General features: G+C 69.9%; 113 protein-coding genes, 2 tRNA genes and 1 pseudogene (1 of these 116 running past the window's edge). 51 read left to right on the forward strand and 65 right to left on the reverse strand.

Annotated features, from left to right (window positions below):
- Window position 1: 1 nt before the first annotated feature.
- Window positions 2-85, reverse strand: a tRNA-Leu gene (locus VFI59_08425).
- A gap of 48 nt (window positions 86-133) precedes the next feature.
- Here VFI59_08425 and add point away from each other — a divergent pair.
- From add to VFI59_08440, 3 genes are read left to right on the forward strand one after another with little or no spacing between them, the layout of a single operon-like run.
- Window positions 134-1156 carry an adenosine deaminase gene (add, locus tag VFI59_08430; GenBank protein HET6713719.1) on the forward strand — a complete coding sequence of 341 codons (1023 nt, stop codon included), beginning with the start codon at window positions 134-136 and terminating at the stop codon, window positions 1154-1156.
- Window positions 1157-1190: 34 nt separating this feature from the next.
- The gene (locus tag VFI59_08435; GenBank protein ID HET6713720.1) at window positions 1191-1637 is read left to right on the forward strand and encodes a prepilin-type N-terminal cleavage/methylation domain-containing protein; all 447 of its coding nucleotides are present in this window, start codon (window positions 1191-1193) and stop codon (window positions 1635-1637) included.
- 54 nt (window positions 1638-1691) lie between these two features.
- A complete protein-coding gene (locus VFI59_08440; GenBank protein HET6713721.1) occupies window positions 1692-3014 on the forward strand; it encodes a nucleotide sugar dehydrogenase in 1323 nt (440 codons plus the stop codon).
- A gap of 9 nt (window positions 3015-3023) precedes the next feature.
- Here VFI59_08440 and VFI59_08445 read toward each other — a convergent pair whose 3' ends face one another.
- A complete protein-coding gene (locus VFI59_08445) occupies window positions 3024-3896 on the reverse strand; it encodes a peptidylprolyl isomerase (protein HET6713722.1) in 873 nt (290 codons plus the stop codon).
- Between the two features lie 140 nt (window positions 3897-4036).
- On the opposite strand from VFI59_08445, the gene VFI59_08450 reads away from it, so the two are divergent.
- From VFI59_08450 to VFI59_08460, 3 genes are read left to right on the forward strand one after another with little or no spacing between them, the layout of a single operon-like run.
- Entirely contained in the window at window positions 4037-4615 is a 579-nt protein-coding gene (locus VFI59_08450) for a hypothetical protein (protein HET6713723.1), read from the forward strand.
- A 10-nt stretch (window positions 4616-4625) separates the two neighbouring features.
- Window positions 4626-5018, forward strand: a complete 393-nt coding sequence (locus VFI59_08455; GenBank protein ID HET6713724.1) for a hypothetical protein — start codon at window positions 4626-4628, stop codon at window positions 5016-5018.
- Window positions 5019-5023: 5 nt separating this feature from the next.
- Window positions 5024-5254, forward strand: a complete 231-nt coding sequence (locus VFI59_08460) for a hypothetical protein (protein HET6713725.1) — start codon at window positions 5024-5026, stop codon at window positions 5252-5254.
- Between the two features lie 18 nt (window positions 5255-5272).
- Here the strand turns inward: VFI59_08460 and VFI59_08465 are convergent, their stop codons facing one another.
- Window positions 5273-6700, reverse strand: coding sequence for a DUF501 domain-containing protein (locus tag VFI59_08465; GenBank protein HET6713726.1), 1428 nt, complete (start codon window positions 6698-6700; stop codon window positions 5273-5275).
- Between the two features lie 50 nt (window positions 6701-6750).
- Here VFI59_08465 and VFI59_08470 point away from each other — a divergent pair, with 50 nt between their 5' ends.
- Window positions 6751-7308 (forward strand): GNAT family N-acetyltransferase, encoded by a 558-nt coding sequence (locus VFI59_08470; GenBank protein ID HET6713727.1) that lies wholly within the window; start codon window positions 6751-6753, stop codon window positions 7306-7308.
- Window positions 7309-7315: 7 nt separating this feature from the next.
- Here the strand turns inward: VFI59_08470 and VFI59_08475 are convergent, their stop codons facing one another.
- Window positions 7316-7669: a S1 RNA-binding domain-containing protein gene (locus VFI59_08475; GenBank protein ID HET6713728.1), complete on the reverse strand. Its 354-nt coding sequence runs from the start codon at window positions 7667-7669 to the stop codon at window positions 7316-7318.
- Between the two features lie 120 nt (window positions 7670-7789).
- Here VFI59_08475 and VFI59_08480 point away from each other — a divergent pair, with 120 nt between their 5' ends.
- Complete coding sequence (locus VFI59_08480) at window positions 7790-8653, forward strand: GNAT family N-acetyltransferase (GenBank protein HET6713729.1); 864 nt, start codon at window positions 7790-7792, stop codon at window positions 8651-8653.
- Between the two features lie 6 nt (window positions 8654-8659).
- Here VFI59_08480 and VFI59_08485 read toward each other — a convergent pair whose 3' ends face one another.
- The 9 genes from VFI59_08485 to VFI59_08525 all read right to left on the reverse strand — a co-directional run bounded on the left by VFI59_08485 (window position 8660) and on the right by VFI59_08525 (window position 18909).
- A complete protein-coding gene (locus VFI59_08485) occupies window positions 8660-9085 on the reverse strand; it encodes a septum formation initiator family protein (protein ID HET6713730.1) in 426 nt (141 codons plus the stop codon).
- A gap of 3 nt (window positions 9086-9088) precedes the next feature.
- The gene (gene eno, locus VFI59_08490) at window positions 9089-10378 is read right to left on the reverse strand and encodes a phosphopyruvate hydratase (GenBank protein ID HET6713731.1); all 1290 of its coding nucleotides are present in this window, start codon (window positions 10376-10378) and stop codon (window positions 9089-9091) included.
- Window positions 10379-10401: 23 nt separating this feature from the next.
- A complete protein-coding gene (locus VFI59_08495; GenBank protein ID HET6713732.1) occupies window positions 10402-11211 on the reverse strand; it encodes a GNAT family N-acetyltransferase in 810 nt (269 codons plus the stop codon).
- A 33-nt stretch (window positions 11212-11244) separates the two neighbouring features.
- The gene (locus tag VFI59_08500) at window positions 11245-12201 is read right to left on the reverse strand and encodes a threonine/serine dehydratase (protein ID HET6713733.1); all 957 of its coding nucleotides are present in this window, start codon (window positions 12199-12201) and stop codon (window positions 11245-11247) included.
- Window positions 12202-12203: 2 nt separating this feature from the next.
- Window positions 12204-13034 (reverse strand): nucleoside triphosphate pyrophosphohydrolase, encoded by an 831-nt coding sequence (mazG, locus tag VFI59_08505; protein HET6713734.1) that lies wholly within the window; start codon window positions 13032-13034, stop codon window positions 12204-12206.
- Window positions 13031-14071 carry a peptidylprolyl isomerase gene (locus VFI59_08510; GenBank protein ID HET6713735.1) on the reverse strand — a complete coding sequence of 347 codons (1041 nt, stop codon included), beginning with the start codon at window positions 14069-14071 and terminating at the stop codon, window positions 13031-13033. Before VFI59_08510 ends, mazG begins: the two co-directional genes overlap by 4 nt.
- Before the next feature lie 62 nt (window positions 14072-14133).
- Window positions 14134-17493, reverse strand: a complete 3360-nt coding sequence (gene mfd, locus VFI59_08515) for a transcription-repair coupling factor (protein ID HET6713736.1) — start codon at window positions 17491-17493, stop codon at window positions 14134-14136.
- A gap of 114 nt (window positions 17494-17607) precedes the next feature.
- Entirely contained in the window at window positions 17608-18186 is a 579-nt protein-coding gene (pth, locus tag VFI59_08520; GenBank protein ID HET6713737.1) for an aminoacyl-tRNA hydrolase, read from the reverse strand.
- A gap of 15 nt (window positions 18187-18201) precedes the next feature.
- Window positions 18202-18909: a 50S ribosomal protein L25 gene (locus VFI59_08525; protein HET6713738.1), complete on the reverse strand. Its 708-nt coding sequence runs from the start codon at window positions 18907-18909 to the stop codon at window positions 18202-18204.
- A 155-nt stretch (window positions 18910-19064) separates the two neighbouring features.
- Between VFI59_08525 and VFI59_08530 the strand changes: the two genes are divergently transcribed.
- From VFI59_08530 to VFI59_08545, 4 genes are read left to right on the forward strand one after another with little or no spacing between them, the layout of a single operon-like run.
- On the forward strand, window positions 19065-19616 hold the full coding sequence (locus tag VFI59_08530; GenBank protein ID HET6713739.1) for a SigE family RNA polymerase sigma factor: 552 nt from the start codon (window positions 19065-19067) through the stop codon (window positions 19614-19616).
- On the forward strand, window positions 19613-21082 hold the full coding sequence (locus VFI59_08535) for a hypothetical protein (protein HET6713740.1): 1470 nt from the start codon (window positions 19613-19615) through the stop codon (window positions 21080-21082). Before VFI59_08530 ends, VFI59_08535 begins: the two co-directional genes overlap by 4 nt.
- 53 nt (window positions 21083-21135) lie before the next feature.
- On the forward strand, window positions 21136-21681 hold the full coding sequence (locus tag VFI59_08540; protein ID HET6713741.1) for a SigE family RNA polymerase sigma factor: 546 nt from the start codon (window positions 21136-21138) through the stop codon (window positions 21679-21681).
- Window positions 21678-23762, forward strand: coding sequence for a hypothetical protein (locus tag VFI59_08545; GenBank protein HET6713742.1), 2085 nt, complete (start codon window positions 21678-21680; stop codon window positions 23760-23762). The genes VFI59_08540 and VFI59_08545 overlap by 4 nt, the downstream gene beginning before the upstream one ends.
- Window positions 23763-23787: 25 nt before the next feature.
- On the opposite strand, the gene VFI59_08550 is transcribed toward VFI59_08545, so the two are convergent.
- The 3 genes from VFI59_08550 to VFI59_08560 all read right to left on the reverse strand — a co-directional run bounded on the left by VFI59_08550 (window position 23788) and on the right by VFI59_08560 (window position 28324).
- Window positions 23788-24744 (reverse strand): ribose-phosphate diphosphokinase, encoded by a 957-nt coding sequence (locus VFI59_08550; protein HET6713743.1) that lies wholly within the window; start codon window positions 24742-24744, stop codon window positions 23788-23790.
- Between the two features lie 34 nt (window positions 24745-24778).
- The gene (glmU, locus tag VFI59_08555) at window positions 24779-26212 is read right to left on the reverse strand and encodes a bifunctional UDP-N-acetylglucosamine diphosphorylase/glucosamine-1-phosphate N-acetyltransferase GlmU (GenBank protein HET6713744.1); all 1434 of its coding nucleotides are present in this window, start codon (window positions 26210-26212) and stop codon (window positions 24779-24781) included.
- Between the two features lie 99 nt (window positions 26213-26311).
- A complete protein-coding gene (locus VFI59_08560; GenBank protein ID HET6713745.1) occupies window positions 26312-28324 on the reverse strand; it encodes an NPCBM/NEW2 domain-containing protein in 2013 nt (670 codons plus the stop codon).
- Between the two features lie 29 nt (window positions 28325-28353).
- On the opposite strand from VFI59_08560, the gene VFI59_08565 reads away from it, so the two are divergent.
- The gene (locus tag VFI59_08565; protein ID HET6713746.1) at window positions 28354-28617 is read left to right on the forward strand and encodes a hypothetical protein; all 264 of its coding nucleotides are present in this window, start codon (window positions 28354-28356) and stop codon (window positions 28615-28617) included.
- A 28-nt stretch (window positions 28618-28645) separates the two neighbouring features.
- Here the strand turns inward: VFI59_08565 and VFI59_08570 are convergent, their stop codons facing one another.
- Window positions 28646-31642 carry an adenylate/guanylate cyclase domain-containing protein gene (locus VFI59_08570; GenBank protein ID HET6713747.1) on the reverse strand — a complete coding sequence of 999 codons (2997 nt, stop codon included), beginning with the start codon at window positions 31640-31642 and terminating at the stop codon, window positions 28646-28648.
- Between the two features lie 378 nt (window positions 31643-32020).
- Between VFI59_08570 and VFI59_08575 the strand changes: the two genes are divergently transcribed.
- The 3 genes from VFI59_08575 (at window position 32021) to VFI59_08585 (ending at window position 35979) form a co-directional block, all read left to right on the forward strand.
- A complete protein-coding gene (locus VFI59_08575; protein HET6713748.1) occupies window positions 32021-33352 on the forward strand; it encodes an adenylate/guanylate cyclase domain-containing protein in 1332 nt (443 codons plus the stop codon).
- Between the two features lie 14 nt (window positions 33353-33366).
- Window positions 33367-34266 carry an ABC transporter substrate-binding protein gene (locus VFI59_08580; GenBank protein HET6713749.1) on the forward strand — a complete coding sequence of 300 codons (900 nt, stop codon included), beginning with the start codon at window positions 33367-33369 and terminating at the stop codon, window positions 34264-34266.
- 411 nt (window positions 34267-34677) lie between these two features.
- The gene (locus VFI59_08585; protein ID HET6713750.1) at window positions 34678-35979 is read left to right on the forward strand and encodes a delta-60 repeat domain-containing protein; all 1302 of its coding nucleotides are present in this window, start codon (window positions 34678-34680) and stop codon (window positions 35977-35979) included.
- 73 nt (window positions 35980-36052) lie between these two features.
- On the opposite strand, the gene VFI59_08590 is transcribed toward VFI59_08585, so the two are convergent.
- The 9 genes and pseudogenes from VFI59_08590 to rsmI all read right to left on the reverse strand — a co-directional run bounded on the left by VFI59_08590 (window position 36053) and on the right by rsmI (window position 44877).
- Window positions 36053-36123: transfer RNA gene (locus VFI59_08590), tRNA-Gln, on the reverse strand.
- A gap of 157 nt (window positions 36124-36280) precedes the next feature.
- Window positions 36281-36697: pseudogene (locus VFI59_08595) on the reverse strand (GNAT family N-acetyltransferase).
- Window positions 36694-37575 (reverse strand): 4-(cytidine 5'-diphospho)-2-C-methyl-D-erythritol kinase, encoded by an 882-nt coding sequence (ispE, locus tag VFI59_08600; protein HET6713751.1) that lies wholly within the window; start codon window positions 37573-37575, stop codon window positions 36694-36696. Before ispE ends, VFI59_08595 begins: the two are co-directional and overlap by 4 nt.
- A 20-nt stretch (window positions 37576-37595) precedes the next feature.
- Window positions 37596-38552 carry a 16S rRNA (adenine(1518)-N(6)/adenine(1519)-N(6))-dimethyltransferase RsmA gene (rsmA, locus tag VFI59_08605; protein HET6713752.1) on the reverse strand — a complete coding sequence of 319 codons (957 nt, stop codon included), beginning with the start codon at window positions 38550-38552 and terminating at the stop codon, window positions 37596-37598.
- On the reverse strand, window positions 38443-39582 hold the full coding sequence (locus tag VFI59_08610) for an RlpA-like double-psi beta-barrel domain-containing protein (protein ID HET6713753.1): 1140 nt from the start codon (window positions 39580-39582) through the stop codon (window positions 38443-38445). The genes rsmA and VFI59_08610 overlap by 110 nt, the downstream gene beginning before the upstream one ends.
- 184 nt (window positions 39583-39766) lie before the next feature.
- The gene (locus tag VFI59_08615) at window positions 39767-40561 is read right to left on the reverse strand and encodes a TatD family hydrolase (GenBank protein HET6713754.1); all 795 of its coding nucleotides are present in this window, start codon (window positions 40559-40561) and stop codon (window positions 39767-39769) included.
- A 138-nt stretch (window positions 40562-40699) separates the two neighbouring features.
- Window positions 40700-42241, reverse strand: a complete 1542-nt coding sequence (gene metG, locus VFI59_08620) for a methionine--tRNA ligase (protein ID HET6713755.1) — start codon at window positions 42239-42241, stop codon at window positions 40700-40702.
- Window positions 42242-42388: 147 nt separating this feature from the next.
- Window positions 42389-44008 carry a helicase HerA-like domain-containing protein gene (locus tag VFI59_08625; GenBank protein HET6713756.1) on the reverse strand — a complete coding sequence of 540 codons (1620 nt, stop codon included), beginning with the start codon at window positions 44006-44008 and terminating at the stop codon, window positions 42389-42391.
- A gap of 47 nt (window positions 44009-44055) precedes the next feature.
- Entirely contained in the window at window positions 44056-44877 is an 822-nt protein-coding gene (gene rsmI / locus VFI59_08630; GenBank protein HET6713757.1) for a 16S rRNA (cytidine(1402)-2'-O)-methyltransferase, read from the reverse strand.
- Between the two features lie 64 nt (window positions 44878-44941).
- On the opposite strand from rsmI, the gene VFI59_08635 reads away from it, so the two are divergent.
- The 3 genes from VFI59_08635 to VFI59_08645 all read left to right on the forward strand — a co-directional run bounded on the left by VFI59_08635 (window position 44942) and on the right by VFI59_08645 (window position 49025).
- Entirely contained in the window at window positions 44942-45385 is a 444-nt protein-coding gene (locus tag VFI59_08635) for a DUF3052 domain-containing protein (GenBank protein ID HET6713758.1), read from the forward strand.
- Between the two features lie 4 nt (window positions 45386-45389).
- Entirely contained in the window at window positions 45390-46955 is a 1566-nt protein-coding gene (locus VFI59_08640; GenBank protein HET6713759.1) for a phospholipid carrier-dependent glycosyltransferase, read from the forward strand.
- A gap of 81 nt (window positions 46956-47036) precedes the next feature.
- Window positions 47037-49025 carry a CocE/NonD family hydrolase gene (locus VFI59_08645; protein HET6713760.1) on the forward strand — a complete coding sequence of 663 codons (1989 nt, stop codon included), beginning with the start codon at window positions 47037-47039 and terminating at the stop codon, window positions 49023-49025.
- Window positions 49026-49162: 137 nt separating this feature from the next.
- Here the strand turns inward: VFI59_08645 and VFI59_08650 are convergent, their stop codons facing one another.
- The 4 genes from VFI59_08650 to VFI59_08665 form a co-directional block, all read right to left on the reverse strand.
- Window positions 49163-50434: a hypothetical protein gene (locus tag VFI59_08650; GenBank protein ID HET6713761.1), complete on the reverse strand. Its 1272-nt coding sequence runs from the start codon at window positions 50432-50434 to the stop codon at window positions 49163-49165.
- Window positions 50427-50918 (reverse strand): RNA polymerase sigma factor, encoded by a 492-nt coding sequence (locus VFI59_08655; protein ID HET6713762.1) that lies wholly within the window; start codon window positions 50916-50918, stop codon window positions 50427-50429. The genes VFI59_08650 and VFI59_08655 overlap by 8 nt, the downstream gene beginning before the upstream one ends.
- 64 nt (window positions 50919-50982) lie before the next feature.
- Window positions 50983-51522, reverse strand: a complete 540-nt coding sequence (locus VFI59_08660) for a YbaK/EbsC family protein (protein ID HET6713763.1) — start codon at window positions 51520-51522, stop codon at window positions 50983-50985.
- A gap of 107 nt (window positions 51523-51629) precedes the next feature.
- Window positions 51630-52409: a type II CAAX endopeptidase family protein gene (locus tag VFI59_08665; protein ID HET6713764.1), complete on the reverse strand. Its 780-nt coding sequence runs from the start codon at window positions 52407-52409 to the stop codon at window positions 51630-51632.
- A gap of 103 nt (window positions 52410-52512) precedes the next feature.
- Here VFI59_08665 and VFI59_08670 point away from each other — a divergent pair, with 103 nt between their 5' ends.
- Window positions 52513-53733 carry an FAD-binding oxidoreductase gene (locus VFI59_08670; protein HET6713765.1) on the forward strand — a complete coding sequence of 407 codons (1221 nt, stop codon included), beginning with the start codon at window positions 52513-52515 and terminating at the stop codon, window positions 53731-53733.
- Between the two features lie 12 nt (window positions 53734-53745).
- Here VFI59_08670 and VFI59_08675 read toward each other — a convergent pair whose 3' ends face one another.
- From VFI59_08675 to VFI59_08705, 7 genes are all read right to left on the reverse strand, one after another.
- Window positions 53746-54450, reverse strand: a complete 705-nt coding sequence (locus tag VFI59_08675; GenBank protein ID HET6713766.1) for a pirin family protein — start codon at window positions 54448-54450, stop codon at window positions 53746-53748.
- 73 nt (window positions 54451-54523) lie between these two features.
- Window positions 54524-54757 (reverse strand): Lrp/AsnC ligand binding domain-containing protein, encoded by a 234-nt coding sequence (locus VFI59_08680; protein ID HET6713767.1) that lies wholly within the window; start codon window positions 54755-54757, stop codon window positions 54524-54526.
- Window positions 54758-54766: 9 nt separating this feature from the next.
- Window positions 54767-55156, reverse strand: coding sequence for a hypothetical protein (locus VFI59_08685; protein HET6713768.1), 390 nt, complete (start codon window positions 55154-55156; stop codon window positions 54767-54769).
- Between the two features lie 69 nt (window positions 55157-55225).
- Window positions 55226-56122 carry a phosphotransferase gene (locus VFI59_08690; protein ID HET6713769.1) on the reverse strand — a complete coding sequence of 299 codons (897 nt, stop codon included), beginning with the start codon at window positions 56120-56122 and terminating at the stop codon, window positions 55226-55228.
- A 4-nt stretch (window positions 56123-56126) separates the two neighbouring features.
- Window positions 56127-57332: an MFS transporter gene (locus tag VFI59_08695; GenBank protein ID HET6713770.1), complete on the reverse strand. Its 1206-nt coding sequence runs from the start codon at window positions 57330-57332 to the stop codon at window positions 56127-56129.
- 113 nt (window positions 57333-57445) lie between these two features.
- Window positions 57446-58384 (reverse strand): PfkB family carbohydrate kinase, encoded by a 939-nt coding sequence (locus VFI59_08700; GenBank protein ID HET6713771.1) that lies wholly within the window; start codon window positions 58382-58384, stop codon window positions 57446-57448.
- A complete protein-coding gene (locus VFI59_08705) occupies window positions 58381-59316 on the reverse strand; it encodes a carbohydrate kinase family protein (protein ID HET6713772.1) in 936 nt (311 codons plus the stop codon). Before VFI59_08705 ends, VFI59_08700 begins: the two co-directional genes overlap by 4 nt.
- Window positions 59317-59397: 81 nt before the next feature.
- Between VFI59_08705 and VFI59_08710 the strand changes: the two genes are divergently transcribed.
- Together VFI59_08710 and VFI59_08715 are read left to right on the forward strand one after the other, a co-directional pair.
- Window positions 59398-59931 (forward strand): O-acetyl-ADP-ribose deacetylase, encoded by a 534-nt coding sequence (locus VFI59_08710; GenBank protein ID HET6713773.1) that lies wholly within the window; start codon window positions 59398-59400, stop codon window positions 59929-59931.
- 32 nt (window positions 59932-59963) lie between these two features.
- The gene (locus VFI59_08715) at window positions 59964-60314 is read left to right on the forward strand and encodes a rhodanese-like domain-containing protein (protein HET6713774.1); all 351 of its coding nucleotides are present in this window, start codon (window positions 59964-59966) and stop codon (window positions 60312-60314) included.
- Between the two features lie 10 nt (window positions 60315-60324).
- On the opposite strand, the gene VFI59_08720 is transcribed toward VFI59_08715, so the two are convergent.
- Window positions 60325-60762, reverse strand: a complete 438-nt coding sequence (locus VFI59_08720; protein ID HET6713775.1) for a hypothetical protein — start codon at window positions 60760-60762, stop codon at window positions 60325-60327.
- A gap of 22 nt (window positions 60763-60784) precedes the next feature.
- Here VFI59_08720 and VFI59_08725 point away from each other — a divergent pair, with 22 nt between their 5' ends.
- From VFI59_08725 to VFI59_08735, 3 genes are read left to right on the forward strand one after another with little or no spacing between them, the layout of a single operon-like run.
- Complete coding sequence (locus VFI59_08725; GenBank protein HET6713776.1) at window positions 60785-62254, forward strand: FAD-linked oxidase C-terminal domain-containing protein; 1470 nt, start codon at window positions 60785-60787, stop codon at window positions 62252-62254.
- The gene (locus VFI59_08730) at window positions 62245-63330 is read left to right on the forward strand and encodes an FAD-binding protein (GenBank protein HET6713777.1); all 1086 of its coding nucleotides are present in this window, start codon (window positions 62245-62247) and stop codon (window positions 63328-63330) included. The genes VFI59_08725 and VFI59_08730 overlap by 10 nt, the downstream gene beginning before the upstream one ends.
- An 18-nt stretch (window positions 63331-63348) precedes the next feature.
- Window positions 63349-63702 (forward strand): hypothetical protein, encoded by a 354-nt coding sequence (locus VFI59_08735; GenBank protein ID HET6713778.1) that lies wholly within the window; start codon window positions 63349-63351, stop codon window positions 63700-63702.
- A gap of 95 nt (window positions 63703-63797) precedes the next feature.
- On the opposite strand, the gene VFI59_08740 is transcribed toward VFI59_08735, so the two are convergent.
- Window positions 63798-65180, reverse strand: coding sequence for a multicopper oxidase domain-containing protein (locus tag VFI59_08740; protein ID HET6713779.1), 1383 nt, complete (start codon window positions 65178-65180; stop codon window positions 63798-63800).
- Between the two features lie 200 nt (window positions 65181-65380).
- Here VFI59_08740 and VFI59_08745 point away from each other — a divergent pair, with 200 nt between their 5' ends.
- From VFI59_08745 to VFI59_08755, 3 genes are all read left to right on the forward strand, one after another.
- On the forward strand, window positions 65381-65824 hold the full coding sequence (locus tag VFI59_08745; protein ID HET6713780.1) for an Rrf2 family transcriptional regulator: 444 nt from the start codon (window positions 65381-65383) through the stop codon (window positions 65822-65824).
- 75 nt (window positions 65825-65899) lie between these two features.
- Entirely contained in the window at window positions 65900-66292 is a 393-nt protein-coding gene (locus VFI59_08750) for a PPOX class F420-dependent oxidoreductase (protein ID HET6713781.1), read from the forward strand.
- 37 nt (window positions 66293-66329) lie between these two features.
- Window positions 66330-67130, forward strand: coding sequence for a hypothetical protein (locus VFI59_08755; GenBank protein ID HET6713782.1), 801 nt, complete (start codon window positions 66330-66332; stop codon window positions 67128-67130).
- On the opposite strand, the gene VFI59_08760 is transcribed toward VFI59_08755, so the two are convergent.
- Window positions 67117-68283: an aminotransferase class I/II-fold pyridoxal phosphate-dependent enzyme gene (locus VFI59_08760; protein ID HET6713783.1), complete on the reverse strand. Its 1167-nt coding sequence runs from the start codon at window positions 68281-68283 to the stop codon at window positions 67117-67119. The genes VFI59_08755 and VFI59_08760 overlap by 14 nt on opposite strands.
- Window positions 68284-68330: 47 nt before the next feature.
- Here VFI59_08760 and VFI59_08765 point away from each other — a divergent pair, with 47 nt between their 5' ends.
- Window positions 68331-68819 carry a hypothetical protein gene (locus tag VFI59_08765; GenBank protein ID HET6713784.1) on the forward strand — a complete coding sequence of 163 codons (489 nt, stop codon included), beginning with the start codon at window positions 68331-68333 and terminating at the stop codon, window positions 68817-68819.
- Between the two features lie 2 nt (window positions 68820-68821).
- Here the strand turns inward: VFI59_08765 and VFI59_08770 are convergent, their stop codons facing one another.
- Window positions 68822-69610 (reverse strand): hypothetical protein, encoded by a 789-nt coding sequence (locus tag VFI59_08770; GenBank protein ID HET6713785.1) that lies wholly within the window; start codon window positions 69608-69610, stop codon window positions 68822-68824.
- Window positions 69607-70416, reverse strand: coding sequence for a tryptophan 2,3-dioxygenase family protein (locus VFI59_08775; protein HET6713786.1), 810 nt, complete (start codon window positions 70414-70416; stop codon window positions 69607-69609). Before VFI59_08775 ends, VFI59_08770 begins: the two co-directional genes overlap by 4 nt.
- Before the next feature lie 63 nt (window positions 70417-70479).
- Between VFI59_08775 and VFI59_08780 the strand changes: the two genes are divergently transcribed.
- Entirely contained in the window at window positions 70480-71796 is a 1317-nt protein-coding gene (locus VFI59_08780; GenBank protein ID HET6713787.1) for a (Fe-S)-binding protein, read from the forward strand.
- On the opposite strand, the gene VFI59_08785 is transcribed toward VFI59_08780, so the two are convergent.
- Window positions 71780-73144, reverse strand: coding sequence for a phosphodiester glycosidase family protein (locus tag VFI59_08785; protein HET6713788.1), 1365 nt, complete (start codon window positions 73142-73144; stop codon window positions 71780-71782). The two genes, VFI59_08780 and VFI59_08785, sit on opposite strands and share 17 nt — an antisense overlap.
- A 143-nt stretch (window positions 73145-73287) precedes the next feature.
- Between VFI59_08785 and VFI59_08790 the strand changes: the two genes are divergently transcribed.
- Window positions 73288-73842: an RDD family protein gene (locus VFI59_08790; protein HET6713789.1), complete on the forward strand. Its 555-nt coding sequence runs from the start codon at window positions 73288-73290 to the stop codon at window positions 73840-73842.
- Here the strand turns inward: VFI59_08790 and VFI59_08795 are convergent, their stop codons facing one another.
- The 15 genes from VFI59_08795 to VFI59_08865 all read right to left on the reverse strand — a co-directional run bounded on the left by VFI59_08795 (window position 73843) and on the right by VFI59_08865 (window position 89184).
- A complete protein-coding gene (locus tag VFI59_08795; GenBank protein HET6713790.1) occupies window positions 73843-74355 on the reverse strand; it encodes a hypothetical protein in 513 nt (170 codons plus the stop codon).
- A 42-nt stretch (window positions 74356-74397) separates the two neighbouring features.
- Entirely contained in the window at window positions 74398-75597 is a 1200-nt protein-coding gene (locus VFI59_08800) for a VWA domain-containing protein (GenBank protein HET6713791.1), read from the reverse strand.
- Window positions 75590-76468, reverse strand: coding sequence for a MoxR family ATPase (locus VFI59_08805; GenBank protein HET6713792.1), 879 nt, complete (start codon window positions 76466-76468; stop codon window positions 75590-75592). The genes VFI59_08800 and VFI59_08805 overlap by 8 nt, the downstream gene beginning before the upstream one ends.
- Window positions 76469-76505: 37 nt before the next feature.
- Complete coding sequence (locus VFI59_08810) at window positions 76506-77393, reverse strand: mechanosensitive ion channel family protein (protein HET6713793.1); 888 nt, start codon at window positions 77391-77393, stop codon at window positions 76506-76508.
- Between the two features lie 76 nt (window positions 77394-77469).
- Window positions 77470-78822 carry a delta-60 repeat domain-containing protein gene (locus tag VFI59_08815; protein HET6713794.1) on the reverse strand — a complete coding sequence of 451 codons (1353 nt, stop codon included), beginning with the start codon at window positions 78820-78822 and terminating at the stop codon, window positions 77470-77472.
- A 98-nt stretch (window positions 78823-78920) separates the two neighbouring features.
- The gene (locus VFI59_08820) at window positions 78921-79643 is read right to left on the reverse strand and encodes a class I SAM-dependent methyltransferase (GenBank protein ID HET6713795.1); all 723 of its coding nucleotides are present in this window, start codon (window positions 79641-79643) and stop codon (window positions 78921-78923) included.
- 5 nt (window positions 79644-79648) lie between these two features.
- Window positions 79649-79852: a hypothetical protein gene (locus VFI59_08825; protein ID HET6713796.1), complete on the reverse strand. Its 204-nt coding sequence runs from the start codon at window positions 79850-79852 to the stop codon at window positions 79649-79651.
- Between the two features lie 113 nt (window positions 79853-79965).
- Complete coding sequence (locus VFI59_08830; GenBank protein ID HET6713797.1) at window positions 79966-80787, reverse strand: xanthine dehydrogenase family protein subunit M; 822 nt, start codon at window positions 80785-80787, stop codon at window positions 79966-79968.
- A complete protein-coding gene (locus tag VFI59_08835) occupies window positions 80784-83147 on the reverse strand; it encodes a molybdopterin cofactor-binding domain-containing protein (GenBank protein HET6713798.1) in 2364 nt (787 codons plus the stop codon). The genes VFI59_08830 and VFI59_08835 overlap by 4 nt, the downstream gene beginning before the upstream one ends.
- Window positions 83148-83159: 12 nt before the next feature.
- On the reverse strand, window positions 83160-83636 hold the full coding sequence (locus VFI59_08840; protein ID HET6713799.1) for a (2Fe-2S)-binding protein: 477 nt from the start codon (window positions 83634-83636) through the stop codon (window positions 83160-83162).
- Window positions 83637-83749: 113 nt separating this feature from the next.
- A complete protein-coding gene (locus VFI59_08845; protein HET6713800.1) occupies window positions 83750-84679 on the reverse strand; it encodes a Gfo/Idh/MocA family oxidoreductase in 930 nt (309 codons plus the stop codon).
- Between the two features lie 32 nt (window positions 84680-84711).
- Window positions 84712-85563, reverse strand: coding sequence for a carbohydrate ABC transporter permease (locus VFI59_08850; GenBank protein HET6713801.1), 852 nt, complete (start codon window positions 85561-85563; stop codon window positions 84712-84714).
- Between the two features lie 56 nt (window positions 85564-85619).
- Window positions 85620-86507 carry a sugar ABC transporter permease gene (locus VFI59_08855; GenBank protein HET6713802.1) on the reverse strand — a complete coding sequence of 296 codons (888 nt, stop codon included), beginning with the start codon at window positions 86505-86507 and terminating at the stop codon, window positions 85620-85622.
- A gap of 101 nt (window positions 86508-86608) precedes the next feature.
- Window positions 86609-87973 (reverse strand): extracellular solute-binding protein, encoded by a 1365-nt coding sequence (locus VFI59_08860; protein HET6713803.1) that lies wholly within the window; start codon window positions 87971-87973, stop codon window positions 86609-86611.
- A gap of 83 nt (window positions 87974-88056) precedes the next feature.
- On the reverse strand, window positions 88057-89184 hold the full coding sequence (locus VFI59_08865) for an ROK family transcriptional regulator (GenBank protein ID HET6713804.1): 1128 nt from the start codon (window positions 89182-89184) through the stop codon (window positions 88057-88059).
- Window positions 89185-89377: 193 nt separating this feature from the next.
- On the opposite strand from VFI59_08865, the gene eda reads away from it, so the two are divergent.
- Both eda and VFI59_08875 read left to right on the forward strand, forming a co-directional pair.
- A complete protein-coding gene (eda, locus tag VFI59_08870) occupies window positions 89378-89992 on the forward strand; it encodes a bifunctional 4-hydroxy-2-oxoglutarate aldolase/2-dehydro-3-deoxy-phosphogluconate aldolase (GenBank protein ID HET6713805.1) in 615 nt (204 codons plus the stop codon).
- Window positions 89989-90888 (forward strand): sugar kinase, encoded by a 900-nt coding sequence (locus VFI59_08875; GenBank protein HET6713806.1) that lies wholly within the window; start codon window positions 89989-89991, stop codon window positions 90886-90888. The genes eda and VFI59_08875 overlap by 4 nt, the downstream gene beginning before the upstream one ends.
- Before the next feature lie 55 nt (window positions 90889-90943).
- Here VFI59_08875 and VFI59_08880 read toward each other — a convergent pair whose 3' ends face one another.
- Window positions 90944-92245 (reverse strand): glycoside hydrolase family 4, encoded by a 1302-nt coding sequence (locus tag VFI59_08880; GenBank protein ID HET6713807.1) that lies wholly within the window; start codon window positions 92243-92245, stop codon window positions 90944-90946.
- A gap of 119 nt (window positions 92246-92364) precedes the next feature.
- On the opposite strand from VFI59_08880, the gene VFI59_08885 reads away from it, so the two are divergent.
- On the forward strand, window positions 92365-93600 hold the full coding sequence (locus tag VFI59_08885; GenBank protein ID HET6713808.1) for a DegT/DnrJ/EryC1/StrS family aminotransferase: 1236 nt from the start codon (window positions 92365-92367) through the stop codon (window positions 93598-93600).
- A 9-nt stretch (window positions 93601-93609) separates the two neighbouring features.
- Here the strand turns inward: VFI59_08885 and VFI59_08890 are convergent, their stop codons facing one another.
- On the reverse strand, window positions 93610-94899 hold the full coding sequence (locus VFI59_08890) for a 6-phospho-beta-glucosidase (protein HET6713809.1): 1290 nt from the start codon (window positions 94897-94899) through the stop codon (window positions 93610-93612).
- A 32-nt stretch (window positions 94900-94931) separates the two neighbouring features.
- Between VFI59_08890 and VFI59_08895 the strand changes: the two genes are divergently transcribed.
- Genes VFI59_08895 through ugpC form a run of 4 tightly spaced genes read left to right on the forward strand, consistent with a single transcriptional unit; the run spans window position 94932 to window position 98869 of the window.
- The gene (locus tag VFI59_08895) at window positions 94932-96002 is read left to right on the forward strand and encodes an SIS domain-containing protein (GenBank protein ID HET6713810.1); all 1071 of its coding nucleotides are present in this window, start codon (window positions 94932-94934) and stop codon (window positions 96000-96002) included.
- On the forward strand, window positions 95995-96645 hold the full coding sequence (locus VFI59_08900; protein HET6713811.1) for a polysaccharide deacetylase family protein: 651 nt from the start codon (window positions 95995-95997) through the stop codon (window positions 96643-96645). The genes VFI59_08895 and VFI59_08900 overlap by 8 nt, the downstream gene beginning before the upstream one ends.
- Entirely contained in the window at window positions 96642-97670 is a 1029-nt protein-coding gene (locus VFI59_08905) for a BadF/BadG/BcrA/BcrD ATPase family protein (protein HET6713812.1), read from the forward strand. Before VFI59_08900 ends, VFI59_08905 begins: the two co-directional genes overlap by 4 nt.
- A complete protein-coding gene (gene ugpC / locus VFI59_08910; protein ID HET6713813.1) occupies window positions 97670-98869 on the forward strand; it encodes a sn-glycerol-3-phosphate ABC transporter ATP-binding protein UgpC in 1200 nt (399 codons plus the stop codon). Before VFI59_08905 ends, ugpC begins: the two co-directional genes overlap by 1 nt.
- Window positions 98870-98901: 32 nt before the next feature.
- On the opposite strand, the gene VFI59_08915 is transcribed toward ugpC, so the two are convergent.
- Window positions 98902-99474 (reverse strand): hypothetical protein, encoded by a 573-nt coding sequence (locus VFI59_08915; GenBank protein HET6713814.1) that lies wholly within the window; start codon window positions 99472-99474, stop codon window positions 98902-98904.
- A gap of 102 nt (window positions 99475-99576) precedes the next feature.
- Here VFI59_08915 and VFI59_08920 point away from each other — a divergent pair, with 102 nt between their 5' ends.
- From VFI59_08920 to VFI59_08960, 9 genes are all read left to right on the forward strand, one after another.
- On the forward strand, window positions 99577-100710 hold the full coding sequence (locus VFI59_08920; GenBank protein HET6713815.1) for an XdhC family protein: 1134 nt from the start codon (window positions 99577-99579) through the stop codon (window positions 100708-100710).
- Between the two features lie 148 nt (window positions 100711-100858).
- Window positions 100859-101728, forward strand: coding sequence for a xanthine dehydrogenase family protein subunit M (locus tag VFI59_08925; protein HET6713816.1), 870 nt, complete (start codon window positions 100859-100861; stop codon window positions 101726-101728).
- 20 nt (window positions 101729-101748) lie between these two features.
- Entirely contained in the window at window positions 101749-102243 is a 495-nt protein-coding gene (locus VFI59_08930; protein ID HET6713817.1) for a (2Fe-2S)-binding protein, read from the forward strand.
- A gap of 32 nt (window positions 102244-102275) precedes the next feature.
- Window positions 102276-104630, forward strand: a complete 2355-nt coding sequence (locus VFI59_08935) for an aerobic carbon-monoxide dehydrogenase large subunit (protein ID HET6713818.1) — start codon at window positions 102276-102278, stop codon at window positions 104628-104630.
- Window positions 104627-105592, forward strand: coding sequence for an XdhC family protein (locus tag VFI59_08940; protein HET6713819.1), 966 nt, complete (start codon window positions 104627-104629; stop codon window positions 105590-105592). The genes VFI59_08935 and VFI59_08940 overlap by 4 nt, the downstream gene beginning before the upstream one ends.
- Window positions 105593-105626: 34 nt before the next feature.
- Window positions 105627-106283 (forward strand): SRPBCC family protein, encoded by a 657-nt coding sequence (locus tag VFI59_08945; GenBank protein HET6713820.1) that lies wholly within the window; start codon window positions 105627-105629, stop codon window positions 106281-106283.
- Window positions 106284-106293: 10 nt separating this feature from the next.
- Window positions 106294-106863, forward strand: coding sequence for a nucleotidyltransferase family protein (locus VFI59_08950; protein ID HET6713821.1), 570 nt, complete (start codon window positions 106294-106296; stop codon window positions 106861-106863).
- A gap of 62 nt (window positions 106864-106925) precedes the next feature.
- Entirely contained in the window at window positions 106926-107756 is an 831-nt protein-coding gene (locus VFI59_08955) for an aminoglycoside 6-adenylyltransferase (protein HET6713822.1), read from the forward strand.
- 22 nt (window positions 107757-107778) lie between these two features.
- Window positions 107779-108669, forward strand: coding sequence for a GNAT family N-acetyltransferase (locus tag VFI59_08960; GenBank protein ID HET6713823.1), 891 nt, complete (start codon window positions 107779-107781; stop codon window positions 108667-108669).
- Window positions 108670-108691: 22 nt separating this feature from the next.
- On the opposite strand, the gene VFI59_08965 is transcribed toward VFI59_08960, so the two are convergent.
- The 3 genes from VFI59_08965 to VFI59_08975 all read right to left on the reverse strand — a co-directional run bounded on the left by VFI59_08965 (window position 108692) and on the right by VFI59_08975 (window position 110268).
- Window positions 108692-108901 carry a hypothetical protein gene (locus tag VFI59_08965; GenBank protein ID HET6713824.1) on the reverse strand — a complete coding sequence of 70 codons (210 nt, stop codon included), beginning with the start codon at window positions 108899-108901 and terminating at the stop codon, window positions 108692-108694.
- Between the two features lie 66 nt (window positions 108902-108967).
- A complete protein-coding gene (locus VFI59_08970) occupies window positions 108968-109795 on the reverse strand; it encodes a carbon-nitrogen hydrolase family protein (GenBank protein ID HET6713825.1) in 828 nt (275 codons plus the stop codon).
- A complete protein-coding gene (locus VFI59_08975) occupies window positions 109792-110268 on the reverse strand; it encodes a DUF6328 family protein (protein HET6713826.1) in 477 nt (158 codons plus the stop codon). The genes VFI59_08970 and VFI59_08975 overlap by 4 nt, the downstream gene beginning before the upstream one ends.
- 66 nt (window positions 110269-110334) lie before the next feature.
- On the opposite strand from VFI59_08975, the gene VFI59_08980 reads away from it, so the two are divergent.
- Window positions 110335-110940 (forward strand): putative glycolipid-binding domain-containing protein, encoded by a 606-nt coding sequence (locus tag VFI59_08980; protein ID HET6713827.1) that lies wholly within the window; start codon window positions 110335-110337, stop codon window positions 110938-110940.
- Between the two features lie 54 nt (window positions 110941-110994).
- Here VFI59_08980 and VFI59_08985 read toward each other — a convergent pair whose 3' ends face one another.
- Entirely contained in the window at window positions 110995-111561 is a 567-nt protein-coding gene (locus VFI59_08985; protein HET6713828.1) for a YceI family protein, read from the reverse strand.
- Between the two features lie 176 nt (window positions 111562-111737).
- On the opposite strand from VFI59_08985, the gene VFI59_08990 reads away from it, so the two are divergent.
- From VFI59_08990 to VFI59_09000, 3 genes are all read left to right on the forward strand, one after another.
- Complete coding sequence (locus tag VFI59_08990; protein ID HET6713829.1) at window positions 111738-112067, forward strand: helix-turn-helix domain-containing protein; 330 nt, start codon at window positions 111738-111740, stop codon at window positions 112065-112067.
- Between the two features lies 1 nt (window position 112068).
- Complete coding sequence (locus VFI59_08995) at window positions 112069-112404, forward strand: Rieske (2Fe-2S) protein (protein ID HET6713830.1); 336 nt, start codon at window positions 112069-112071, stop codon at window positions 112402-112404.
- A gap of 136 nt (window positions 112405-112540) precedes the next feature.
- Window positions 112541-113072, forward strand: partial view of a M15 family metallopeptidase gene (locus VFI59_09000; GenBank protein HET6713831.1) — the 5' end (the start) only. 635 nt of this gene lie beyond the right edge of the window; 532 of the gene's 1167 nt are visible here — the first part of the coding sequence; its start codon is at window positions 112541-112543; its stop codon lies off the right edge, out of view.

A 113072-nucleotide genomic window follows, 5' to 3' on the forward strand; every position in this document is an offset into this window, starting at 1 on the left:
GTGCCCGGGGTGGGAGTCGAACCCACACGCCCTCTCGGGCCGGCGCTTTTAAGGCGCCTCCGTCTACCGGTTCCGGCACCCGGGCCTCGACCGCGATGCTAGTCGCACGTCGCGCCCGCGTACCATCGTGGGTATGCGCGATCTCCGTGAGCTGCCGAAGGTCGAGCTCCACATCCACCTCGAGGGCGCGATGCGCATCGAGACGGTCCGCGAGCTCGTCGATCGCAACGGCGCGCCGACCCCATCGGGCCTCCGGCCTGCTGGATGGCGCTTCGATGGCCCCGTTCACTTCATCGACCAGTACATCGAGCTCTGCGACCTGTTCGCGGAGCTGAACGACTTCCGGCGGGTGGGGCTCGAGGTGACCGAAGACCTCGCCACGAACGGGGTCCGGTACGCCGAGGCGATCTTCACACCCTCGGCGCATGCTGCCACGTTCGGCGACGACTGGACGTCGCCGCTGGAGGCGATGCTCGACGGGCTCGCCGCCGGCGCCCGCGAGAACGGCACCGTGGTGCGGATTACGCCCGATGTGGTCCGCGACTTCGGGATCGACGCTGCCGAACGCACGCTCGGGGCCGCGCTGAAGTTCATCGACGACGGGGTCGTCGGCCTGAACTGCGCGGGCAGCGAGACGAGCGAGATCGAGCCGTTCGCCCACGTGTTCCGGGCGGCGAAGGATGCTGGCCTGCGGTCGGTCCCCCACGCCGGCGAGTGGGCGGGACCCGAGAACGTCTGGCTGACCCTCGAGCACTTCCTGCCCGACCGCATCGGGCACGGCGTTCGCGCGATCGACGACCCGCGGCTCGTCGATCGGCTCGCAGCGGACGAGATCCCGCTCGAGGTCTCCCCGATCTCGAACGTCGCGACGGGGGCGTACCCGTCGCTCGAGGATCACCCGTTCCTGCGCCTGCGTGACGCCGGTATCGTGGTCACCCTGAACTCCGACGACCCGCCGATGTTCGGGGCGTGGCTCACCGACGTCTTCGAGAGCGCCCGACGCGTCTGGAGCATGTCCGACGAGGACCTCGCCGACCTCTCCCGGGCGGCGGTCCGCGCCTCGTTCGCCGACGATGCCACGAAGGCCGGCATCGAGCGCGGCATCGGCGAGTGGCTCACTCGCCTTGGGCAGGAAGCGTTACCGGCTTCCGGGTAGCCAGCGTTGCCCCCCCGGTGCCGATACCTGGGACATGCGACGGAGACTCCGGGCCGAGGACGGCTTCACGCTGATCGAGATGATGATCGTGGTGTTGATCATCGGCCTGCTGATCGCGATCGCCCTGCCCACTTTCCTCGGGGTTCGGGTACGGGCACAGGACGGCGGTGTGCAGGCCGACATGCGCAACGCCTTCCTCGCCGAGCGCACCTTCTACACCGACGGGGCGACCTACACCGAGGACCCGCTCGTGCTGGAGAGCCTGGAAACGGCGCTGGAGTACGAAACGGGCGACACGCCGCTCGCGATCGGGCCGGTCTACGTGCACGTGCACGCCGGGCCGAACGAGCTGTTCGTCTCGGGCAGGAGCACCTCGGGCACCTGCTTCTACCTACGCGAGATCGACGGCCAGGGCGCCCAGTTCGCGTCGTCGTCGGGCTGCGGCGTCGCCGACGTGCAGACCTTCGGCTCGAGCTGGTAGAGCTGCGCGGCGGGGTGCTTGCAGGTCCCCGTGGGTACCCTAGGCTCGGGAGCCATGTCGACGATGACCAGGCCCGAGGTCGACCCGCTCGACGCCCTCGCGGTGCGCATCCGCGACCGCACGGCGACCGCCGCCGTCGTGGGGCTCGGTTACGTGGGGCTGCCGCTGCTGGTCGGCATGCACGCGGCCGGCTTCCGCGTGATCGGGATCGACAACGACGAGACCAAGGTCGACGCGCTGCGTGCCCGCCGCTCGCACATCGCCGACATCGCGGACTCGGAGGTCGCCGCGATGGATCGCGCCTCGTTCGCCGAGACCCCGGCGCCGCTCGCCGATGCCGACGTGATCGTGCTCTGCCTGCCGACCCCGCTCACCGACGGTGCGCCCGACCTCACGATGGTGCTGACCGCCGCCGAGGACGTCGCGCGGCTCCTGACGCCGGGCGTGCTCGTGGTGCTCGAGTCGACGACCTATCCGGGCACCACCGAGGAGCTGCTGCGACCGATCCTCGAGGGGTCGGGCCTGCGCGCCGGACGTGACTTCGCCCTGAGCTACAGCCCCGAACGCATCGATCCGGGCAACCGCGACCATCGGCTCGACACGACTCCGAAGATCGTCTCGGGTCTCACCGATCGGTGCCGCGAGCTCGCGGTCTCGTTCTACTCCTCGTTCATCCACACGGTCGTCACGACGTCGACGCCCCGCGAGGCCGAGATGGCAAAGCTGATCGAGAACACCTACCGGCAGGTGAACATCGCCCTCGTGAACGAGCTCGCCGTGCTCGCGCGCGACCTCGGCGTCGACATCTGGGAGTCGCTGCACGCGGCGGCCACGAAGCCCTTCGGCTATCAACCCTTCTGGCCGGGCCCCGGCGTCGGCGGCCACTGCATCGCGATCGATCCCACGTACCTGTCGTGGCGCGCCGGACAGCAGCTGGGCTATCGCGTCGAGTTCATCGAGCACGCGAACGAGGTCAACAACCGCATGCCCGACTACGTGGTCTCTCGCATCGCCGAGGCGCTCAACGACGCAGGGAAGCCGATCAAGGGATCCTCGGTGCTCGGGGTCGGCGTCGCGTTCAAGCCCGGCATCGACGACCTGCGATCGTCACCATCGCTGATGGTGCTCGAGCGGCTGGCATGGCGAGGCGCCGTCGTCGACTACCACGACACGTTCGTGCCGCGGTGCGAGATCGACGGCACCGAGCATGCGTCGTTGCCGCTCGACCCCGGCGTCGTCGGGGCCCACGACATCGTGGTGCTGCTGACCCCGCACGCCGACGTCGACGTGCACGCGCTGGTGAACACCGCCGCGATGGTGTTCGACGCGCGAGGCGTCACGGTGGGCATCGACGCCCCGAACATCGTCCGGCTCTGACCCGGGCGGCTACGCCGGTCGTTCGTCGATCGTGATCGAGTCGATGTAGACGGCCTCGGTGGGCACGCTCAACTCGCCCGGGATGCCCGGGTTCTCGGTGCCGGGGATCGAGTCGATACGCCTCACGACGTCGAGGCCGTCGGTCACCTCGCCGAAGATCGTGTACTCGCCCGACCCCGCCCCGGGGTCGAGCTGCGGGGTCGGCGCGAGCGTCACGAAGAACTGGCTGCCGTTCGAGCCGGGACCGCTGTTCGCGTACGCGAGCAGGCCCGGCGCATCGAACGTCTGCTTCGGCGACGTCTCGATGTCGAAGGAGTAGCCGGGCCCCCCGGACCCGTCGCCCAGCGGGTCACCGCCCTGGATCACGAAGTCCTCGACGATGCGGTGGAACGTGAGCCCGTCGTAGAAGCCCCGCTCGGCGAGGAAGACGAAGCTGTTCACGGCCTCGGGGGCGATGTCGGGGCGAAGCTCGACATCGAACATGCCGCACGACGTCGCGACCCGTGCCGTGTACGTGGCCCGCTCGTCGATCGTCATCGGCGGGGGCCCGACGAACTGCGGGGACTTCCCGCCCGCCCCGGGCGGAGCTTCGCCGCCGCACGCCACGGTCGACGCCGGCTCAACCACCGGCGTCACCGAGCCGGACCTCGTCCCCGGCTCACCCGTGGGCTCTGCCGACGCACTGACCGACGGGCTCGCCGAGGCCGCGGGCTGCTCCTCATCGCCGGTCAGGATCGCGTACCCGACGACCAGCAGCACCAGCCCCGCGATACCCCCGATCACTCCCAACGTGAGATCACGGCGGCGCCTGGCCGCCTGCCGCTCGGCCTGTCGGCGCGCCGCCAGCTTGGCGAGCTGCTTGTCCCTGGAACGATTGGGCATACGGCCGCAGAGGGTATCCGATTGTGGTGCTCGCCAACGCGACCTTCGGGGCCTATGGTCCTGCGCAGGGGGAGGCGTACGGCACGGCCCGGGCGTGTTCGCCCGGAACAGACTCGACCCCGGGAGGAAGGGGGCGGCGGATGTTCGAGCTGTCGAACCGAGAGTTCTGGACGGTGGTGCACGGGCTGGTACTCGGGACGGTGTTCCTGCTGCTGTTCGGAGGTGGACTGGCGGGACTCTGGAGTTTGCGGCCGGGGTTCCTGACCACGGCGGGCGTCCAGGAGCGGATGCGACGACTGTCCGTGGGCATGTGGGCCATGGCTGCGACGGCCTGGGCCACGGTCATCACCGGCACATGGATCGTGTATCCGTGGTACCGGGAAGAGCTGTCGATCGTCGGCGACGATGATTTCGCCGGCTGCGCGGGGGCGATCCTGCCCACGACGAGCTGTTCGCCGCGCGACTTCCTGAAATCGAACGTCAGCGGCGACACCGCGTCGTGGCACAACTTCGGCATGGAGTGGAAGGAACACATCGCCTGGGCGGCGCCGTTCCTCGTGACCGCGGTCGCGTTCATCGTCGCGTACTACGGGCCCCGGATCATCCGGCGGCCGTGGCTGCGGACGGCGACGATCGTGATGCTCGTCGGTGGCTTCGCCGCGGCAGTGGTTGGTGGCCTGTACGGGGCCTTCCTGAACAAGATCGCTCCGATCGCTTGAGGTGAGAGAGATGACGATGAACCAGACCGGAACGGGTGGGGATCGGATCGTCGACGCCCCCGAGCTCGAGCCGCTTCACCTCGAGGATCGGGTCGACGGACCTGCGGCCGCCGTGATGATGAGCGCAGGCATCGGCATCTTCGTGCTCGGCCTGCTGACCTTGCTCTCCGAAGCCTCGGTGCCGATCCATGACTTCCTCGATTTCGACGCCGGTGTCGGGCCGCTTTCCGGCAAGACGGTGCTGGCGTCGGCCGGGTTCCTGCTCTCGTGGCTGGTGCTCGGTCTCACGATGCGCCACAAGGAGGTCGACCTGCGTCGTTGGTTCTGGATCGCGTTCGCCCTGGGCGTGATCGGTGCGGTGCTCATGTTCCCGCCGGTGTTCCAGGCGTTCGCGTCGGAGTGAGCGTGATGGACGCGGACCGCTCTCGGATCCTCGCCGACCGGGTCGCCGCATGGGCGGTCGGGACCGGGATAGGGCTGATGGCGATGATGCTGACCTGGCTGATCGGCAACCGACTCGCGTCGCTGGCGTGGGACCCGCCGGTCGGTCCGACCGTCGCCTTGCTCGCGGCGATCGCGGTGGGTGTGACCGCGACGTCGCTCGCAGGGGTCCGGCTCGATCGCTCACTTCGACGCTGAGGCTCGGGATCTCAGGAACTAGCGCGGTCCGAGCATCTCGAGGGCCAAGCCGTCGAGGATGTCGCTCTCGCTCACGAGCACGCGGTCCACCCCGAACCGCCGCATCGTGGCGACGAGGATCACGGCGCCGGCGACGATCACGTCGCCGCGCCCGGGCGCCATCACCGGCAGGGCGGCCCTCTCGGCGTCGGTCATGGCCGCCAGGGCATCGCGCACCCGTTCCGCCTGCTCGCGCGTCAGCCACGTGCGGTGGATGCGGTCGGGGTCGTAGCGATCGAGCTCGAGCGCGATCGCCTGCAGGGTGGTCGCCGTGCCCGCCACGGCGACGAACGTGCGCGCGTCGCCGACCGCCACGGCGGTGTCGACCTCCTCGAGCACTCCGGCCACGTCGGCCTCGAGAGCGGCGAGGTCCTCTGCCGTCAGCGGATCGTGCCGGACGTGCCGCTCCGTCATCCGCACGCTCCCCATGCGGGTCGAGATCGCCTGCTCGGCGATGCCCGGCGCCGCACCGACGACGAACTCCGTCGAGCCTCCACCGATGTCCTGCACCGCGAACGGGCCCCACGCGGGGTCGAGCCCGTGGGTGCCGCCGAGGAAGGACAGGCGGGCTTCTTGCTCACCCGTGATCACCTCGAGGTCCGACCCCGCATGCGCGCGGACGGCCGCGGCGTACTCGCCTCGGTTCTCGGCGTCGCGCACGGCGCTCGTCGCCCCGACCCGGATGCGCTCGGCGCCGAGGGCCTGAGCCCGACGACAGAACATGCCCAACGCCTCGACGGTGCGGGCCAGCGCGTCGGGGTCGAACCGGCCGGTTCGGTCGACGCCGAGGCCGAGTCGGGTGATCAACATGTCGCGGGCGAGCTCGGTCGCCGACACGCCCGGCGCGGCGGGCGGTTCCACCACGAGCAGCCGGATCGAGTTCGTGCCCTGGTCGATCGCCCCCACCCTGCCCAGCCGCTGCTCGGCGTGCACGGGTTCGACGCGCTCGGCGACCCAGGCCCCGACCGGATCGTCTCCCCCGGCGAGCCGGTAGGCGTAGTGGGCGTGCAGACACTTGATGCCGACGCGCGTGCCGGCCACGCCACCCCATGACCGGGCGGCGGCGAGGTCGGTCGCACGCTCGGCCGCGTATGCGTCGTGGGCCGCCTCGACCGACGCGCGGAACCCCTCGTCGTCGGCCATCCGCTCGTTCAGACGGCCGATCCATCCTTCCGACTCGACGCGCGAGACCGCCTTGACCGCCTCGGGACAGGTGAGCCAGAACGTCGTCGGGAACGGATCACCGGCCGCGTCGATCGGCACGTTGCGGATCACGAGCGGATGCCCTCCGGTGCAGCGCGACACGACCGTGAACGGCGTGGTCGGTTCGCGGCCCAGCTGCTCGCGCACGGCCGAGACGTCGGCGGCGCGGAGCTCACGCTGCGCGGTGGGCATCGGCTCGGCCATGGCGCCCATGTTCCCAGGGGCGGGTGGCTCGCCGCCGGTAGGCTGCGCCGGTGCGCGACCGGTCCTTCACCTCGATCGAGACCGCTCGGCTGCGGCTGCGCCGGTTCGCCCCACGCGACGTCGGAGCCTTCCATGCGTACCGGGTCGACGACGACGTCGCCCGATTCCAGTCGTGGCAGGACTACACCGTGGAGCAGGCCGAGGCCTTCGTCGGCGAGATGGAGGCGGCCGACCCGGGGGTACCCGGCGAGCCGTTCCAGTTCGCGGTCGCGAGGCTGCGCGACGATGCGCTCGTCGGCGACTGCATGCTCGCGCTCGATGCCGGCGACCCCGCGATCGCGGAGATCGGGTACACCGTGGACCCCTCGCTGCAGGGACGCGGGTACGCGACCGAGGCCGCCGGGGCGTTGCTCGACTACGCGTTCGACCGACAGGGCGTCGCCCTCGTGCGTGCGGTCACCGACACGAGGAACGCACCCTCGATCGTGGTCGCCGAGCGGCTGGGCATGGATCTCGTCGCCACCGTGCGCACGACGTTCAAGGGCGAGGCGTGTGACGAGCACACGTACGAGATCGCGAGGAGCGCGTGGCAGGCACGGCGAGCGTGAGCGCCGGCTACTTGCGCTTGTGCTCGACGGCGCGCTTGTAATCGACCAGGCGCTCCTCGCTCTGGCGCATGAACTTCTTGAGCATCTGCTCGAACTCCGGGTCGGAACCGCGACGCGGTCGGGGCGGGGCGGGGTCCTGCAGCGCCTTGATCGAGAGGTCGATCTTGCCGTCTTCCTTGATCGCCCGCACCTTGGCCTGCACGACGTCGCCCTCTCGGAGGTGCTCGTGCACGTCCTTCACGTAGTTGCGGTCGATCTCGGAGATGTGGACCAATCCGAGGCGGCCGTCCTCGAGCTTGAGGAACGCTCCGTATGGCGTGATGCGCTCGACGGTGCCGTCGATCACCGCGCCGATCTCGATCTCAGCGATGTCAGATGCCCCTTTCCCTTGCGAACCCGGCGTTTCCGGGCGAGGCGGCCAGTGTGACGGGGATGTCGGAACCCGTCAATCGGCGGCGGGCGCGGGCGGTAGCATCCGTCGATGGAGGTGACCTCGCTCCCCGACGCCGCGACGTTCCTCTCGATGGCCGCACCGGTGCTCGACGGGGACACGGCTGCGAACAACCTGCCGATCGGCATCGCGCAACAGCTCGTCGACCGGCCCGAGACCTACGCCGAGGCCTTCTTCTGGGTCGCCGCCGACTCGGGCCGGGTCGTCGGCGCCGCGATGCGCACGCCGCCGTACCCGGCGATCATCGCGGACCCGCTGCACGACGATGCGATCGGCGCCTTCGTCGCGACCCTCGCCTCGGCACAGCCGGACCTGCCCGGCGTCACGGCGAACGAGCCGTGGGCGAGCCGCTTCGCCGACGCGTGGACCGCCGCGACCGGCGTGCCGTGGCGGCGCGGCGTCGGTCAGGGTGTCTATGCGCTGACGACGGTGCTGCCCCCACGGCCCGCCGAGGGGTCGGCGCGGGACGCGACCCACGACGATCGTCCGTTGCTCAGGCGGTGGATGGGCGCGTTCGCCGCCGAGGCGCTGCAGGAGATGCCGCGCGACGACGGCGACATGGAGCGAGGGATCGATGCGAAGATCGGGGACGGCGCTGCGGGAGGGTTCACGATCTGGGAGGTCGAGGGCCGTCCGGTGTCACTCACCGGGTGGATGCCGATCCCGGGCGCCGCCCGCGTCGGCCCCGTGTACACGCCTCCCGAGGAGCGTGGGCGCGGCTACGCCTCGAACCTCGTGGCCCAGGTGAGCGCCCGGATGCTCGACGAGGGCGCCGAGGCGTGCTTCCTCTACGCGGACCTTCAGAACCCGACCTCGAACGCGATCTACCGCCGCCTCGGATACCAACAGGTCGCCGAGTCCTCGATGATCAGGTTCGGCGCCGACGCCTCGTGACGCCGGTCAGCAACGCGGCGTCGGGGGCGCTCCGCGCGATGGCACCATCACGAAGGCGGTCTCTCCCGGCCGCACCATGCCGAGGCATTCGCGGGCGAGCTGCTCCAGGTACGTGGGGTCGGTGAACCGGTCGATGCGCGCCTCGAGCTGGGCGTTGCGATAGGCGAGCTCCTCGGCCTGCCGTTCCAGCCGAGCGAGGTTGCTGCGCTGGTCGATCAAGGCACGCAGCGGTGCCACCGCGAGCGTCAGCAGGATCAGCGCGACGACGGCGAGCACCGCCGCGCGTGCGGTGAGACGGGCGTGCGATATGTGGCCGCGAGCGACCTCGTGACGACCGGCCGTGTGGCGCCGCGAGGAACGGTCGGCGGCCGCGTCGGGCGCAACCGTCGCGCTTCGCCTCGCGGCGGTCGGGGAAGGGACCGCTGAGCTCATGCCCTACGCGACCCCCGGCGGCGCGCCCGAGAGCGACCGTCCGCCCGAGTAACGGGCGTGGTCGCCGAGCTCCTCCTCGATGCGGAGTAGCTGGTTGTACTTCGCCGTGCGCTCGCCTCGGCTCGGCGCGCCGGTCTTGATCTGGCCCGCGTTCGTCGCCACCGCGAGGTCGGCGATCGTCGTGTCCTCGGTCTCGCCGCTGCGGTGCGAGACGACGTTCGTGTAGCCGCTGCGGGTCGCGAGCGCCATCGTGTCGAGGGTCTCGGTCAACGACCCGATCTGGTTCACCTTGATCAGGATCGAGTTGGCGACCCCGTCACGGATGCCATGCTCGAGCCGCTCGCCGTTCGTGACGAAGAGGTCGTCGCCGACGAGCTGCACGCGGGAGCCGAGCGCTCTCGTCAGCGTCAGCCATCCCTCCCAGTCGTCCTGGTCGAGGCCGTCCTCGATCGAGACGATCGGGAAGCGGTCGACCAGGTCGGACCAGAACACGACCATGTCGTCGGCCGTGCGGTCCACCCCCTCGAGACGGTACCGCCCGTCGTCGGTCCGCAGCTCGCTCGTGGCCGGATCCATCGCCAGCGCCACGTCGTCGCCGGGGGTCAGGCCGGCGGCCTCGATCGCGCGCAGCAGCCACTCGAGCGCCTCGGTCGTCGTCGCGATCTCGGGCGCGAACCCTCCCTCGTCGCCGACGCCGGTCGCCAGGCCCTCGTCGTGCAGCAGCCCCTTGAGCGCATGGAAGCACTCCACGCCCCATCGCAGCGCCTCGCTGAACGAGGCCGCGCCGACCGGCATCACCATGAACTCCTGGGGCTCGAGCTCGTTGTCGGCGTGCACCCCGCCGTTGATCACGGTCCTCATCGGGGTCGGCAGCACGTGCGCGTTGGGGCCGCCCAGGTAGCGGTAAAGCGGCAGTCCGTTCGAATCGGCGGCCGCGCGCGCGACCGCCATCGAGACGCCGAGCACGGCGTTGGCGCCGAGCTCGGACTTCGCGTCGGTGCCGTCGAGCGCCAGCAGGGCCGCGTCGACCCTGCGCTGGTCGAACGCGTCGGCATCGGCCAAGGCCTCGGCGATGCGGCCGTTGACGTTCTCGACGGCGCCGAGCACGCCCTTGCCGCCGAACCGGTCGCCGCCGTCGCGGAGCTCGAGCGCCTCGTGCTCGCCGGTCGACGCGCCGCTCGGCACGCCGGCGCGGCCGAAGGCCCCGTCGTCGAGCCAGACGTCGACCTCGACGGTGGGATTGCCGCGAGAATCGAGGATCTCGCGGGCGTGGACGGACTCGATCGAAGACATCGGAGGACGATGGTAGCCGACGCCTACCCGGCGACCGGGGATTTGGCGTCGCGACTCGCCTGGTCGTGCGGCCACCGCGTGAACAGGCGCGAGTGCCCGATCGGATCGAACCCGAGTCGTCCGTAGAGGTGCCGCGGCCAGTCCTGCGCATCGGCGAACAGGAAGACGAACGATGCGCCGGCCCTGCGGGCTGCCTCGGCGGCGCGCAGGACGACGTTGCGAGCGACACCGCGCCCACGGAACTCCTCGAGCGTGTTCACGTCCTCGATCTGGGCGACGTCGCCCCGCAGGTAGAGCTCGCACGAGCCGGCGAGCCGCCCGTCGATCCGTTGTGCGAAGAACCGAGCGCCGACGCCATCCACCAGCACCCGGCGGAACCCCGCCAGCATCTCGGCGATGCCGGGCTCCGCACCCCAGGGCTCGCGTCTGGTCATCTCGGCGATGAACGGCTCCATCTCGTCGAACCCCAGCTCCTCGACGGCGTCGGTTTCGGGGTCGCGGTCGGACGCCCGGCGGAGGGCCATCACGACCATCTGCTCGAGGGCATAGCCGTGCTCGACCATGCCCATCGCGATCGACTCGGCGTCGCCGAGCGACGCGAACTCGATCTCTCGATGACGGAACCCGCCGTACAGCTCGTCGAGGATCCTCACGACGTCGTCGGCCGTCGCTCCGCGGAGCGCACGGTCCGCGATCGCCATGTTGGCGTCGTAGCGCAGCGGATACTCGTCATGGAAGAAGGCCGTGCCCCACGGCATGCGCTCCCGTCTCGTGGAGGTGCGCTCCATCACCCACGTCTGGAGGGCGAACGCGCGCTCGTAGTCGGTCGTCATCGCCCGGTGAGGATACCGACGGTCCTGCTGCGTCTAGTCCGGACCGGACCCGATGACGTCGGTGTGGTCGCCGTTGGCGCCGCAGACCAGCACGACGAGCCGTTCTCCGGCCGCCGGCACGAACGCCCCGCACATCACCGCCGCCAGGGCCGCCGCGCCGCCGGGCTCGGCGAACATGCGCAGGTCCCGCCAGATCGCTCGCTGGGCCTCGAGGATCGCGCCGTCGTCAACGAGGACGACGTGGTCCACGTGACCGGCGTCGGCCAGCGCGAAGGCGATGTCGCCCGTCCGACGGGTACCGAGCGAATCGGCCGCGCGACCCGAGACCGGCACGTCCACCGGTCGCCCCGCCTCGATCGCCGCCTGCAACGACCGCGACGTCGCTGGCTCGACCCCGACGACCCGCACGTCGGTGCCCGCGTACCACGAGGCGAGCCCGGCGATCAGGCCTCCTCCTCCGACGGCCACGAGCACGGTCCCGGCGTCGGCAGCCTGTTCGGACAACTCGGAGCCGATCGTGCCCTGTCCGGCTACGACCGCCGGCTGGTCGTAGGGGTGCATCCACACCGCGCCCGTCTCGTCGCGGCGCTCCGATGCCACGGCCGAAGCTTCGTCGTAGAAGCCATCGACGACCCGCACGACCGCCCCGGTCGCACGCACCTTGTCGATCTTCGCGGCAGGTGAGCTCGAGGGCACGAAGATCTCGGCGTGATGTGCCAGCTCGCGGGCGGCGTGGCCCACCGCCAACCCGAAGTTGCCGCCGCTCGCCGCCACGACGCCCCCGGGGCCCACGCCCGCCGTGAGCATACGATTGAACGCCCCGCGCGGCTTGAACGAGCCGGTCACCTGCAACAGCTCGAGCTTCAGCGTGAGCGGCGCCCCGAGCCCGAACGTGCCGGCGGCCACGTCGATCACCGGGGTGCGCCGCACGTGCGGCGAGATGCGTTCTCGAGCGTCGGCGATCTCCCCCCGCGTCGGCCAGGCGGCCACGATCACGATCCGCGGGTCTCTCGGAACAGCTGCCGCAGAGTCGCTTCGTCGGCGGTCTCGATATCGAGATCCCGCTCGGCGGCGAGCGCGACGAAGCGCTCGTACCGTTCGGAGAACCTACGCACGGTGCGACGCAGGGCGCTCTCGGCGTCGACGCCCAGCTTCCGCGCGAGCGCGACCGTCGCGAAGAGCACGTCGCCGACCTCTTCTTCCGCTCCTGCGGGATCGGTCACCGCGGCGAGCTCGTCGACCTCCTCGCGCAGCGCCCCGACGGCCGAGTCCACCGAACGCCACTCGAACCCCCAGCCGGCCGCGCGACGTTGCGCCTTCGCCGCCCGCGCGAGCGAGGGAAGCGAGGCCGGGATGTCGTCGTCGACGGCCCCGCGTTCGCCGCCCTCCGCGGCCTTGAGCTTCTCCCAGTTCACGAGCACTTCGTCGGCGCCGGTCACCTCGACCTCGCCGAAGACATGTGGGTGGCGGTACACGAGCTTCTCGACGAGGCCCTGCGCGACGTCGTCGACGTCCCATCGGCCCTCGTCGGCGGCCATCTGCGCATGGAACACCACCTGGAGCAGCACGTCGCCGAGCTCGTCGCGCATCGCATCGTCGTCGCCGGCGTCGATCGCCTCGAGCAGCTCGTGCGTCTCCTCGAGCAGGTGACGCGCGAGCGTCTGATGTGTCTGCTCGGCGTCCCACGGGCACCCGCCCGGACCGCGGAGCCGCGCCATCACGCGCACGAGGTCGAGCAGCCGCCGGCCCTGCTGCGAACTCGGAACCGGACCCTCGGGAACGTGGGCGAGCAGGTCGCCGGAGCGCGAGGGCGTCTCGGTCACGGCGCGGGCGTGCCCTCGTCGCCGTCGCTGGCGGCACCGTCTGCGGGGGCGCTCGATGCGCTCGGGTCGGTGCTGTTCACGGCGACCACGGTGAGGGTCGCGACGTCGAAGCTCCCGTATTTCGGGTTCACGTCGACGCCCTGAGTCTCGGCCTGATCGCGCATCCACGCGTTGAACAGCGTGCCCTGCTCGCCTTCGAGCAGCTGGGTCTTGGCCTCGTCGAACGGCGTGACCTGCTTGTCGACCAGGTAGATGACGTGCCAGCCGAACTCGCTCTGCACGGGCTCGGAGATCGAGCCGGGCTCGAGCGCGACCGCGGCTTCCCCGAACTCCGGCACGTACGTCGAGGCCACCGCCTGACCGAGGCTTCCCCCGTTGGCACCCGACTGCGTGTCGATCGAGACATCCTTCGCGAGGTCCGCGAAGGTCTTCTGCGTCGCCCCCGGCGCCGTGACCTGCTGGTACACGTCCTCGGCCTCGGCCTCGGTGGGGACGAGGATGTGCAGCGCCTCGATCGTCGTGAAGCGAAGGACCTCGTCCTCGTAGATCTGCTGGAGCTGCTCGTCGCCGAGCTCCTCCTCGGCCACGACGCCCTGCACCGCCTGGAAGAGCAGCACCTCGTTGGCCAGACCCTCGAGGTGGGTGCGCGTGAGGTCGAGCTTCTCGAGCTCGGCGTCGACCGTCTCGGCCGTGAGCTGCTCGTCGAGGTTCGCGATGATGTCGTCGACCTCCGACGCCTCGACCGTGACGTCGTTCGCCTGCGCGTAGTCCGCGATCAGCCGACCCTGGATCATGTTGCCGAGCGTGAAACGGTTGCACACCACTTCCTGCGTCTCGCCCTCGGGGGGCGGCCCGCCGCACTCCTGTTGGTTCAGGGCGGCGAGGAACGTGAACAGCTTCGCTTCCTGCGCGAGCTGCTCGTCGGTGATGTCGGTCTCGCCGACGGTCGCGGCCGCGGCCGGACCGGAGCTGCAGGCCGCCAGCAGGGCGACGGCGATCACGGGCATGGCGATGAGGCGGAGCGTTCGGGAGTCCACGAGCGACCAGTCTACGGGCTCGGGCGCACGAGGCCTGCGCCGACACACGAACGCCATGCCCCTCAGGCGCCGGACGTCGGCGCGGGCTCCGGAAGCACCCGGTCCCCCGTGGCCGCCTCCAGCAGCCAACGTTCCACGAACGCGACGAGGTCCTTGCCGAAGACCCGGTCGGGCACGAGGTTCAGCGTCTGGGACTCGGGGGCGAAGCTCGCGCCGTACACGCGCTCCTCGAGGTCGGTCAGCAGCCCCTCGGGGATCGCCACCGGCTTCAGCCGCACCTGATCACGGAACGTCGAGATCTCCTCGATCCCGAGCGCCCGGGCGGTCACGCGCAGCGACGCGATCGCGAACAGGGTGTCGACCTCGTCGGGCAGCGCGCCGTAGCGGTCGAGCGTCTCGGCCCGGATCTGGTCGAGCGTCGCGTGGTCGGGGGCGAGCGAGATGCGCCGGTACAGCTCGAGACGCAGCGCTTCCTGCGCGACCCACCCCGGCGGCACGAACGCTTTCACGGGCAGGTCGATGCGCAGTTCCTGCTCCACGGGGACCGGCTCGCCCTTCATCTCGGCCATCGACTCCTGCAGGATGCGCGCGTAGGCGTCGAACCCGACCGCGGCGATGTGGCCCGACTGCTCGGCGCCGAGCATGTTCCCCGCCCCGCGGATCTCGAGGTCCTTCATCGCGATCTTGAACCCCGAGCCGAGCGCCTGGTGCGCGCTGATCGTGGCGAGCCGTTCCCGGGCCTCCTCGGTCATCTCACGCTGGGGCGGGAAGAAGAAGTAGGCGAACGCACGCTCGGTCGACCTGCCCACGCGGCCTCGCAGTTGGTACATCTGCGCGAGCCCGAGCAGGTCGGCGCGGTCGACCACGAGCGTGTTGGCGTTCGGCACGTCGAGGCCGCTCTCGATGATCACGGTCGAGACGAGCACGTCGGCCTCGCGGTTCCAGAACGTCATCATCTGCTGCTCGAGCAGCGCTTCGTCCATCTGGCCGTGCGCGACGACGATGCGCGCCTCGGGGAGCTCTTGCTGGAGCCACGCGACCTGCCGGTCGATCGTGGCCACCCGGTTGTGCACCCAGAAGACCTGACCCTCGCGCAGCAGCTCACGCCGAACGGCGCCGAGCGCCAGCCCCTCGTCGTAGCTGCCGACGTACGTGAGCACAGGCTGGCGGTCCTCGGGCGGGGTGTCGACCGTGCTCATTTCCCGGATGCCGGTGAGCGCCATCTCGAGCGTGCGCGGGATCGGGGTCGCGGTCATCGTGAGCACGTCGACGCTCGCACGGAACTGCTTCAGGCGTTCCTTGTGGGCGACCCCGAACCGCTGCTCCTCGTCGACCACGAGCAGCCCGAGGTCGCGGAACGCCATGTCCTTGCCGAGCAGCCGGTGGGTGCCGATCACGACGTCGACCTTGCCGGCCTTCACGTCCTCGACGACCTGCTTCTGCTGGGCGTGGCTCACGAAGCGGCTGAGCATCTTCACCGTGACGGGGAACGGCGCGAACCGCTCACTGAACGTGATGAAGTGCTGCTCGGCGAGGAGCGTCGTGGGCACGAGCACGGCGACCTGCTTGCCTTCCATCACGACCTTGAAGGTGGCCCGCACCGCGATCTCGGTCTTGCCGAACCCGACGTCACCGCAGATCAGCCGGTCCATCGGTTTGGGCAACATCATGTCGGCCTTGACCTCGTCGATCGCCGAGATCTGGTCGATGGTCTCCTCGTGCGGGAAGGCGTCCTCGAGCTCCTGCTGCCACGGCGTGTCGGCTCCGAACGCGTGGCCTGGCACCGACAGGCGCACCGTGTACAGGCGCACGAGCTCGCCGGCCATGTCGCGCACGGCGCGCTTGACCTTGGCGGTCGCGCGCGCCCAGTCGCTGCCGCCCATGCGATGCAGGCGGGGGGCGTCCCCGCCGACGTACTTCGCGACCATGCCGACCGCGTCGCTCGGCACGAAGAGCTTGTCGCCCCCCGCGTACTCGAGCACGAGGTAATCGCGCTCCGCGCCGGCGAGCTCGCGGTGCGTGATGCCCGTGTACCGCCCGACCCCGTGGATGCGGTGCACGGCGAAGTCGCCGGGCTCGAGCTCGTCGGCGATCGCATCGGTTCGCCGGCGCGTGAACCGCGGCGCGGTGCGCGTGTGCCGGCGCGAGCCGAACAGGTCTTCCTCGGTGACCACGGCCAGGCGCCCCGCCCGCAACAGGAACCCGTCCGCGAGCGGCGACTCCACCGGCTCGACGGGCACCCCTTCGCCGATCACCTCGCGGGCGCGCTCGAGCGAGCCGTGACCGCGACCGGACAGCACGATGCGGAACCCGGCGTCGCCGAGCTCGCGCGCGCGCGAGGCGAGCTCGGCGGCGTTGCCCTGCGCCGTGCCCCAGCCGACGATGCCGAGGTCGAGCCCCTCGGCGAACTCGGTGAGGTGCAGGCGCACACGATCGCCGATCGCGTCGTCGAGCGTGTGCAGCACCCTGGCGGCGGGCCAGGCCGTCGCCTCGGCGAGCGCCTCGCCCTCGAGGTGGGCGGCCCTCGCCCGGTCGATGGTGCGATGCGCGTGGGTGAGCACCACCCATCCGCCCTCGGGCACGAGCTCGGCCGGCGTCGGCATGCGTTCGAACAGGAACGGCGCGAGCGACTCCGCGCCCTCGACGAACAACCCGTCGGCCATCCGCGTGAGCTGATCGGCGAATCGCTCGGGCGCCTCGGCCGCCGCGCCTCGCGCGCGATCGCGCAGCGCGTCGTCGGGCACCAGCTCCCGCGTCGCCGGCACCTCCGCGAGCGCCACGCGTTCGGTGGAGAGCTGGGTCGACGGCACGAACTCCCGGATCGATTCGACCTCGTCGCCCCAGTAGTCCACGCGTACCGGGCGGCGCGCGGTGCCGGGAAACACGTCGACCACGCCGCCCCGCACGGCGAACTCGCCCCGGTGCTCGACGACGTCGGACCGCGCGTAGCCGAGGTCGACGAGGCGCTCCGCGAGCGCGTCGGGGGGCAGGTCGAGCCCGGCCACGAGCTGCAGCGGGGGTGTGACTCCGAGCGTGGGGATCAACCCCTGCATCGCCGCGAGCACCGGCGCGACGAGCACGAACGCGCCCTTGGCCTCGCGAACGCGGGCGACGGCGCTGGCGCGCCGGGCCGCGATCTCGGGGGCGGGCGAGATGCCCTCGTAGGGCAGGGCCTCCCATGCCGGCAGGAGCGCGACCCGTTCGGGGCCGAGGAACGCCTCGAGGTCGGCGGCGAGCCCCTCGGCCTCACGGGGGCCGGGAGCCACGGCGAGCAGGGGGGCCTCCAGCGCGGTCGCCACGCCCGCGACCACGAAGTCCTCGCCGGCCTCGGCCCTGGCCACGATCGGACGCGCACGCTCGAGCAGGAGCCGTTCGAACGGCTCCGAACCGACCAATACCTCGAGCGCGTCGCGCAGACCCAATCCAGGCCCTCCCCGGCACGAGGCCGGACACCATGAACGGGCCTCGCCGCGTCTCGGCGGGGCCTTCGGGAGTGCAGTGTAATGGCCCGCGAGCCGGAACCCGGCGACCGTGTGTCAGCCCGGAGGCGCCTGTCGGTTGAAGCGATCCTGGGTCGGGGCGAGACCCTCGGTGATCAGGTTGCGCACCGCGTCGGCCGCGTGGTCGACCCAGATCGCGATGTCGGCCTCGAGCTTCTTGCCGATCGGCGCGAGCACGAAGTCCGCCGGGTCCTGACGCCCGGGCGGGCGGCCGATGCCGATGCGCACATGCAGGAAGTCCCGGGACCCGAGCGCCTGCTGCAGCGACTTCACGCCGTTGTGGGAGCTACCGCCGCCGAGCTTCACGCGCAGCTCGCCCGCGGGGATGTCGAGCTCGTCGTAGACGGCGATCAGCCGGACGGGCTCGACGTGCTGCTTGTGCGCGAGGCTCGCGTACGACGGCCCCGACTCGTTCATGAACCGGGTCGAGGACGCGAGCAGCACGCGAACGCCGCCCTCGCGGACCTCGGCGACCTCGACCGGCAGGAACCGCACCTTCTTGAACCGCTCGCCGTGTGCGCGCGCGAACTCGTCGACGACCATGCGGCCGACGTTGTGCCGGGTGTTCGCGTATCGATCGCCGGGGTTGCCGAGACCGGCGACGAGCCAGGTCATGGAAGCGGCAGGGGCTCAGCCCTCGCCACCCTCCTCCTCGGCAGGAGCCTCGTCGCCCTCCGCCGGGGCCTCCCCTTCGGCTGCGGGCACCTCGGCGCCCTCCTCGGCCTCGGCCACGGGCACCTCGACGCCCTCCTCGCCGGGCACCGACAGGTCGGCCTCGACACGGAGCGCGGCCGGGGTCACGACCGAGAGCACGGCATCCTCGGGGCTCGTGAGGATCGTGACGCCCGCGGGCGCCACGAGGTCGCTCACGTGCACCATGTCGCCGAGCTCCACGTCGGTGATGTCGACCACGATCTCGTCGGGCACGTCCTGCGGCAGACACTCGATCTGCACCTCGCGCAGGTGGTGCTCGACCACCCCGCCCTCCTTCACGCCGGCGGCGTCGCCCGTCTCGTGGACGGGCACGTTCACGGTGATCGTCTCGGTGCGGCTCACCGCGAGGAAGTCCACATGCACGAACTTCGAGTGGATGTGATCGCGCTGGATCTCACGCGGGATCGCCAGGTGCTCCTCGCCGTCGACGATGAGGTCGACCAGCACGTTCGATCCGGCGCTGCCGTGCAGCAGATGGCTCAGCTCGCGGGAGTCCACGGTGAGCGGCGTCGTCTCGAGGTCCTGTCCGTAGAGCACGGCCGGGATCTTGCCGGCGGCGCGGAGCTTGCGGGCGACGCCCTTGCCGGCGTCGGAGCGACGTTCTGCGGTGAGTTTCGTATCCATGGCGAAGAGGGGCCCTTCGTTATCTGTGGGAGGCGGAACGGTCGTTTCGGGAACGTCGGGATGGTACAGGAAAGCGCAGCCGGGCGGCATCGCTCCCACCTTGCGGTGGATCCGAGCGATACCTTCCGGCCCGACCGTGCGTCTTCACTGACGAGATGGCGGAAGGAACGGGATTGGGCGTCGAGGAGCGGCCCGCGGAGGCATCGGAGCCCGATGTCTCCGACGGCGGGCTCGACGAGCTGTACGCGCGCCACATCGGCGCCGGCGTGCGGCTCGCGTTCCTGTTGACCGGCGATCGCCCGCACGCCGAGGACCTGGCACAGGAGGCGTTCATCCGGTGCGTCGGTCGCTTCCGGCACCTGCGGCGTCCCGACGCGTTCGAGGCGTACTTCCGCCGGGCGATCGTGAACCTGCACACGTCGGGGCTGCGTCGCCGGCGCTTGGAGCGCGAGTGGCTCTCGAGGGAAGGGGCCGAGTCGGCGCGGCGCGTGTCCTCGCAACCCGACGTGGGAGCCCGCGAGGACCTGTGGAAGGCGCTCGCGACGCTGCCCACTCGACAGCGCGCGGCCCTGGTGCTCCGGTACTACGAGGACCTATCCGAGCGCGAGACCGCCGAGATGCTCGGGTGCTCGGTGGCGGCCGTGAAGTCGTTGGTGGCCCGCGGCAGCGGCGCCCTGCGCGAGCTGATCAGAGGTGAGGACGCATGAACGACGTCGAACACGACCTGCGCGAGCTCTTCGAACGGAAGGCGTCGTCGGTGGGCGGCGTGGCGCCCCGGCTCCCGGAGCCGGTGCGGAAGCGTGGCCGTCGCCGTCAGCTCGGCACCGCGTTCATCGGTGCCTTCGGCGCGGTGGCGATCGTTGCGGTCGCGATCGGCGCCGTGGGTGTGATCGGCCGTGGTCCCGACCGCCTGACACCGGGCGGCACGATCTCCGAGGACTACGAGGTGTTCCTGCGGACGGCGACGGTTGGTTCGTTCACGATCAAGAGTGGGAGCGACTGGTTCCTCGTTCGGCCCGCGACCGACGGGTGGTGCGGTCCCGATAAAGGCTGCGAGGTCCTCCAGCTCACGAACTTCGACCCTGGACTGGATCGATCGGTGTGCGGAGAAGCGCTCCCCGCCGACGGGGTCGCCTTGATCGTGCGCTGGGCACCGGACCTGCCGGCCGACCAGCTTCCCGCGTGGCCGACCACCCAGGAAGGACCGAACACCGACGGTCGCTGCGGCGATGGCCGGTACTTCCTGTTCCAGGACGAAGGGAATTTCGCACCCTACGAGGCCTGGATCGCCCGGGGTCAGGACGCGAGCGACCAGGCGGTCGCACGACTCCTCCGATCGTTCCAGGGGATGGTGATCGAGTCGTCCGGCCTGATGACGACCGGTGACGCCGCATACGTGATCGCCGGCGGGGAGAACGCCGCCGGTCCGTGGAGACTGGAGCTGACACGGTCGACGAGCGACGGGCCGTCGGCGAACGTCGAACTCCTCGTCGTGTCGCCGGAAGGGGGCGCCGGGGCCGGGGACTTCGCGGTGCCGACGGGCGCGCCGATCGAGCAAGCCGGTGGCGATCCTGTCTTCGGGGCGGTGACGAAGGAAGCCGCAGGCGTCGAGATCAGAGGCAACGTCATGCTACCCGGTCCCGCCGCGACGATCGTTCCGCTCCCTCCGAGCCTTCCGTTCGACTTCGATCTGTTCTTCGCGTCGCACGAGGGCGACCAGCCGCCGTTCGCGGTGCCCGTCGGCGGCGACGGCAACCCCTTGGGCAACACGGCCGGGATCTCTGAGGGCAACGACATGACCTTGTTCGACATCCTCGGGACCGGAGGCGCGATCATGACCGACCGTTCGACGGGCATCACCTGCTACGTGGTCTCCTCCGAGCACGGCGTCGTCGATGGATGTGCCGACGAGATCACGCTGCAGACGATCCCGCTTCCCGACGACCGGGGGCAGATCCTCGTGTTCTCACACCTCGATGCGATCGAGTTGAGCGGGATCGAGCTGGACGTCGATGGGGCTGACACGATCGCCGGTTCGAAGTGCCGCGGACCGGTCTGCGTCATCGGGATCCCACCAGGGTCCGGGACCGGCACGCTGTGGCTGCTTCAGAAGGGTCAGCGCGCCGACTCGGACACCATCGCGTGGACGCCGGACGGGATCGAGCGGATCTGACCGCGATGTGATTGGACCCTCGTGCGTCTTCCTGTCAGGAGGCGCCGACTAGGGTGAACGCCATCGTGGACCAAGACTCGGCAGAAGCCCGCGAGGTCGAAGAGCCGACGGAGGGCGACCTGGAGGACCTCTACGTCCGCCAGGCGCCGGAAGCGCTCCGCCTCGCCTATCTCTTGACCGGCGACGCCGCGACAGCCGAGGATCTCACGCAAGAAGCGTTCATCAAGGTCGCCGGGCGCTTCCGGCACCTGCGGCGACCTGATGCGTTCTCTTCGTACCTGCGACGAACCGTCGTGAATCTCGCGATGAGCCATCATCGTCGGCGGCGCGTCGAGCGCGACCATCTCTCGAGGGAAGCCGCTCGCTCGCAGAAGACGACCTTCGATCCACCGGACGTCGAGGGCAGGGATGAGCTTCGCGCGGCGTTGCGCTCTCTCCCGGTCCGGCAACGAGCCGCGATCGTGCTGCGGTACTACGAGGACCTCTCCGAGCAACAGGTCGCGGAGACGCTCGGCTGCTCGGTCACCGCCGCTCGCTCACTCGTCTTCCGAGCGATGGAGACGCTGCGGTCCCGGATCTCACGAGGTGACGAGACATGAATGATCTCGAACGACGGCTGAGGGACGTGCTGGAAACCGACGCCTCCAGAGCACCGCGTGCGCAACGCGCTCCGGGTGAGTTGAAGCGGAGGGTCCGCCGCCGTCAGTTCGGCACGGTCGTGCTGAGCATGGTGGCCGTGTTCGGTCTCGTCGCCGGAACGGCCGCGATCCTGCGATCTGTCGAGTTCGGCCAGAACGATCGGACAGCGGTGGACGATCCCTGGGCCGGCTACGAGGTCTTCGATCGCACCGCGAAGGTCGGGGACTTCACGATCACGAGCCCCAGCGACTGGTACTTGGTGAACCAATGGCCATGGGCGCGGGCCGTCGCCGCCGATCTCGGGGAACAACGCGAGCGGGACGTGGAGGCGTGCGGTGAGAAGCCCACCCAGGACGAGCGCCAGGCGTGCCGCTCATCGCTGATGGGCGTGCCCGGGGACGGTTGGATGGCGCCGATCCTGATGCTCAGCGACACCGACCGAGGCCTCGAGAGCTCCCCCTGCTTCGACCGGTCCTTCTCGATCGGGCCCGAGGACGCCGTGATGACGATCGCGCTCGACAGGGCCTTCTTGGCCGCGAACTTCGGCGCAGGCGACCGCGCGCAGTGGCCGGTGCCGTTCGACGCGCCGCCAGCCGAGGTACGTCCGTCGTGCGGGCCGGGGACGTACGTGTACTTCGCCTCCGGCGACATCCCCTACGTCGCGCACTTCGCGTTCGGCGACGCGGTTCCCGAGGACGAGCGTCAGACCCTGATCGACGCGTTCGAGGGCATGCAGGCCGACGACTCACAGGTGGCTCTCTTGGTCGAACCGACAACGAGCGACACGGCGGCGTACGTGATTGCGGGCGGGGAGAACGCCGCGGGCCCTTGGACCCTTGAGGTCAGCCCTCGAGGTGAGAACGACCTCGACCTCCGTCTCGTCGGTCCCGACGGTGACGGGGTCGGACTGTCGGATGTCATCGTGCCGGATCGAGAGGCGATCCAACAGGCGGGCGGCGATCCCACGTTCGGCGTGGTGACCGAGGAAGCGAGCGCTGTTGAGCTGCGGCTCGAGGAAGGGACATCTCCGATCCCCGCCTCGCTCGTTCCCCTGCCACCGTCGATGTCGCTCCCGCTCGACCTCTTCTTCGTCCCGAACGGGTCCGACGTGCAAGGGACCGCCGTGGCCCTCGGACTCCCGTCGACCGATCCGACGACTGCACCGCCGGGGGCCGACGCTTCCCTCAGCGGCGACGTCGACGGCGTGGGATGGAGTATCGCGTACGACTTCGATAGGGGACGCCACTGTGCGGCGATCCAGATCGACCGAGATGCCGGCACGGGGACGGGTGTGGCGATAGGCGGCGACCGATCCTGCATCGAGCCGACAGTCGCGGCCGATGGCGGATACCTCGAAGCACTCACCCTGCCGGATGAAGTCGGGACGTTGATCTGGGGATTCCTCCCGAGCGATCCGATCGCGACGACGACCCGCTGGATCGCGCCGGGGTCAGGGGGAACGGGCTCTTTCGACGTCGAGACCGTCGGACCTGAGGGGTCCCAGGCCGACCTCGCGGCGATGGCTCTGCCGATCACCGACGGCGCCGTCACGGTGAGGACGCAGGTCGAATCCAACACCTCGTTCGGGCAGACCCTCTACCTTTCGGGGGACTTCTTCGATGGCAACGATGGCTACGAACGCCGACGGGGTGATCTCACCGGGTACCTGACGTTCGCGGAGCGTGCCGTGCGGGGCGACGAAGCGTGCGCTCGCGTCTTCAACGAGGCCGGAGTGATCGAGCGCTGTGCCGACGACGCCGTACACATCGAGACGCTCCGCTTCCCCGGTCAAGGGGGGCAGCTCCTCGCGTACTTCGCCCCACGAGGGGAGTTCATCGACGGCCTGGAACTCGAAACGCCGGGCGGCGTCGTACGGTCCCGGCTCTGTGCCACATCGGTATGCGCGATCGGGATCCCGGCCGGCTCGGGACGAGCCGCGCTCTGGACCCTGCAGAGAGGGCAGCGAGCGGATGTCTCGTACGTGATCTGGTCGTACGACGGGGTCGACATCAGTCAGAACCCGATCGCCGGGATCGGGTGAGCGGGAGGCTCTAGTCCAACCCAGACTAGACCTGGTTCGCGCCGCCGAAGATCTCGCTGACGCTCGAGTCCTCGAACACCGCCCGCAGGCCGCTCGCGATCAGCGGAGCGATCGAGAGCACTCTGAGCTTGTCGAACTGGCGCTCCTCGGGGATCGGCAGGGTGTTCGTGACGACGACCTGTTCGATCGGCGCTTCCTCGAGCAGCTGACGCGCCTTGCCGCTGAAGATGCCGTGGGTCGCGCCCACGTAGATCGGGCCGGCGCCCCTCTCCGCGAGCACGTGCACGCCCGCCGAGATCGTCGAGGCCGTGTCGATCATGTCGTCGACGATCACGCACGGCCGCCCCTCGACCTCGCCGACGACCGCCATCTCCTCGATCTTGTGCGCCTCGTGGCGGCTGCGCCGCTTGTAGAGGAACGCCAGGTCGGCGTGGAGGTACTCGCGCAGCTTCTCCGAGGTCTTGATCCGCCCGGCGTCGGGCGCCACGACGACCAGGTCGTCGCCGTGCAGGCCCAGCTCGCCCGAGAAGTGGTTCGACAGGATCGGCAGGGCGGTGAGGTGGTCGAACGGTGAGTCGAAGTAGCCCTGGATCTGGCCCGAGTGCAGGTCGACGCTGACCACGCGGTTGGCGCCGGCGGTCGAGAGAAGGTCGGCGACGAGCTTCGCGCTGATCGGCTCGCGCGAGAGCGCTTTGTGGTCCTGGCGCGAGTATCCGTAGTACGGCACGACGGCCGTGATGCGCTTGGCCGATGCGCGCTTCATCGCGTCGATCATGATGAGCTGTTCCATCAGGGCCTCGTTGACGGGCTCGTAGTGGGTCTGCACCACGAACACGTCGGCGCCGCGCACGCTCTCCTTGGCCCGGAAGTAGATCTCGCCCGAGGCGAAGCGACGCAGGTCGGACTCGCTCACCGGGATGCTCAGGCAGTCGGCGATCTCGTGGGCGAGCGCCGGGTGGATCGTGCCGGTGAACAGCATCATCCGCTTCTTGGTGATGATCTCCACGGCCCTCCCCCTAGGTGTCCTTCTTCCGGCTCTTCCGGCGGCGGCGCTCAGCGTCCTTGCGCGTGCGGTATCCCTCGACCGTGCGTTGCTCGCTGCGCTCGACCGCGAGCGCACCGTCGGGCACGTCCTTGGTGATCACCGATCCCGCCCCCGTGTTGGCGTCGCGACCGATCGTCACGGGCGCCACCAGCATCGTATCCGAACCGATCCGGGCACCGGAACCCACGACCGTCGTGTGCTTCGAGTAGCCGTCGTAGTTCACGGTCACGGTGCCGGCGCCGATGTTCGCCCCGTCGCCGATCTCGGCGTCGCCGAGGTAGGTGAGGTGCTTGGCCTTCGCACCACGGCCGAGTGTCGTGGCCTTCACCTCGACGTAGTTGCCGACCTGGGCGCCGTCGTCGAGCACCGTGCCGTCGCGCAGGCGTGCGAATGGCCCGACCTCGCAGCCGGCGCCGACGGTCGCACCATCCAGCACCGAGAACCGCACGACCGAGCCGTCGCCCACGGTCGAACCCGACATCGCGACCGACGGGCCGATGCCACACCTCGTGCCGATGCGCGAGCCCCGCTCGAGGAACGTGTTCGGGAAGATCACGGAGTCGGCGCCGATCTCGACGTCGACGTCGATGTAGGTGGCGCGGGGATCGACGAGCGTCACGCCGTTCGCCATGTGCCGCGCGTTCACGCGTTGGCGCACGACGGCCTCGACCGCTGCCAGCCCGGCGCGGGAGTTCAGCCCCATCGCACCGCCTGAGTCGACGGTCACGGCGTTCACCTTCTGTCCGGCCGCGAGCATCGCCGGGATCACGCGGTTCAGGTAGTACTCGCGCTGGCGGTTCTTCCGGTCGAGCTGCGGGAGCGCCGAGAACAGCTCGCGCCGCCGGAACGCGAACAGCACGATCGAGACCTCACGGATCGCCCGGATCTCGGGCGTGGCATCGACGTCCTCGACGACCTCGACCAGCCGGGACCCGCGACGCACGACCCGGCCGTAGCCACCGGGATCGTCGACAACGGTGGAGGCGATCGTGGCCGCCGCGTTCGAGCGGCGGTGCGACGCCACGAGTCGCTTCACGTCTTCGCCCGTGACCGGGTCGTAGTCGCCGCCCATCACGAGCACGTCGTCGACGCGGCCGACGGCCCGCTCGGCTGCCTGCACGGCGTGCCCGGTACCAAGTTGCTTCGACTGCTCGACGAAGATCGGCTTCGGGGTGAGCTTCCAGCTCGCGACCTCGGCGCGCACGTCGTCGGCACCGTGACCCACGACGACGATCACCTTGGTGGGCTTCGCGGCGAGCCCTGCCTGCAGCACGTGCCACAGCGCGGGACGCCCGCAGATCGGATGCAGCACCTTGGGTGTCGCCGACTTCAGCCGCTTGCCCTTGCCGGCGGCGAGCACGACCAGAGCGATGGAACGGGGTCTGCGCTTCGTGGTCTCTGCCAACCGTCGGCGTCCAGGGCTCGAAGGGTCGAAGTCCAGTGGCGAAGGGCCGTCATGGTCCCACATCCTCGTCGGCGATGACGACGGCGGTCCGGGCTGGGTTCAGCCCTCGCAGGCGAAGCGGGCGTCGCCCCAGTCCGCGTGATCGTTGGCCGGGCCGTCGCCGGCGGTGGTGACGACCATGGTCACCGAGGACGACCCCTCGACGTCGGCGGCGATCGGGACGGAGGCCTGGGATCCGCGCACGAGGCCGGTCGTTGCCAGTCGCTCGTCACCCGCCCACACCTCGAACACCACGGAGCCCGCCTCACCGACCTCCTCGTCCACGCCGACGTCGGCGAGGAAGAGCGAGCACCGTCCGTCGAGTTCCACGACGATCCTCGACGGCGCGTGTGCGCCGATCCCGTGCTCGAACGATCGCGTCCCGATCATGATCGGCACGCCGTCGTCGGGCGCCCGCTCCCCGTTGCTGCGATCGACCTCCGGATCGCCCCACCCGTTGCGGACCTTCAGCCACGGAAGGTCGCCGGCGTAGGTGACGGCGCCGGCGATCGACGGCGTGGGCGAGGCAGGCGGGGGTTCGACCTCGAAGGCGCCCATGTCGACCGAACCACCCTGGGCCCTCGATCCTCCAGCGAGGTCGGTCGAGCCCGACGTGGCCGCGAACACCCCGGCGTCGACCGCGGGCGAGCCGGCGACGAGCGAGAAGTCCTGGGCCGCCGGGCCGGCGAACCCGGGGTCGGCGAACATCGAGTGTCGGTCGTTGCCCGAGCGCGATCGCCACGTGTCGAAGTCTCCGTAGTCGACGCCCTTCCACTGCCACGTGCCCTCGGAGCTCCCGTCGACCGAGTAGTAGAGGTTGGCGTCGAGCACGTTGTCGACGTTCTCCTCGTAAGGGTTCTCGACGAAGATGGCGTCCGCGCTTGCGACGATCACGTTGTTCGCGATCAGGTTGCGGCGCGTATCGAACTGCACGAGCAGCTCGGGGCCGTCGGTGTTCACGACGGTGTTGTTCACGATCACGCAGTCCTCGGTGCTGCCGCGGCGGCGATCGTAGCCGCCGATCGCGACGCCGATCGTGGTGGCGTCGTACACGAGGTTGTTGCGGACCGTGACGTTGCGCGTCGACCGACCGGCGTGCTCGCTCGCGAGCTCGATCCCGATGTTCACGTCGTGGATCACGTTGGCCTCGACCACCACGTCGCGGCCACCGTCGACGTAGACGCCGTCGGCACTGCGGCTGTCTCCGTAGGCGGGGTTCGCATAGCTGTCGATGTTCCACACGGTGTTGCCCCGGACGATCCCGTCGCGCGCCTGATCGACCGTGGGGTCGGGTGCGGTCCCCTCGAACCCGATCACGTCGATCCCGATGTTGTTCGTGTCGTGCACGCGGTTCCCCTCGATCAGGAAGTCCTTGACGTTCCCGTTCACGACCAGCGCCTCCGACGAGCCGAGCGTGAGGTTCGCCAACTCGTTGTCGAGCACGTCGATCTCCTCGATCGGATGAGCGGACGTGGTCCCGAACACGCCGATCCCGTGGGCGTCCCCTCCGTTTCGGCCCGCGAACGTGGTGCCCATGTCGTGGATGAAGTTGCGAGACAGCCGGACGTGGTCGGCCGAGCCGGTGACGAAGATCCCGATGGGCACGTGTCCCGACTCACTGCTCGCGTAACCGGTGATCTCGAATCCCTCGATCGAGACGTAGCGCTGCGAATCGATCTCGATCATCGCCGACTGGCCGGCCGGCGCCTGCAGCGTCGAGCCGTCGAGGACGACGTCCTCGCCCGGCGCGGGCGTGAAGGTGATCGTCCTGCCGGGCACGCCGGAGACGTGGAGGTCGAACCGCTGCGCGTACGTGCCCTCGCGGACGTACACGACGGCGCCCGGGGGCACCGTGTCGGCGGCCCGCTGCAGCGTTGCCCACGGCTCGTCCTGCGTTCCCGGCGCGGCGTCGTCACCGTCGGTCGCCACCCAGAAGATCGGGGCGTCGACCTCGGTGACGGGCGCTCCTCCGTCGCGGGTCGCAAGCGCCCACCCGGTCACGGCGACGAGCAGGATGCTGAGGACGACGAGCCCGCGGTTCACTCCCTGCGCATGGTCGCGTTCATCGGTCACGTCTCCATTCTGACCGAGCGCTCGGTCGGGTGCGTCGCGAGCCCATCGTCACGATCCTGCTGATGAATCCCGCGAACCCGTATCACTGGTTGAGCATCCGGGCGACCGTCGATCGCGAGGTCCACGAGGACGATCCGGTCGACGGTCACCTCGCGACCGAGACGATCGACGCGGCATGGACGAAGTACTCGGGGCAGCCGGCGCCGTACGGGCTCCGCGATCCCTCCAAGGAGGAGCGACGAGTCATGTTCGCGTGCAAGGTCGAACGCGTCGCGGTCTTCGGCAAGCCCTGAAGCCAGCCTCGGACTACAGGGAGCTGGTCTACACGAGCGCGGACTTGAACCGCTTCTCCTCGAGGAGGCTCGCAGCGCGCCCGCGAGCGACCGCCGCATCCTGGGCATGACCGCGCGCCTCGAGCACGTCGGCGAGCGTCACGAATGTCTCCGCGCGAGAGAGGACGAGATCCGATCCCTCGGCTGCGACGAGAGCTCTGCGCGCAGCGTCCTCGGCATCGGCCATCGAGCCACGCATGAGAAGCGCTCGCGAGCGCAGCAGCGGACGCCGCACCAGCGTGTCGCGATCGGGAACCGGGTCCGAGGCATCGAAGGCGTCAGCATGCGTCAGGAAGTCGCGCCGCCGACCTTGTGCCGCCAAGGCACTGCACAGGAGCGCGTCGATCGAGCTGAGCCACCAGACGTCTCCGGCTGCCGCCAACACCTCACGCGCCTCGAGCAAGCGCAGCTCGGCGACGCCGGCTTTCCCCACCCACGTCTCGAGGGCAGCCATCACGAGCGCTTGGGCTGCCGCAAGCCATGACAGACCATGCTGCTCGAGCACGTCGTGCCACGCCCGCTCGTGCTGGTCGAACGCCACATCGTCCCCGGCACCCAATGCTGCCATCGCACGCAAAGCAGCCGACGCGCTCGCGGTCAACGGATGCTCGGCGATCCTTTCGAACTCGTCGGCAACCGCCGGGAAGCCGTCGAACGGCGTCTGTCCGAACGCCGTCGCGAGGACCGCGTCTGCAGTCCCCTGCGCCGCCTCGCGCGGTCGTCCGGCCGCGAGGCCGTGGCGAACACCGAGCATCGCCCACTCACGGTGCTCCTCGAGATCGCCGCGCATCCAGCCGAGATACTCGATCGCGATCGCCGCCTCCGCGAGCCCGACGCTGTCGCCGAGCGCGTGGAGAGCCTCCGCCGCCGCATGCGCGTCGATCGCCGCCGCTTCGATCTCGGGCTGGGTCGGCGAACGGTAGACGCGGTTCGCCAAGAGCTGGATCCTCGCCCGTAGGGCGGCGGCCTCGGAACCGGCGGCACGCGCCTGCTCCACAGCGGTGACGAGCAACGCCTCCGTCTCATCGGGCCGTCCCGTCTCCGTCAGCGCGACGCCCAGGTTCGGAAGCAGATCGAGCCGGCGGGGCGACCCCTCCGGCAGCAATCGCGCCGCGCGGCCCAGCAGGTCGCGCGCCGCCATCAGGTCCACGCCGGCGAACGCGCGCGAACCTGCATCGGCGAACAGCAGCCCAGCTCGCTCCGCGAGCGCACGTGAGGACTCATCGCGGACACCCAGCTCCTCTCGCAGATGGAACGCGCGCTCGAGATGGCGAGCGGCCGATTCGTCGACGTCTGGCTGATCGGCCTCCTCAGCGATGAGCCACGCAGCGAGGCGTTCGTGGAGCGCGGCCCGAAGCTCCTTCGAGATGCCGCGGTACGCTGTTTCGGCGATCAGTGCATGGGCGAACCGCCACCGACCCGCCGCTTCGTCCTCGGCGTCGATGAGCCCGCGACGTTCCAGCGTCAGGAGCCCGTGATCGAGCACCTCCTCGGCGAGGTCACCGACGAGCGCACGAACCGCGGCGACACGGAACCGCCGGCCCTCGACCGACGCATGCTCCAGGATCGCTCGCGCCGAGGGATCGAGGTCGTCGACGCGAGCCGCCAAGAGCGCCTGGACGGTCGATGGGATATCGACCTCACCATCCCGTGAACCGCGCCATCGACCCTCGACGAGGGATCCACGATCGCTGAGCATCGCCGCCAGTTGTTCGAGGAAGAGTGGATTGCCCTCGGCCGTCTCGCTGACGCGCTCGATCACAGACTCCGGCGCGTCGACGAGCAGCACCTCTGCGAGCCGCCGAGTCTCGTCGGGCCCGAGAGGTGGAAGCGTCGTCGTGAGGGCTCGAGGCTTGCCCGCTGCCCATGTCGTTCGGCGATCGAGCAGCTCGGGCCGAGCGAGGCACAGCACGAGGAGCGGACCGTGGAACCGATCGACGACAGACTCGACGATGTCGAGCATCGGCTCCTCCGCCCAGTGCACGTCATCGAGGATCACGACGAGCGGTCGGTCCGCGGACAGGACCTCGAGCAGGCGGCGGACGGCCCACGACGCATCGGCCGCCAGCGCCTCATGAACACCCAGGACCTGAGCGAGTCGATCCGCCACCGCCGGTCCGTCCTGTTCGTCGACCAGCCGTCCTCGGAGCACCGATGCGACAGCCTCGGCGTCGGCGCCGGGGAGGTCGGCGGCGGCTGCGAGGAGCTCGATCAGCGGCGAGAACGTGACCCCCTCCCCATAGGAGGGCGTCTGTGCGACGAGGACGCGGGCAGGTCCACGAACCGCGTCGGCGAACGTCTCACCCAGCCTGGATTTGCCCACACCGGGCGGAGCGAGGACCGTGACGAGGACACACGCTCCGCCTTCGACGGCGTCATCCAGCGCATGCTCGAGCATGCTCATGGGGCGCGACCGGCCGACGAACGGTGTCGGCGCCGGAGGCGGCGTCTCGCGCACGTCGAGGACGCGGAACACATCGACCGGTGTGGCTTTGCCCTTCAACGAACGTTCCCCCGCCGGCTCGGTTCGAAGGTAACCGCGCGCGAGCCGCTCGGCCGCGGCGGAGACGAGGACATCGCCGACCTGCGCCGTTGACTGGAGCCGCGCCGCGGTGTTGAACGCGTCACCGGCGATCCGGCCCTCGACCGCCGCACGGTCGTCCGCGAACGTCTCCCCCGCATCGATGGCGATGCGGACCTGGATCCGCGCGTCGACACCACCGATCTCACGGTCGAGGTCGTCGGCGGCCCGTCGCATCTCCAGCGCTGCCCGGACGGCACGGAGGGTGTCGTCCTCGTGCGACGTCGGGATCCCGAATGCACCGACCACGGCGTCGCCGATGAACTTCTCGACCGTGCCGCCATGCCGTTCGATCGAGGCGCGCATCGCCCCGAAGTAGGCGTTCAAGATGCGTCTGAGGACCTCGGGGTCCGTTCGCTCTGCGAGGTCCGTCGAACCGACGAGGTCGCAGAACAGCGCAGCCACGATGCGCCGACGAGGGGGGCCTTCGTCCGCCGCGAGTCGTTCACCGCAAGCGTTGCAGAACCTCGCTGGGTCTGGATTCGCGGTGCCGCACGACTCACACGTCCGCACGAGGGGAGTGTCGAGCACAGCGGCGATCGTCGCAACGTGCCCGTCCGGATGGCACAGCCCAGACGACCACCTGGCTGGGACTCCAAGATCCAAGCGACGCGTCGACCGCCTGCACGTATTGACGTGCTGAACACGGGAATCAACCGCTCCATCGGCGAGCGGCGGCGCGTCACGCGGGTCCGACCGTGGCACGACGCGCCGTGCCCGAATATCGGTAGCCTCAATCTCCCGGCCTCGCCGGCTGGACCTCGTACGACGAGAGAGAGACCGATGGACCAGATCGACACAACGACGGCCGCTCGGGAACCGTCCCGACGACGGCTCGGCCTGGATCGGCTGCGGCTTCGGTTCCGCGACCCGGCGCTCGAGTCGGCGTTCCGTGCCGATCAATTCCGCCACCACCTGGGGAACATCCGCTTCGCCTTCCTGGCCGGGATCGCCCTCTGGATCTCGTGGGGTCTGCTCCTGCGCCCCTACATCCTGGCCCTCTCCGAACTCCGGCTCGACCGGATGATGCGGTGGGGCGTGTTCATCCCGATGCTGGTCATCGGCCTCGCACTCACGTTCACGCCCTTCTTCGGCCGGATCTGGGAATGGGTCGCGGTCGCCATCGCGACGGCGACGATCGTCTCGTGGGTGTACTACACCTCGAACATCCAGACGCTGCCCGCGGAGTACGGGTACGTCGGCGTCATCCTGATCACTGCATTCACCTACACGCTGCTGCGGCTGCGGTTCGTCCTGGTCCTACTGATCACGCTGATCGGCATCGGCGCGTATCTGCCGTACGCCTTCGCCACTCGGTACGTCGCGCCTGTGAGCGGGGTGCTTGCGACGCTCTATCTCGTCTCGTTCGGGTTCCTCGGCGGACTGGCTGCGCATCGGATGGAGCGGTATACGCGAACGCTGTTCCTGCGGGAGCGTCAGCTCGACCAAGAGCGCCTGCGATCCGACGGCCTGCTCCTGAACATCCTGCCGCAGGTCGTCGTCGACCAGCTCAAGGTCACGTCCGGCCGGCGGATCGCGCAGGCGTTCGATGAGGTGACGGTGATCTTCGTCGACGCGGTCGGATCGACCCAGCAGGCCGCTCGCTCGTCGCCGGATGAGTTCGCCCATGCCTTGGACGAGCTGTTCAGCCGGTTCGACGAGATCGCCGACCGGCACGGCCTCGAGAAGGTGAAGACGATCGGAGATGCGTACATGGCCGTCGCCGGCGCGCCGGTCGCTATGGCCGATCATGCGGGAGCCGCCGTCGCGATGGCCATCGACGTCATCCGAGAAGCGGGCGCGGTCCGATGGCCGTCGGGCGACCGGATCGTCGTCCACGGCGGAGTGGCCACCGGGCCGGCCGTCGCCGGCGTCATCGGGCGCAGGAAGTTCGCCTACGACCTGTGGGGCGACACCGTCAACGTCGCGAGCAGACTGGAGGAGCAGGGAGAGCCGGGTGAGGTTCTGGTGTCGGAGGCGACGGTCGTTCGACTGGAGGATCGGTACGAGTTCGGGCCCACCCGGATCTTCGACCTGAAAGGCAAGGGACGAACACCCGCCCGGGCGCTTCTCGGCCGCAACTCGAAGCTTCCGATCGAGGTGCAGTCGACGTGAGGCGGCCCAGCCTCATGCTTACCGCAGCCATCGTCGCGGCGAGCATTCTTACGGCTGGTTGCATCAGCTCCGGCCCGTCCGGAACCGGGCCTCCGTCGCGCGCGAGAACGATCGTCGTCGGGGTGTCCGGCGCCTTCACCGAGAATCAGCTCGTGGCCGAGATGTACGCGCGGGTCCTGGAGCACGCCGGTTACACGGTCGAGCGCGAGTTCGACCTGAGGTCTCGCGAGGTCTCACAGAGCGCGTTGGAGTCGGGCCAGATCGATCTGAAGCCCGAGTACATGTCGTCGTTGCTCCTGTTCCTTGACTCCAACGCGCAAGCGTCGAGCGATCCGACCGATGTCGTCAGGCAGGTCGGCGAGCGCCTCCGGTCGAAAGGCATCACAGTGCTCACACCGTCGCCGGCCCAGGACACGAATCAGTTCGTGGCGAACGCGAAGACGGCGCAGGAATTCAACCTGACCACGCTGAGCTCGCTCGCCGCCGTCGCTGACAGGCTGACGATCGGCGCACCGCCCGAGTGTCCGCTCCGACCCTTCTGCATGCCGGGCCTTCGAGACGTCTACGGGATCCTCTTCGAGGACTTCGAACCGCTGGACGCCGGAGGGCCGCAGACCGTCGCCGCGCTCAAGAGCGACGAGGTGCAGATCGCCTTGATGTTCTCGACGGATCCGAGCATCGAGGCGAACGGGTTCATCCCGCTTCTCGACGACAACCACCTCCAGGACGCGGAGAACATCACGCCCGTGATCCGCACCGAGAAGCTGAACGACGAGGTTCGGCGGCTGCTCGACGCGGTGAGCGCCCGACTCTCCAGCGACACGGTGACCGAGCTCGTCGGGAAGGTCGTGATCGACGGGCAGGATGTGGCCGCCGTCGCGATGGCGTTCCTCGCCGCGAACGGCCTCCTCTGATCGATCAACTGAATCGTCTGCAGCGCCGACGGCCGGCTTCTCGCCCGAACGCGGGCGCCGTGGCGCCGCGACCCTCGCTCCCGTCACGCCCGATGTCGCGCCGATCCAGGATGGGAAATGCTTACCGGCGCTTACCGGTGCCAGGGAGTGTCTGACAGCCTCCTCACGCTTGCTCGCGGAAGTGTGGCCGAAGCTTGTGCGCCCTGATCTGCTTGGAGGCCGCCGAGCCGACAGCAACGTCGACGGGTTCTGCGGGATTTCCGCGTGCCGGCGCGCCCCACGTTGACGAGAGAACGTTGAGCGCGGCCGAGCCGACGACTGGATCCACTCTCCTGGCTCGGCGTATCGATCCGATTGACATCTCGGACGCGCGAGGTCACGCTGATTTCCCTCTTCTGGGTCAGGAGCCAGATGACGATCGCGGTGCGACCCAGATCCCTAGTGTTCCTCGCCCTCGCGTGTCTCCTCGTCGTGCTGCCGGCGGGCCTTGCGCGCGCGGCACCGGGACATCTCGACACGACGTTCGGCGGTGACGGCAGGGTCATCACCAACATCGGGAAGCGGATCGACGCTCCTGAGGACGTGGCGATCCAGGCGAACGGGAAGATCGTCGCCGTGGGCCGCGCGAGCACCCCTCGTGGATCCATTCGGTTCGCGCTCGCTCGCTACCGAACGAACGGCTCCCTCGACCCCACCTTCGGTGGGGATGGCCTGGTGTTCATCGACTTCGCCGGGCGACCGAACGCCGCGTTCGGGGTCGCGATCCAGCAGGACGGCAAGATCGTCGCGGTCGGCGACGTCCAGGTGACGGCGGGGGTCCAGAGGTTCGCCGTAGCCCGGATCGACCGGGATGGAACCCTCGACACGACGTTCGGGGGGAACGGGAAGGTCACCACCGGCTTCACCGGCGGGGAGGACGGCGCGAGGGACGTTGCGATCCAGGCCGACGGGCGGATCGTCGCCGTCGGCACGAGCGATCTCGGCGAGTTCGCCCTCGCCCGATACGACATCGACGGGAAGCTCGATCCCACGTTCGACGGCGACGGCAGGGTGACCACGGCCCTCACGGCGACCGGGCTCGATGCCGCGAACGGTGTCGCGATCGACGCCGACCAGAGGATCGTCGTCGCCGGCACCGGGGGGAACGGGTCGTTCGCCCTCGCCCGCTACGACAGCCACGGAACACTCGACGCCACGTTCGACGGGGACGGGAAGGTCAGGACCAATTTCACGGGCGGGGTCGATACCGCGGATGCGGTCGCGATCCAGGCCGATGGGAAGATCGTGGCCGCGGGGGAGGCGGGGTTCCTCGGCGAGTGGACCGGCGATTTCGGTCTCGCGCGCTACACGACGGACGGGACGCTCGACGCGACGTTCGACGGCGACGGCAAGGTCATCACGAGGTTCACGCGCGATGACGACTCGGCGAGCGACGTCGCGATCCAGGCCGATGGGAAGATCGTCGCGGCCGGCAGCGCGGGATACAACGGCGCCGCCGCGCGGTTCGCCCTCGTGCGATACCGGTGGGACGGTTCCCTCGACACGTCGTTCGGCGGCAACGGCAGGGCGACGACCAGGTTCAGCAAGGGGTTCGACTTCGCGCGCGGATTAGCGATCCAACTCGATCGGAAGATCGTGGTCGCCGGATCCACGTTCGGAGAGATCGACGGGATCGACGCGAAGTTCGCTCTGGCCCGGTATCTGGCCGGGTAGGCATCCTCGGCCGCCGGGTCAACTCTCGGTCAGCTCGAAGAGGGTTCATGGCATCCAGGAGAGCTCGATCCGGTTCCGGGGGGAGGAATCGAACCTCCATTCCAGGCTCCAAAGGCCCGTGTCTTGCCGTTAGACGACCCCGGATCGAGTCCTCGCGTGCCGTTCGATTATCCCGCGTCGGCCGTGCGCAGGGCCGAGCGGCGCCACACGACCTCCCCTTCCACGATCTGTGGGTGACCTCCAGCCCGGCGTTTCGCGCGACGCCGGCCGATGCCGTGTGCTCGGGGTGCACGTGCGCCTCGACGGCCGTCACGCCCTCGGCCACGAGCCACCCGACGATCGCGCGCGCGGCCTCGGTGCCGATGCCTCGGCGCTGTTCGGCAAGGCCGACCGTCCACGCGACGATCGCGCGCGAACCGCCCGGATGGCGCTCGACGGTGGCCTGCATCGTGCCGACGACGCGGCGATCGTCTGCCGAGCGGACGAGCCAGTTGAGCCACGCCTCCCGCCCGTCGGGCGAGCGTTCGGCTTCCCACGCGTCGAGCCGGGCGCGGAGCTCGCCGATCGTCTCTGGCCGCCCGCCGGTGAACGCGTGCAACCGCTGGTCGTCGAGCACAGGGAGGAGCTCGTTCGCGTCGTCGGGCACGAGCGGCGTCAGCCGGAGACGCTCGGTGTCGAGGGCATCGGCGCGAGGCAGCGCGTCGGCGCGATCGATCACGACGGTTCGTGCTCGCCGCGTGCCGGCGGTCCGCTCACCACGATCGATCCCGGCACCGCGGCCGCCAGGGCGTCGGCGTGGCCGAGGTGACGGGCGAGAGCGGCGACCGTTGGGCCGCTGCCGCTCAAAAGCGCTCCGAGCGCACCTGCCTCCAGGAACGCGTCGATCGCCCTCCCCACCTCGGGATGGTGTGCCACCACGCCGGGCTGCAAGTCGTTGAAGAGGGCGTCGCCGAGCAGCGCGACGTCGCCGATCTCGAGGGCTGCGATCAAGGCCCCCGGGTCGGGCCCCGTGACCGGGTCGTCGTCCCACCACGCGTAGGCATCGGCCGCCGAGACCGCGAAGCCGAACGGCTTCAGCACCCACCAGACGCTCCCCGCGTGCACGGACACGAGTCGATCGCCCCGACCCGAGGCCAGCACCGGCTCGGCGGCGAGCATCGCCGGAACGTCGGACCCCAGAGCGGCGCCGAGCTCGGCGAGCGCGAAGGCCTCGAGGCCGCACGACCAGACCTCGTCGGCCGCGAGCAGCGCGGCCGCCGCGTCGGCGCTCCCCCCGCCGAGCCCGGCGGCGACCGGGATGCGCTTGTCGAGCCGGAGCGAGACCCCGGGAGACGAGCCATCGCGGCCGGCCCGCCGGGCGAGCGCCTCGACAGCGCGTCCGGCGAGGTTCTCACCGGGCACGGTCGACACGAGGCGTGTGAGCTCGACATCCCCCTCGACCTCGATCGACACCTGTCCAGGGGGCGCTTCCGTCGCCGTCACGACGTCGTGCAGCGAGATCGGCATCACCACCGTCTCGAGGTCGTGGAAGCCGTCGTCGCGACGACCCATCACTCGCAGGAACACGTTCACCTTCGCATGGGCGCGTCGCGTCACCGACCTGGCAGCCGACGGACTCACGCGGTCACCCGCTCGGCGACCGCCGCGAACCCCTCGAGGCCGACCTCTTCGGGGCGCGCGCTCGGCGCGACCCCGGCGCCCGCGAGCACCTCGTCGGCCGTCTCGCTGTCGAGCCCCAGTCGCCGCAGGGCGTTACGCATCGTCTTGCGGCGCTCGGCGAACGCGCCGTCGACGACGCGCCAGAGCGAGCCCTCGTCGACGTCGACCGGCGGGGCGGGGAGCCGGTCGAGCCGGACGACGACCGAGTCGACCTTCGGCCGGGGCCAGAACACCGCGGCCGGCACCCGGCGCACGACCGAAGCCGTCGCCCGGTAGGCGACCCGTAGGCTCGCCGCGCCGAAATGCTCGTCGCCCGGCGCCGCCGCGAGCCGCTCGCCCACTTCGCGCTGCACCATCACGACCCATCGATCGATCGCGGGGACTGCGGCGAGGGTGTCGAGCACGAGCGGCACGGCGATGTTGTACGGGAGGTTCGCACAGAGCGTCCAGCCGTTGGCGTCACTGAGCTCCGTGTGCCAGTCGAGCTTCATCGCGTCGGCGTGCAGGACCCGGACCGATGGGAGGCCTGCCGTCACCTCCTCGAGCGCCGGCACGAGCCGGCGATCGAACTCCACGGCGAGGACGTCGGCGCCGGCGGCGGCGAGCGCCACGGTGAGTGAGCCGAGTCCCGCGCCGATCTCGACCACCGGCTCTCCCGGACCGACGCCGGCGTCGGCGACGATCGCCCGGGCGAGGTTCGGATCGATCAGGAAGTGCTGGCCGAGCGACTTGGTGGGCCGGACACCGTGGCGCGCTGCGAGCTCGCGGATCGCACCGGCCCCGAGCGCCGGCGGGCGCCCGGACTCACCAGGCGATCGAGACGTCGAGGACGCCTGCCCCGAGCGGCTGGAGGACCGCGAACGCCTCGGGCGAGAGGTCGATGATCCTTCCCGTGCCGAACGGTCCCCGGTCATTGATCGTGACGGTAACGGAACGGCCGGTCTCGGCGTCGGTCACGGTGACGAGCGTCCCGAACGGGAGCGTGGGATGCGCCGCCGTCAGGCCCGCCCACGGGGGGTCGTACCAGGTCGCCAGCCCCGACTGCGTGTCGTCGATGGCGCCCGGCACGTCGGTCGTGCCGCCGTACATCGAATGGGGCGGCGAGAGCCGCAACTCGGTCACCGGCTCGCGCTCGATCCACCGACCGATCAACCGCCGCGATTCGATCTCGCCGTTGACCGACGTCACGAGGAACGTGCCGATGCCGCGGCCGTCGCGACCTTCCTCGAGCACCTTCACGGGCGTGCCGGGGGTCATGCGCGGCGTGTACTCGGTGTGCACGTCGTGCGGGATCGTGATCGCTTCCATCTCGGTCACGACACGGACCTCGTCGAAGGTCACGATCGTGCCGGCGTGAAGGGGGGTCTCGGGTGACGGCCGGACGCGGTCGTCAGCGTCGGGTTGGATCCCCATGGCCGAGAGGAGTTCCCCGGTCGTGTCCGCGTTGGTCAGGACGTCGCGCACCTTCCCCAGCACGGCGACCTGCGCGGACACGGCCGGGGACGTTCCGGCGCTCGAGGCGGAGTAGTCACTCTCGACGAGCAGGTCCGTCAGGGACACAGAGGCCCTGCTCGTCCCGGCCATCACCCAGACCCCCACATCGGTGGGGCTTTCGAACACTCCGGCGGTGCCGCCGGTCGCCTTCGCGGAGCTCGCCGCGAGGAACACCTCGGCGCCCGCCGCGATCCGCGCCGGGTTCACCACCACGGTCATGCCGTCGGCGATCACGCTCGTCGGCGACGGCTGCACGAGGACCGCCGACGTCAGCGTGAGGCCCTCGTCCGCCAGCAGGTCCCGAACCGATCCCGACGTCGTCGACACGGTCTGGTGCTCGCCGTCGACGACGAGGGTCACGTGCTTGCGCACGGAGAGGTTCACGACGCCAGCGACGAGCACGATGCCCACCACGACGGTGGCACCCATGACCGCTCGGTGGATCCGCAATCGGCGGACCCTCGTGGCGCGGATCGGCAACCTTCCTCCAGGTCTCTGAGGAAGGCCTCGTGGGGAAGCGGCTGTGCCGGACCGAAGCCTTCGAGCTCGGAAGCGCACGCTAACAAACCCTCAACCCTCACTGCAACCTTGAGAGACGAACGTATGTTCGATGGTGCGAGGAGCTCTGCGGGCGTCAGCGGAGGCCCGGGAACGCCGCGCGCGCGTTCTCCGTGGTCGCCGCGACGAGCTTGTCCACGTCGTCGCCGCGAACGCGCGCGAGCTCGGCGAGCGTGAGCATCACGTTGGCGGGGTGGTTGTCGGTGCCGCGCTTCGTCTGCGGCGACAGGAAGGGCGCGTCGGTCTCCACCAACAGCCGGTCGAGCGGCACCGCGACGGCCGCCTGGCGCAGGTGCTCGTTCTTCGGATACGTGACGTTGCCCGCAAAGCTCGTGAAGTACCCGCGCGCCGCGCACTCGCGCGCGATGTCGGCGTCGCCCGAGAAGCAGTGGATCACGACGTGCTCGGCCGAACCCTCATCGAGCACTCGAAGCACGTCGGGCCACGCGTCGCGCACGTGCACCACCATCGGCTTGCCCGTCTCGTTGGACCACGCGATGTGGGTCCGCAGCGTCCGGGTCTGGTCGGCTTCGGGTGAGTGCATGCGGAAGTAGTCGAGACCGCACTCCCCCACGCCGATCACGCGTGGATCGCCGAGCATCTCCTCGATGCGCGCCGCCGCCTTCGCGTCGAACCCGCTCGCGTCGTGCGGATGCATGCCCGCGGTGGCGAACACACCCCCGAGCGTGTCGGCCAGCTCGGCCGACCGGGCGCTCGTTTCTACGTCGATCCCGACGCAGATGAGACGATCGACGCCCGCGGCTCTCGCGGTCTCGACCACATCTGCAGGTTCCGGGTCGAGCAGGAACAGGTGGCAGTGGGTGTCGACGGCACCGGTGTCAGCCGGGAGTTGAAGGTTCTGGTCGGTCACGAGCGCCGAGACTACACGGGTCTCCACATCCGGTCGATGGGGGGAGCTTCACGTGAAACATGATTCCTGGAAGCCTCACCCCGAACTGCAGGGGGGTGGAAAACTGTGGAACGCCGTCGAACGGTCGATCCGGCGGGTTCAGTCGGCCTCGAGCCGGGGGAAGAGCGATGCCCCCTTGGTCGTCGATGTACCCACGGCGAGCCCTCCCCACACTCCCGCGGCCGGAAGTCGCTGTGCGTCGAGGCTGTCGGCGACGCCGAGCTGGGCCCACAGCGCCTCGGCAGCCTGGGGCATGATCGGGGCGACGGCGACGGCGAGCACGCGAAGGGTCTCGGCGGCCGCGTACAGCACGCTCGCGAGCTCGTCGCGGTTCACCGGGTCCTTCGCCAGCTTCCACGGTTCCTTCTCGACCAGGTAGTGGTTCGCGCGGGCGACGATGTCCCAGACCGAGACGAGCGCGGGCTGAAGCTGAACCTGGATCATGTGCTCGTCGTAGCGGCGGAGCGCGTCGTCGATGACTCCCGGCAGGTCCGACTCGGCGCCCGCCGTCACCGGCTCGGGCACGGCGCCGTCGAAGTAGCTGCCGAGCATCGCGAGCACGCGGCTCGCGAGGTTGCCGAGGCCGTTCGCGAGGTCGGCGTTGTGGCGCTCGGTCATCGACTCCCACGAGAAGTTGCCGTCCTGGCCGAACGAGATCTCGCGCATGAAGTAGTAGCGGTACGAGTCCACGCCGAAGTGGTCGATCAGCTCGAACGGGTGGATGCCCGTGAGCTTCGTCTTCGACATCTTCTCCCCGCCCACGAGCAGGTACCCGTGCGCCCACACCTGGGTCGGCGGCTCGAGCCCGGCAGCCATCAGCATCGCGGGCCAGTAGACGGCGTGGAAGCGAACGATGTCCTTGCCGATCAGATGGATGTTCGCCGGCCACTGGCGCGCGAACCGCTCGGGGTCGTTCGCGTAGCCGGCCGCGGTGATGTAGTTCGTGAGCGCGTCGAACCACACGTAGGTCACGTGCTCGCGATCCCACGGGATCGGCACGCCCCAGTCGAACGTCGTGCGGCTGATCGAGAAGTCCTGCAGTCCTCCCTGGATGAGGCTGACGACCTCGTTGCGTCGCACGTCGGGTTCGATCGCCGTGGGATTGGCGGCGTAGTGCTCGAGCAGGCGGTCCTGGTACGCGGAGAGTCGGAAGAAGTAGTTCTCCTCACGCATGTGCTCGACGGGCCGCCCGTGGATCGGGCAGTTCCCCTCGATCAGGTCGTCCTCGGTGTAGTACGCCTCGCACGCGACGCAGTACAGGCCCTCGTAGGTGCCTTGATAGATGTCGTCGCGGCCGTTGTCGTGGACGGCCTGCAGGATCTTCGCGACCGACTCGTAGTGACGCGGCTCCGTCGTACGGATGTAGTCGTCGTAGCTGATGTCGAGGCGCTGCCAGACCTCACGCCAGCGCGGCTCGAGGGAGTCGGTCCACTCGCGGGGAGTGACGTCGTTCTCCTCCGCGGCCCTCGCGACCTTGAGACCGTGCTCGTCGGTCCCGGTCAGGTAGCGGACGTCGTCGCCTCGCAGACGCCGGTAGCGCGCGATGAAGTCGCTCGCGACCTCGGTGTAGGCGTGGCCGATGTGCGGCACGTCGTTGGCGTAGTAGATCGGCGTGGTGATGAAGAAGACGTCCCGGCCCATGGTCGCGTCATGATACGGGCTGGAACAACTAGTCTGGGCTAGACTAGAGACGTCGGAGAGCGCGAGCTGAAAGGCGTCCCCGGCACCTGGCGGATCAACCGGCTGCTCGACCCAAGGCCATCGCGACAGCTCTGACCGCCGGGAGCGCTACTTCTTGCCGAAGAGGGCGCCGAACACGGTGCGCAGCGTGCGGCGACCGTCGGCCGTGGTGAGCATGTCCTTCGCGAAGCCGACGCCGATGTCCTTCACGTCATCGCCCAGCCCGCTTCCGGCGCCTGCCTTCGACTTCGTCGAGACCTTCGCCGTGCCCGACGGCTTCGGCGCCGGCTCGACCTTCGGCGGCGGGGTTCCGGGTGGAGGTGGTGGCAGCGGAGCGCCCGCCGGACCGGCCGAGGGCTCGCCGGCCACGACGTCCGCCGCGCCGTTCAGGCGAGCCGTGATCATCTCGTGGGCGCTCTCGCGGTCGACCGCCTCGGCGTACTTCGGCCGCAGCGCCCCCGCGGCGATCAACCCCTGGCGCGTGGCCTCGTCGACGGCGTCCATCAGCGAGTCGGGCGGCACGAGCCGGGTCGCGGCCAGCGGCGTCGGGACGCCCTCGGGCGTGAGCACGGTGACGAACGCCTCCCCGATGCCGAGCGAGGTCAGCGTCTCGCCGACGTCGTAGTGCTCGCTCCTCGGGAACGTGCGGACGGTCTTCCGCAGGTTCGACTCGTCCTCGGGGGTGTGCGCCCGCAACGCGTGTTGCACCCTGTTCCCCAACTGGGAGAGCACCGACGACGGCACATCGGTCGGTCCCTGCGTCACGAAATAGACGCCGACCCCCTTCGAGCGGATCAGCCGCGCGGTGAGCTCGATCTGCTCCATCAAGGCATCGCTCGCGTCGTCGAAGAGCAGGTGCGCCTCGTCGAAGAAGAACGCGAGCTTCGGCTTCGGCAGGTCGCCCTCTTCCGGCAGCTGCGCGTAGAGCTGCGCGAGCATCCAGAGCATGAACGTCGAGAACAGCCTCGGCCGGTCCATCACGTCGGCGAGCTCGAGCAGCGTCACGATGCCGTGGCCGTCGTCGGTCGTGCGCATCAGGTCGTGCACGTCGAACTCCGGTTCCCCGAAGAACGCGTCGGCCCCGGTCGCTTCCAGCTCGACGATCGACCGCAGCAGCACGCCGATCGTGGCCTTCGAGAATCCGCCGTACTCCTCGAGCGCTGGCTTGCCCTCGTCGGAGGAGAGGAACTTCAGCGCCGTGCGCAGGTCGGGGAGATCGAGCAGCGGCAGCCGCTGGTCGTCGCAGTAGGCGAAGACGAGCGTCAGCACCGAGACCTGGGTCTTGTTCAGGTCGAGCACCTTGCCGAGCAGGATCGGCCCGAACGACGACACCGTGGCGCGCACCTGGGCCCCGAGCGCCCCCGACAACGACAGCAGCTCTACCGGGTGGGCCTTCGGCTCGTACGTGACGCCCAGCTGCTGGGCCCGTTCGGCGATCGGGCCGGTCGCGTCACCCGGCTGTGAGAGTCCCGTGAGGTCCCCCTTCACGTCGCTCACGAACACCGGTACCCCGGCGTCGGAGAGCTGCCCCGCGAGGATCTGCAGGGTCTTCGTCTTCCCCGTGCCGGTGGCCCCGGCGATGAGCCCGTGGCGATTCGCCATCGACAACGGGAGCCGCACAGGCGCGGTCGCCGCGACCTCTCCGTGGAGCATCGGCGCGCCGAGCAGCAGTGACGGCTCGTCGAACGCGTACCCCTCGGTCATCTCCTGCAGGAAAGCGTCGTCCATCGTGCAGGCGAGCCTAGCGGAGCGACCTCGCCCTCGATCCGCCGACGTCAGTCATCGAGGAGCGCGCGATACAGCTCGTTCACGCTCACACCGTGGCGCTCGGCCACGGCGTGCGCCGCATCGCGCTTGCGCATGCCCCCGGCCACCAGCTCACGGGCTTCGTCGGCACAGGCCGACATGTCGGGCGCCGGACGCACGCGCTCCCCGCCGATCACAGCGACGACCTCACCCTTGAGCTCGCGATCGCCGAGACGCGACAGGACCTGGCTCACGCGACCTCGCAGGACCTCCTCGTGCAGCTTCGTCAGTTCCCGCACCACCGCGACCTCCCGATCGCCGATCGCCACGAGCACGTCGCGCAGCAGCGTTTGGACGCGCAACGGCGACTCGAACACGACGATCGTGCGCGGTTCGTGCCGCAGCGACTCGAGGCGGCGCACCCGCTCGCCTGGCTTCCTGGGCAGGAACCCCTCGAAGACGAACCGGTCGGTCGGCAGGCCCGAGACGACGAGCGCGGCGATCGCCGCCGACGGTCCGGGCACCACCTGCACCTCGACGCCCGCGTCGATGCAGGCGCGCACGAGCCGGTAGCCCGGGTCGGAGACGGCGGGCGTCCCCCCGTCGCTCACGAGGGCCACGTCGTCGCCGTCCCCGAGGCGCGCCAACAGCTCGTCGACCCGTTCCCGCTCGTTGCCCTCGAAGTACGACACGAGCGTGGCCTTGATCCCGAGCCCCGCGAGCAGACGGCCGGTGCGCCGCGTGTCCTCGCACGCGATCAGATCGACCTGATCCAGGACCTCGCGGGCGCGGGTGGACAGATCGCCCAGGTTGCCGATCGGGGTGGCGACGAGCCACAGCGTTCCGCCCATACGTTCCAGGGTGGCAGGATGTGCCTCGCGCGCCTACCGGCGGAAGGACCACGACGGGGAAGCCATGGCGGAGGGACACAGGCACTACTCGGGCACCCCTCTGTGGAAGAAGCTCGGCATCCGGCAGGGGTCGCGGGTCGTGCTGGTCGATGCCCCGGACGGGTTCGGTGACCTCCTCCGGGCCCAGGGGCAGGCACCGCTTCCGCCCGGGGTTCGCTTCCTCGGCAGGGCCACGAAAGGCATCGACGTCGCCGTCCTGTTCGCGACCGAGCGCCGCGCGATGGAACGTCGGTTCGGCGGGCTGCAGCGCGCCCTCGATCCCACCGGACGGCTCTGGGTCTGCTGGCCGAAGAAGGCCTCGAGGGTCGCGACCGACCTCACGTTCGGCGTCGTGCAGGAACACGGCCTGAGCGTCGGCCTCGTCGACAACAAGACCGCCTCGATCACCGACGTGTTCCAGGGGTGCCAGTTCGTCGTGCGGCTGCGCGATCGGCCGCAAGTACCCTGACGCGATGCCGGGCCCGTCGCATCGTATGAACCGACCGGTGGTGGCCGTGCTGGCCGTCGCCGCGATCGCGGGCGTGATCCGCTACGCGGCGATCGACGACCCGCAGGAGCTCGTGTTCGACGAGACCTACTACGCGAAGGCCGGCTGCATCCAGGTCACGGACGCGAGGCCAGAGGAATGCCGGCTCGACTCGGGCGACGAGCGGTACTGGCTCGAGAACGAGTGGGACACCGGGGCGTGGGTGCACCCTCCGCTCGGCAAGCTCACGATCGGGCTCGGCATCAGGGCATTCAGCATGAGCTCGTTCGGATGGCGGGTCACGTCGGCGCTCGCGGGCATCGGCGTCGCGGTCTTCACCGCGCTGATGGCCCAGCTGCTCTTCGGCAGGCCCGTGTGGACGTTCGTCGCCGGACTGCTCATCGCGGTCGACGGCCTGAACGTCGTGCACTCGCGGATCGCCCTGCTCGACATCCATCTGACGTTCTGGGTGTCGCTCGGCTTCCTGATGCTCCTGCTCGACCGGCGCTGGATCGACCGCCGCACCGAGTGGGCCGCCGCCTCGACGCCGGTTGCCGTCGAGCCCGAGGGCGCTAAGGCCGGCGATCCGGACGACGACGAGCCCGGCGATCCTCCGTCGCGCCTGCGCGTGCCCTCGCCGTTCCTGCGGCCCTGGCGACTCGCCGCCGGGGCGGCGTTCGGGGCGGCGACGGCGGTCAAGTGGTCGGGCGCGATGGCGATCCCGGCCGCGGTGCTGCTCACCTACATCTGGGAGACGACCCGGCGTCGACGAGAGGGACGGACCCGTAAGAACGCCTTCGTCCGCACGCTGGGAATGGAGACGCTCGGGGTCGTGATCGCGTTCGCGATCGTGCCGCTCCTCGTCTACACGCTCGCGTGGATCCCGTGGTTCACACACTTCGAGCCGAGCCTGGCCGACTTCCTCACCCAGCACCGCGACATGTGGCGCTACCACCGCGACCTGCGGGCGACCGCGCTCGACCCGGCCACCGACACGTTCACCCCGACGCACGTCTACTACTCGAAGGCGTGGACCTGGATCCCGATGCTCCGGCCCGTGAACTACTTCGTCGAGGACCTCGGCCCCGACATCCGACAGATCCTGGCCGTCGGGAACCCCGTGCTGTTCTGGGGCACGATGTGGACGATCCCCTACTGCGCGTGGGCGTGGTGGCGCAAGCGCGATTGGACACCCGGGTTCATGGTGGTCGCGTTCGCCGGCCTCTACCTGCCGTGGTTCCTCGTCGCTCGACCGCAGTTCTTCTTCTACGCGCTGCCGTTCACACCGTTCATGGCCCTCGCCGCTGTGTACACGCTGCGCGACCTCGCCGCGGCGCACCTGGTGATCCGCGATCGCGGGACCGGCGAGGTCGCGCTCGACCCCGACACCGGCGAACCCGCGATCAGCCGTCGCCGGCCCTACCTGCCGTTCGTCTGGGGCTACGTGGCGGCGGCGGTCGGGCTCTTCCTCTGGATGTGGCCGATCCTCACCGCGAGCCGCATCTCCGACGCGATGTGGAAAGCGCGCGTCTGGTTCCGGGGGTGGACCTAGCCCCGCCGGACCTGACCGCCGGTCGCATGCGCGACGCGCGGGCGGCCGTCGGGCGAGCCCTGCGCCGGTACCCTCGCCGCCATGACGAGCCTGGGGTCCGCGAACAAGCGGCAGGTGTCGATCGAGATGGCCGACGGCGTCAGGCTCGCCGCCACCCTCTACCTGCCCGAGGGCGACGGCCCGTGGCCGGCCGTGCTCGAGGCGCTCCCTTACCGCAAGGACGACATCACCGGCCGCTCGCGCAGCGAGTACCGGCGCCTCGCCGAGGCCGGGTACGTGATGTGTCGCGTCGACGTGCGCGGCACGGGGTCGAGTGAGGGCATCGCGACCGACGAGTACCCGCTCGTCGAGCGCACCGACATGGCCACGGTGATCGAGTGGCTCGCGACCCAGCCCTGGTCGCTCGGCACGGTCGGGATGTACGGCTACTCCTACTCGGGGTTCAACAGCATCCAGATCGCGATGGAACGACCACCCGCGCTGAAGGCGATCATCCCGATCTACGCCACCGACGATCGATTCGGCGACGACGTGCACTTCCAGGGCGGCGTCGTGAAGCAGCTCGACCAGATCGACTACCCGAGCTACATGGTCGCGAGCAACGCGCTGCCGCCGGCGCCGCCGATCTACGGCGAAGGATGGCGCGAGGAGTGGGCGCGCCGCCTCGAGGGCACGGAGCCATGGGTGCTCACGTGGCTCGAGCACCAGCGCCTCGACGACTACTGGAAGCAGGGCTCGCTCTGCGTCGACTACGAGGCGATCGCGTGCCCCACGATGATCGTCGCCGGCTGGGCCGACGGCTACCGCAACAACTCCTTCCGCACGTTCGAGCGCCTGACATGTCCGAAGCGGTTGGTCTTCGGGCCGTGGGCGCACGCCGGGACCGACACCTCGCTGCCGGGACCGAACCACGACCTGCTGCCCGAGCACATCCGGTGGTGGGACCGCTGGCTGAAGGGCGTCGACAACGGCATCGACCGCGAGCCGCCGATCGTGCTGTACGCGCAGCGCTCGACCCTGCCGGCTCCCGCCCGCCCCATCGTCAACGGCGAGTGGCGGTACGAGCCGATGTGGCCGCCCGAGCGACTGCGCCCCGAGACCTGGCCGCTCGCCGACGCGACGGCGAACCGCCCCGGCGCCGGCCCCGACGAGCTCGACGTGCGCGGCGACGTGGGCCGGACCGCGTGGATCTCCTGCGCCGGCGTGCTGCCGTGGGGCCAGCCCGACGACCAGCGTCCCGACGAGCTCTACTCCCTCACATACACCTGGGCGCCGTTCGAGCGGGAGTTCGAGATCCTCGGGCACGCGCGGGTGCGGGTGCGCATCGCCACGAGCGAGCCGGTCGCATACCTGTCGGCGAAGCTCTGCGACGTCTTCCCCGACGGCACCTCGTCGCTCGTCGCGCGCAACATCCTGAACCTCACGCACCGCGACTCGCGGGAGCAGCCGTCGCCGATGCCGGTCGGCGAGCTCGTCGACGTCGAGCTCGAGATCGAAGCCGCGTCGTGGACGTTCGAAGCGGGCCATGCCCTGCGGCTCGACCTCGCCGGCACCGACTGGCCGAACACATGGTCGCCGCCGCGCCCCGTGACGATCACGATCGACCGGGCCGCGACGACGCTCGAGCTCCCGGTGATCGACGGCCCGAGCCCGATCGAGGAGCGCCCGGTGCTGCCCCCGCCCCACCGCAGCGACCCAGGCGAGGACGATGACGACGACCCGGTGGCCGGCGTGCGCTGGTCGGTCGCCCATGACGTGCTCCGGCGCATCACGTCGGCGAACGCCGGCAGCACGTTCGAGGAGGAGCCCGTCGACCACGTGCCGTCGATGAACAGCCACTACGACGGCGTCGTGTCGGTCTCCACGACCGACCCGGGGAAGGCGTCGGCGCACGGCGAGGCGGCATTCGAGATCCATTGGCCCGAGGCGACCGTGAACTCCCGGACCCACGTAGTGATCGAGAGCGACGCCGAGGCGTACCGCGCGACGATCGACCTGGTCGTGCACGAGGACGGCGAGGAACGGTTCCGGCGACGCTGGGAGCGGACGATCCCGCGAGATCTCACGTAGCAGGGGCGGCGAGCGCCCCGAACAGGCCCCGAGAAACACGAATCCCCGGCGCGCTGGCCGGGGTTCGGTCTTGATGGGATATCCCGACTCCTACGGTACGCGCTGACTCCGACATCGGCAAGCGCCGTCGACAGCTGTCACGGAACGTTCACGGATCGGTACGCGAAGAGGCGGACGTCGTCGCCCTCGCCGAACCGGCCCACGACCCCCTCCACCAACAACGTCGATCCGGCGCCGAACATCTCGTCCGGGAAGAAGTCCTTCGCCGGCGCATCGATCGACCGCCACTCGTTCCGCTCGGGGTCGAAGCGGACCAGGCCGCCGCACAGGCGTCCGTAGGCCGTGCCGGCGATGACGGATGACGGGACGTCCTCACACTCGTCCGTGGGAACCCGGCCCGTCGAGGTCCAGCGGTCCGCGTCGGGATCGTAGGCAGCGGAATCCAGCCCGTAGTCGAAGGCGAGGAGTCTGTCGTCCGACCAGACGGACGTGTTCGCGTTCGTGTTCAGCTCTGAGTCGGCGATCTGCCGCCACGTGTCGGTCGCCGGGTCGTAGGCTGCCCCGATCGCGGTCCGAGACTCCGGCCGGTTCCCCCCGTGCAACGCAGCCCCGAACACGATCATCTCCTCGCCGGTCCACGAGGCGGTGGCATCGGTCAGCTCGATCGGTGCGTCGGCGATCGGTCGCCAGGTATCGACCTCGGGGTCGTAGGCCGCCCCGTCGACCCTGCGCTGTTCGCGGTCCGTGCTGCCCCAGACGATCATCTCCTCGCCGGTCCACACCGCCAGCGGTTGCCGGCCGTCGATCGGAGCAGGCGGCAGCATCCGCCAGCGATCGGTCGCGGGGTCGAACGCCGCGCCGTCGTCGTACGTGTCGTAGGGGTAGTCGGTTCGGAAGTCGGCGCCGCCCCACACGAGCAGCTCGCTCTCGGTCCACACGCCCGCCGCCTGCGACCGCGCGCCGAGCGGCGAGGCGGGCATCAGTCGCCACTCCCCGGCCTCGGCGTCGTAGCGCCACCCGGTGTCGATGGATTCGTCGCTGAACCCGACGTGCCCTCCCCAGATCAGGAGCTCGGTGCCTGTCCAGGCCTCGACCGAGCAGCACCTGATCTCGGGGGGCTCGGGCAGCTCCGTCCACCCGGCGGGGAGGCTCGCGAACGGATCCGACGCCGGCACCGATGGCGGCGTCGGTGGCTCCGCCTCGACGTCGAGGACCGACCACGCGAACAGCACGGCCGCGCCGAACACGGCGAAGGCGACGGCGATCACGCCGGCCTTGCGCCATCCGGTCTGCACCCTCGGCGCGGGCGACCGGTCGAACGTCGGTGGCCTGCTCGTGCTCGCCTCCCAGAGGTCGTCCGGAGGCTCCAGCCGGTCGATCTGAGCGAGACGGGTGCGGATGTCAGTCATCGGATACCTCCAGAAGCGCTCGCAACTTGCGCCGGCCGCGATGCACGTGGACGCCGACCGCCGAGGCCGTCGATCCGAGGAGGCGGGCGATCTCGGCGTGGGGATAGCCGGCGTAGTCGGCGAGGACGACCGAGGCTCGCTGCTTCGGCGTCAGCGCGGCGAGCGCGCGGATCACGTCGACGAGCTCGTCGGGAGCGGCGACGGCCGGCTCGTCGGCCAGGGTCCTCGACGTCCGCCTGTTCGCCAGCTCACCGCCGGCGATCTTGAACGCCGCCCGCCAGACGCAGGCCGCCGGGTCATGGACCTCGTCGCCCCTGGCAAGCACCTGCGCGAAGGCCTCCGCGACGGCGTCGCTCGCCACGTCGGGGTCGCCCGACCACAGCACGAGCGACCTCCACAGCCGCGCGTGCTGCTCCCGGAAGACCTGCTCGATCGCGGTCGAGTCGAGCTGCTGATGCACCCGGCCATCCTGCATCTCAGGCATGTGGAAAGACAGGGACCGAACCGCGGAGTTCCTTAACGACGGAGCGTGGGCTGTGAAAACCAGCTCAGCCGATCGCGGGGTGCTCCGATTCGGGCCGCACCGCCCAGAGGTTCCCGCGCCGGGTGCCGACCGGTTCCCGCTTCATCGTGTCGGTCGTGAGCGCCGTGATCACGACCGGGTCGTCGCCGAACAGCTCGTCGGTCTGCAGGCACACCAACGTGCCGGGTGTGCCGGCCGGAAACACCACCTGATCGCGCCCGGCCACCGCGCGATCGACGAACGTCGGCATCAGCAGGAACAGTCCGAGCGGCGGCCACGAGTCGGGGTCGAACTCGGGGACCTTCCGCCTCAGCTCGTCCCTCGTAGCGAGGCGGGCGTCAGGGTCGTTCATCGCCCGCCGGGCGAGGGTGAGATCGAGCCGACGATCCCAGGGCACGACCATGAGGGCGAACCCGAAGCGGTTCGAGACCACCTCGGTGCGCACCAGCTCATCGACGTCGAGGCCGTGGCGCTCGGCGACCTGCTCCGCGAGCTCGGCCTCGGGATCGGGGAAGACCACGAACGGCACGGCCCGCCCGCGCAGGTAGTCGAGCACCGAAGACATCGTGTGTGTGACCTCCGTCCGCCCCGATCGGCGGAGCCGCATCGTACCCGCCGCGAGCCCGGGAACGGAACCCCCGATCGGCCCTAGAAGCCGGCCTAGAGACCGGCCTAGAAACCAGGCAGCCGATCGCGGAAGAGGATGTAGCCGAGCCCCGCCGCCACGTCGAGCAGGAAGTGCGCCACGACGAACGGCCACGTGCGACGCCACCGCAGGAAGAGCACGGAGAAGAGCAGGCCCATCGCCAGGTTCCCGAGGAAGCCGCCCCACCCCTGATACAGGTGGTACGACGCCCGCAGCGCCGAGCTTCCGACGACCGCGGCGAGCGGCGACCACGACAGCTGGCGCAGCCGCGTCACGAGGTAGCCGAGCACGATCACTTCCTCGACGAGGGCCGCCTCGAGCGCCGAGAGCAGCAGCACCGGCACCGTCCACCAATGGCCGAGCGGCGGCGCCGGGATCACGAATCGGTTCACGCCCAGCTCGACCGCCGCCAGGTAGATGCCGAGGCCCGCGAGGCCGACGACCGCGAACAGCCCGAGGCCCTTCGTGAGATCGGGGCGGGGACGATCGGCGGCGAGCCCGACGGCCCCGAGGCCCTCGCCCGAGCGACGCACGAGGTGCACCACGAGGAACACCGGGGCCAACCCGAAGACGAACGCCGCGAGCTGGCGGGCGAGCTGCGTGCTCTGGTTCGCCGAGGCGACGATCGTGCCGGCGAGCGGTGCTTCCAGCAGACTGAGGATCGCGTACACCGCGCTCGCGAGCAGCGAGAGCATCAGCACGACGACGACCTCTTCGGTGAGCGTCCGCCCATCGGCCGGTGCCGGAGGCACGGGCGCCTGCGGGCCGAGCAGCCGTGAGCTGCGGGAGGGTTCGAGCTGCTCCATCGCGCTGACTGTATGCATGCGGACGTTCCTTCGTGGCCCGGGGGCTCCTCTACACTTCGGCCGCGGCGACCGACGGGTTCGAACGGAAAGGGATCGAGGGCCGATGGCCAAGCGCGACGCAGCCGACCTCGTCGTGGTCGGCGCCGGCACGGTCGGCGGCTGGGCGTCGGTCTTCGCACGCGAGGCAGGCATGGAGCGCGTCGTGGTGATCGACCGCGACCTCGTGGGGCTCGGCGCGTCGAGCCGGGCGGCGGGCATGGTGCGCGCACAGGGAGGCTCCCCCGACACCGTGCGGCTCGGCAGCTGGTCGATCGGCTTCTACGAGGGACAGCCCGAGCGGTACGGCACCGATTCCGCCTTCGTCGGCCGCGGTTACGTGATCCTCGCGGTGTCGGCAGCCGACGAGCGCGAGACCCACGAGCGCATCGCGATGCAACGCACGACCGGCCTCGACGCTCGGTGGGTCGATGCCGGCGAGGTGCGTCGTCTGATCCCGGCGATGGCCGAGGGCACCGGCTTCCGCGGCGGCTCGTACGTGCCGACCGACGGCTGGGTCGACCCGCCTCGCAACGTGCGCGCCTACTCGCTCGCGATGCAGCGAGCCGACGTCGAGGTGCGGGAAGGTGTGGCCTTCACCGCCCTGCGCACCCGCGCCGGGCGCGGCGGTCGCCGCGTGGTCACCGGCGTCGAGACGACCGCCGGCACCATCGCAGCCGCGCGCGTGCTCCTCACGGGCGGTCCCGCGCTGCAGGCGGTCGCGAAGGCCGCCGGCGCGCGCGCGTGGGTGGGGTACGCGCGCCATCAGGTCGTCGTGACCGAGCCGAGCGAGGCGCTCCACGCTGACACGACCGCGATGGCGTTCGACATCGCGAAGGGCATCTACTGGCGGCCCGAGGAGGGCGGCTTCCTGTGGGGCATGTCGAACCCCGCCGAGGAACCGGGCCCCGGCCGCTCGATCGATTGGACCTACCTTCGGAAGATGGAACGCCGCCTGCACCGCCTGGTGCCTGCGACCAGGGGGCTCGGCATCAAGAAGGCGTGGGCCGCGACGATCGAGTACACCCCCGACCACTTCCCGCTGACGGGTCCGCTCGTGCTCCGAGACGGCACCGAGATCGAGGGCGCGTCGATCGCGAGCGCGTGCGGACACGGGATGATGTGGGGCCCGGCGGTGTCGCGAATCGCGGCCGACCTGCTGCTCGATGGCCGGACCGACGTCGTCGAACACCCCGAGCGGTTCCGCATGGACCGCTTCGACGAGCAGGGTCGTTCCCCGTTCGTGGACCCCGTCGCCCTGCCGTTCCCGGTCAAGGTCGACGAGTAGCCTCGCCGGTCGCTACAAGGCGACGTCGACGAGGATCAGTTCCGACGGCGCCGACGCCGTGATCTCGACCAGGGACTCGCCGCTGATCTGCGCCGCGGAACCTGTCTCCATGCGCTCGCCGTTCACTGCCACGTCGCCTTCGATCACGTACAGATAGACGCCGCGGCCGTCGAGCAGGTCGTGCGTGATCGTCGCGGCCGGGTTGAGGTGAGAGACGTACACGTGGGCGTCCTGGTGCACGAGCACGGCGTCGCCGCCGTCGCCCGAGATCACCTTCAGCAGCGTGTCGGTGCGATCCTCGGTCGTGAACACCTTCTGCTCGACGCCGGGCTCGAGGCCCCGTTCCGACGGCATGATCCACATCTGGATGAAGCGCATCGGCTCGGCCTCGCTCGCGTTCTGCTCCGAGTGCCAGGCACCGCGACCGAGCGTCATGCGCTGGACCGATCCGGCGGGCAGTGGGCCGGGCGCGCCGCCGACGTCGTCCTGGTGGCGGAACGAGCCCTCGACGACGTAGGTCAGACCCTCGATGTCGCGGTGCGGATGCATCGGCCAGATCGCGCCGGGCACCAGCCGGTCGTCGTTGAACACCCGCAGGGTGCCGAACGAGACGTAGTCGGGGTCGCGGTAGGAGTCGAACGAGTAGTGCCAGCGTGCACGGAACCAGTCGCCGTCGACGTCGCTGATCTCGTCGTCGCGCCGGATCGTGATCGTCATCGTGGTCGCCTCCCTGTGCTTCGATTCAGTTGACAACGCAACTAAACACGGAGGCCGGGCAACCTCTTCCCTCTCAGAGGAGCAGCACCGGGCAGGTCAGCGTGCGGGTGATGCCCTCGAGCTCCTGCATCGGCATCACGGTGGCCTTCGCGAGCTGGTCGAGATCGGCGGCTTCCGCGCGGGCGACCACGTCGTAAGGCCCGGTCACCGGGTCGACCGCGACCACGCCCTCGATCGCCCGGATCTGCTCGGTCACCTGGCCGGCCTTGCCCACCTCGGTCTGGATCAGGATGTACGCGTTGACCACGACGCCCCCCTATGCCTCGGCTTCGCCATCGGTGCCGCCGCCTGCGGCGCCCTGGTCGGTATCGCCCGCGGCCTTCTTGCTGTCGAGCATGCCCTTCGCCTTGTCGAGCAGGTCGCCACTGGCTCCGACCGCCTTGTCGACGACCGGCTGCACCTTCACGACGAGGTCGCCGGCGGCCGCGCGGGCCTTGTCGAGCACCGGGTCGGCCTTCGACGAGAGGTCGCCCGTCGCGTCCTTCGCCTTGCCGACGATCGGCTCCGCCTTCTCGACCAGACCACCGGCGGCCTCCGCCGCCTTGCCCGCGAGCGTGCTCGCCGTGCCGGCTGCCTTTCCGGCGAGGTCGCCGGCCGTGCCCTTCGCCTTGTCGACGATGCGCTTGTCCTTCTGAGCCTCACCCATCGGATCCCTCCTCGAGCGCCCTCGGCCCTTCATCGTCCCGGCGGCGGCGTCGCGCTGCAAACGCGCAGGTCAGGCCATCGGCGCACCCGTTCCGCCGAGCACCGCCAGTCGTGCACGGAAGCCCGCGAGCCCCGAGTCCACGAGTTCGGAGAGGCCGGCCTCGAGGCCGTGGTCGAGCTCGTGCAGCGGCATCATCACGAAGGAGAGCCGGGCGCGGACCGCGAAGCCAGGGTCCGGCGCACCGCCGTACGCGGCGAGCGCCCGCTCGCCGACCGACGGCATCTCGCGCAGCCACCAGGCGAAGTCCCACGCCGGATCGCCCACATCGACCTCCTCCCAGTCGAGCACCCCCGACAGGTCACCCGAGGCCGACACGAGCACGTGGTCGGGGCCGAGGTCGCCGTGGGTCACGCTGGGGGCGAACCGCCATGCGGCATCGTCGTCCAACATCCCGTCGATGGCCGCCGACGCGGCATCGAGCTCGTGCGCCTGCATGTGGGGGGCGGCGAGATCGCGAAGGCGCGCCCACTCGGCCTGCCGCCCACCGCGGACCGACTGCGCGGGAACGGCTCGCATGCCGAGGAACTCGGGCGGCACCAGGTGCAGATCGTAGAGGAAACGCCCGAGCCGCTCGGGCCACACGCCGCCGTCTCCAACCCGGTGGCACGGATCGCCGGGGAGCGCCCGATACCCCATGCACACCGGTTCCCGTGAGACGAGCTCGGGCATCGGCACCGCCGCCGAGACCTCGCGGGCGAGCTCGGGGAGCACCTCGATCTGGCGGAGGAGTCGCTCCTCGGCGTACGGCGTGCGAGGCAGCTGCACGATCCACTCGCCATCGACGCGGTAGGTGTCGCACGTCCACCCGCCGACGATCGCTTCGAACGACCCGAGCGCGAGCTCCGGGAACAGGCCGGCCACGAGATCGCGGTGCGCCGCGACCGTGCGGGCCTGCGATCCGCTCACGACCTCACCCCAGCGGCTCCGGCGGCGCGATGGAGGGATCGGCCGGCACATCGTCGGCCTCGGTGAGCGGACGGTCGAGCTCGGGCCCGCGCAGCGCGAACCAGGCCACCACCCCGCCGGCGAGCGCGAGCGCCGACGCGCCCGCATACAGGGTCATCGCCCCCGCGGTCTCGTAGACGAACCCGCCGAGGCCGGCGCCGAGGATCGGGCCGAGGCCGAAGCCGACCATCTGGGCGACCGAGTTCCCGGTCGAGTACAGCGACGAGGGCAGCAGGCGGCCGACCACGACGACGCCCGTCGTGAACAGCATGCTGAACGCGATGCCCTCGAGCACGGTGAGCAGCGACACGATCGTGGGATTCGAGATCGATCCCCAGAGCAGGAACCCGAGCGCGTAGACCGCGCACCCGAGGGCGTAGACACGCCGGAGCCCCAGCCGGGCCTGCAGGCGCGAGCTGGAGCGCATCATCGGCACCTCGACCAGCCCGCCGACGGCGGTGCCGATGCCGATCAGCAGCGGGCCACCGCCCTCGCTCGCGATCTTGAGCCCGACGAAGTTCCACGCGGCGTTGAACCCCGTCCACACGAGGAACAGCGCCGCGAGGAACCCCCAGAACCGGGGCGCGTGATGGAACACCGCCCCCACCGTGCCGAGCCGGCTCCCCCCGGTCGCGGCCTCGTGACGGGGGACGTCGCGCGGCACGGTGAACGACCAGGCGAACACGAGCACGCTCGCGAGCGCGTAGATCGGCATCGCCCACTCGATGCCCGCGGTCTGGAAGATCCAGCCGAGCGTGAGGCACCCGATCGCGTAGGTGAAGCTCTCCCACGACCGCACCTTGCCGTAGTCGCTCATGCGGTCGGCACCGAGGTGCTCGAGCGTGATCGCGTCGATGTTCGGGCCGGTGCTCACCATCGCGCCGGCCAGGAAGAACCCTGCGATCGCGATCGCCACGACGCCGTCGACCCCGGCGAGCACGAGGCCGAACACCGCCGAGAGGAACGCCCCGATCTGCAGCGACGTCCGCCGCCCGAGCGTCGCGTCGGCGAGGTGTCCCCACAGGGGGTTCAACACGATGCGTGCGACCGCCATCGCGGCGATCACGAGACCGATCCCGCTCTCGGTGAGACCCTTGCCGTCGAGGTAGAGCGCGAGGAACGGGAAGAACGCCGCGATCACGAACCCGAACGTGAGGAAGAGCCCGCGCACGGCGGCGTCGGGACGGATCTCGCGGCTGCGCTGACCGACCAGGGGTGACCTCCGGGGCGATGCGCCGCCCTCGGAGGCGCCGAGGACGAACGTTCGGACCCGATCAGTATGCGTTACGCCTGTCGCACCTCGGCCTGATCGGCGAGCGCGGCTGCGCGGGCGGGGTCGAGCGTGCCGGCGCCGGGCATCTCGGCGTTCGCCGTCGCCGCCCCCAACCCGAGGCGCAGGGCGGACTCCCAGTCGTCGCCCCGGTCGAGCGCCGTCACGAACCCCGCGAGGAAGGCGTCGCCGCTGCCGACCGGATAGCGTCCGCGCACGTAGAGGCGCCCCTCGAACAGCGTGCCGTCCGGGGTGGCGAGCACGACGCCCTGCGAGCCGCGGGTCACGACCCCGGCGTGGCCGTCACCGCCGGCGAGCGCCCGCAGCTTCGCGGCCGCCGCGAGCGCGTCGTCGCGCCTCGACGTCGGCACCCCGAGCAGGCCCCTGGCCTCCGACGCGTTGACCTTCACGACGTCGGGTTGGGCCTCGAGGGCGAACCGCAGGCGCTCCCCCTCCGCGTCGAGCGCGACCCGCACGCCTTCCACTCGCGCGTCCCGTACCAGGTCGCGATAGCCCTGGTCGGGGGCGCCGACGGGGGTCGAGCCGCTGATCGTGAACCAGCCGCCGGGCTCCCACGTCGTCTCCACCGCGTGCAGCAGCTCTGCCCACGCCGCCGACGGCACGTCGGCGCCGTGCTCGTAGAACTCGGTCAGGCCGCCGGTCTCTCGGTCGGCGACCGACAGCGACGAGCGGTTCTCGCCGTGGGTCCACACGGAGCGCACGCGCACGCCCTCCGCACCGAGCATCTCCTCGAGCCACTTGCCCGTGTGCCCTCGGAACAGCGCGACCGCGATCACGCTCGCTCCGAGCGCGTGGGCCGCGCGCGCGGCGTTGAGCCCCTTGCCACCCGGCACCTGGACGAACCCGTCGGGGCGGTGGATGTCCCCCCGCACGAGCCGCTGGATCTCGAAGAGCTTGTCGACCGACGGGTTCGCCGCGAGGCAGACGATCATGCGGCGCTCCCCGCCGCGACCGTGCCGAGCGCCTCCTGCATCGTCGGTTGGCCCTCGACGCCGCCGGCCGCCCGCGTCGAGAGGGCACCGCAGGCGTTCGCGATCGCGAGACAGCGCTCGAGCGACTCCCCGTCGAGCATCGCGGCGACGAAGCCGGCGTCGAAGGAGTCCCCCGCCCCGGTCGTGTCGACGGTCGTGACCGGCACCGCGGGCACCCGCAGGCGTTCGCCGGGGCCGGATGCGATCGCTCCGCGCTCACCCGCCTTCACCACCACGAGCGGCCCACGACCGCGCAGCGTGGCGATCGCCACCTCCAGGTCCGATGTGTGCGCGAGGCGGGTGGCCTCGATCTCGTTCGGCAGCAGCACGTCGACCCACGGCAACAACCCGTCGAGGCCTCCGTCCCATGCGCCGCTCGGGTCCCAGTTCGGGTCCACGGACGTGGTCGCGCCGCGCCCACGTGCGTCGGCGAACACTCGCGGCAGATCCTTCGCGAGACCCGGCTGCAGGAAATAGGAACTCACGTGCATGTGCCGCGCCGACGCCAGCAGGTCCGGATCGATCGACGACACGCGTAGCTCCCCGATCGTGCCGGGCGCCGTGAGGATCGCTCGATCGTCCGGCCTGGAGAGGACGACCGTGACCCCGGTCGGCCGCTGCGGGTCGACTACGAGACCCGAGAGGTCCACCCCGCGCGCGGCGAGCTGCTCGCGCATGTACGTTCCGAAGAGGTCGTCACCCACGACGCCGACGAACGCCACACGAAGCCCCAGGCGCGCGGCGCCGCACGCCATGATCGCCCCGGAGCCGCCGACCGTGAGCCATGCGTCGTCGACCAGTCGCTCCGCCTGTCCGAACGCCGGCACGACGTCATCGCCGCGCATCACGAGGTCGGGGTTGGCGTCACCGAGCACGAGCAGGTCGAGGTCCACGCCGTGAGCCTACCGACGACGCCCGGCCGTCGCGTCGGGCAAGCGCCTCGTTCTCGCGGCGGTGGTCCGTACGATGGGTCCGTGACCGCGCGGATCGAGCTCCTGCAGGGCGACATCACCGAGCAGTCGATCGACGCGATCGTGAACGCGGCGAACACGGCCCTGCTCCCCGGCGGCGGGGTCGACGGCGCGATCACCGACGCGGCCGGACCCGACGCCTTCGCCGATCGCGAGCGCGTGATCCGCGAGCGCGGGCGGACCCCGCTGCCGACCGGCGAGGCGGTCGCGACGATCGCGGGCGACCTCGACGCGCGGTGGATCATCCACGCGGCCGGTCCGATCTACTCGGGCTCGGCGCGTGACCCCGAGCTGCTCGCGAGCTGTCATCGCGCGGCACTCAGCGTGGCCGACGAGCTCGGCGCTCGCACGGTCGCGTTCCCCGCGATCTCGACCGGCATCTATGGCTACCCCGTCGATCTGGCGGCGCCGGTCGCGATCGCCGCCGTGACGGACGCCGAGACCGCCGTCGAGCTGGTCAGGTTCGTGCTGTTTTCCCGGCGCGACCTCGAGGTCTTCCGCGGGGCGCTCGACACCGCGCGACGACGTTCGGGCTGAAGTCCACCTCGCTGGTAGCATTTGCACCTGCAATGAGCGATCGGACGACCAACGAGGCCCTCACCGACGTCCGCGCGGTCCACGACCGGCTGGATGAGATCCAGCTCGTCGACTGCCGGGAGCTGTACGAGTGGGAGGCGGGGCGCATCGAGGGCGCCGTCTACCTGCCGCTCAACGCGATCATGGCGGGCGCAGGATCCGATCTCGACCACGACAGACCCATCGCCGTGATCTGCCGCTCGGGCAACCGCAGCGAGCTCGCCACGATGATGCTGCAGGCACGAGGCTTCGAGGCCTACAACGTCGAGGGCGGCATGGAAGCGTGGGCCGCCGAAGGCCTGCCGTTCAGTGCCGGCGACGGTTCCCCGGGCCGCGTCGCCTGACGGGCGCGGCTCAGCCCTTCCACCGTCGATAGACCGGCGATCCGCCCCCGGGATAGGTCGTGCCGACGGCCTCCTCGACCGAGCAGGCGTAGATCGCGAGCTCGTACTCCGCCTCGTACGGCACCGCGACCGCGCCCGGATGGTCGAGCGAGACGCGCTCCATCCATCCGCGCACGAGGAACTCGCCGCCTTCGCCCTCGTGGTTGTCGGGATCGATCGCCGAGTGCATCGCGTAGCGGCCGTCGAGCGCGACCTCATCGTTCTTCGGGCTCCGTGCCCGGAAGCCCACGAGCAGGAGGCCGGCGCCGAACCACGGTGAGACCGGGTGCAGGCGCGGGGCGCCGTCGCGACGCAGCGTCGCGTGGAACACGACCTTCCCCTCGAACCGCTCGCGCCCGAACGCCGCGAGCTCCGGGTCCCCGACCTCGAGCTCCGCCCATGCACCCATGGTCGAACGGTAGCCTGCGGTCATGGCCGACGTCGACGCCGCCCGCCGCAAGCTGGAAGCCGCACTCGGCCCCGAGGCGGTGCTTTCGGACCCGCTCGCCCTGCGTCTGTACGCGCGCGACGCGTCGATGGTCGAGGGCGGATGCGCGCTCGTTGCCCTGCCCACCACGACCGAGCAGGTGCAGGCGTGCGTGCGAGCCGCCGTCACCCACGATCTGCCGATCGTGCCCCGGGGAAGCGGCACCGGCCTCGCGGGTGCTGCGACACCGATCGGCGATTCCCTCGTCGTCGCCACGGCCCGCATGACCGGCATCGTCGAGGTCCGTCCCGAGGACCGGCTCGCCTGGGTGGAGCCGGGCCTTCCGAACCTGGACCTCGCGGATCACCTTCGTCCGATGGGCTGGACCTACGCCCCCGACCCGTCGAGCCAGCAGACCTCCTCGATCGGCGGGAACGTGAACACGAATGCGGGCGGCCCGCACTGCCTCGCGTACGGCGTCACGAGCGCGCACGTGCTCGCGCTCGACGTCGTGATGCCCGACGGCTCGCTCGAGCGCCTCGGCGCGGAGGGGCCGGAGGCCGCCGGCTACGACCTGCGGGGCGTGGTCGTCGGAAGCGAAGGCACCCTCGGCATCGTGACTCGGGTCTGCGTGCGCATCCTGCCGACACCGCCCGCCGTGCGGACGATGCTCTTCGGCTTCGATACGGTCGAGGCGTGCGCCGCCACCGTCTCGGCGATCATCGCCCGCGGCGTGGTGCCGGCAGCGGTGGAGATGATGGACCAGGGCATCGTGCGCGCGGTCGAGTCCTTCGCCCACGCCGGCTATCCGGTCGACGCCGCGGCAGTGCTGCTGGTCGAGGTCGACGGGACCGATGCCGGCGTCGCGGCACAGACGCACGAGGTGGAGGCAGCCGCCGACGCGAACGGCGTCTCGAGCGTTCGCGTCGCCAGCGATCACGTCGAACGAGCCCTGCTGTGGAAGGGTCGCAAGTCCGCGTTCGGTGCGATCGCCCAGATCGCTCCGCACTACCACTTGCACGACTGCGTGGTCCCGCGCACGAAGCTCGTCGAGGTGATGCGGGGCGTCTACGCGATCGCCGAGCGCCACGGCCTGATCGTGACCAACGTCTTCCACGCGGGCGACGGCAACCTGCACCCGCTCTTCTCGTTCGACCGGTCGGTGCCCGGCACGCTCGAGCGGGTGCTGCGGGCGAGCGACGAGGTCGTGCGCCTGTGCGTGGACGCCGGCGGAGCGCTCAGCGGCGAACACGGCATCGGGCTCGAGAAGCGCGACTTCATGTCCCTCGTGTTCTCGGCCGAGGACCTGGCCGCTCAGGCCTGCCTGCGAGCGGCGTTCGATCCCGACGGGCGCATGAACCCGCGGAAGGTGCTCCCCGACGGCGCGCGGTGCGGCGAGTTCGCGATCGCGGCGACGGGATCGGGGCATGCGGCGTCCGACGCGGCCGACTTGCCGGAGGGCTCGTGGATCTGATCCACCCGCGCACCGTGGTCGACGTGGCCGAAGCCCTCGGCACCGCGTCGCAGGACGGCATCAGTGTGCTGGTCGTCGGGGGGCGACGCCATCTCGACAAGGGGAACCCGACCGACGTCGACGTGGAGCTGTGGACCACGCAGCTCGACCAGGTCGTGGCCTACGAGCCTGACGAGATGCTGGTCGTCGTCCAGTCGGGCATGCGCTGCGGAGCCCTCGCCGAGCTGCTCGCCCAGCACAGGCAGGAATGGCCGGCCGACGCCCCGGCCGACGCCACGGTCGGCGGCGTGATCGCGTCAGGCTCGACGTCGGCGCGGCGGCTGCGCGTCGGAGCGCTCAGGGACACGGTCGTCGAGATGCAGCTCGTCACGGGCGACGGCCGGGTCGTGACGAGCGGTGCACGCACGGTGAAGAACGTCACCGGCTACGACGTGCACCGGCTGATGACCGGGTCGCTCGGCACCCTCGGCGTGATCACGCAGGTCGCGCTGAAGGTGCGGCCGATGCCCGAGCGTCGGCGCACGCTGGTCGCGGTGGGCGACGTTGCACTCGCGACGACGATCGCGGCCGAGGTGCCGCTCGTCGCAGGGGTTCTGGGGACGCATGAGGGACTGGAGGTGCGGTTGGAGGGCTGGCCGGACGAGATCGATGAGCTCGCATCCGCGGTGACGAGGCTCGCCGGCGATACCGTCGCGCTGGACGAGGACTCGTCCTTCCCGCGGATCCCCTGGTGGTTGTGGCCCGACGGAGGCACGGTTCTCGAGGTCGCCGTCGTGCCGTCGTCGCTTCCCGGGATCCTCGCGGGGTCGACGAACTACGCAGCGCTCGCGGGCGTCGGCATCGCGTGGGTCGGCGCAGCGAGCCTCGGCGAGATCGTGGCGGTGCGCCGGCGGGTCGAGGGGACCGGGGGCGTCGCACCAGCCATCCGCGGCCCCGGAGGCTTGGGCGGCACCCTCCCCGTCCCCGACGTGCACCGTCGTCTGAAGGCCTCGTTCGACCCCGCGAACGTGCTGGCCCCCGGTCGCGCGTGGACCCCGGGCACCGCGGCACCCCGTGCTCCAACCTCGGGAGGTTGAAGAGGAAGGAACGAGAGCGTGGGTCGTTTCAAGGACGTCGAGTGGGAGGCCGTCGCCGGGGTGGCCGCCGCGGGGATCGCCCTGGTCCTGCATCTCCTGCACGTGGTCGACGAGGGCGTGCTGCTCACCGTGATCTTGGTGCTCCTCGCGCTGCTCCTGCTTCGTGGCGTACGAGGGGAGCGTCGGGAACAGCGGGTGGACGATACCCTGCGATCGGTGGCGGCTGATGTCGCGACGGTGCGCGCCACCCTGACCCCGCCCGACGCGATCCTCGTCGGCCCCCGATCACTGCGTATCGAGAGCGAGCGGCTCGACGAAACGCGAGCGAGCAGCCTGGTCCGACGAGGTGCTCCCGAAGATACGGGCGTGTAAGGGGTTCGAGCAAAGTCGACGCACCCGTGAGGCGTTCCCTGCCCGAGACCGTCTCGTTCATCCTCGCCCCCGAGGTCCCTGTCCGGAATCTCCCCCTAGGCGACCAGGAACGTGCCGGTCATCGTGGTGGGATGCACGTCGCACCTGAAGAAGTAGGTACCGGCGTCGAGGGCGGGCACGTCGTAGGTTACGACGTCGGGCCCGTTGAAGACCTCACCCACGAACAACGGGGTGCCGGCGCTCTCGTCGGTATAGATCGCGACGTTGTGCGGGATGCCGGCGTCCATGTTGTCGAAGACGATCTCGAACGGCTTCCTGGCAGGAGCCGCCAGACAGTCGGCATCGAAGACCGATTCCATCGCCATCACGTCGATCGTGGTGCCGTCGGGTGTACAGGCCGCCGCTTCGGTGGTGGGCTCCGGCTCCGCGCTCGGCTCAGGGCTGGGCTCAGGGCTCGCCCCGGCGTCGTCGATCGGCAGCACGCCCGCTGAGAACGGATCCGCGAAGCTCGGGTACGAGTCGGGTGCCGGTGGGGCGTCGGCGCTGACCTGGATCGCGCCCACCGAACCGAGGCCCGTGTAGGCGAAGGCATGGGTCACGAACGGGTACACGCCTTCCTCGGGGATCTGCAGCTCGAACATCGCGCCGTCGCCTGGCGGTATGTTCCACGTCTGCAGCCCGTTCATCGGGCTCGTCGGGTTCCCCGACGGATACACGTGCGGGAACAGCGTGCCGATCACATGGAAGGCGTTCGTGAGCGTCGGCCCGGCGTTCACCACCCAGATCCGGAACGGCTCGTCGGGACGGACCTGCAGCGGCGATTCGAGATAGCGGTTCGCGAGGCCGTCGAAGACGACGTACTCGGGTTCCACGGCCTTCATGCGATCGAGGTCACCGACGTAGACGCCGTCGATCGGCTTCGCCCCCGGGTAGAACTCGCTCGCGACGAGGACGAACTCGCGTTCGGCGGGAAGGGCGTCGGTCTCCACGATGATGGCCCCGTACATGCCGTTGCCGATGTGCTGCAGCACCGGATCGACCCCGCAGTGGTACATGAAGACGCCGGGGTACATCGCGACCCAATCGAAGGTGAGGGTCTCCCCCGGATCGACCGGTTGGTAGTTCTTGTCCCACGGCGTGAGGGCCGCGTGGAAGTCGATCGAGTGCTGCATGCCGATCGACGAGTCGTTCGTGAGGGTGAAGCGGACCGTGTCCCCGAGCTGCACCCTGATGACCGGCCCGGGTGCCGTGCCGTTGAACGTCCACACCTGGTACTTCACATCCGGCGCGATCTCTTGCGTGGTCTCCCGGGCGACGAGGTCGACCTCCACGACGTTGCCGTTGGGTTCGTCAACCCTGAAGTCACCGGTGGACGTCCCGCTCGCTGTGCTGCCCTCACCAGGGCTGACCGCGACGATCCCGACGATGATGAGGACCGCCGCGAGGAAGACGGCGCCCACGGAGATGAACCTGTTCATGGTGACCCCCTGAAGGTTCCCAATGGACTTGTCTTATCCATTACCCTTCCAGAGGCTAGACCCATGACCCCGTGGAGGTCCTGGCGGAGGTCCCGGCCCGCTCGGGACCATCGGACAGTGCCCGCCCTGCGGTGCTGGCGTGGCACGATGGGCGCTGCCGCGCAAGGACCTGTGACGCCGACCGCTCGGAGGAGCGACCGATGCGACTCGCCCGCGAGAGCCGATACGCGATCGAGGCCCTGGTCGTGCTCGCCGGTCGGCCCGCCGGCACCGTCATTGAGGCTCGGGAGATCGCCGACGCGGCGCACCTCCCGGGGCCGTTCCTCTCGAAGATCCTCCGCCTGCTCGCCCTCGGTGGCGTGCTCCGGTCGCAGCGGGGCAGGGGGTACGCGCTCGCTCGGTCGCCCGAGCGGATCGCGCTCGAGGATGTGTTGCGGGCCGTCGAGGGCGACGAGGTGATCTGGGAGACGTGCATCTTCTGGCGGGAGGAGTGCGACAGCGAGCACCCGTGCCCCCTTCACTTCCGGTGGACCGAGCTGAAGCCCGGCATCCAGGACGCGATGGGCTCCGTGACGCTCGCCGACATCGCCTCGCACGGCTTCGAGTCCGACGCGAGGGTGGACGAGCACCGAGACGGTCGCTGAGCCTCGGCGTGTGGGAAGGTGCGAGCGCCGCCCGGCGTTGCAGGCGGTCGAGACCCGCCGCGAGGAGATGACACGATGCTGAACGATGCCGACCGAGCGATGCTCGACGCCCCCAACTTCGCGAGCCTCGCCACCACGATGGCCGACGGCTCGCCGCAGGCATCCGTCGTCTGGATCGACGTCGACGACGACACGATCCTCGTGAACACGGCCGAGGGACGCACGAAGACCGAGAACATGCGTCGCGACCCGCGTGTCGCGATCTGCGTGTTCGATCGCACGGACCCTTACCGCCAGCTCATGGTGCGCGGTCACGTCACCGGATACGAGCACGACGGCGCCGACGCCCACATCGACTCCCTCGCCAAGAAGTACACGGGCGCCGACGTCTACGAGGACCATCGTCCCGACCAGCAGCGGGTCATCGTGCGCATCGAGGTCGACGGCGTCGCCCGCATGGGGTATTAAGCACGACGTCCAAAGACCCCTCGCGAGGAGACGCACGATGGCCGACCCTGACCCGACGGCGAACGATGCGACGATGAAAGCCCGGTGGACGCGATTGGCCACCCTCGGGCTCGTCATGGTCGGGCTCGCTGCTTTCCTGATGATCGCTGCATCGCTGATCTGGGGCGTCGACGTCGCCGACGACCTGCCGTTCTTCCTCTCGCTCGTGATCGTGCCGTGGGTCGCCGCCTTCCTGGTCTGGCGCTTCGGGACCTGGGCCAAGGTCGTCGGCATCGTCGTCGGACTCGCGAGCATCGGCGCGATGTTCTGGACGGCGTTCGGGCTCGCAGTGCCCGCGAGCTTCTTCGACTTCGTCCCGGGGTTGCTCGTGGTGCCCGGCGCCCTCATCGCCATCGTGGCGTCGATCGGTGCGATCGTGGCGAACCGGCGTGGTCACCTCACCCCGACCGGTGATGGGGGGGAGCGCCGAGCCATCACGGCGGTGGTCGCCGTCGTCGGCGTGCTGGCGGCGATCTCGGCCGTCCTGACCGTCGTGGGCCGATCGACGGTCGACACACCCGACGGCGCGACGACGGTCGCCTTGGGCAACTTCGAGTACGACCGGTCCGAGTACGAACTGGCTGGTGGCTCGCAGGTGGTGGTCCGCAACGACGATCCCTTCCTGCACACGTTCACGGTCGACGAGCTCGGAATCGATGTCGAGCTCGGACCCAACGGATCGGCGCTGGTCGACATCCCGAGCGAGTCGGGCACCTACGTCCTGTATTGCCGCCCCCACACGATGAACCCCGACGATCCGGGGCCGGACGACATGGCGGCATCGCTCACCGTCGGCTGAGCCGCTTCCCCGCCGCCTCGAGCGTCTCGACGCGCTTGCAGAAGGCGAACCGCAGCAGGTGCGCCCCGTCGGCAGGATCGGAGACGAACGACGAGCCGGGCACGGCCGCCACACCGACGTGCTCCACGAGGTGGCGAGCGGTCGATACGTCGTCACCGAGCCCCAGATGGGAGCAGTCGGCCATCACGTAGTACGCGCCCTGGGGCGGGGACGCCACCTCGAAGCCGCTCTCGGCGAGCACCCGCAGCATCACGTCACGCCGCTCTGCGTAGGCGGCCCGCATGCGCCCGAAGTAGCTCGGCGGCAGCTGCAGCGCGGTGATGCCCGCGACCTGCAGCGGGGCCGCGGCCGCCACCGTGAGGAAGTCGTGCACCGGCCGGATGCCCGCCATCAGCGGCGCGGCAGCGACCGCCCACCCCACACGCCACCCTGTGACCGAGTAGGTCTTCGAGAGCGCGCTGATCGTGATCGTGCGCTCCGCCATACCGGGAAGCGTCGCGATCGGTACGTGCTCGGCATCGTCGTACGTGATGTGCTCGTAGATCTCGTCGGTGATCGCGATCGCGTCGTGTTCGACGCAGAGGTCGGCGATCGCCGCGAGCTCCTCTCGCGTGAACACCTTGCCCGTCGGATTGTTCGGCGTGTTGATCACGATCGCGCGCGTGCGCGTTCCGAACGCCGAGCGCAGCTCGCCTTCGTCGAACGTCCAGTCGGGCGGGCGCAGCGACACGAGCCGCGGCACCGCGCCGGCGATGATCGAGTCTGGCCCGTAGTTCTCGTAGAACGGCTCGAAGACCACGACCTCGTCGCCGGGGTCGAGCACGCCGAGCATCGTCGCGATCATCGCCTCGGTCGACCCACACGTGACGCAGATCTCGGTCTCGGGGTCGACCACCATGCCGTGGTCACGCGCGTAGGCGCCGGCGATCGCCTCGCGGAACGCCGGCACGCCCCACGTGATCGGGTACTGGTTGTGGTCCTCGGCGATCGCGCGGGCGGCCGCCTGCTTCAGCTCCTCGGGCGCCGGGAAGTCGGGGAACCCCTGTCCCAGGTTGATCGCTCCGTGCTGGTTCGCCATCCGGGTCATGTCGCGGATGACCGATTCCGTGAACGACGACGCCTTCGCCGACGCGCGCAGCCTCGAGTCGCTCATGAGCGAGCAGCCTATCCTCGGGGCAGTCGACCGGCAGGAGGATCGCGATGACGGGCAAGGCAGCGTTCACCGACGAGGAATGGGTCAGGGTGCGTCGCGCGCCGACCGTGGCAGGCATGGCGATCTCACTCGCCGATCCGGGCGGTCCGATCGAGCTCTCGAAGGAGACGATGGCGACCCTCCGCGGCATCGGGAAGCCGCCCACGCAGGACGAGCTGCTGATCACGGTCTCGCAGGAGATCATGGCGATGGGTCAGCAGCGAGAGAACCCCATGAAGGGTTTCGAGGTCGCCGACAAGAGCCAGGCGGGTGCCGCGGTCCTGAAGGAACTCCGCGAAATCCAGGACATCGTCGAGGCCAAGGCGACTCCCGACGAGGCGTCCGCCTTCGCGCGCTGGATGATCGAGGTCGCGCAGGACGCCGCGAACGCCGCGAAGGAAGGCGGCTTCATGGGCTTCGGCGCCGAACAGGTGAGCCAGGGCGAGCAGAACATGCTCGATCAGCTCCGCGCCACCCTCGGCGTCGCCGAGGGCTGACGTCACGTTCCGACGAGTCGCTCCGCGAGGGTGACATCGGAGGCGAATGGCTCGATCCCCCCGCGATCGAACACCAGTGACGTGACGAGCCGGAAGATCGCGGCACGGACGAAGAGTTGCGCGAACGCCTCGACGTGGCTCGTCGCGTCGAAGAGCGGTGCCGGATCGGCGTCCGCCCAGCGGATCGCATCGCCGACGACGACGGCACCCGCGTAGCCGGCCGGACGCCAGTACACCGCCAGATCGATCACGGCGGGTGCGGTGTCGTGAGCGAACAACACGTTCTCGGTGAGGTCGCCGTGGATCGCCTGCGGCGGCGCCTCGATGTCGCGCCGCAGGGCGACGAGACGCGCGAGGAACCCATGGCGGACCGGCGAGTCCATCTCCCCCCAGGCGACACGGTCGCCGATCGAGTACGCGTGGGTGCGCTCCTCGACGAAGGGCGGACGCGGCAGGTGCCGCATCGCCGCGTGCAGGCGCTCGCCGACGCCCAGCACGTCGAGCCAGCGGGGCTCGCTGGGATGCGAGCCTGCGACCCATGTCTGCGCGCACCACCCGTCGACGACCCAACGGTCATCGCGAGACGGCGTCGGCAGCGCGAGTCGGAACCCATCCTCACGAACCCTCGGGAGATGCTCTCCGAGCCATGCCCATTCGCTTCCGGCGGGGGCAGGTTTCATCACCAGATCGCCCGCGCGCCACGACCGCCCTTCGCCACCCTCGAGCGCGATCGGTCGGCGACCGGGGACCATGAACGCATCGAGCACCGCAGCGGGCGGTGCTTCGCTCACAGACGGCTCCTGAGGCCCCACAGCTCCGGGAAACAGCGTTTGTCGAGGGTCGAACGCAGGTAGCCCACGCCGCTCGACCCGCCTGTGCCGCGCTTGGCCCCGATCTCGCGTTCCACCATCAACACGTGCAGGTACCGCCACCGTGCGAGGGCCTCGTCGTGGTCGACCAGGCCCTCGCTGACGGCGAACATCTCTCCCTGTTCACGCGCCATCGCCACGAGCGACGACGCGCGCGCCTCGGCATCGTCGTCGGGCATCGGGTAGCCGTGCTGGCGCATCAGGGTGACGAACCCGTCCCACAGCGTCGGCTCGGTGAGTCGCCGAGCGAGCCGTTCTCGTTCCTCGGATTCCGCGGCGAGGTCGTCGAGGAACCGCTCGTCCTTCAGACCGCTCACGAACTCGAGCTCGCGGAACTGCGCCGACTGGAAGCCGCTCGCCGGCGTGAGCACCGCCCGGAACTCGAGGAAGTCCTGAGGGGTCATCGTCTGCAGCACCTGTATGTGCTCGATCAGCACCCGCTCGATCGCCTGCACGCGCGCGAGCACGTGCCGCGCGCGCTCGGGGTGGTCGTCGACCATCGCGTCGCGCGCGGCTCCCAGCTCGAAGAGCACCTGCTTGAACCAGAGCTCGTAGGCCTGGTGGACGACGATGAAGAGCAGCTCGTCGTGGACCGGCGGGTCCGACCGCAGCTGCTGCAGCGAGAGCAGCTCGGGGATCTTCAGGTACGAGCCGTAGGTCAGCAGTCCCTGCTCGGCCTGCTCGGTGAGACGTCCGAACCGCCGCTCCTGCCGCTCGCCCTCGGTCATGGCGGCACGGTAGGCAGGCGACGCAGCTCGGTCAAACCACCCCTTCGTGTGAGGATGGGACCCATGAGCGAGCGCGCCTCCGAGCCGATGCCACTGGGGACCGAGATGCCCGAGGGGGTGCGATTCGTCGGGCGCGAGGGCGTCGTGACGCCGAACTGGCTCGGCGACGACCACCCTGCCGACGCCGATCTCGATGCGTGCGTCGCGTGCGGGTTGTGTCTGCCCCACTGCCCCACGTACCGGCTGACGGGCGAGGAGACGGCGTCGCCGCGAGGGCGCATCACGGCGATGCGTGCGGTCGCCGACGGGCTCGCCGAAGTCGACGACACGTTCGCGGCCTTCATGGATCGATGCCTCGTGTGCCGCGCGTGCGAGGACGTCTGCCCCTCGCACGTGCCGTTCGGCCGCATGATGGAACACGCCCGCACCGAGCTGGAGCCGCGCCGGGCCCCCGGCGCCCGACTCGCGCGGTGGCTCGGACTCGACGTCGTGCTGCCGCGACCGTTGCTGATCAGGACCGCCGCCGCGCTGCAGCCGATCGCCCGTCCACTGATGCCGCGCCGCATGCGGGCGCTCGTGCCTCGCCGGGCGGCGCCGTTCCGCCGACTGCCGGTGGTCAACGAGCCGCCGGCGGGGGTCGAGGTCCGCGGCACGGTCGCGCTGCTCGCCGGCTGCGTACAGGATCGGTGGTTCCACGGAGTGAACCTCGCCACGATCAGGGTGCTCGCCCGCGCGGGGTGGCGGGTCACGGTGCCGCGGGACCAGCGATGCTGTGGCGCCCTGCAGGCACACAACGGAAGGCTCGAGACGGCACGGCGCCTCGCCCGTCGCAACCAGCGAGCGTTCTCGGGCGTCGACCACGTGATCGCGAACGCGGCCGGCTGCGGGGCGCACATGCGGACCTACGGCGAGCTGGTGGACGGCGCGGAGCTCCCCGTGCGTGACGTCATCGAGTTCCTGCACGACGAGGGGATGGGCTCCGTCGAGCTCGGCCCGGCCGGCGCCGAGCGCGTCGCCTACCACGACGCCTGCCACGCGCTGCGCGCACAGGGGATCCGCGCTCAGCCACGCGCATTGCTGGGTGCGATCCCCGATATGCAGCTCGTCGAGATCGCCAACGGCGATCGATGCTGTGGCGCGGCCGGCCTGTACAACGTCACCCAACCCGAACTCGCCGGACGTCTCCGGCACGAGAAGGCAGAGGCGGTGAGGGCGACGGGCGCACGGGTGATCGCCAGCGCGAACCCCGGTTGCACGATGCAGCTCCTCGCCGGTCTCGAGGACCTCGGGGTCGACGCCCGCATCGTGCACCCGATCGAGCTACTCGACGCCGCGATCGAGGCCGGCGCGGGTTCGCGACCCCCTAGGGCCCGGCCCTGAACGCCAGCCCGAGCCGCCGCAAGGCGGGTGACACCGGCTCGGGGCCCAGGGCGCCTCCGACCCATGCGGCGGCGAGTCCTCCCGTCGACCCAGCATCGGTCGCCGCGAGCGACCCTGCCGTCGCCGGCCACGAGCCGCCGATCGGACCGGCGAGATCGACGCCCACGAGCGGTTGCTCCCCGGCATCGGCCGCGGGAAGGATCATCAGCGCGTTCACGACGGGGCGCTCGCCCCCAGGGTCCGATGGCGAGCTCACGACCCCCCTGCCCCGGATCCACATCACGGAGCTGCCGCCGCCGTCGAGGTTCATGGCCTCCACGGCCCCGAGGTCGACGAAGGTCCGCGCGAACCGTCGCAGGGTCATGCCGACCGACCGTCGCGACCGACCGTCGACCACGACGAGCAGGAGCGTGCCGTCGCTCGTGACCCCGATCCCCGTCCGAGGATGGCGTCGGCAGAACGACGACCCGCACGAAGGGGCGACGGAGTCGCCGTCGTCGACGAGTCGCGGCATGCCCCCGACCGAGTCGAGCACCTGCGTCCACCCCACCGACCACGAGAGTCCGACGCGATCGCCGGGCTGCATCGCCTCGATCGCGTCGGCGCCTTTCCCCCAACGCCTCGACGCGAGCACGACCTGCTCGGATCGCACCCGCGTCGGCGGGGAGACGCATCGGACGGCCTCGACCGTGTAGCTCCGCGAGACCCCCGCCTCGAGCGGAGCCCAGCCGAGCGGCCCGTCTGCCCCCAGCCGCGCCCCGCACCCGCTGTCGGGAGGCCGATGGACTGCCCCTCCGTACTTCGTGAACGCCGCGATCGCACCTGCCGCGGGGCGGTGCGAGTTCCACCCCGAGACCGGGAACCCGAGACCTCCCGCTTCGAGGAACCCGTCGACGACGGGATGGGGTGGGCCGATGAACGTGGAGGTCTCGTCGTGCGCGACCGCGAAGCTCGTGCCGTTCTGCACCCCGCGACCCATCAGGAGCCCGTCCATCATGAACGGATGGACGGGGTACCCGCGGAGCAACCCGAAGTCCCCGTTGATCGCGATCAACGCGCCGTGCGCCCGGCCGATCGTGCTGGGTCGTGCGAACGAGCCCATCGTCGGACCGCCGGCGCCGAGGTCGATCGTCGTCTCCTGCGCGGGGTCGAGCCGCACGACGTGCACCACCACCGGCCCCGGGCGATCCTTGATCCGCTGGTACGTGAGCCCCGGGCCGAGCTTCCCGGGCGACGGCGCGAGGTGTGGCGCCGCGCGCACGGGCACGACCGTCACCGTCAGCACCGACGTCGTCAGGATCGCTGCTGCCATGCTCACCGCTGCGCCGGCCTTGGAGGTTCCGATCATGGTTCGGGCATCGGACCGTGGCGCGGTCAACCTGAAGCGCGGCAGACGGCCGGTGCCCTCGGGCCGTGCTTGACCGGGTCGAGCGGCGGCCCTAGCGTCGGGTCGCCCGTGGGGAGAGCCCCCGCCGGGCAAGGGACGGGCGGATGCGATACATCGGGGTGGGAAGACGGTTCGTTGCCCTCCTCATCGACGGACTGATCACCGCGCTCGCGTGGGTGCCGTTCGCCGAGACGTCGTCGGTCGACGGAGTCTATTCCATCCGATGGGAGGGCATGGACTTCGTCATCCCCATAGCGATCACCCTCGCCTACTTCGTGGTCCTCGAGGGCGCGTTCGGGGCGACCGTCGGGAAGGTCGTCCTCGGCATCAGGGTCCGGCGACCCGATGGCTCCCGCATCGGGTTCGGCCCGGCCCTGATCCGCAACCTGGCTCGGGTCGTCGACGCGTTCCCGTACGTGATCCCGTACCTCGTGGGAGGCATCGCTGTGATCCGCTCGGACACCGACCAGCGGTTGGGCGATCGGTGGGCCACGACCGTGGTGATCCTCGTGGGCACCGACGCGAACGCCTCGATCGAGCCGACCGCCGGGGCCGTGACGCCCGCACCACCCGATCCGTTCGCGCTGCCGTCGCCGCCGCCGGGCGCCCATCCCGTCGACCGGCCGACCTCGCTGCCGCCTCCCCCGCCGGCGCCCTAGCTACCAGCGGGAGTCCCGGGAGTCCAGCGCCGCCCGCCCCGTGCACTCGGTGCCCACGCCGTAGAGCGGCTCGGCGCGGCCGAGGACGAGCTTCAGGTAGAAGCACGCGTTGGGTGTCGCGCTCACCGCGGCCGCCCAGGTCGTGGCGTCGGCATAGACGCTCACCTCACCGAGCCCCGACGACGTCTCGTCGGGCCCGACCACGTTCAGCGCGCCGTCGTCGAGCTGGGCCTCCTCGAGCGACTCGGCGCCGGCACCCTCGTACGTGCCCGTCGCGGCAAGGACGGAGCGGGCCTCGGCCTCGGCGACGGTCAGATCGTGCTGCGCCCGTCCGATCGTGTTCGCGATCGGACGGTGCGCGAAGATCTCCACGACGATGATCGCGCTCGCGGCGACGATCGTGCCCAGCACGAGCCAGAACCCTCGGTTCGAACCGCGCCGTTGCGGCGAGGCCGGTGGCCCTTGACCGAGTTCACGCTCGTAGGCTTCGATGATCTCGTCGTCCTCACGCATCGTCGTCAGCCAGCCTAGCCGTCTCGCACCCAAGCACCTGTCTCACTTTCCCAGGGCCGCGGCCAGGTGCTCGAGGCTCTCGAGGTTGTGTCCCGACAGGAAGACGTCGACGCTCGGCAGCGCAGCCGCCATGCCGCGGGCGAGCGGCTCGTACCGCGGCGAGCCTTTCAGCGGGTTCACCCAGATCACCCGGTGGGCGAGCCGGCGCAGACGCGCCATCTGTGCTCGCAGCAGCTCGGGGTCGCCCCGCTCGAGCCCGTCGGAGCAGAACACGACCACGGCGCCTCGCAGGGCCGCGCGCTGGCTCCACCCGTCGAGCAGCGTCTTCAGCGATTCCCCGATGCGGGTGCCCCCCTCCCAGTCCTCGACCTGCCGCCCGATCTCGTGCAGCGCCCGGTCCGGGTCCTTCGTGCGGAGTGTCCGCGTCACGCGCGTGAGCCTCGTGCCGAACACGAACGTCTCGACCCGCCTGCCCGCCGCCATCGCGGCGTAGGCGAACTGCATCAACGCGCGCGAGTACGGGGCCATCGACCCGCTGATGTCGAGGATCAGCACGAGCGGGCGTCGGCGCGCGGTCCGCCCGCGCCAGGCCCGTTCGAACGGCTCGCCCTGGGTGCGCAACGACCGGCGGAGCGTTCGGCGCAGATCGAACCGCTCCCCCTTGGGGGACGGGCGGGTACGGCGGGTGCGCTCGACCGGTACCCGCAGCCGGAGCGACCGGATCAGCGCGGCGACGCGGGCCCGCTCCTCGTCGGTGAGCTCGCCGAACGACTTCGAGCGCAGCACCTCGGCGCCGCTCGCGACGATGCGGATCGACGACTCCTCACCGGGTTCGACCTCTTCGTCGTCGTCGAGACCGCGCCACTCCGACGCCGCGGCGACCTGTATCTCGAGATCGTCGGGCTGGGGTCCCCAGTCGTAATCGTCGTCGCCCTCGGGTGATGGCATGGGGAGGTTGAGCTCGATGCTGAGGTCGTCGGTCGTCCGCAGGGACCGGTACCAGTCGTCGAACGCCACGTCGTACGCCTCGAGGTCGTCGCGGCGGGAGACCATCGTGGTGCGCCCGGCCCAGTAAAGAGAATCGCGGTCCGTGAGCCCGAGGGCGGCGACCGCGCGGACGAACGTCAGGATCCGCCCGGTTCCGACGGGAAGCCCACGCGCCCGCAGATCCCGGCCGAGCCCGATCAGCGGGAGGAGCGGGCCTCCCCCGCCGTCACCGGGGACAGCGGTGCGGTCAACCATCCTCGCCGACGACCTCGGCGAGGTGGGCAGCCACGAGCTGCTGGTCCTCGTGATCCTTCACGACGGCTCCCAGCGTTTCGACGGCGAGGGGCTCGGTGAGCCCGTCGGCGCCCAGGAACGCGAGCGCGTTCGCCCAGTCGATCGTCTCGGCCACGCCGGGCAGCTTGGCGAGGTCGAGCTCCCGCAGGCGCGCGACGGCCTCGGCGACGTCGTGAGCGAGCGACTCGCTCACATGCGGCGCCCTGGCGCGCACGATCGCGACCTCGCGATCCAGGTGCGGATGATCGATCCAGTGGTACAGGCATCGCCGCTTCAGCGCGTCGTGCAGCTCACGCGTGCGGTTCGACGTGACGACGACGGCCGGGGGCGTCTGGGCCGCGACACGCCCCACCTCTGGCACCGTCACGGCGAATTCGCTCAGGATCTCGAGCAGGAACGCCTCGAACTCGTCGTCGGCGCGGTCGAGCTCGTCGACGAGCAGCACCGCGCTGTCACCCGCCCTGATCGCCGCCAGCAGCGGCCGCTCGACGAGGAAGTCCTCCCCGAACAGGTCCTCGACGTGGGTGGCGGCGTCGGCGGCGTCCATCGCGCGCACCGCGATCAGCTGCCGCGAGTAGTTCCACTCGTACAGGGCCTGCGACGCGTCGATGCCCTCGTAGCACTGCAGCCTGATGAGGTCGCGCCCGAGCAGCTGCGAGAGTGTCTTCGCGACCTCGGTCTTGCCGACGCCGGCCTCGCCCTCGAGCAGCAACGGCTTGCCGAGCGAGAGCGACAAGTAGATCGCCGTCGCGAGCCCGCGGTCGGCCAAGTAGGAGTGCTCGCCGAGCGCTGCCTGGAGCTCGTCCACCGAATCGAACGGGAAACCGGGCATGCCCACAGCGTACCGGCGGGCCGTCGGCAGCGCAGGTCTACAGGCCAATGCCGGATCCGCCCGGCTGGCCGACGGCGCCGGGCACCGGCGGCACCTTGATGCCCTGCTCGGTGATGCGCGCCGTGATCCGCTCCCGCAGGAAGCGTTCGGCCTCCAGTCGGTTCCCGGGCCGGGTCTGCGCGACCACGCGGACGACCTGGGCGATGTCGGTGAGCTGCACGACGCCGAGCACGGAGGGCGCCTCACGGAGCCACGACCGGAGCGGCTCCTCGTTCGCGAGGTGGGCCAGCAGGTCGTCGAGCGCCTGGCGCACCCGGTCGGGGTCCTCGGCGAGCGCGACGCGCACGTCGACGATCGCCCTGCCCCAGCCACGGGTCTTGTTGCTCGTCACCTGGATCGAGCCGTTCGGCACGATGCTCAGCGTGCCGTCGTACTGGCGCACCGCGGTGATCCGCAGCGTGAGCCCCTCGATCGTGCCGCTCACGGGACCGCCCTCGGTCTGCAGGTCGATCACGTCACCGATGTCGAACTGTCCTTCCAGCGCGATGAAGAGCCCCGCGAGTGTGTCCTTCACCAGCGTCTGCGCACCGAAGCCAAGCGCGACCCCCGCGATGCCGGCGCTGGCGAAGAGAGGGCCGAGCGGCACCCCGAACTCCGCCAGCAGGTAGAAGCCGATCACGATCCAGATGATCACCTGGAGGGTCGCGGAGACGAGACCCGCGATCGTGGCGAGGCGCCGTCGGCGCGGCCCTTCCATCGAGTCGTCGGCCACCGCCTCCGCGCGGCGCTCGCAGCGCCGGACCCACGCACGGAGCAGGAACGTGGCGATGAGCGCGAGCGCCACCGCGAGACCGAGCCGGATGCCGAGGTCGCGCCACCACTCGGTCGAGTATCGGGTGGCGTCGATCGCGGCTTGTGCGAGCATCGCTCCACATCCAACAGACGGGGACCGGCAACGTCAAAGTCCCGCGTCGCTCGAGATGGCGCGGCTCGGGAGCCGCCTACCCCACGCGGTATCGGGCGAGGGCGAACCGGCCGTCGAGATGTCCGTCGACGACGCGGTCCACACCGCCGGCCGCCACGATGCGCCCGTCGGCGTCGATCGCGACCCCCCTGGCCCACGCGCCGACGATGCCAACCGGGTCATCCGGGATCCTCGCGCGGAAGCGTGTCCGGAGCTTCCCGTGGTCGCCGAACGAGCCGTCCAATGTGCCGTCGGGGGCGTACCGAACGAGCGCGAAGGTCGCGACGGTGTCCCACGAATACCCCGCCACCCCGACGACCACGATCTTTCCGTCGGCCTGGATCGCCAGATCGCTCGCGCTGTCGTCCCATCTCGTGAAGTTCGTGACGACCGTGCCGTCACCGTGGAACGACGCGTCGGGAGTGCCGTCGTCGTCGAATCGAGCGAGGCCGAAGCCGCTGGTGAACTCGGCCGCCCCGCCGGCGTCGCCGGCGACCACGATCTTCCCGTCAGGCTGGATCGCCACGGCGCGAGCCATGTCCCCGGCGCCGTCACTGCCCTCGGTGAGGTCGACCGTCGCGACGCCGTCGATCCCGAACGTCGGGTCGACCTGCCCGTCGGTCTCGTACCGCGCGACATCGATGCCGTCCCAGCCGGAGAGCGTCCATGACTCGCCGACCACGACGATCTTCCCGTCGGGCTGGATCGCCACCGCTTCGGCCGAGTCGGCGCCGTTGCTCACACTGGTCGTCACCTTGCCGTCGGCGTGGAACGTGGGGTCGAGCGTGCCGTCGGGGTCGAGTCGTGCGAGCGCGAACCGGTCGAGATCGAACGAGCTTCCGACGACCACGATCCTGCCATCGGGCTGGACCGCCACGTCGGCCGCGGCGTCGTCGCCCCCTTGGGTGAAGCCGATCCTCGCCTTGCCGTTGTTCCCGAACCCGGCATCGAGCGTGCCGTCGGGGTCGTAACGGGCGATCGCGAACACCCTCCTCGCGCGGATGCTCGCGGTACCCACCACCACGATCCTGCCGTCGGTCTGGATCGTGACCGCCGATGCCGCGTCCTCGCGCTTCGCCATGTTCGTCGTGACGATGCCGTCGCCGCCGAACGTCTGGTCGAGGCGTCCGTCGGGGCGATACCGTGCGAGGGCGAACTTCCCGTAGCGACGCCCGGGGGTCCGCCCGACGACGACGATCCTCCCGTTCGCCTGGATCGCCACGTCGGCGACGCTGTCGCTCGACCCCGTGAGGTTCGTGACGACCCTCCCGTCGCCACCGAACGTGCGATCGAGGTCACCCGGTGCAGCGGCCGCCCGCGCGGCGCACATCACGCCCGCGACCACCGCCAGCGTGAGGGTGACCCGACCGCATCGTGCCCGGGACGTCATCGCCGGCGCTCCTTGCTGTTGTCCCCATCGTGTCATGCACCCGGCCGGCGAGGAACGACGAAGGACCCGCGCGCGAGGAGCCGTTCGCGGCGGGTGGATCAGCCCTTGCGGAGCACGAACGCGTACGTAGGGCCAGCTCCCTCGATCACGTCGTCGAGGGTCCAACCGGTGCCCTCGATCAGTCGCTCGAGCTCACGCACCGACGTGAAGAGGTAGTCGAACCACGGCGTCGCGAGCCGCTGGAAGCGCGCCCGTATCCTGATCTGACCACCCATGCGACCGCGCCGTCGGTTCGATCGGTGGTAGTCGCGATGCGCCGAGTCGGTGGTCTCGTAGGGGTCCAGGGTGCTCGCGACGATGAGCCCGTCGCCTCCGGTGACGCCGGCGAACCGCCGCAGCAACCAGGGAGCGTAGCGAGCGTCGCGCAGCAGGCCCGCGTTGTTGCCGTACATCACGATCGTGTCGAACGGGCCGTCGGCGCGGCGTACGCCTGACGCCGAGAGCAGTCTGACATCACGGACTCCCCGTTCCCTGGCCGTGCGGATCGCGCCGGGCGAGACGTCGATGGACACGACCTCGTGCCCACGAGGTTCCAGATGGATCGCCACACGGCCGGCACCGCACCCGACGTCGAGCACACGCCCTCGCACCCGCCGCGCCGCCGCACGCTCGTGTGACGACCACCGCGGGAACGGGGCGACGTAGTCGTACGAGTCGAGATCCACCAGTCCGTCGTCACGCTCGATCACCAGCCGGGCGTCGTCGCCTTTCCAGCGCGCGTACATCGCGGCGCCGAACGCGTCTTCGGCTTCGGGGATCACCGTGCTCAGCCTCCTTCGAACGTCTCGAACGACCCGACGTGCACCTCTCGCCGGGTCAGGCCGTCGTTCGTCGCATCCAACGCGTCGTACGCCTCACGATGCTCGACCAGGAAGCGCATGTAGTCGTCCCTCGAGGACCAGCGATCGACGGTGAGGTAATGGCCCGGTCGCCCGACCTCGAGGAGCAGTTCCGTCCCGAGGTAGCCCACGCCAAGCCTGAAGAGCGTCGCCCAGGCGCCGGAGGAGCCGTACGCTCGCTCGAACGCCTCGACCCGCTCGGGGTCGACCTCGTACCTCCAGATCGTGGCGAACCCGGCGGTCGTTACGCGAGCGCCTCCTCGAGGGCCCGCCGCACCAGCACCTTGGAGACCTCCTTGCGGTACTCGGCACTGGCGAACGCGTCGGACGGGGGCGCGGTGCCTTCGTCGGCACGCTGCGACGCGCTCGCCGGATCGGCTCCCCCGGCGAGCGCCTCCTCGACACCGGCGGCTCGGATCGGCGTCTCGCCCATGTTCGTGAGGGCAACGCTCGCCGAGCCGTTCCGCTGGACCGCGGCCACCCCCACCATCGCCCAGTCGATCGCCCGTCGATGGAACTTCAGGTAGCTCCAGCCGCCGGTCGTCTTCGGCACGCGGATCTCGGTGAGCACCTCGTTCGGGGCGAGGTCGGCGTGGAAGAGCCCCTTGAAGAAGTCGCCGACCGCGACGGTGCGCGACGCTCCGCCGGCGCCGCGGACCATGAACGACGCGCCGAGCGCCAGCATCACCGTGCCCATGTCGCCCGCCGGATCGGCGTGCGCGATCGACCCGCCGATCGTGCCCACGTGGCGCACTTGCGGGTCGCCGATCTGCTCGGCCGTGTCGGCCACGATCGGCGCCGCCTGCTGCAACAGCTCGCTGTTCGCCACGTCGTGGTGACGCGTCAGCGCTCCGATCGCGATCTGGTCGCCGTCCTCGCGGATGTACGACAGGTCGCCGATACGCGTGATGTCGACGAGGAGTGACGGCTGCGCGAGCCGCGTCTTCATCAGAGGAAGCAGCGAGTGTCCGCCGGCCAGGATCTTCGCGTCGTCGGCGCCGCCGAGCAGCTCGATGGCGTGGTCGACCGACTCGGCCCTCGCGTACTCGAAGGCCGCCGGGATCATGCCGCACCCCCTTGCGCGTCCTTGATCGCTCGCCACACCCGCTCGGGTGATGCCGGCTTCTCGATGTGGTTCACACCGAGATGCGAGACCGCGTCGATGACGGCGTTCACGACGGCGGGCGGCGAGGCGATCGTGCCCGCTTCGCCGATGCCCTTCACGCCCAGCGAGTTCGTCGTCGACGGGGTCACCGTACGGTCCTGGGTGATCGTCGGGATCTCGACGGCGGTCGGCACGAGGTACTGGGTCATCGACGACGTGGTCAGGTTGCCCGACTCGTCGTAGATCGCCTCCTCGTACAGCGCCTCGGCGACTCCCTGCGCGACGCCACCGTGCACCTGGCCCTCGACCAGCATCGGGTTGATCACGTTGCCGCAGTCGTCGACCGCGACGTACTTCAAGATGTCCGTCTTGCCCGTCTCGGTGTCGACCTCCACGACGCACACGTGCGTGCCGCCGGGCCAAGTGAAGTTCGGTGGATCGAACACGGCCGTGCCTTCGAGCATGGGTTCCATGTCCTTCGGCAGGGCGTGCGCGTGCCACGCCGAGGCGGCCAGCTCGGGGATCGTGCGAGCCTTGTCGGGCGCGCCCTGCACGCGGAACGCCCCTTCCGCCCACTCGAGGTCGTCCTCGCTCACCTCGAGTTCGTGTGCGGCGATCGTACGGGCCTTGTCGCGGACCTTCTCGAGCGCCCTCGCGACCGCTTCCGCGCCGACGCTCGCCGAGCGCGATCCGTACGTGTCCATCCCGAGCCGGGAGACCGAGGTGTCGCCGTGGAGCACCTCGACGTCGTCGGGCGTCACGCCCAGTCCGTCGGCCACGATCTGCGACCACGACGTCTCGTGCCCCTGCCCGTGCGGCGACGTGCCGGTCCGGACCACGACCTTGCCGTCGGGACGGCACTCGATCTCGGCGGCGTCCCAGCCGCCGGCGACGTAGCGCAGTGCGCCGAGGATCTCCGACGGGGCCAGTCCGCACATCTCGATGTAGCTCGAGAGCCCGATGCCGATCTGCTTCACGTCACCGCGATCGCGTCGCGCCTGCTGCTCCTTCCGCAACTGGTCGTATTCGGCGAGCTCCAGCGCGCGGTCGAAGGTCGGCTCGTAGTTGGCCGAGTCGATGTTGAGGCCCATGATCGAGCCGAACGCTTCCTCGGACGGCGGCAGGAAGTTCTTCCGCCGGACCTCGGCCGGATCCATCCCGATCTTTCTCGCGTACGCGTCGACGAGTCGCTCGATCACGAACGTCGCCTCCGGCCGGCCGGCGCCGCGGTAGGCGTCGGTCGGCGTGGCGTTGGTCATGATGCCTCTGAACTCGTACCAGTACGCCTTCGTGTCGTAGGGCCCCATGTACACCCACCCGCCGAGCTCGGGGATACCGGGCGTCAGCAGCTGGAAGTAGGCACCCATGTCGGCGAGCTCGACGAACTTCATGCCCAGGATGTCGCCGTCGTCGGTGCCGGCGAGCGTGCAATCGTGCAGCACACCGCGGCCGTGGATCGTGGCGAGGTAGTTCTCCTGCCGCGTCTCGATCCACTTCACCGGGCGCCCGGTCTTCCGCGCGAGAGCGAGCGCCAGGGCTTCCTCCGCGTAGACGTTCAGCTTCGAGCCGAACCCGCCGCCGACGTCGGGCGCGATGATGCGCAGCTTCGATTGCGGGATGCCCGTCGCGATCGACAACCCAACCCGCGCGATGTGCGGGATCTGGGTCGCCGAGACGAGCGTGAACTCGCCCGCGGCGGGGATGCCGTACGCCAGGCACCCGCGGGCCTCGATCGCGTTCGGGATCAACCGGGGCTGGGTGTACCGCTCCTGCAGGATCACCGGCGCCGAATCGAAGACCGACTGGTCGCCGCCGCCGCCGTGCGACCAGTGCACGACGACGTTCGTGCCGAGGTCCTCGTGCAGCACCACCTCGTCCTTCGCGGCTTCCTCGAGGTCGTTCACCACGGGAAGCTCGGTGGCACGCACCGTCACGGCCTCGGCGGCATCCTCCGCCTGCTCACGGGTCTCGGCGACGACCACGGCGACCGCGTCGCCCGCGAACCGGATCTTGTCCTTCGTGAGCGGCCAATGCGTCGGGATCTTGATGTCCTCGGTGATCGGCCACACCATGGGCAGGCTCGACGGGAACGCATCCTCGAGGTCTGCGGCGGTGTAGACCGCCACCACCCCCGGCATCGACGCTGCGGCGGACGCGTCGATCGAATCGATCGTGGCGTGCACGTGCGGGGGCCGCACGAGCGTCATCCACACCATGCCCGCCATCGACTGGTTGTCGACGTAGCTGCCCTGGCCCGTCAGGAGCTTGGCGTCCTCCTTGCGAAGGACCGGGCTGCCGACGTAGTTCTCGGTCGCGACCATGTCGGCTCCTCCTCAGGCTGTGGCGCCGCTCATCGAACCGGCGGCGTCGAGGATGGACTTCACGATGTTCTGGTACCCGGTGCACCGGCAGAGGTTGCCCTCAAGCGCCTCGCGGACCTCTTCCTCGGTCGGCGTCGGGTTCTCCTTCAGGTAGCTCGCGGCAGCCATCACCATGCCCGGCGTGCAGTAGCCGCACTGCAGACCGTGGTTGCGGTGGAAGGCGTCCTGGATCGGGTGCATCGCGTCGCCGTCGGCCATCGCCTCGATCGTCGTGACCTCGCGGCCGTCGGCCTGGGCGGTGAGCATCGTGCAGCTCTTCACCGACTCGCCGTCAACGAGCACGGTGCAGGAACCGCACGTCGAGGTGTCGCACCCCACGTTGGTCCCGGTGAGTCCGAGGGTCTCCCTCAGGAAGTACACGAGCAACGTGCGTGGCTCGACGTCGGCCTCGCGCAACTGCCCGTTCACGCTCACGGACACGTTCGTCACGGACGGATCCCCCTTCCCGCGGCGGTGCAGCGTGGTCGGAACTCGGTAGGCGCCGAAGTCTAGACCCGGGGTGGAAGACGCGCGAACCGGCTGCGAGCGAGGGGCGCTGAGCCTCAAGTGGCCGACTCGATCGCGGCCTCGACCACCTGGATCACGGCCCTCCCGTCGTCGCCGGTCGGCTGCGGCTGGCGGCCCCCGGCGATCGCGTCGAGGAACTCCGCGACCTGCGCTGTGTACATCGGCTGCGTGCAGTGCTCGTAGTCTTCGCTCGGCTCCAGCCTCGGGAAGATGCGTGCGTAGCCCTTCGTGCCGTAGACCTCGGTGTCGGCTTCCATGCCCTCCTTGTGCGGATGCCACCAACCGCTCTCGACGATCGAGTTCGTGCCCTGCGACCACGTGATCAGCAGGATCGCGTCGTCGTCGACGTCGTACGCTCCGTACCGGGTGCCGATCTTCGCGCAGACCCGGCCGGGCTCCGGGTCGCCGAGCAGGAACCGCGCCGTGTCGATCGCGTGCACCCCCATGTCGACCAGCGCCCCGCCCCCCGAGAGCGCGGGGTCGGTGAACCAGCCGCTCGGTCCCCAGTTCGCGTGCACGCCGTAACCCCTGGTCTTCACGACCTCACCGAGGCCGCCCGCCGCTATGCGGTCGCGGAGGGCGATCACCTCGTCGCGGAACCGCCAGCAGTGCGCCACCATCAGTGATGCCGCCGAGGAGCGCGCCGCTTCGATCATCACGTCGCACTCGGCGAGCGACACCGCCATCGGCTTCTCGACCAACACGTGCTTTCCCGCCTCGAGCAGCGCGATCGACTGGGGCGCGTGTAGGAAGTTCGGTGTGGCCACGATGGCGGCGTCGACCTCAGGATCGCCTGCGAGCTCCTGCCAGTCGGTGGTCACGCGTGGCACGCCGTGCCGCTCGGCGAAGACGAGGGCGCTCTCCTCTCGATGGTTCGCGACGGCGACCAGTTCATCCCCGTGCGCCAGCACGCCGCGGGCGTGGAAGTCCTGCACCCACCCGCATCCGAACAACGCCACCCGCACCCAGAGACCTCCGTTCGACGCGACGAATCCGACTAGCCCTTGACGCCGGTCAGCGTGACGCCCTCGATGAACACCCGCTGAGCCAGGAAGAACAACACGATCACGGGGAGCATGAACAGCACCGAGGCGGCCAGCATCAGGTTGTACTCGACCTGGTGGAGCCCTCGGAACTCGTTCAGGCCGATCGCGAGCGTCCACAGCCCGGGGTCATCGCTCAGGAACAGCAGGGGTGCGAAGAAGTCGTTCCATGAGTAGAGGAACTGAAACAGCGCGACGGCCGCGATCGCCGGCTTCGCGAGCGGCACGACCACTCGCGTCATGATCTGCCACTCGCTCCCGCCGTCCACCCGCGCCGCGTCGGAGAGCTCCTCGGGGATCGTCATGAAGAACTGCCGCATCAGGAAGATCGAGAACGCGTCGCCGAAGAACAGCGGCACGATCAGCGGCTTGAACGACGGAATCCAGCCGTAACGCGCGAACACGACGTACAGGGGCACGATCGTGACCTGATACGGCAGCATGATCGTCGCCAGGATCACGACGAACGCTGCGTTGCGGCCGCGCCACCGCATGCGCGCCAGGGCGTACGCGACCGGGATGCTCGAGACCAGCACGCCGACGGTCGACAGCGTCGCGATCGTCATCGTGTTGAACGCGTAGCGGATCACCGGCAGCCGTTGGAACACCTCCGCGTAGTTGCTCCACTGGAACGGCCGCGGCCACAGCTCGGTGGTCAGCGCCTGGTCGGTCGTCATCAACGACGTGAGGATCACGAACAGGAACGGGAGGGTGAACATCGCGGCGACCGCGATCAACATCGAGTGGTTCGCGACCGACATCAGGAACCGCCGTCTGCGGATCTCGGGCGGCACCGGCCGCGGCACCAACGGAGCAGCGGGGGCCGGTGCCGGCCCTCGTGCGACGGAGACGGTCGGCGTGGCTATCGGAGCCCCCCTCCGTAATGCACCCATCGCCTCGAGTTCCGCAGGATCAAGAGGGTGCAGATCATCGTCACCAAGAGCAACACCCACGCGAGCGCCGAGGCATACCCCATCTTGAAGTTCTGGAACCCCATCTGGTAAAGGCGCGACGTGAAGAAGAGCAGCGAGTTCTGCGGGTGGCCGATCTGGGCGGCATCACCGGTGAGCCAGAAGCTGATCACGTACGGCTGCGTGAAGTATTGGAAACCGTAGATCACGCCGACCACGAGCGAGAAGAAGATCACCGGCGATATCAAGGGCAGAGTCACCGAGCGAAACTTCTGCCAACCGCTCGCGCCTTCGATGTCGGCCGCCTCGTAGAGCTGTCGGGGCACGTCGAGCATGCCCGCGAGGAAGATGATCATCGCGTCGCCGACTCCCCACAGGATCAACAGCACAAGAGTGGGCTTGGACCACTGTGCGTCGAAGAGCCACAGCGGCGGATCCTTGATGCCGACCGCTCCGAGGATCTGGTTCACGGGGCCCGTCTCCGGGTTGAACAGGAAGAGGAACGCCAGCGCGGCGGCGACGGCCGGCGCGAGGGTCGGCACGAAGAACAGCGTGCGATAGGCCTTGACCCCCCGCTTTGGGCGCACGAGCAACGAGGCGGTGACGATCGCCGCCAGTATGCGAACGGGCACGCCGATCACGATGATCCATGCCGTGTTCTTGATCGCCGTCCAGAAGAGGGGGTCCTTCGTGAACATGAAGCGGTAGTTCTCGAGCCCGATCCAGTGGGGGGTGGAGAGCAGGTCGTAGCTGGTGAAGGAGAAATACAGGCTGGAGATCATCGGGTAGAGCGTGAACGCGAGGAACCCCACGATCCACGGCGACATGAACAACAGCACCAGCAGGTACCGCTTCAGCGTCTGGCGCCGGCGAGCGGGGGACGTTCGCCGCGTCCCCCGCTCGATCGGTGCCGTCGTCGCCTGCGCCGTGGTTCCGCTCCTTAGAGTTGCGCCTGGTCGAGGGCGTCCTGCGTCTCCTGAGTGGCCCTCTCGAGTCCGCCTTGCAGGTCGCTCGCGTCACCCGTTTGCCAGTCGGCCGCGAAGTTGACCAAGTACTGCTCCAACTCCTCGCCGATCACCGTCGTCGGCCTGTACGCCGAGTCCGGGTGGTTGAAGGCTTCCATGAACGTGCCGAACTGCTCGGGCAGGTTCAGATCGGGTGAGTTGATCGCATCGATCGTCGTGGGCACGTTGTTCACGTAGTTCGCCATGTAGACGAGCGTCTCAGTGTTCGTCGCCAGGTACTTCACGAGTAGCCAGGCCTCCGCGGGGTGTTCGGCCCCCTTCGGGATACCGATGATCGTGCCGCCGACGACGCCCGACCCGTACTGATCGGTCTTATCGGGTGCGGTCGGCAAGGGGGCGGTGTCGTAGTTCAGGTCGGGCGCGAAGTCCGCCAGGAAGGCATTCCTCCACTCACCGTCGATCTGCATCGCGACCCGGCCCCGCTGGAAGTCCTGTGGCTTGCCCCACTCGTTCCCTGCGCCGGCCACGAACTTCCGAAGCTTGTCGGCACCCACCTGGAAGTCGCCGTCACCATAGACCTCGGCGATGAAGTCGTGCTGCCACTGGAACATCTCGGCCCATGCGGCATCGGTCGCGTACGCGGGATTCCCTTCCTCGTCGAGGTACTGCGCGCCGAACATGTGACCGAGGTTCAAGAGGTTACTGCTGCAGCAGTAGTAGTCGGTCACCGGCACGAACCCGGCGACCTTGATCGACCCGTCGGCGTTGAACTCGGTGAGCGCCTTCGCGTCCTCGGTCAACTCGTCCGTGGTCTTCGGCGGATCGGTCAGACCGGCCTTCTGGAACAGGTCCAGGTTGTAGTAGAGCGCGGTCGTGTCCGTCAGGAACGGCAGCGAGCACTGCGTTCCTTCGAAGCTCGTGTACGTAAGCGCGGTCTCGGGGAAGATGCTGCGATCGAACCCGGCCTCCCCGTCGATGTAGGGGTTCAGGTCCACCCATGCGCCCGAGTCACAGAAGCGTCCGACGTTGTCGACCCCGAAGGACAGGAACGCGTCGGGCGGGTTGCCCGCGTTGATCGCCGCGATCTGCTTCTCCTCGGTCACGCCGCACTTCGCGTCGACCGTGATCCACGGGTACTCGGCCTCGAAGCCGTCCTTGAACGAGTTCTGCCACTCGTCGCACTCGCGCTTCGAGGTCCATTCCCCCGTGAGCGTCACGGTCACCGGCTCGTTCGACGCGGCGGTGTCCACGGTGGGAGCGGGCTCGTCCCCGCCACCAGCCGTACACGCCGCGGCCACGAACGCGAGCACGGCCGTCGCCACCACCAAAGGCCTCATCATGCGCCTCCCTCCCCCGGTCGTTCCCGGGATCTCTTCCGAGCTGCTGATGATCGGTTGTACGTTCGTGAGCGATCTTCCGTGCATCAGGCCGGCACCTTCCCTCTGGCGAACAGCTGGTCCTGCGCCGCCTGCAGCGCCATGAACACCGAGCCGTACAGCGTGGCCTCCTCGCGGAGCACCGATGCTTCGACCCGTGGTCGGAACGGCGAGATCGAACGCAGCTCCCGTTCCACCGGTTCGAGCAGGAGGTCTCCGTTGCCGCCGATGCCGCCGCCGAGGATCACGAGCTCCGGATCGACGACCGAGGCAACCGCCGCGATCGCGAGCGCGATGCGCTGGGCCTCCATGCGCACGACCCGCCTGGCTTTCGCGTCACCCGCGCGAGCCGCGTTGAACACGCGCTTGGCGGTCAGCGGCGGCGACATGCCGAGCTTCCGCGCGGTCGCGACGACCCCGGCGGCGCTCGCGGCGGCGTCGAGCGCACCCCGGCGGCGGCTCGTCGGGTCCTTCAGATCGGTGCCCACCAGCGGCATGTACCCCACCTCACCGGCAGCCCCGGTGCTGCCGCGGAACAGCTCGCCGTCGAGCACCAGCCCCATGCCGACGCCCGTGCCCAGGTGCAGGTAGACGAAGTTGCCGACACCCTTGCCGAGCCCGTGCCACTGCTCACCGAGCGCCGCCAGGTTCACGTCGTTCTCGAAGGCGGTCTTGGTGCCGAGCTCGGCCTGCACCATCTCGACCAGGCCTTCTCGCCCCCACCCCGGCAGGCTGTATGCGAGCGCCACCTGACCACGCTCGGGCTCGAACACGCCGGGACTCCCGACCGTGGCGAACGTCACCTGTCGCCACCTGATGCCTGCGTCGGCCGCGAGCCCGTGGGCGATCGCGCCGATCTGCGTGATCAACGTCCGCGCGCTCTTCACTCGCGCCCGCTCGTCCCGGCGAGCGACGAACTCCCCGGTGACATCGGCGATCGCGGCCCGGACCCAGTCCCGTCCGACATCGATGCCGACGACCCAGCCGGCCCGGGGGTTCAACTCGTACAAGATGGCCGTGGGTCCCTTCCCGCCCTTCGACCGCCCCGCCTCGTGGACGAGGCCCGCCCGCTCGAGCCCGGTGAGCGCCTGCGAGACCGTCGGCTTGGACAAGGCGGTCTCGCGTGCGATCTGGGCTCGGGAGATCGGCCCGATGCGCAGCACGCAATCCAGCACGGTGCGTTCGTTGATCGCACGAAGCAGGCTGGGCGTGCCGGCGGCCGGAGCCTTCCGGTCGAGGTGCGTCGCGCCTCCCCTCAGTGCAAAGGAAACTTTCCTAACTATTCGCGCGGATGCTACGCTCGCTTCCGGACCCCAGTCAAGACAACCGGCGGCCGCCCCGACCGGCGCACGGAGGTCACTGGCAACGATGACGCTCCTCGATGCAGGACCGCTGGTCGGGATCATCCGCTATCGGGCAACGGCCGACCTTGTCCCGGTCCTCGAGGCACTGGCCGACGCAGGGATACCGCTCCTGGAGGTCACGCTCGACACGCCCGGGGCCCTGGACGCGATCGCATCGGTCGCGGCAACCGGCACCACGATCGGCGCGGGCACCGTGCTCGACGCCGATCAAGTGCGGGCGAGCGCCGACGCCGGAGCCGGATTCGTCGTGTCGCCCGGACTCGTCGACGAGGTGGTCGAGCAGGCGACCACCCTCGGCGTCGAGCCGATCCCCGGTGTGCTCACGCCGACCGAGCTGCTGCGAGCTCGTGGCCTGGGCGCCTCGGCCGTGAAGGTCTTCCCCGCAGGTCCGTGTGGCGGGCCGGAGCTGATCCGCGCCCTGCGCTCGCCGTTCCCTGGGGTCGGGATGCTCGCCACGGGCGGTATCGCCGTCGACGACGTCGGCGCCTATCTCGCCGCCGGCGCGACGGCGGTCGGTCTCGGGGCGGCGCTCACCGGACACCGTCCGCCCGAGACACCCGCCGAGCTCGACGAGCTGCGAGCCCGCGCCGCTGCCGCGCTCGAGGCGGCGACGAGATGAGTGGCACGACCTACGACGTGATCGGGCTCGGCGAGACGATGCTCTCCCTCGTCGCCTACGACGGGCCGCTCGAGACCGCGACGGCGTTCTCCGGGACTCACGGCGGCGCCGAGAGCAACGCACTCGTCGCCCTCTCCCGTCTGGGGTTCCGCACTGCGTGGATCAGCAGCCTGGGGGACGACCCGGCCGGAACGCGCGTGCGCGAGGCCCTCGAGCGAGAAGGGGTCGATCTCCGATGGGTCCGAACCGACCCAGCGCGACCCACGGGTCTGATGCTGCGCGATACTCGGGGAGGGGTGCGCTACTGGCGTACCGGATCGGCCGCGAGCGCGCTCGACCCAGCCGCGCTGGACGGGGTGCCGGTCGCCGACGCCCGCGCCGTGCTCGTGACCGGGATCACGGCGATGCTCGGGGCGGGGCCGCAGGCCGCGGCGATCGCGCTCCTCGACCGCGCCGGCGGGCTCCGCGCCGTGGACCCGAACCTCCGTCCGGGCCTCTGGGGATCCGATCGCGCACACGAGCTCGTGATGCCGCTGCTGGAACGCTGCGACGTGGTGCTCGGCGGCGAGCGAGAGCTCGCGTTGCTCGTGGGCGGCTCGGGCGCGGGGTCGGCCAGGCGCTGCGCGGAGCTGGGGCCCAGCGAGGTCGTCGTGAAGCGCGGCGCCGACGGCGCCGCGGTCCTGGAGCCCGACGGCGCCTGGCGCGAGCTCCGTCCGCCGACCTCCGACGACGTCGACCCCGTCGGCGCCGGCGACGCGTTCAACGCCGGCTACCTGGCTGCCCGGCTCGACGGGGCATCGTGCCTCGAGTCGCTGCGAGCGGGAGCGGCGGCAGGAGCGGCGGCCGCGGGCGTCCTCGGCGATGTCGGTGCGCGCAAGCAGGACGTCGATGTGTGACCCCGCCCGCGTCGCACGAGATCCGGCGTCGACGCCGCGATCAGAACGCCGTCGGTCATCGGCCCCCCCAGCCCGCAGGGAGGTGCTCGGCGTGCGCTTCGAGGTAGGACGCCACGAGCGCATCCGCCAGGTTCACGCTCCGAACCAGGGGGTGCAGGGCCAGGGCCGTCACCGCCAGCTCGCGATCTCCCGTGACCGCGGCCTCGGCGGTCATCGCAGCGTGCACCGCGACCTGTCGGACCAGCCCGCTCACCTCGACGGGGAGCGCTCCTTGCGGGACAGCCGAGACGGTTCGGCCGTCGATCGTCGCAGGGGTCTCGACGATCGTGCCGTCGGGGAGGTCGTCGACCTGACCGGCGTTCGGGAGGTTCAGGATCGCTCGCCGGTGCGTGCCGGTCAGCATCGCGGCCATCACGGAGACGGCGAAATCGCCGTGCGCCTCGCTCGCACGTGCCATCGACGGGCGCGGATCCTCGGCGTCGGCCTCCCGTCGGTAGCTCTCGAGCACCGAGGGGAGGATCGCCATCACCTCCTGCGCGCGCGTGCGACCCTGCGCTCGCTGCTCGGCCAGCACCTCGTCGTGGAAGAAGAAGTACTGCATGTACTCGCTCGGCACGTGGTGCAGCAGGCGGAACAGCTGCACGATGCGCCGCTCGGCGACGGACGTCAGGCGTTCCAACGGCAGGGAGTCGAGCAGCGTCCACAGCTCGGTCGTGACGTCCTCGCTCGCCACCCGCACCCCCCGCGTGAACGTCATGTGGTTCGTGCCGCACGTGTCGAGCGCGATCGCATCAGCGTCGATGTCCAACAGCCTCGCGAGGAACCGGGCCTCGCCGGCGGTTTGATCGCAGAGGCCGAGGAACGGCAGCGCCGGGCCGAACCGACGCATCGCTTCGCTCACGACCTGCACCGGGTTCGTGTAGTCGAGGAGGACGGCCTCCGAGGCAGCGAGCCTCCTCATCTCCTCGGCGACCTCGAGCACGATCGGCACCGATCTGAGGGCCATGGCGAACCCGCCGGGTCCAGCGGTCTCCTGTCCGATCACGCCGTGGTCGATCGCGATGCGCTCGTCGAGGTGCCGGGCCACCAGACCACCCGGCCGGAAGGCCGCGAGGACGACGTCGGCGCCCTCCAGCGCGGGGGACCGATCGCCATGAGCCTCTACCCGAACGCCTCGAGCTCCCCTCGAACGCAGGATGCTGCCCGTCAGACGCCGTTGCAGGTCGAGCGCGCCGGTGTCGACATCCTGCAGCACCAGGGTCGCGTCCCCGAACGCTTCGGCATGATGGGCGAAGGCGAACGCGATCCCCGGCATGTAGGCCGATCCCCCGCCGATCACGACGACGCGTGCGCCCATCGCAGCCACGCTAACAGCCGGTTCGTGAGCGCGGGCCGCCCAGACGCTGACCGGCACGAGGCGTGGGTAACGGAGACCTGACCGATCCCGAGCGAGGACTGAGAGAGGAGAGCGCGACGATGGCTGAACTCGCAGTGAATGGGGGGACCCCCGTGCGCTCGACGCCGTACCCTGCGTGGCCCGCGCCCGACGATGAGTACGTCGAGGCCGTGTCCGAGGTCGTGCGAGGCGGCGAGTGGGGAGGCTTCCCTGAGCCCGGCGTGAACGCGACGGCGTTCGAGGAGGCCTTCGCCGCGTACCAGGGCGCTCACCACGGGGTCCTGATGATGAACGGCACCGTGACGATGGAGGTCGCGTGCAAGGCGCTCGACGTCGGATGGGGCGACGAGGTGATCGTGCCGGCCCTGACGTTCGCCGCCACCGCGTACGCACCGATGGCCGCGGGCGCCCTGCCCGTGATCGTGGACGTCACCCCCGAGACGTGGTGCATCGACCCTGATCTCGTGGAGGCGGCCATCACGCCGCGCACGCGGGCGATCATCCCGGTGCACCTCGGTCACCAGATGGCCGACATGGACCGGCTGACCGAGATCGCCGACCGGCACGGATTGGCCGTGATCGAGGACTGTGCACATGCCCACGGGCAACAGTGGCGTGGCCGCGGCGCCGGATGCATCGGAGACTTCGGCTCGTTCAGCCACCAATCGTCGAAGATCCTCACCTCCGGCGAGGGCGGCACGCTCCTGACGAACGACGACACCCTGGCACGGCGCGCACACTCGATCATCGACTGCGGGCGTGCGAAGGACACCGAGGAGAAGGAGTTCACGTTCGGGTCGAACTACCGGCTCTCCGAGCTGAACGCCGCACTGCTCGTGGTCGCGATGCGGCGGTTCCCAGGACAGCAGGAAGAGCGCGCAACCAACGGCCTTCGCTTCGAGCGGTTGGCGGCCGACATCCCAGGCGTGCGGGTCATGCCCCGCGACCGGCGCATCACGCGATGGAGCTTCTACAACTACATCCTGGCGATCGACCCGCGTGCGTTCGGGGGCGCCACGAACGAGACCGTCTGCGCCGCCCTCGAAGCTGAGGGCATCCCGGCGGAGGTGCAGTACCCGCCGATGAGCCGTTACGAGCTGTTCCAGCCGTCGCTGTCACGTCTCCCCGTGGCCGTGGAGCACGCCGACCGCCTCGACCCACGGGGGATGTCGTTCCCCGTCGCAGAGGCCGCCGGGCTCCGCGAATCCGTCTACCTCATGGAGGCGGTGTTCCGAGACGGGGAGCGCGGGGTGCAGGACGCGGTCGACGCCCTCGCGAAGGTGCAGCGCCACGCGTGGGAGCTGCCGAAGGACTGATCGAGAGCGTCAGGCCGGGAAGAACCTGGGCAGGTGGCGCTCGTTCGCCGCAAGCAGCGCATCGAGCAGGGGCCGGGCTCGTTCGTAGTCCCCGACCAGGGGATTCGCCAGCAGTCCCCTGAGAGCTGTGGCCCGGCTGCCCGAGGTGGCAGCATCGATCGTGAGGCGCTCGTAGGCCTTCGCGTGCTGGACCAGCCCGGCCATCTCGGGGGCGAGCGGGTCGGTGGCGATGGCGTGTGCGCCGGAAGCGTCGATGCGAGCCGCGATCTCCACGACGTCGTCGTCGGGCAGGTTCGGGATCGCACCGGCGTTCGGCAGGTTCACGACCTGCACGTCGCCGGTGCCCGCATGCAGCGACGCCACCAATGCCGCAGCAGCGTCGCTGTAGAAGGCGCCTCCACGCTCCTCGAGCAGTTCCGGCTTCGTGTCGAGGGTGGGATCCTTGTAGAGCTCGAGCAGCCCGGCCTCGATCTCCATGACCTCCTTGGCCCGGTTGCGCCCACCGCGCAGCTCGCGCATCACCCGGTCGGTCAGGTAGTAGTACCGCAGGTAGGACGAGGGGATCGCGCCCAACGTCCGGGCGATCTCCAACGGCATCTCGTCGTCCAGCTCGTCCAGGTACCCGCGAACCGCAGGGCTTGGGTCGACGGCCGGATCCAGCAGCTCCGGGAGGCGATCGACGCCGTCGACGAGCACCTTGCGTTCCCACGTGAGGTGATTCAGCCCCACGTGGTCGAGCCCGACGTGACCGGGGTCCACGCTGAAGATCTCGGCGAAGTCGCGCTGGAACCCGATCGCAACGTTGCACAACCCGATCGCCCTGTGCCCCTCGTCGAGCAGCGCCTGGGACACGAGTCCGGTCGGGTTCGTGAAATCGACGAACCACGCTTCCGGCGCGCCTCGTTCCGCCGTGAGCTGCGCGAGCTCGAGCACGACCGGCACCGTGCGCAACGCCTTCGCGAACCCCCCAGGGCCGGTCGTCTCTTGACCGATGCACCCGAACTCGAGCGGGATCGTCTCGTCGAGGTAGCGCGCCTGATTCCCTCCGACCCGGAGCTGCACGATCACGAAATCGGCGCCTTCGATCGCCTCGAGGCGGTCGGTGGTGAGACTCAGCCGCCCAGTCCAGCCGACCTTGCGCATCATGCGGTCGGCGAGCGCGCCGACGACGTCGAGGCGCTCCCGATCGATGTCGAACAGCACCAGCTCGTCGACCGGGAGACGGTCGTCGCGTCGCACGAACCCTTCCACGAGCTCAGGGGTGTAGGTGCTCCCGCCGCCGACGACCGCCACCTTCACACCCATGGTGCCGGCATCGTACACTCGCGGCGATGAAATCGTTAGGAAACTTTCCTGACCCATTCATCGCCGAGATCGCCAGCCAACCGGACGCCGTGCGGCGAGCGGCGGCCGGCCTCGACGACCAGCGCGCCGTCCTCGACGATATCGCCCATGCATCCGCCGGGCGGACCCTCGTCTTCACCGGGATGGGGAGCTCCTACGACGCGTGCTACCCGGCCGTGGCCGAGCTTGCCCGCGCGGGCATCGCGGCGGTCATGCTCGACGCCGCGGAGCTCCTGCACTTTCGGACGGGGATGCTCCGCCCATCGACGATGCTCGTCGCGGTAAGCCAGTCGGGCGAAAGCATCGAAGTGGTGCGGGTGGCCGCCGGTCTCGCCGGACAGGCCGAGCACCCGGTGGTGGTCGCGATCACGAACGGCACCGCGAACACCCTCACCTCGCTGGCCGATCTCTCGGTCGACACCGGAGCTGGTGAGGAGACAGGCCCCTCGACGATGACCTTCGCAGGCTCCCTCGTCGTCCTCGGCGCGCTCGCCCGGATGCTCGGGGGAACCCCGCCCGGCGAGGCGCTCGAGCGCCTCGCGACCGACGCCGAGCTGGCCGCCGTGGCGATCGAATGCCTGCTGGGCGACGCCGATCTGCCGGAGCGGCTGGTGTCCTGGCTGGGCGAGCGCGAGACGATGGTGATCCTCGGCCGAGGACCGGGCCGGGCCGCAGCGGAGATGGGCGCACTCACGATCAAGGAAGCCGTGGGCATGCCGGTGGAGTCCCTCCAGACCGGCCAGTTCCGTCACGGACCACTGGAGCTCGCGGGACCGGGCCTGGCCGCCGTGGTGATCGCGACCGAGCCGGAGACCCTCGAGCTCGACCTGACCCTGGCCGAAGAACTCCTCGCGACAGGGGCGGGTGTCCTGCTGGTCACGGCCGACGATCAGCCCGGATCGGGAGCGATGCGAGTCGCGACGGGCCCGCTCGAGCGCGCCCTCGCTCCCGCGGTGTCGATCCTCCCCTGCCAGCTGCTCGCCTGGCGGCTCGCCGGACTCCGCGGCCGTGACCCCGGGGCCTACTACCGCGCGGCCAAGGTGACCACCCATGAATGAGCGCCGGGGGGGTGTCGTCGGCTCGACAGAGGGCTCCGACTTCCGGGTCGCGCTGACCTTCGACGCGGAGCATCCCGATCGGCAGTGGTGTCCTCCCGACGCCGCCGAACGCATCTTCGACACCCTGCGTGACCTGGAGGTCCGCGCAACCGTGTTCGTGCAGGGGCGGTGGGCGCAAGCGCACCCCTCGATCGCCGCACGCATCGCCCACGAGGGGCACCTCGTCGGGCACCACTCGCACTACCACGCGCGGATGCCCTTGCTGACCGACCCGGGCCTCGCAGCCGACATGGCCGATGCGGCCGAGGCGATCGTCGCCGCGACGGGCACCGACCCGCGGCCATGGTTCCGGTGTCCATTCGGTGCGGGGCACGACGACCCCCGCGTGCTGGCGATGCTGGCTTCCCTCGGCTACCGCAACGTGCACTGGCACGTCGAGCTCGAAGACTGGGAACCGTGGCGCACCGGTACCGCGATCGCCGACGACACGCTCGAGCGGGTGACACGACACGGCGACGGGGCCGTCGTGCTTCTGCACAGCTGGCCGGGCGGCACGGCTGACGCATTGCGACCGATCGTCGACGGGCTCCGCGACGCCGGCGCTTCGTTCGTGACGGTCGACGAGCTCGAGGAGCTCCCGTGAGCCGCCACCCGGCACTCCTCGCGGTCGACGGAGGCGGATCGAAGATCGACGCCGCGCTGTTGCAGCGGGACGGGACCGTGCTGGGAGCCTTCAGGATCCGTACCCAGGAGTTCGAGGAGAACGGTGGCCCGCAGCACATGGGCCAGGTGCTCGATGCCGTGCATGGCGCGTGCAGAGACGCGCAGATCGATCTCGCCCTCCCCGTCGCCGATCTCGGCGTGTACTGCCTCGCCGGCGCCGACCTTCCGGCAGACGACCGGAAGATCCTGCGGTGGCTGCGGGCGCAGCGCCTCACCCAGGAGAGCGTCTTACGCAACGACACGTTCGCCGTCTTGCGGGCCGGCACCGAGCGGCACTGGGGTGTCGGCGTGGTGTGCGGCTTCGGCACGAACTGCTCCGCCGTGGCCCCCGACGGCAGGATCACCCGGTTCCCCGCGGTCGGTCCGATCTCGGGTGACTGGGGAGGTGGTTCCGACGTGGGCGAGGCGGCACTCTGGTACGCGATCCGGTCCGAGGACGGTCGTGGTGCGAAGACCGCCCTCGCCGAACTCGTACCGGCGCACTTCGGGCTCCGACGACCTCGTCAGGTGCTCGAGGCCGTGTATTACGGACGCGTGGAGGAGGACCGCCTCGTCGAGCTCGCGCCGCTCGTGTTCAGCGCCGCATCGGCGGGTGACCCCGTGGCCCGGAGCGTCGTGGATCGGCAGGCCGATGAGATCGTCGCGATGGTCACCACCGCGATCAAACGACTGCGCATGCAGAAGCTGGATGTCGACGTCGTGCTCGGCGGGGGCATCTTCCGCACCGACGACGACGCCTTCTTCCGTCGCATCCGCGACGGCGTGCACGAGGTCGCGCCGGCCGCGAGTTTCACCGTCTTGACCGACCCCCCCGTGATCGGGGCCGCGTGGCTGGGTCTCGACAGGCTCGGCGCGCCGGCGGCCGCCTACGTCCGCGCGCGCCGTGCCTTGACCCATGCTCGGCTGGCCGCACACACTCATGCCCGACGGAAGGAGCACCGCTGATGGCCGACATCGTGCTGGACCGCGTCTCGAAGGTCTTCGGCACCGACGTCGTCGCCGTGAATGACGTATCACTCGAGATCGGTGACGGGGAGTTCATGGTCCTCGTCGGACCGTCGGGGTGCGGCAAGTCCACGATCCTGCGCATCCTCGCCGGACTCGAGGAGGTCACAGCCGGCGAGATCTCCATCGGGGGAACGCAGGTGACCGACCTGCCGCCGAAGGACCGCGACATCGCGATGGTGTTCCAGAACTACGCGCTCTACCCGCACATGACGGTCGAGCAGAACCTCGGCTTCGGCCTGCGGCTGCGAAAGACCCCGAAGGGTGAACAACGCACGCGGGTCGCCGACGCCGCGAGGATCCTGGGCCTGGTCCCGCTCATGGGCCGTAAGCCCGCGGAACTCTCGGGCGGCCAGCGGCAGCGCGTCGCGATGGGTCGGGCGATGGTCCGAGAGCCTCGTGCCTTCCTCATGGACGAGCCGTTGTCCAACCTCGACGCGAAGCTGCGCGTCCAGATGCGAGCGGAGCTCTCCCGCCTGCACGAGCGTCTCGGCACGACCACGGTGTATGTGACCCATGATCAGGTCGAGGCGATGACGCTTGGCCAGCGGGTCTCGGTGCTGAAGGACGGTGTCCTCCAGCAGGTCGACACGCCGCAGAACCTCTACAACCACCCGGCGAACCTCTTCGTCGCCGCCTTCATCGGCTCACCGCCCATGAACCTGGTCGAAGCTGACGTGAGCGAGAAGACGATCTCCTTCGGCGGCTTTTCGCTGCCGCGCCAGGACTCCGACGGGCTCCAGGACCGCGTTGGAGGCCGGGTGATCCTGGGCATCCGTCCCTCGGACCTCGAGGACTGCGACGTCTGGCACACCGAGGACCTCCCGACCCTCGAGGTGCGCGCCGAGGTGACGGAGGAACTGGGCTCGGAGGTGAACATCATCTTCCCCGTCGAGGCCCCGCCCGTGCTGACCGAAGACGTGATCGCCGCGGCCAGTGACGAGTCGGACCACGACAACATCCCGCTGATCGCCGACGAGCAGCAGGTGTGCCGGTTCTGCGCGCGCGTGGACGCCCGCACGCACTGCAGGCCGGGCGACACCGTGCGTCTGTCAGTTGACCCGGCTCGGTTCCACTTCTTCGACCGGGAGAGCGGTCTCGCGGTCGGCGCGCGGAGCTCGGCGCCCGTCGGGGCGTGAGCCGCGACGGCAAGCCGACCGAGGCACAGTGGCTACCAGGAGTCGCTGCTTGCCGCGAGCGCGGCGTCTCCGGTGCACGGCTCACCGGTCCCGTAGCTCGGACCCTCGCCGGGCGAGAAGCGGAGCCAGTAGCACGTGCCCGACGGCCCCATGACGGCCGCCGCCCATGCCCCCTGGGTCGACGCGACGCTCACCACGCCGGTCACCGGGGACGGACCATCGACGAAGATCAACGCCCGGGCCATCGAGCTGAGCTGCCCCGGCCCCGCGTCGAGGAACGATGCTCGCCCCGCTGCGGCCCGGCGCGCGGCGTCGAGAGCCTCGAGAGTGTCCGAACGAGCAGGAGCGTCGATCGTCTGCGCTCCCGAGACGGAACTCGATTCCGCCGCGTCGTCGCCGCCGGAGATCGTGCCGATGATGGAGGTCACGGCGCCCGCCCGCTCGGCGCGTTCGATGCTGCGGCGCTCGCTGTCGATCACCCAGCGCGAGCATGAGGCGATGCCGGACAGCGTGACCAACGCCGCCACCGCGAGCGCGAGCGCCCGCGGGTTCAGACGGCGCCTCAGCGGCACTGGAGCCGCGCGGAAGTTGAAGGTCTGATCCATCCCCCGCGCTTCTATCGGCGCCCAGAACGCGAAGGTGAAGACCCTGCGTCTCAGGGCCGTTCCACGGTCGCCGGTTGACGCCGGCTGTGCGACCATCGAGCCGTGAGCGAGATCACCGACGTCCTGGAGGCGATCGAGTCCCTGTCGGCCAAGGGAGAGCGGATGGCACTGGCCACGATCGTGGCTGTGCGCGGCTCGACCTACCGCCGCCCCGGCGCGCGCCTGCTCGTGCCCGAGGATGGCGCGCCGATCGGCAACATCAGCGGCGGGTGCCTCGAGGGAGACGTGGCCGACATGGCCCGCATCGTGATGGACGAGGGCACCGCCCGGCTCGCCGGCTGGGACCTCACGGCGGACGACGACGCGGTCTGGGGTCTCGGGCTGGGCTGCAACGGTGCGATCGAGGTGTTCATCGAGCCGGCCGAGCAGGCCGGTGAGGTCGCGCACGCGTTGCGCGCCGCGCTCGAGGAGGAACACCCGATCAGCGTCGTGACCGTGCTGGAGAGCGAGGACGAGGCGGTCGCGCCGGGCGCCCGCATCGTGGTGCGGCCACACGGTGAGCCCGAGGGCACGCTCGGACTCCCGGTCGTCGACGCCGAGGCGATCGTGGCGGCCCGTGAGCTGCTCGACGCCGAGCGCTCGGAGATCCGCACGTTCGAGCACGGTGTGCGGGCCTTCGTCGAAGTGCTCGAGCCGCCGCTCCGACTGCTCGTCTGCGGCGCCGGTCACGACGCGATCCCGCTCGTGCGAGCGGCGCGCGGCATCGGCTGGAGCCCGATCGTCGTCGACGACCGGCCCGGGTTCCTCAACGAGGAGCGGTTCCCCGAGGCGGCTGGGTTCGTGCGCGTCGAGGCGCCCGAGCACGTCGGCAAGACGGCCACGATCGACCGCCGCACCCACGTCGTCGTGATGACGCACAACTTCCTGCGTGACAAGGAGTACCTGCGGTCGTTGCTCGACTCCGAAGCCGGTTACATCGGCATGCTCGGGCCGTCGGCGCGCACCAACCGGCTGCTCATGGAGCTGGCCGACGAGGGAGTCGAGATCAGCGACGCAGATCGCGAGCGCATCCACGGCCCCGCCGGGCTCGACCTCGGCGCGGAGGGTCCCGAGGAGATCGCGCAGGCGATCGTCGCCGAGATCGTCGCGGCGAGGCACGCACGCAAGGGCGGCCTCCTGAGGGAACGCCCGGGCCCGATCCACGACCGTCCGGCGCCCGGCACCGAGGCTCGCTGACGATCCCCTCGAACGCTCGCCCCGGCCGGACCGATGCGTGTCCGGAACGCCGGCAGAAACGATTTGCCTGATCTCGCGACGCGTGCGATAAGGAAGCGCTGCCGTCGGTTGGCGACGACAACGGCCACGCAAGGGGGAGCAGTCGACGATGTTGCCTTCCAGCTTCGAGTACCACCGGCCGACCACGATCGACGAGGCGCTCGACCTGCTCGCGTCGCTCGGTGACGACGCGAAGGTGCTGGCCGGCGGCCAGAGCCTGATCCCGATGATGAAGTTACGGTTCGCGGCGCCCGCCCACCTCGTCGACATCAACCGCATCGAGGGCCTCGACGCGATCGAGGAGACGGGCGAGGAGCTGCATATCGGTGCGCTCGTCCGCCACAACCAGCTCGCCGGTTCCGATCTGATCCGCTCGAAGTACCCGATGATCGCGGCCGCCGCGCCGCAGATCGCGGACCCCCTCGTGCGCAACCTGGGCACGATCGGCGGTTCGCTCACCCACTGCGACCCGAGCGGCGACCTCGGCGCCGTGACGCTCGCGGCGAACGCGCGCGTGGTGCTGAAGAGCAAGGACGGCGAGCGCGAGGTGCCGGTCACCGAGTTCCTCGCCGACACGTTCCAGTCGTCGATCGCACCGAACGAGCTGCTCACGAAGATCCGCATCACGTCGCCGACCGGTGCCTACGGCGGCACGTACCTGAAGCTCGAGCGGAAGATCGGTGACTACGCGACGGTGGCGGTCGCGACCAGGCTGATGATGTCGAACGGCTCGATCGGCACCGCCGGCATCGGCCTCACGAGCGTCGGGCTCACGAACATCAAGGCGACCGCCGCCGAGGACGCGCTCGTCGGCCAGGCTCCGAGCCAGGAGCTGTTCGCCGAGGCCGGCCGGCTCGCCGCCGCGGCCTCCAGCCCGGTGAGCGACGTGCGCGGCAGCGAGCAGTACAAACGGCACATGGTCGAGGTCTACGTACGGCGCGGGCTCACACGCTCCGCCGAGATGGCCGGCGCGGCCTGAGCGCGAGGGGGACCCGAGCGATGGAAGTCACGATCACCGTCAACGGCACCGCCCACACCCTCGACATCGAGCCACGTGAGCTGCTCGTGCACGTGTTGCGCGAGGATCTCCGCCTCACCGGCACGCACATCGGGTGCGACTCCACGAGCTGCGGCGCGTGCACCGTGCTCTACGACGGCGTGCCGGTGAAGTCGTGCACCTTGTTCGGCGTGCAGGCCGAGGGCGTCGAGATCACGACCGTCGAGGGCCTGCTGACCGCGGCGGGACTCGATCCGATGCAGGCCGCGTTCAAGGAGCACCACGGCCTGCAATGCGGCTACTGCACGCCGGGCATGATGCTCGTCGGCAAGGCCCTGATCGAGCAGAACCCGGCGCCGAGCGACGACGACGTTCGCGACGCGATCGGCGGCAACATCTGCCGGTGCACGGGCTACATGAACATCGTGAAGGCGATCCAGGCGGCAGCCGCGGCCCAACAGCAGTCTGCGCCGACTCCGGCGCCCGCGAACGCCTGACCACGAGCCACGAGATCGAAGGAGCCCGACACATGGCCACCGAGACCGAAGAGATCCGCGGCATCGGCCACAGCGTCCGACGAAAGGAAGACGACCGTTTCGTGCGCGGTCGAGGCAACTACGTCGACGACGTGCAGCTGCCTGGCATGCTCCACATGGCGATCCTGCGGAGCCCGTACGCCCACGCGAAGCTGAACTCGATCGACGGATCAGCGGCCCAGGCGATGCCGGGTGTCGTCGCGGTCGTGACCGGCGAGCTGATGGCGCAGCACAACCTCGCGTGGATGCCGACGCTGTCGGGCGACACGCAGGCCGTGCTCGTCACCGACAAGGTGCGATTCCAGGGGCAAGAGGTCGCCGCCGTGATCGCCGACGACCCCTACGTCGCGAAGGACGCCCTCGAGAGGATCGAGGTCGATTACGAGCCGCTCGGCGTCGTCGTCACCCCGCAGGCCGCCGCCGCCGACGGCGCGCCGCTGATCCGTGACGAGAAGGACGACCAGACCGACAACCACATCTATCACTGGGAGTCCGGCGACGAAGAGGCGACCGATCGCGCGTTCGCCGACGCCGACAGGGTCGTGAAGCTCGACACGTTCTACCCGCGCTCACATCCGTCACCCCTCGAGACGTGCGGTTGCGTTGCCGACGTCGACCCCGCGACCGGGCAGGCGACGATCTACATGACGTCGCAGGCGCCGCACGCGATCCGCACGGTGTTCGCGCTCGTGGCGGGTCTGCCCGAGGAGAACATCCGCATCATCTCCCCCGACCTCGGTGGAGGCTTCGGCAACAAGGTGCCCGTCTACCCCGGCTACGTCGTGGCCACGGCTGCCTCGTTGCTGCTCGGACATCCCGTGAAGTGGATCGAGGATCGGACCGAGAACCTGATCTCGACCGGGTTCGCGCGCGACTTCCACATGCACGGCGAGCTCGCGCTGAAAGACGACGGCACGATGCTGGGCCTGCGGACGTCGCTGCTCGCCGACGAGGGCGCGTTCCATGCCGACGCCCAGCCGAGCAAGTTCAAGGTCGGTCTCTTCCACATCGTGACCGGCTCCTACGACCTGCCGGCCGCCCACGTCCAAGCCGACGGCTACTACACGAACAAGGCGCCCGGCGGTGTGGCCTACCGCTGCTCGTTCCGGGTGACCGAGGCTTCCTTCCTGATCGAGCGGCTCGTACAGAACGCCGCGTACGAGCTCGGCATGGATCCGGCCGACATCCGCAAGAAGAACTTCATCGACAAGGACCAGTTCCCCTACGAGTCGGTCACGGGGTTCGTCTACGACTCGGGCGACTACCACGGTGCGATGGACCTGGCGCTCGAGAAGATCGACTACGCCGGCTTGCGCGAGGAGCAGAAGCGTGAACGCGCCGACGGCAAGCTCTGGGGCATCGGGCTCGCTTCGTTCACCGAGGTCGTGGGCGCCGGTCCGCACAAGGACTACGACATCATCGGCCTCAAGATGAACGACGGCGCCGAGCTGCGGATCCACCCGACGGGGAAGGCGATCCTGAAGATCAGCTCGATCACGCAGGGCCAGGGACACGAGACCACGTTCGCCCAGATCGTGTCCGAGGAGCTCGGCATCCAGCCCGAGGACATCAAGGTGATGCACGGCGACACCGACAACACGCCGTACGGGCTCGGCACGTACGCCTCGCGCTCGACCCCGGTCTCTGGTGCGGCGACGGCGATGGTGGCTCGACGCGTCGGCGAGAAGGCGCGGAAGATCGCCGCGCACCTGCTCGAGGTCAGCGAGGAAGACGTGGAGTTCCACCGTCCGAACTACACGGTGAGGGGCGCGCCCGACCGGGCCGTCACGATCCAAGACGTCGCGTTCGCCGCGTATACGAACTTCCCCGACGGCATGGAGGCCGGGCTGGAAGGCAACTACTACTACGACCCGCCGAATCTGACGTTCCCGTTCGGGACGTACGCGGTCGCGGTCGAGGTCGACCCGGAGACCGGCGAGTGGCAGGTCAAGCGCATGGTCGCCGTCGACGACTGCGGCGTGCGCATCAACCCGATGATCGTCGAGGGCCAGATCCACGGCGGTCTGACCGAGGGCTTCGGCATCGCGGCGATGCAGCAGATCACGTTCGACGACGACGGCAACTGCATCGGGTCGAACTTCCTGGATTACCTGCTGCCGACCGCGGTCGAGACGCCGAAGTTCGAGCTGGGTGAGACCGTGACGCCCTCACCTCACCACCCGATCGGCGCGAAGGGCGTCGGGGAGTCGGCCACGGTCGGCTCCCCCGCCGCATACGTGAACGCGGTGATCGACGCGCTGCAGCCGCTCGGCGTGAAGAACATCGACATGCCGCTCACGAGCGCCAAGGTGTGGGACGCGATCCAGGCGGCGCAAGGGGGGTCGTGAAACCCGAGGTCCTGAAGCTCGCCGCAGAGCTCTCGGCACGGGGTCGTCCGTACGTGCTCGCCACCGTGGTGTGGCGCCGCGCGCCGTCGTCGGGCAAGGAGGGTGCCACGGCGCTGATCACGCCCGATCGCACGGTGCGCGGATGGATCGGCGGCGCGTGCGCCGAGCCGACGGTGGTGCGCGAGGCCCTGAAGGCGATCGACGAAGGCACCCCCCGATTGCTGTTCCTGGGTCCGCCCGAGGAGCTCGCCGCGCACACCCGCGACGGGGTCGTGAGCGTGCCGATCGCGTGTCAGAGCGAAGGTGCCCTGGAGGTCTACGTGGAACCCGTGCTGCCGCAACCCCAGCTCGTGGCGATCGGCAGGTCGCCCGCCGCCTTGGCCCTCACCAGGCTCGCCCGAGGCCTCGGCTGGCGGACGCTCGCGATCGACGACGGAGGCTCGGTGTCCGGCCACGAGGCGGACACGGTGATCACGTCGCTCGACCTCGACGACGTCGACGATCGCTCGTTCGTGATCGTCGCGACGCAGGGTCACTACGACGAGGGTGCCCTCGAACGCGCCCTCGCGACGCCGGCCATCTACGTGGGGCTCGTGGCGTCCGCCAGGCGCGCGGACGCGGTGCTCGGCTACCTGCGTGATCGAGGCGTCGCCGAGGACCGGCTCGAGCGCGTGCACGCCCCCGCCGGGCTCGATCTCGGCCACGTCTCGACCGACGAGATCGCGGTCGCGATCCTCGCCGAGATCGTGCGGTTGCGCGCGGCCGGTGAACTCGACTCACCGATGGTGGAGGCCTCACCGCCGCGTCACGAGGAGATCGACCCCGTCTGCGGCATGACCGTCGACGTCGCCGACGCCCGGTACCGCACGACCCACGACGGCCGCACCATCTACTTCTGCTCGGCGTCGTGCCTCGAGGCCTTCGAGCAGGATCCCACTCGCTTTCAGGAGGTCGGCTCCTGAGCCCGACCGGCCGTTCGCTCGGTAGGCTCCACGCATGCTGATCGAGAACGAGTTCACCGTCGCCACGCCCGTCGACGACCTTTGGGCATACCTGCTCGACGTCGAGCGCATCGCCCCGTGCATGCCCGGCGCCGAGCTCACCGAGACGATCGACGACCGCCATTGGAAGGGCAAGGTCAACGTGAAGTTCGGCCCGGTCGCGCTGTCGTTCGCCGGCACGGTCGAGATGACCGAGCGCGACGACGAGACCCACCGTGCGGTGCTGCACGCCAAGGGCATGGAGGCGAAAGGCAAGGGCGCCGCGAACGCGACCGTCACGTCGTGGCTCGAGCCGGCCGCCGACGCCCAGACCACCGTGAAGATGACGGCCGACATCTCGCTCACCGGCGCCGCGGCCCAGCTCTCGCGTGGTCTGCTGCCCGAGATCTCGAAGAAGCTGACCCAGCAGTTCGCCGACTGCCTCGAGGCCACGATCAACGCCGAGCAGGCTGCCTCGGTCGCCCCCGCAGCTGCCCCCGGCGCGGAGACCGGGGCGACGACCGACGCGACGACCCCGCCCGCGGCCGCCCCTGCGCCGGCTCCCGTCACTGCGAAGCACGTCGGCGGCATCGGACTCGGCCTCTCGGCGATCTGGTCTGTGATCAAGAACTTCTTCCGCCGGCTGTTCGGGGGCGGGGAGAACGAGACATGAACCAGCGGGCGTGATCACCGGCGTCGTGCTCGCGGCCGGTGAGGGGCGCCGGTTCGGCGGCACGAAGCAGCTCGCCACCGTCGGCGGGAAGCCGCTCGCCCAACACGCGATCGACGCGCTCGCCGAGGCCGGCGTCGACGAGTTGCTCGTGGTGACGGGCCACGACGCCGGCGCCGTCGAGCAGACACTCACGCTTCCCGACGAAGGACGCTTCGTGCACAACCCCGTGTTCCGTGACGGACAGGCGACGTCGCTCGCGGCCGCCTTCCACGAGGTCGACGACGAGAGCGAAGCCAGCGTCGTGCTGATGGCGGATCAACCCGGCATCACCGCCGACGACGTGCGGACCCTGATCGAGCGGTTCCGCGCGACGCGCAAGCAGATCGTTCGTCTCCGGTTCACCGACGGCCCCGGCCCAGCGCTCCTGAGTCGCGAGATCTACGCGGAAGCGGGCCACCTGCACGGCGATGTCGGCGCCCGCGTGCTGATCGCGAGCCACCCCGAGTGGGTCGAGGACGTCGCGATCGCACGCCCGGCACCGAGCGACGTCGACACCCCAGCGGACCTCGAACGAGGGTGACGCCATTGGCCGAGGCCGCACACTCACTGGCCTTCCGATCGGCTCCATGCGAGGCTCGGCGCATGGGCGACGTCCAGTGGCAGCGCGATCGTAAGGTCGTCCTCGACCGTTTCGTGGCCGCCTGCTCCGGCGACGACCGGATCGTCGCGGCGTTCCTCGCAGGCTCGGCGGCCAGGGGTGACGCTGACGAGCGTTCGGACCTCGATCTGTGCGTGGTCGTACCCGACGACGACTTCGACGAGGTCGTCGACGACCGTGAACGCTTGATCGCGCAGCTCGGCGACGCCCTGATCCTCGAGGACTTCGGCAACGACGGGCTCGTGTTCGCGATCCTGACCGACGGCACCGACATCGAGCTGCACTTCGTTCGCGAGGGCGAGCTCGACCAAGTGCGATCGGGACCCCACCGGGTGCTCGTGGACGACCGCGGCGTGCTCGCCGGCATGACCTTCCCCTGGCCCGAGTTCGATCGCGTGACGCAGGTTCAGGAGCTCGGCAACGTCGTGATGTGGTTCTGGCACGATCTGTCGCACTTCGCGGCGGCGATCGATCGCGGTCATCTCTGGTGGGCCGCCGGCCAGCTGGAGGCACTCCGCTCCTACTGCGTGCGGCTGGCACGGGTCGAGCAGGGCGCCGAGCCCATGCCCGACGAGCCGTACTGGAAGCTCGATGCCGAGATGCCGACGGCGCCGCTCGACCCGATCCGCTCGACGTTCGTGCCGATGGAACGAGCCGCGCTGCTCGACGCCGCTCGTACGCTGCTGGCGTTCTTCCGCTCGTGGGCGCCCGCGATCGCGCGGGCCCATGGGCTCACGTATCCGGATGCGCTCGATCACCTCGCGGGCGCTCGCCTCGACGACCTCGACGCTCCGGGAACCGCCCCCTACCCTTGAGCATCGCCGCAGTGGAGGTTCGATGCAGGTCCGAACGGCAACCCAGCTGGACGTGGAGACGATGTGCGACATCTTCTTCGAGTCATACAACGACCTGCATCGTCGGTACGGCCTTTCCGAGGAGGACCCTGCTGACCGGCGGTGGCTAGCGGACGCCCTCAGCCACGTGCTCCGTACGGACCCGAAAGGCACGATGCTCGCGATCGACGACGGGACGCCGGCCGCGTTCGCAACGTCGTACTTGCGCGACTCGTACTGGTTCCTGTCGTTCCTCTTCGTGAGCCCCGATGCGCAGGGTCGAGGCGTCGGGAAGGCCTTGCTCGGCGCGGTGCTGCCACCGGAGGGAGATGGGATCACGCGGGCGCTGGTGGTGGAGTCGTTCCAGCCGATCTCGACAGGTCTCTACGCCGGACACGGCATCACCCCCCGGGGCGTGCGCTACGTGCTGACCGGCGTGACGGATCCCGCACGACTGCCCGAGATCGGTGCCGGTATGGAGGTCGCAGACCTCACGGCGGACGGGATCGCGGAGATGAGCGAGCTGGACCGTCGGCATCTGGGCTTCTCGCGGGCCGCCGACCACGGGTGGTGGCTGCGATCAGAGATGACGGCGCACGAGTACCGACGCGAAGGTTCGCTGGTCGGCTACGCGTACGTCGACGAGGAGGACATCGTTGGCCCCGCGCTCGGCGAGGACGACGCCACGGTGTGCGCGATCGTGGCCGACCTGGTGCGTCGCGCCGAGCATCCCGAGACGCTCAAGGTACCTGTCTACGGGAACAACGCCGAGCTCTTCCGCATGCTCGTGCGCGCCGGGGCACGTATCGAGCCGAGCGACTTCCGATTTTTCTACTGCTCGACTGGCGACGCTTTGCCACCGGCCTACATCCACTACGCGGGCTACATGGCCTGATCGCCCGCGATCCGGTCGCGCGTCAGAGGCCGCGCAGCCCGACCGGCGATCCCTCCGCGTCGCCCCATGCGCCCCGTCGAGGGTCCACCCGGTTCCGGACGAGCGCATCGAGGTCATCGGGTGGGAGGTTCATCTGGTGCCACCACGGCGTCACCAGGCTGCCGTACCGGAGATGCAACACGACGTGCCCGGGAAGGATCCCAGCCCCCGCCGGGGCCTCGGTTTCCCGCACATGAGCAGGATCGTGTCCCAACGCCCATCGAGATCGTCGTCTCCCGCTCGTGCGCTCGACACACCCTCAGCACGTGACACCGAGCCGACGGTGCTGCAGCACCGGGAACGAACGACGCAGCGCGCGCTGGGCATCGACGTCGAGGTCGGCGACCCAGACTCCGTCGCCTTCCTCGGGTGCTTCGATGAGCACTCGGCCCCACGGGTCGAGCACCAGGGAATGGCCGTACGAGCGCCGACCCTCGGCCGGATCGCCGAACGGTCCCCACTGCCCGGGCGCGACCACGAAGCACTGGTTCTCGATCGCCCGGGCACGGAGCAAGGTATGCCAGTGATCGCGGCCGGTCGTGTGCTGGAACTGCGCCGGCACGCACAGCACCTGTGCCCCCTGGGTCATGAGCCCCCGATACAGCTCGGGGAACCGCACGTCGTAGCAGATCGAGAGGCCGAGTCGTACCTCGTCCATACGACACGTCACGATCTCGTCGCCCGGGGCGATCGAGTCCGACTCGCGGATCGGTGGCTGGTCGGGCAGCTCGACGTCGTAGAGATGGATCTTCCGGTAGGTGGCGACGACCTCGCCGTGGGGATCGAGCAGCGCCGACGTGTCGTACACCCGGCCGTCGCCGTCCGCTTCAAGCACGCCCCCGGCCAGCACCCATAGCGAGCGCTCGCGAGCGACGGCCCCGAGGCGATCGGTCACCGGTCCGGGGATCGGCGAGGCGACCTCCGCTCGGCGCCCGGCCGGCCCCATGAAGTCCAGGTACTCCGGCAACGTGGCGAGCTCGGCACCGCCCTCAGCGGCCTCGATCACCAGCCGCTCGGCGAGGTCGAGGTTGCGCTCGACGTCGTCGGTGGAACGCATCTGACAGACCGCGACGCGCACCTGCCTCACCCGTGGCGGAAGCGACGCTGCAGCGGCAGCACCAACCACAGCGCGATCACGATGAGCGCCGAGGCGATCGCGATCGCGTTCGCGACGTCGTTGGTGAACACGAGCTCGGAGACGAGCCAGACCACCGACACGATCGCGACCCCGAGGCACGCGATGCCGGCGAGGATCAACCGGTTGGACGTACGGATGATCTGCTCCTTGTCGCCCTTGCGGAACCGCAGCCGGTGGAACGATGTCGGCGTGATCATCAACACCGCCGCGAGCGCCGTCGAGAAGAACGCGAGGATGTAGGCGAACCGCTCGTAACCCGTGATCGTCTCGAAGGTACCCGTAAAGGGCAGGGTCAGCAGGAACGCGAACAGCACCTGCACGCCCGGCAACACGACGCGCACCTCGTTCAGGAACTCGATCAGTTCGCGGTCGACTCGTTCCTTCTCGGACTCGTGCTCCGCCGCAGGCGTCTCGCCACTCATCATCGGACCCTACCGCGCTCGCACGGCTCGGTGCCCGTTCAGACACCCTGTTGGTAGCGTTGCGCCATGCCGCAGGGTCGATACGCCGTGCTCGGCGACGATGGCACCCCCGTCGGCATCGAGGCCTTCCGCTGCGCCCCGGGGCCGATGGGCTGGCGCTATTTCAGCGAGGTGGAGACCGACGATCCGACGCCGCACCGCGAGATCGTCGACGTGGCGGTCGACGCCGACTGGCGTATCGCCCGCGTCCGCATCGACACGGGTGAGCGTCACGTGTTGCTCGAACCTCGAGGCGACGTGCTGGCGGGGTTCCGTGACGGTGTCGAGATAGAGATCCCGTACGGCCCCGACGTGCACCTCGACTACTTCACGCCCGCGACGAACCTCGTCACGACGAAACGACTGGACGCCACGGCCGAGATCGATGTCGTGTACCTCGCACCCGTGACGATGGAACCCTCGCGGGAGCGGCAGCGCTACGAACTCGGTGGCCCGGATGAGATCGAGACGCCGAGCGGACGGTTCTCGGCGACGCGCTGGACGTTCACGGCCCTCGACTCCGGCTGGACCGCCGACCTGTGGGTCGCCGGCGACGTCGTCGTCGCCTACGACCGGCTGTTCGAGCTCACGGAGTACGAGGCCGGAGCGAGCGGCGCGCATCCCCTGACGTGACGAAGGCCGGCCCCGAGGGGCCGGCCTTCCACGGGCATCTCGTCGGATCGGCGCTCAGCCGACTTTGACCGCTTCCACGTCGATCACGATGTCGACCTTCTTGCCGACGAGGACGCCGCCGGTCTCGACCGCGACGTTCCAGGTCAGGTCCCAGTCCTCGCGCTCCACAGTGGTGGACGCCTCGGCGAAGATCTTCGTGTTGTCGAACGGGTCCTTGCCCCACCCGTTGAACTCACCCTTGAGCGTGATCGGCTTCGTCACGTCCTTGATCGTGAGGTCGCCGTCGAGCTCGAAGCTCGTGTCGCCGGTGTGACGGACCGCGGTGGAACGGAACGCCATCACCGGGTACTCGTCGCTCTCGAAGAAGTCGGCGCTCTTGAGGTGGTTGTCGCGCTGCTCGAAGTTCGTCTGCACACTGCCGGTCCGCACGTCGACCTGCACGCTCGAGGACTCCGGCGTCTCGCCGACCTCGATCGTGCCCGAGAACTCCGTGAACCGGCCGCGGGTCTTGGTGAGCATGTGACGCGCCACGAAGCCCACCTCGGTGTGGCTGGCGTCGAGCTCGTACGAGCCGGCGGGCGGGTAGGACACGCCGGTGATCTCCTGCGCTGCCTGGGCCATGGTGCCTTCCTCCTCTGACTCCGCTCGCCGTCCCTCACGGCGATGCATACCGTGACTAACGGTTCCTAAGCTACTATCTATTCCGGAGTACCTCAAGTTCTGAAACCATGCGTCGATGGCAGACATGCCCGCAGAGGCGGAATACGATGCCCACGGGCCGGAGGAGTGGGGACACGATGACCGAAGAAGCGCCGCTCTGCGAGCACTTCCAGCGGGCCGCCGAGCTGATCGGCAAGCGGTGGAACCCGCAGGTCGTGCGAGCCCTGCAGACGGGCTCCGCACGCTTCGGCGACCTCAAGCACACCGTGCCGAACATCTCGGATGCCGTCCTCAGCGAGCGCCTGAAGGAGCTGGAGGCGGAAGGCATCGTGACGCGCGATGTCACGCCATCGACGCCCGTCCTGATCGAGTACCACCTGACGGACCGCGGCCGCGACCTCACGAAGGTCATGGAAGAGCTCGCCGCATGGGCCGAACGTTGGTCGACCGCGCCCGAGCCTGTCTGAAGTGAGGAGCGACGGCGGATGGTTGTCGGCCGGCTCGCTCGACGACCTCCCCGATGGCAAGGGCACGAAGATCGCCGTGAGCGAGGCCACCGTGCTCATCATCCGCTCGGGTGACCGTGTCTTCGCGATCGGGAACCGGTGCACCCATCAGGGCGCGCCGCTCGACCGAGGCCGCTTGAAGATCTCAGGCTCGCTCGCCACGGTCACCTGTCCGGCGCACGGCAGCATCTTCGGTCTCGACGACGGGAAGGTGATGCGTGGACCGGCGATGAGACCCGTGGAGGCCTGCGAGACCCGCATCGTCGACGGCGCCGTCGAGATCCGCGCACGAACCTGACGACCGGTCTCCTGCGTCAGTCGGCGAGGGTTACGGCCGTGCCGAATGCGGCGATCTCCGCCATGCCCCCGGCGCTCCTCGAACGCAGCGCCGAACCTATGCGCCGACTGCCGGGGTCGACGAGTAGCATCGCCGGGTGCCAGCCTCGATCCGCCGAGTCGCGATCGTCCTCCTGTGTTGCCCGCTCGTCCTGATGCTCGAACCCGTTGGAGTGCCGGCCTCCGGGGCGAGCGCCCGGGCTGGACGGGCCTGGATGCCACCCGCGTACCTCCTGTGGCGCACCGGAGGACTCCCGAACGGCCTCACGCCCGAGCTCGACCGCCTGCCCGGCAACGAGCACGTCGTCGTCGTCTCCGGCGACACGATCTGGATGACCCGATCCGTCCGGGCCGACGGCGCCGTGGTCGATCGCCGTGAGGGCCGGTACCGCATCCCGATCGAGGTCATGTCGACCTCGATCCGCGACATCGCCCCCTTCCTGCCGCCTGCGTGGCACGACGCCGTGGTGGACGCGTTGCGCGACGGCCGCGGCGTGCTCGGCGAGTCGAGCGCGGCCCTGCGCCGACTCAGGGTGGGGGACCGCTTCGTGTTCGGGCGGGACCGCATCACCGTGGGCGCGATCGTGCCCGACGAGGTCGTCGCCTGGAGTGAGCTGATGGTCTCGGGCG

The organism is Actinomycetota bacterium (assembly GCA_035697485.1).
Taxonomy (GTDB): Bacteria; Actinomycetota; UBA4738; order UBA4738; family HRBIN12; genus JAOUEA01.

Excerpts from the sequence above, each read along its gene's own strand:
- add (HET6713719.1), top strand. The coding sequence starts at position 134 with ATGCGCGATCTCCGTGAGCTGCCGAAGGTCGAGCTCCACATCCACCTC.
- VFI59_08435 (HET6713720.1), top strand. The coding sequence starts at position 1,191 with ATGCGACGGAGACTCCGGGCCGAGGACGGCTTCACGCTGATCGAGATG.
- VFI59_08440 (HET6713721.1), top strand. The coding sequence starts at position 1,692 with ATGTCGACGATGACCAGGCCCGAGGTCGACCCGCTCGACGCCCTCGCG.
- VFI59_08445 (HET6713722.1), bottom strand. The coding sequence starts at position 3,896 with ATGCCCAATCGTTCCAGGGACAAGCAGCTCGCCAAGCTGGCGGCGCGC.
- VFI59_08450 (HET6713723.1), top strand. The coding sequence starts at position 4,037 with ATGTTCGAGCTGTCGAACCGAGAGTTCTGGACGGTGGTGCACGGGCTG.
- VFI59_08455 (HET6713724.1), top strand. The coding sequence starts at position 4,626 with ATGACGATGAACCAGACCGGAACGGGTGGGGATCGGATCGTCGACGCC.
- VFI59_08460 (HET6713725.1), top strand. The coding sequence starts at position 5,024 with ATGGACGCGGACCGCTCTCGGATCCTCGCCGACCGGGTCGCCGCATGG.
- VFI59_08465 (HET6713726.1), bottom strand. The coding sequence starts at position 6,700 with ATGGCCGAGCCGATGCCCACCGCGCAGCGTGAGCTCCGCGCCGCCGAC.
- VFI59_08480 (HET6713729.1), top strand. The coding sequence starts at position 7,790 with ATGGAGGTGACCTCGCTCCCCGACGCCGCGACGTTCCTCTCGATGGCC.
- VFI59_08485 (HET6713730.1), bottom strand. The coding sequence starts at position 9,085 with ATGAGCTCAGCGGTCCCTTCCCCGACCGCCGCGAGGCGAAGCGCGACG.
- eno (HET6713731.1), bottom strand. The coding sequence starts at position 10,378 with ATGTCTTCGATCGAGTCCGTCCACGCCCGCGAGATCCTCGATTCTCGC.
- VFI59_08495 (HET6713732.1), bottom strand. The coding sequence starts at position 11,211 with ATGACGACCGACTACGAGCGCGCGTTCGCCCTCCAGACGTGGGTGATG.
- pth (HET6713737.1), bottom strand. The coding sequence starts at position 18,186 with ATGACCTGGCTCGTCGCCGGTCTCGGCAACCCCGGCGATCGATACGCG.
- VFI59_08525 (HET6713738.1), bottom strand. The coding sequence starts at position 18,909 with ATGGATACGAAACTCACCGCAGAACGTCGCTCCGACGCCGGCAAGGGC.
- VFI59_08530 (HET6713739.1), top strand. The coding sequence starts at position 19,065 with ATGGCGGAAGGAACGGGATTGGGCGTCGAGGAGCGGCCCGCGGAGGCA.
- VFI59_08535 (HET6713740.1), top strand. The coding sequence starts at position 19,613 with ATGAACGACGTCGAACACGACCTGCGCGAGCTCTTCGAACGGAAGGCG.
- VFI59_08545 (HET6713742.1), top strand. The coding sequence starts at position 21,678 with ATGAATGATCTCGAACGACGGCTGAGGGACGTGCTGGAAACCGACGCC.
- VFI59_08550 (HET6713743.1), bottom strand. The coding sequence starts at position 24,744 with ATGATGCTGTTCACCGGCACGATCCACCCGGCGCTCGCCCACGAGATC.
- VFI59_08575 (HET6713748.1), top strand. The coding sequence starts at position 32,021 with ATGGACCAGATCGACACAACGACGGCCGCTCGGGAACCGTCCCGACGA.
- VFI59_08580 (HET6713749.1), top strand. The coding sequence starts at position 33,367 with ATGCTTACCGCAGCCATCGTCGCGGCGAGCATTCTTACGGCTGGTTGC.
- VFI59_08585 (HET6713750.1), top strand. The coding sequence starts at position 34,678 with ATGACGATCGCGGTGCGACCCAGATCCCTAGTGTTCCTCGCCCTCGCG.
- rsmA (HET6713752.1), bottom strand. The coding sequence starts at position 38,552 with ATGACCGGGGACCGTTCGGCACGGGAAGGATCATCGACCTCTCGCCCG.
- metG (HET6713755.1), bottom strand. The coding sequence starts at position 42,241 with ATGGGCCGGGACGTCTTCTTCATCACCACGCCGATCTACTACGCCAAC.
- VFI59_08625 (HET6713756.1), bottom strand. The coding sequence starts at position 44,008 with ATGGACGACGCTTTCCTGCAGGAGATGACCGAGGGGTACGCGTTCGAC.
- rsmI (HET6713757.1), bottom strand. The coding sequence starts at position 44,877 with ATGGGCGGAACGCTGTGGCTCGTCGCCACCCCGATCGGCAACCTGGGC.
- VFI59_08635 (HET6713758.1), top strand. The coding sequence starts at position 44,942 with ATGGCGGAGGGACACAGGCACTACTCGGGCACCCCTCTGTGGAAGAAG.
- VFI59_08640 (HET6713759.1), top strand. The coding sequence starts at position 45,390 with ATGCCGGGCCCGTCGCATCGTATGAACCGACCGGTGGTGGCCGTGCTG.
- VFI59_08645 (HET6713760.1), top strand. The coding sequence starts at position 47,037 with ATGACGAGCCTGGGGTCCGCGAACAAGCGGCAGGTGTCGATCGAGATG.
- VFI59_08650 (HET6713761.1), bottom strand. The coding sequence starts at position 50,434 with ATGACTGACATCCGCACCCGTCTCGCTCAGATCGACCGGCTGGAGCCT.
- VFI59_08655 (HET6713762.1), bottom strand. The coding sequence starts at position 50,918 with ATGCCTGAGATGCAGGATGGCCGGGTGCATCAGCAGCTCGACTCGACC.
- VFI59_08660 (HET6713763.1), bottom strand. The coding sequence starts at position 51,522 with ATGTCTTCGGTGCTCGACTACCTGCGCGGGCGGGCCGTGCCGTTCGTG.
- VFI59_08665 (HET6713764.1), bottom strand. The coding sequence starts at position 52,409 with ATGGAGCAGCTCGAACCCTCCCGCAGCTCACGGCTGCTCGGCCCGCAG.
- VFI59_08670 (HET6713765.1), top strand. The coding sequence starts at position 52,513 with ATGGCCAAGCGCGACGCAGCCGACCTCGTCGTGGTCGGCGCCGGCACG.
- VFI59_08675 (HET6713766.1), bottom strand. The coding sequence starts at position 54,450 with ATGACGATCACGATCCGGCGCGACGACGAGATCAGCGACGTCGACGGC.
- VFI59_08685 (HET6713768.1), bottom strand. The coding sequence starts at position 55,156 with ATGGGTGAGGCTCAGAAGGACAAGCGCATCGTCGACAAGGCGAAGGGC.
- VFI59_08700 (HET6713771.1), bottom strand. The coding sequence starts at position 58,384 with ATGATCGTCTGCCTCGCGGCGAACCCGTCGGTCGACAAGCTCTTCGAG.
- VFI59_08715 (HET6713774.1), top strand. The coding sequence starts at position 59,964 with ATGAGCGATCGGACGACCAACGAGGCCCTCACCGACGTCCGCGCGGTC.
- VFI59_08720 (HET6713775.1), bottom strand. The coding sequence starts at position 60,762 with ATGGGTGCATGGGCGGAGCTCGAGGTCGGGGACCCGGAGCTCGCGGCG.
- VFI59_08725 (HET6713776.1), top strand. The coding sequence starts at position 60,785 with ATGGCCGACGTCGACGCCGCCCGCCGCAAGCTGGAAGCCGCACTCGGC.
- VFI59_08740 (HET6713779.1), bottom strand. The coding sequence starts at position 65,180 with ATGAACAGGTTCATCTCCGTGGGCGCCGTCTTCCTCGCGGCGGTCCTC.
- VFI59_08745 (HET6713780.1), top strand. The coding sequence starts at position 65,381 with ATGCGACTCGCCCGCGAGAGCCGATACGCGATCGAGGCCCTGGTCGTG.
- VFI59_08750 (HET6713781.1), top strand. The coding sequence starts at position 65,900 with ATGCTGAACGATGCCGACCGAGCGATGCTCGACGCCCCCAACTTCGCG.
- VFI59_08755 (HET6713782.1), top strand. The coding sequence starts at position 66,330 with ATGGCCGACCCTGACCCGACGGCGAACGATGCGACGATGAAAGCCCGG.
- VFI59_08760 (HET6713783.1), bottom strand. The coding sequence starts at position 68,283 with ATGAGCGACTCGAGGCTGCGCGCGTCGGCGAAGGCGTCGTCGTTCACG.
- VFI59_08765 (HET6713784.1), top strand. The coding sequence starts at position 68,331 with ATGACGGGCAAGGCAGCGTTCACCGACGAGGAATGGGTCAGGGTGCGT.
- VFI59_08775 (HET6713786.1), bottom strand. The coding sequence starts at position 70,416 with ATGACCGAGGGCGAGCGGCAGGAGCGGCGGTTCGGACGTCTCACCGAG.
- VFI59_08780 (HET6713787.1), top strand. The coding sequence starts at position 70,480 with ATGAGCGAGCGCGCCTCCGAGCCGATGCCACTGGGGACCGAGATGCCC.
- VFI59_08785 (HET6713788.1), bottom strand. The coding sequence starts at position 73,144 with ATGATCGGAACCTCCAAGGCCGGCGCAGCGGTGAGCATGGCAGCAGCG.
- VFI59_08790 (HET6713789.1), top strand. The coding sequence starts at position 73,288 with ATGCGATACATCGGGGTGGGAAGACGGTTCGTTGCCCTCCTCATCGAC.
- VFI59_08795 (HET6713790.1), bottom strand. The coding sequence starts at position 74,355 with ATGCGTGAGGACGACGAGATCATCGAAGCCTACGAGCGTGAACTCGGT.
- VFI59_08800 (HET6713791.1), bottom strand. The coding sequence starts at position 75,597 with ATGGTTGACCGCACCGCTGTCCCCGGTGACGGCGGGGGAGGCCCGCTC.
- VFI59_08805 (HET6713792.1), bottom strand. The coding sequence starts at position 76,468 with ATGCCCGGTTTCCCGTTCGATTCGGTGGACGAGCTCCAGGCAGCGCTC.
- VFI59_08810 (HET6713793.1), bottom strand. The coding sequence starts at position 77,393 with ATGCTCGCACAAGCCGCGATCGACGCCACCCGATACTCGACCGAGTGG.
- VFI59_08815 (HET6713794.1), bottom strand. The coding sequence starts at position 78,822 with ATGACGTCCCGGGCACGATGCGGTCGGGTCACCCTCACGCTGGCGGTG.
- VFI59_08830 (HET6713797.1), bottom strand. The coding sequence starts at position 80,787 with ATGATCCCGGCGGCCTTCGAGTACGCGAGGGCCGAGTCGGTCGACCAC.
- VFI59_08835 (HET6713798.1), bottom strand. The coding sequence starts at position 83,147 with ATGGTCGCGACCGAGAACTACGTCGGCAGCCCGGTCCTTCGCAAGGAG.
- VFI59_08860 (HET6713803.1), bottom strand. The coding sequence starts at position 87,973 with ATGATGAGGCCTTTGGTGGTGGCGACGGCCGTGCTCGCGTTCGTGGCC.
- eda (HET6713805.1), top strand. The coding sequence starts at position 89,378 with ATGACGCTCCTCGATGCAGGACCGCTGGTCGGGATCATCCGCTATCGG.
- VFI59_08875 (HET6713806.1), top strand. The coding sequence starts at position 89,989 with ATGAGTGGCACGACCTACGACGTGATCGGGCTCGGCGAGACGATGCTC.
- VFI59_08880 (HET6713807.1), bottom strand. The coding sequence starts at position 92,245 with ATGGGCGCACGCGTCGTCGTGATCGGCGGGGGATCGGCCTACATGCCG.
- VFI59_08885 (HET6713808.1), top strand. The coding sequence starts at position 92,365 with ATGGCTGAACTCGCAGTGAATGGGGGGACCCCCGTGCGCTCGACGCCG.
- VFI59_08895 (HET6713810.1), top strand. The coding sequence starts at position 94,932 with ATGAAATCGTTAGGAAACTTTCCTGACCCATTCATCGCCGAGATCGCC.
- VFI59_08900 (HET6713811.1), top strand. The coding sequence starts at position 95,995 with ATGAATGAGCGCCGGGGGGGTGTCGTCGGCTCGACAGAGGGCTCCGAC.
- ugpC (HET6713813.1), top strand. The coding sequence starts at position 97,670 with ATGGCCGACATCGTGCTGGACCGCGTCTCGAAGGTCTTCGGCACCGAC.
- VFI59_08915 (HET6713814.1), bottom strand. The coding sequence starts at position 99,474 with ATGGATCAGACCTTCAACTTCCGCGCGGCTCCAGTGCCGCTGAGGCGC.
- VFI59_08925 (HET6713816.1), top strand. The coding sequence starts at position 100,859 with ATGTTGCCTTCCAGCTTCGAGTACCACCGGCCGACCACGATCGACGAG.
- VFI59_08930 (HET6713817.1), top strand. The coding sequence starts at position 101,749 with ATGGAAGTCACGATCACCGTCAACGGCACCGCCCACACCCTCGACATC.
- VFI59_08935 (HET6713818.1), top strand. The coding sequence starts at position 102,276 with ATGGCCACCGAGACCGAAGAGATCCGCGGCATCGGCCACAGCGTCCGA.
- VFI59_08945 (HET6713820.1), top strand. The coding sequence starts at position 105,627 with ATGCTGATCGAGAACGAGTTCACCGTCGCCACGCCCGTCGACGACCTT.
- VFI59_08955 (HET6713822.1), top strand. The coding sequence starts at position 106,926 with ATGGGCGACGTCCAGTGGCAGCGCGATCGTAAGGTCGTCCTCGACCGT.
- VFI59_08960 (HET6713823.1), top strand. The coding sequence starts at position 107,779 with ATGCAGGTCCGAACGGCAACCCAGCTGGACGTGGAGACGATGTGCGAC.
- VFI59_08975 (HET6713826.1), bottom strand. The coding sequence starts at position 110,268 with ATGAGTGGCGAGACGCCTGCGGCGGAGCACGAGTCCGAGAAGGAACGA.
- VFI59_08980 (HET6713827.1), top strand. The coding sequence starts at position 110,335 with ATGCCGCAGGGTCGATACGCCGTGCTCGGCGACGATGGCACCCCCGTC.
- VFI59_08985 (HET6713828.1), bottom strand. The coding sequence starts at position 111,561 with ATGGCCCAGGCAGCGCAGGAGATCACCGGCGTGTCCTACCCGCCCGCC.
- VFI59_08990 (HET6713829.1), top strand. The coding sequence starts at position 111,738 with ATGACCGAAGAAGCGCCGCTCTGCGAGCACTTCCAGCGGGCCGCCGAG.